General features: G+C 72.0%; 105 protein-coding genes, 1 tRNA gene and 1 pseudogene (2 of these 107 only partly in view). 64 read left to right on the top strand and 43 right to left on the bottom strand.

What is annotated here, in order from left to right:
• The 4 genes from ATL40_RS11025 to ATL40_RS11010 all read left to right on the top strand — a co-directional run.
• A protein-coding gene (locus ATL40_RS11025) for a hypothetical protein (protein WP_098469570.1) crosses the window boundary here: on the top strand, positions 1-1,397 show its 3' portion. 142 nt of this gene lie to the left of the window's left edge; the window shows 1,397 of its 1,539 coding nt (coding positions 143-1,539); the start codon falls outside the window, past its left edge; its stop codon occupies positions 1,395-1,397.
• A 93-nt stretch (positions 1,398-1,490) separates the two neighbouring features.
• Entirely contained in the window at positions 1,491-2,060 is a 570-nt protein-coding gene (locus tag ATL40_RS11020; RefSeq protein ID WP_098469569.1) for a hypothetical protein, read from the top strand.
• 69 nt (positions 2,061-2,129) lie between these two features.
• Complete coding sequence (locus tag ATL40_RS11015) at positions 2,130-5,054, top strand: FAD-binding and (Fe-S)-binding domain-containing protein (RefSeq protein WP_098469568.1); 2,925 nt, start codon at positions 2,130-2,132, stop codon at positions 5,052-5,054.
• Positions 5,055-5,115: 61 nt separating this feature from the next.
• Positions 5,116-6,189, top strand: a complete 1,074-nt coding sequence (locus ATL40_RS11010; protein ID WP_098469567.1) for a hypothetical protein — start codon at positions 5,116-5,118, stop codon at positions 6,187-6,189.
• A gap of 29 nt (positions 6,190-6,218) precedes the next feature.
• Here ATL40_RS11010 and ATL40_RS11005 read toward each other — a convergent pair whose 3' ends face one another.
• From ATL40_RS11005 to ATL40_RS10990, 4 genes are all read right to left on the bottom strand, one after another.
• A complete protein-coding gene (locus tag ATL40_RS11005; RefSeq protein WP_098469566.1) occupies positions 6,219-7,322 on the bottom strand; it encodes an alpha/beta hydrolase in 1,104 nt (367 codons plus the stop codon).
• Between the two features lie 46 nt (positions 7,323-7,368).
• Positions 7,369-8,472 (bottom strand): alpha/beta hydrolase, encoded by a 1,104-nt coding sequence (locus ATL40_RS11000; RefSeq protein ID WP_098469565.1) that lies wholly within the window; start codon positions 8,470-8,472, stop codon positions 7,369-7,371.
• 55 nt (positions 8,473-8,527) lie between these two features.
• On the bottom strand, positions 8,528-9,754 hold the full coding sequence (metX, locus tag ATL40_RS10995; RefSeq protein ID WP_098470454.1) for a homoserine O-acetyltransferase MetX: 1,227 nt from the start codon (positions 9,752-9,754) through the stop codon (positions 8,528-8,530).
• Between the two features lie 96 nt (positions 9,755-9,850).
• On the bottom strand, positions 9,851-11,203 hold the full coding sequence (locus ATL40_RS10990; protein WP_098469564.1) for a bifunctional o-acetylhomoserine/o-acetylserine sulfhydrylase: 1,353 nt from the start codon (positions 11,201-11,203) through the stop codon (positions 9,851-9,853).
• Positions 11,204-11,454: 251 nt separating this feature from the next.
• Between ATL40_RS10990 and ATL40_RS14770 the strand changes: the two genes are divergently transcribed.
• Entirely contained in the window at positions 11,455-12,930 is a 1,476-nt protein-coding gene (locus ATL40_RS14770; RefSeq protein ID WP_143556951.1) for a C40 family peptidase, read from the top strand.
• Positions 12,931-12,966: 36 nt separating this feature from the next.
• Positions 12,967-13,401: a DUF6918 family protein gene (locus ATL40_RS10975; RefSeq protein ID WP_143556950.1), complete on the top strand. Its 435-nt coding sequence runs from the start codon at positions 12,967-12,969 to the stop codon at positions 13,399-13,401.
• Positions 13,402-13,492: 91 nt separating this feature from the next.
• Here the strand turns inward: ATL40_RS10975 and ATL40_RS10970 are convergent, their stop codons facing one another.
• Positions 13,493-13,990 carry an inorganic diphosphatase gene (locus ATL40_RS10970; protein ID WP_098469560.1) on the bottom strand — a complete coding sequence of 166 codons (498 nt, stop codon included), beginning with the start codon at positions 13,988-13,990 and terminating at the stop codon, positions 13,493-13,495.
• A gap of 142 nt (positions 13,991-14,132) precedes the next feature.
• On the opposite strand from ATL40_RS10970, the gene dacB reads away from it, so the two are divergent.
• The 14 genes from dacB (at position 14,133) to ATL40_RS10900 (ending at position 29,574) form a co-directional block, all read left to right on the top strand.
• Entirely contained in the window at positions 14,133-15,530 is a 1,398-nt protein-coding gene (gene dacB, locus ATL40_RS10965) for a D-alanyl-D-alanine carboxypeptidase/D-alanyl-D-alanine endopeptidase (RefSeq protein ID WP_098469559.1), read from the top strand.
• Entirely contained in the window at positions 15,527-16,609 is a 1,083-nt protein-coding gene (locus tag ATL40_RS10960; protein ID WP_098469558.1) for a zinc-dependent metalloprotease, read from the top strand. The genes dacB and ATL40_RS10960 overlap by 4 nt, the downstream gene beginning before the upstream one ends.
• Positions 16,606-17,613 carry a tRNA lysidine(34) synthetase TilS gene (gene tilS / locus ATL40_RS10955; protein ID WP_098469557.1) on the top strand — a complete coding sequence of 336 codons (1,008 nt, stop codon included), beginning with the start codon at positions 16,606-16,608 and terminating at the stop codon, positions 17,611-17,613. Before ATL40_RS10960 ends, tilS begins: the two co-directional genes overlap by 4 nt.
• A gap of 57 nt (positions 17,614-17,670) precedes the next feature.
• Entirely contained in the window at positions 17,671-18,198 is a 528-nt protein-coding gene (hpt, locus tag ATL40_RS10950; protein WP_425443394.1) for a hypoxanthine phosphoribosyltransferase, read from the top strand.
• A gap of 242 nt (positions 18,199-18,440) precedes the next feature.
• Complete coding sequence (gene ftsH / locus ATL40_RS10945; RefSeq protein WP_098469555.1) at positions 18,441-20,468, top strand: ATP-dependent zinc metalloprotease FtsH; 2,028 nt, start codon at positions 18,441-18,443, stop codon at positions 20,466-20,468.
• A 58-nt stretch (positions 20,469-20,526) separates the two neighbouring features.
• Entirely contained in the window at positions 20,527-21,981 is a 1,455-nt protein-coding gene (locus ATL40_RS10940) for a hypothetical protein (protein WP_098469554.1), read from the top strand.
• A gap of 6 nt (positions 21,982-21,987) precedes the next feature.
• On the top strand, positions 21,988-22,473 hold the full coding sequence (locus ATL40_RS10935; RefSeq protein WP_098469553.1) for a DUF3180 family protein: 486 nt from the start codon (positions 21,988-21,990) through the stop codon (positions 22,471-22,473).
• Between the two features lie 25 nt (positions 22,474-22,498).
• Positions 22,499-22,990 carry a PH domain-containing protein gene (locus tag ATL40_RS10930; protein WP_098469552.1) on the top strand — a complete coding sequence of 164 codons (492 nt, stop codon included), beginning with the start codon at positions 22,499-22,501 and terminating at the stop codon, positions 22,988-22,990.
• Positions 22,987-24,627 carry a PH domain-containing protein gene (locus ATL40_RS10925; RefSeq protein WP_098469551.1) on the top strand — a complete coding sequence of 547 codons (1,641 nt, stop codon included), beginning with the start codon at positions 22,987-22,989 and terminating at the stop codon, positions 24,625-24,627. The genes ATL40_RS10930 and ATL40_RS10925 overlap by 4 nt, the downstream gene beginning before the upstream one ends.
• Entirely contained in the window at positions 24,624-26,489 is a 1,866-nt protein-coding gene (gene panC, locus ATL40_RS15645; RefSeq protein ID WP_143556949.1) for a pantoate--beta-alanine ligase, read from the top strand. Before ATL40_RS10925 ends, panC begins: the two co-directional genes overlap by 4 nt.
• Positions 26,486-28,060 (top strand): lysine--tRNA ligase, encoded by a 1,575-nt coding sequence (gene lysS, locus ATL40_RS10910; protein WP_211283108.1) that lies wholly within the window; start codon positions 26,486-26,488, stop codon positions 28,058-28,060. The genes panC and lysS overlap by 4 nt, the downstream gene beginning before the upstream one ends.
• Positions 28,057-28,212: a hypothetical protein gene (locus ATL40_RS15035; protein ID WP_169925946.1), complete on the top strand. Its 156-nt coding sequence runs from the start codon at positions 28,057-28,059 to the stop codon at positions 28,210-28,212. Before lysS ends, ATL40_RS15035 begins: the two co-directional genes overlap by 4 nt.
• A 103-nt stretch (positions 28,213-28,315) precedes the next feature.
• Positions 28,316-28,648, top strand: coding sequence for a histone-like nucleoid-structuring protein Lsr2 (locus ATL40_RS10905; protein ID WP_098469550.1), 333 nt, complete (start codon positions 28,316-28,318; stop codon positions 28,646-28,648).
• 188 nt (positions 28,649-28,836) lie between these two features.
• A complete protein-coding gene (locus tag ATL40_RS10900) occupies positions 28,837-29,574 on the top strand; it encodes a phosphoglyceromutase (protein ID WP_098469549.1) in 738 nt (245 codons plus the stop codon).
• A 90-nt stretch (positions 29,575-29,664) separates the two neighbouring features.
• Here the strand turns inward: ATL40_RS10900 and phoU are convergent, their stop codons facing one another.
• The gene (gene phoU, locus ATL40_RS10895) at positions 29,665-30,333 is read right to left on the bottom strand and encodes a phosphate signaling complex protein PhoU (RefSeq protein ID WP_098469548.1); all 669 of its coding nucleotides are present in this window, start codon (positions 30,331-30,333) and stop codon (positions 29,665-29,667) included.
• A gap of 177 nt (positions 30,334-30,510) precedes the next feature.
• Here phoU and ATL40_RS10890 point away from each other — a divergent pair, with 177 nt between their 5' ends.
• Together ATL40_RS10890 and ATL40_RS10885 are read left to right on the top strand one after the other, a co-directional pair.
• Entirely contained in the window at positions 30,511-31,662 is a 1,152-nt protein-coding gene (locus ATL40_RS10890; RefSeq protein WP_098469547.1) for a sensor histidine kinase, read from the top strand.
• On the top strand, positions 31,659-32,351 hold the full coding sequence (locus ATL40_RS10885; RefSeq protein ID WP_098469546.1) for a response regulator transcription factor: 693 nt from the start codon (positions 31,659-31,661) through the stop codon (positions 32,349-32,351). Before ATL40_RS10890 ends, ATL40_RS10885 begins: the two co-directional genes overlap by 4 nt.
• A 73-nt stretch (positions 32,352-32,424) precedes the next feature.
• On the opposite strand, the gene ATL40_RS10880 is transcribed toward ATL40_RS10885, so the two are convergent.
• On the bottom strand, positions 32,425-32,889 hold the full coding sequence (locus ATL40_RS10880; RefSeq protein ID WP_098469545.1) for a hypothetical protein: 465 nt from the start codon (positions 32,887-32,889) through the stop codon (positions 32,425-32,427).
• 136 nt (positions 32,890-33,025) lie between these two features.
• Between ATL40_RS10880 and ATL40_RS10875 the strand changes: the two genes are divergently transcribed.
• The 3 genes from ATL40_RS10875 to rlmB all read left to right on the top strand — a co-directional run bounded on the left by ATL40_RS10875 (position 33,026) and on the right by rlmB (position 35,994).
• Positions 33,026-33,511: a CarD family transcriptional regulator gene (locus tag ATL40_RS10875; RefSeq protein ID WP_098469544.1), complete on the top strand. Its 486-nt coding sequence runs from the start codon at positions 33,026-33,028 to the stop codon at positions 33,509-33,511.
• A gap of 104 nt (positions 33,512-33,615) precedes the next feature.
• On the top strand, positions 33,616-35,031 hold the full coding sequence (gene cysS / locus ATL40_RS10870; RefSeq protein ID WP_098469543.1) for a cysteine--tRNA ligase: 1,416 nt from the start codon (positions 33,616-33,618) through the stop codon (positions 35,029-35,031).
• Positions 35,032-35,034: 3 nt separating this feature from the next.
• Positions 35,035-35,994 (top strand): 23S rRNA (guanosine(2251)-2'-O)-methyltransferase RlmB, encoded by a 960-nt coding sequence (rlmB, locus tag ATL40_RS10865; protein ID WP_098469542.1) that lies wholly within the window; start codon positions 35,035-35,037, stop codon positions 35,992-35,994.
• Between the two features lie 21 nt (positions 35,995-36,015).
• Here the strand turns inward: rlmB and ATL40_RS10860 are convergent, their stop codons facing one another.
• The 3 genes from ATL40_RS10860 to ATL40_RS10850 form a co-directional block, all read right to left on the bottom strand.
• Complete coding sequence (locus ATL40_RS10860; RefSeq protein WP_098469541.1) at positions 36,016-37,284, bottom strand: DUF4032 domain-containing protein; 1,269 nt, start codon at positions 37,282-37,284, stop codon at positions 36,016-36,018.
• A gap of 43 nt (positions 37,285-37,327) precedes the next feature.
• A complete protein-coding gene (locus ATL40_RS10855; RefSeq protein ID WP_098469540.1) occupies positions 37,328-38,107 on the bottom strand; it encodes an ABC transporter ATP-binding protein in 780 nt (259 codons plus the stop codon).
• 146 nt (positions 38,108-38,253) lie between these two features.
• A complete protein-coding gene (locus ATL40_RS10850) occupies positions 38,254-39,378 on the bottom strand; it encodes an ABC transporter ATP-binding protein (RefSeq protein WP_098469539.1) in 1,125 nt (374 codons plus the stop codon).
• A 509-nt stretch (positions 39,379-39,887) separates the two neighbouring features.
• On the opposite strand from ATL40_RS10850, the gene ATL40_RS10845 reads away from it, so the two are divergent.
• Entirely contained in the window at positions 39,888-40,976 is a 1,089-nt protein-coding gene (locus tag ATL40_RS10845) for a type IV toxin-antitoxin system AbiEi family antitoxin domain-containing protein (RefSeq protein ID WP_098469538.1), read from the top strand.
• Here the strand turns inward: ATL40_RS10845 and ATL40_RS14760 are convergent.
• From ATL40_RS14760 to ATL40_RS10830, 4 genes are all read right to left on the bottom strand, one after another.
• Positions 40,912-41,169 carry a GNAT family N-acetyltransferase gene (locus ATL40_RS14760; protein ID WP_143556948.1) on the bottom strand — a complete coding sequence of 86 codons (258 nt, stop codon included), beginning with the start codon at positions 41,167-41,169 and terminating at the stop codon, positions 40,912-40,914. The genes ATL40_RS10845 and ATL40_RS14760 overlap by 65 nt on opposite strands.
• 170 nt (positions 41,170-41,339) lie before the next feature.
• The gene (otsB, locus tag ATL40_RS10840; protein ID WP_169925945.1) at positions 41,340-42,158 is read right to left on the bottom strand and encodes a trehalose-phosphatase; all 819 of its coding nucleotides are present in this window, start codon (positions 42,156-42,158) and stop codon (positions 41,340-41,342) included.
• Between the two features lie 60 nt (positions 42,159-42,218).
• Positions 42,219-43,673 carry an alpha,alpha-trehalose-phosphate synthase (UDP-forming) gene (locus tag ATL40_RS10835; protein WP_098470451.1) on the bottom strand — a complete coding sequence of 485 codons (1,455 nt, stop codon included), beginning with the start codon at positions 43,671-43,673 and terminating at the stop codon, positions 42,219-42,221.
• A 141-nt stretch (positions 43,674-43,814) separates the two neighbouring features.
• Positions 43,815-45,293: a serine hydrolase gene (locus tag ATL40_RS10830; protein ID WP_098469536.1), complete on the bottom strand. Its 1,479-nt coding sequence runs from the start codon at positions 45,291-45,293 to the stop codon at positions 43,815-43,817.
• A gap of 92 nt (positions 45,294-45,385) precedes the next feature.
• On the opposite strand from ATL40_RS10830, the gene ATL40_RS10825 reads away from it, so the two are divergent.
• Complete coding sequence (locus tag ATL40_RS10825; RefSeq protein ID WP_098469535.1) at positions 45,386-47,266, top strand: serine/threonine-protein kinase; 1,881 nt, start codon at positions 45,386-45,388, stop codon at positions 47,264-47,266.
• A 15-nt stretch (positions 47,267-47,281) separates the two neighbouring features.
• On the opposite strand, the gene ATL40_RS10820 is transcribed toward ATL40_RS10825, so the two are convergent.
• Genes ATL40_RS10820 through ATL40_RS10810 form a run of 3 tightly spaced genes read right to left on the bottom strand, consistent with a single transcriptional unit; the run spans position 47,282 to position 49,960 of the window.
• Positions 47,282-47,989 (bottom strand): potassium channel family protein, encoded by a 708-nt coding sequence (locus ATL40_RS10820; protein ID WP_098469534.1) that lies wholly within the window; start codon positions 47,987-47,989, stop codon positions 47,282-47,284.
• Positions 47,982-49,352, bottom strand: coding sequence for a TrkH family potassium uptake protein (locus tag ATL40_RS10815; RefSeq protein ID WP_098469533.1), 1,371 nt, complete (start codon positions 49,350-49,352; stop codon positions 47,982-47,984). Before ATL40_RS10815 ends, ATL40_RS10820 begins: the two co-directional genes overlap by 8 nt.
• Positions 49,352-49,960, bottom strand: a complete 609-nt coding sequence (locus tag ATL40_RS10810; RefSeq protein ID WP_169925944.1) for a TetR/AcrR family transcriptional regulator — start codon at positions 49,958-49,960, stop codon at positions 49,352-49,354. The genes ATL40_RS10815 and ATL40_RS10810 overlap by 1 nt, the downstream gene beginning before the upstream one ends.
• Before the next feature lie 119 nt (positions 49,961-50,079).
• Here ATL40_RS10810 and ATL40_RS10805 point away from each other — a divergent pair, with 119 nt between their 5' ends.
• From ATL40_RS10805 to ATL40_RS10795, 3 genes are all read left to right on the top strand, one after another.
• On the top strand, positions 50,080-51,369 hold the full coding sequence (locus ATL40_RS10805; protein ID WP_098469532.1) for an alpha-amylase family protein: 1,290 nt from the start codon (positions 50,080-50,082) through the stop codon (positions 51,367-51,369).
• A 185-nt stretch (positions 51,370-51,554) separates the two neighbouring features.
• Positions 51,555-51,839, top strand: a complete 285-nt coding sequence (locus ATL40_RS10800) for a Fe-S cluster assembly protein HesB (RefSeq protein ID WP_098469531.1) — start codon at positions 51,555-51,557, stop codon at positions 51,837-51,839.
• A 144-nt stretch (positions 51,840-51,983) separates the two neighbouring features.
• Entirely contained in the window at positions 51,984-53,180 is a 1,197-nt protein-coding gene (locus tag ATL40_RS10795; RefSeq protein WP_098469530.1) for an acetoin utilization protein AcuC, read from the top strand.
• A gap of 151 nt (positions 53,181-53,331) precedes the next feature.
• On the opposite strand, the gene ATL40_RS10790 is transcribed toward ATL40_RS10795, so the two are convergent.
• Positions 53,332-55,275 (bottom strand): BCCT family transporter, encoded by a 1,944-nt coding sequence (locus ATL40_RS10790; protein ID WP_245867022.1) that lies wholly within the window; start codon positions 55,273-55,275, stop codon positions 53,332-53,334.
• 458 nt (positions 55,276-55,733) lie between these two features.
• On the opposite strand from ATL40_RS10790, the gene ATL40_RS10785 reads away from it, so the two are divergent.
• Positions 55,734-55,832 carry a 30S ribosomal protein bS22 gene (locus tag ATL40_RS10785; RefSeq protein ID WP_012085056.1) on the top strand — a complete coding sequence of 33 codons (99 nt, stop codon included), beginning with the start codon at positions 55,734-55,736 and terminating at the stop codon, positions 55,830-55,832.
• A gap of 101 nt (positions 55,833-55,933) precedes the next feature.
• On the opposite strand, the gene ATL40_RS10780 is transcribed toward ATL40_RS10785, so the two are convergent.
• Entirely contained in the window at positions 55,934-57,478 is a 1,545-nt protein-coding gene (locus ATL40_RS10780) for a helix-turn-helix domain-containing protein (protein WP_098469528.1), read from the bottom strand.
• 92 nt (positions 57,479-57,570) lie between these two features.
• Positions 57,571-58,377 (bottom strand): HAD family hydrolase, encoded by an 807-nt coding sequence (locus ATL40_RS10775; RefSeq protein WP_098469527.1) that lies wholly within the window; start codon positions 58,375-58,377, stop codon positions 57,571-57,573.
• 60 nt (positions 58,378-58,437) lie between these two features.
• Between ATL40_RS10775 and ATL40_RS10770 the strand changes: the two genes are divergently transcribed.
• Entirely contained in the window at positions 58,438-58,704 is a 267-nt protein-coding gene (locus tag ATL40_RS10770) for a glutaredoxin family protein (protein ID WP_098469526.1), read from the top strand.
• Between the two features lie 84 nt (positions 58,705-58,788).
• Here ATL40_RS10770 and ATL40_RS10765 read toward each other — a convergent pair whose 3' ends face one another.
• On the bottom strand, positions 58,789-59,322 hold the full coding sequence (locus ATL40_RS10765; protein WP_098469525.1) for a YceI family protein: 534 nt from the start codon (positions 59,320-59,322) through the stop codon (positions 58,789-58,791).
• Positions 59,323-59,546: 224 nt separating this feature from the next.
• Here ATL40_RS10765 and ATL40_RS10760 point away from each other — a divergent pair, with 224 nt between their 5' ends.
• From ATL40_RS10760 to ccsB, 6 genes are all read left to right on the top strand, one after another.
• Positions 59,547-60,077: a MarR family winged helix-turn-helix transcriptional regulator gene (locus ATL40_RS10760; RefSeq protein WP_098469524.1), complete on the top strand. Its 531-nt coding sequence runs from the start codon at positions 59,547-59,549 to the stop codon at positions 60,075-60,077.
• A gap of 73 nt (positions 60,078-60,150) precedes the next feature.
• Positions 60,151-60,807 carry a histidine phosphatase family protein gene (locus tag ATL40_RS10755; RefSeq protein ID WP_098469523.1) on the top strand — a complete coding sequence of 219 codons (657 nt, stop codon included), beginning with the start codon at positions 60,151-60,153 and terminating at the stop codon, positions 60,805-60,807.
• Positions 60,800-61,423: a TlpA family protein disulfide reductase gene (locus tag ATL40_RS10750; protein WP_245867019.1), complete on the top strand. Its 624-nt coding sequence runs from the start codon at positions 60,800-60,802 to the stop codon at positions 61,421-61,423. The genes ATL40_RS10755 and ATL40_RS10750 overlap by 8 nt, the downstream gene beginning before the upstream one ends.
• 1 nt (position 61,424) lies before the next feature.
• Entirely contained in the window at positions 61,425-62,195 is a 771-nt protein-coding gene (locus tag ATL40_RS10745; RefSeq protein WP_169925943.1) for a cytochrome c biogenesis CcdA family protein, read from the top strand.
• Positions 62,195-63,865, top strand: coding sequence for a cytochrome c biogenesis protein ResB (resB, locus tag ATL40_RS10740; RefSeq protein ID WP_098469521.1), 1,671 nt, complete (start codon positions 62,195-62,197; stop codon positions 63,863-63,865). Before ATL40_RS10745 ends, resB begins: the two co-directional genes overlap by 1 nt.
• Before the next feature lie 3 nt (positions 63,866-63,868).
• The gene (gene ccsB, locus ATL40_RS10735) at positions 63,869-64,819 is read left to right on the top strand and encodes a c-type cytochrome biogenesis protein CcsB (protein ID WP_098469520.1); all 951 of its coding nucleotides are present in this window, start codon (positions 63,869-63,871) and stop codon (positions 64,817-64,819) included.
• A 202-nt stretch (positions 64,820-65,021) separates the two neighbouring features.
• Here the strand turns inward: ccsB and ATL40_RS15215 are convergent, their stop codons facing one another.
• Entirely contained in the window at positions 65,022-65,330 is a 309-nt protein-coding gene (locus ATL40_RS15215) for a hypothetical protein (RefSeq protein WP_211283107.1), read from the bottom strand.
• A 58-nt stretch (positions 65,331-65,388) separates the two neighbouring features.
• On the opposite strand from ATL40_RS15215, the gene ATL40_RS10725 reads away from it, so the two are divergent.
• Positions 65,389-65,652, top strand: a complete 264-nt coding sequence (locus ATL40_RS10725; RefSeq protein ID WP_245867017.1) for a DUF4229 domain-containing protein — start codon at positions 65,389-65,391, stop codon at positions 65,650-65,652.
• A gap of 16 nt (positions 65,653-65,668) precedes the next feature.
• Here the strand turns inward: ATL40_RS10725 and ATL40_RS10720 are convergent, their stop codons facing one another.
• Together ATL40_RS10720 and ATL40_RS10715 are read right to left on the bottom strand one after the other, a co-directional pair.
• Positions 65,669-66,583, bottom strand: coding sequence for a 1,4-dihydroxy-2-naphthoate polyprenyltransferase (locus ATL40_RS10720; RefSeq protein WP_098469517.1), 915 nt, complete (start codon positions 66,581-66,583; stop codon positions 65,669-65,671).
• Between the two features lie 11 nt (positions 66,584-66,594).
• A complete protein-coding gene (locus ATL40_RS10715) occupies positions 66,595-67,866 on the bottom strand; it encodes an AMP-binding protein (RefSeq protein ID WP_169925942.1) in 1,272 nt (423 codons plus the stop codon).
• Positions 67,867-67,914: 48 nt separating this feature from the next.
• Between ATL40_RS10715 and ATL40_RS15460 the strand changes: the two genes are divergently transcribed.
• Positions 67,915-68,970 (top strand): DUF3048 domain-containing protein, encoded by a 1,056-nt coding sequence (locus ATL40_RS15460; RefSeq protein WP_245867015.1) that lies wholly within the window; start codon positions 67,915-67,917, stop codon positions 68,968-68,970.
• A gap of 101 nt (positions 68,971-69,071) precedes the next feature.
• Here the strand turns inward: ATL40_RS15460 and ATL40_RS15455 are convergent.
• Positions 69,072-69,833 (bottom strand): annotated as a pseudogene (locus tag ATL40_RS15455) (DMT family transporter); the annotation flags it as partial.
• 63 nt (positions 69,834-69,896) lie between these two features.
• On the opposite strand from ATL40_RS15455, the gene ATL40_RS10700 reads away from it, so the two are divergent.
• Complete coding sequence (locus ATL40_RS10700; RefSeq protein WP_098469513.1) at positions 69,897-70,424, top strand: MarR family winged helix-turn-helix transcriptional regulator; 528 nt, start codon at positions 69,897-69,899, stop codon at positions 70,422-70,424.
• A gap of 67 nt (positions 70,425-70,491) precedes the next feature.
• Here the strand turns inward: ATL40_RS10700 and ATL40_RS10695 are convergent, their stop codons facing one another.
• On the bottom strand, positions 70,492-71,442 hold the full coding sequence (locus ATL40_RS10695) for a 1,4-dihydroxy-2-naphthoyl-CoA synthase (RefSeq protein ID WP_245867014.1): 951 nt from the start codon (positions 71,440-71,442) through the stop codon (positions 70,492-70,494).
• 225 nt (positions 71,443-71,667) lie between these two features.
• Between ATL40_RS10695 and ATL40_RS10690 the strand changes: the two genes are divergently transcribed.
• The 3 genes from ATL40_RS10690 (at position 71,668) to ATL40_RS10680 (ending at position 76,248) form a co-directional block, all read left to right on the top strand.
• On the top strand, positions 71,668-72,666 hold the full coding sequence (locus ATL40_RS10690) for an o-succinylbenzoate synthase (RefSeq protein WP_098469512.1): 999 nt from the start codon (positions 71,668-71,670) through the stop codon (positions 72,664-72,666).
• The gene (menD, locus tag ATL40_RS10685; RefSeq protein WP_169925941.1) at positions 72,659-74,419 is read left to right on the top strand and encodes a 2-succinyl-5-enolpyruvyl-6-hydroxy-3-cyclohexene-1-carboxylic-acid synthase; all 1,761 of its coding nucleotides are present in this window, start codon (positions 72,659-72,661) and stop codon (positions 74,417-74,419) included. Before ATL40_RS10690 ends, menD begins: the two co-directional genes overlap by 8 nt.
• A 104-nt stretch (positions 74,420-74,523) precedes the next feature.
• A complete protein-coding gene (locus tag ATL40_RS10680; RefSeq protein ID WP_098469510.1) occupies positions 74,524-76,248 on the top strand; it encodes a S1C family serine protease in 1,725 nt (574 codons plus the stop codon).
• A gap of 16 nt (positions 76,249-76,264) precedes the next feature.
• On the opposite strand, the gene ATL40_RS10675 is transcribed toward ATL40_RS10680, so the two are convergent.
• Positions 76,265-77,587, bottom strand: coding sequence for an isochorismate synthase (locus ATL40_RS10675; protein ID WP_098469509.1), 1,323 nt, complete (start codon positions 77,585-77,587; stop codon positions 76,265-76,267).
• Between the two features lie 100 nt (positions 77,588-77,687).
• Here ATL40_RS10675 and ATL40_RS10670 point away from each other — a divergent pair, with 100 nt between their 5' ends.
• Positions 77,688-78,386 carry a demethylmenaquinone methyltransferase gene (locus ATL40_RS10670; protein WP_098469508.1) on the top strand — a complete coding sequence of 233 codons (699 nt, stop codon included), beginning with the start codon at positions 77,688-77,690 and terminating at the stop codon, positions 78,384-78,386.
• A gap of 65 nt (positions 78,387-78,451) precedes the next feature.
• On the opposite strand, the gene ATL40_RS10665 is transcribed toward ATL40_RS10670, so the two are convergent.
• The gene (locus tag ATL40_RS10665) at positions 78,452-80,143 is read right to left on the bottom strand and encodes a serine hydrolase (protein WP_211283106.1); all 1,692 of its coding nucleotides are present in this window, start codon (positions 80,141-80,143) and stop codon (positions 78,452-78,454) included.
• 101 nt (positions 80,144-80,244) lie between these two features.
• On the bottom strand, positions 80,245-80,934 hold the full coding sequence (locus tag ATL40_RS10660; protein WP_245867012.1) for an ATP-binding protein: 690 nt from the start codon (positions 80,932-80,934) through the stop codon (positions 80,245-80,247).
• A gap of 104 nt (positions 80,935-81,038) precedes the next feature.
• Between ATL40_RS10660 and ATL40_RS10655 the strand changes: the two genes are divergently transcribed.
• From ATL40_RS10655 to ATL40_RS10635, 5 genes are all read left to right on the top strand, one after another.
• The gene (locus ATL40_RS10655; RefSeq protein WP_098469507.1) at positions 81,039-81,644 is read left to right on the top strand and encodes a GNAT family N-acetyltransferase; all 606 of its coding nucleotides are present in this window, start codon (positions 81,039-81,041) and stop codon (positions 81,642-81,644) included.
• A gap of 117 nt (positions 81,645-81,761) precedes the next feature.
• Positions 81,762-82,943, top strand: coding sequence for a xylose isomerase (gene xylA, locus ATL40_RS10650; RefSeq protein ID WP_098469506.1), 1,182 nt, complete (start codon positions 81,762-81,764; stop codon positions 82,941-82,943).
• A gap of 107 nt (positions 82,944-83,050) precedes the next feature.
• On the top strand, positions 83,051-84,475 hold the full coding sequence (xylB, locus tag ATL40_RS10645) for a xylulokinase (protein WP_098469505.1): 1,425 nt from the start codon (positions 83,051-83,053) through the stop codon (positions 84,473-84,475).
• Between the two features lie 10 nt (positions 84,476-84,485).
• Positions 84,486-85,691 (top strand): ROK family protein, encoded by a 1,206-nt coding sequence (locus ATL40_RS10640; protein WP_098469504.1) that lies wholly within the window; start codon positions 84,486-84,488, stop codon positions 85,689-85,691.
• A gap of 66 nt (positions 85,692-85,757) precedes the next feature.
• Positions 85,758-86,321, top strand: coding sequence for a YceI family protein (locus ATL40_RS10635; protein WP_098469503.1), 564 nt, complete (start codon positions 85,758-85,760; stop codon positions 86,319-86,321).
• Here ATL40_RS10635 and ATL40_RS10630 read toward each other — a convergent pair.
• Together ATL40_RS10630 and ATL40_RS10625 are read right to left on the bottom strand one after the other, a co-directional pair.
• Complete coding sequence (locus ATL40_RS10630) at positions 86,296-87,141, bottom strand: tryptophan-rich sensory protein (protein ID WP_245867010.1); 846 nt, start codon at positions 87,139-87,141, stop codon at positions 86,296-86,298. The genes ATL40_RS10635 and ATL40_RS10630 overlap by 26 nt on opposite strands.
• A gap of 89 nt (positions 87,142-87,230) precedes the next feature.
• A complete protein-coding gene (locus tag ATL40_RS10625) occupies positions 87,231-88,442 on the bottom strand; it encodes an alpha-hydroxy acid oxidase (RefSeq protein ID WP_098469502.1) in 1,212 nt (403 codons plus the stop codon).
• Between the two features lie 86 nt (positions 88,443-88,528).
• On the opposite strand from ATL40_RS10625, the gene ATL40_RS10620 reads away from it, so the two are divergent.
• Entirely contained in the window at positions 88,529-89,596 is a 1,068-nt protein-coding gene (locus ATL40_RS10620) for an alpha/beta hydrolase (RefSeq protein WP_098469501.1), read from the top strand.
• Between the two features lie 94 nt (positions 89,597-89,690).
• On the opposite strand, the gene ATL40_RS10615 is transcribed toward ATL40_RS10620, so the two are convergent.
• The 4 genes from ATL40_RS10615 to ATL40_RS10600 all read right to left on the bottom strand — a co-directional run bounded on the left by ATL40_RS10615 (position 89,691) and on the right by ATL40_RS10600 (position 95,302).
• Positions 89,691-90,833, bottom strand: a complete 1,143-nt coding sequence (locus tag ATL40_RS10615) for an acyl-CoA dehydrogenase family protein (protein WP_098470444.1) — start codon at positions 90,831-90,833, stop codon at positions 89,691-89,693.
• Positions 90,834-91,132: 299 nt separating this feature from the next.
• On the bottom strand, positions 91,133-92,647 hold the full coding sequence (gene glpK / locus ATL40_RS10610) for a glycerol kinase GlpK (protein ID WP_098469500.1): 1,515 nt from the start codon (positions 92,645-92,647) through the stop codon (positions 91,133-91,135).
• A gap of 76 nt (positions 92,648-92,723) precedes the next feature.
• Positions 92,724-93,443 carry an MIP/aquaporin family protein gene (locus ATL40_RS10605; protein ID WP_425443393.1) on the bottom strand — a complete coding sequence of 240 codons (720 nt, stop codon included), beginning with the start codon at positions 93,441-93,443 and terminating at the stop codon, positions 92,724-92,726.
• 173 nt (positions 93,444-93,616) lie between these two features.
• Positions 93,617-95,302 (bottom strand): glycerol-3-phosphate dehydrogenase/oxidase, encoded by a 1,686-nt coding sequence (locus ATL40_RS10600; protein WP_098470443.1) that lies wholly within the window; start codon positions 95,300-95,302, stop codon positions 93,617-93,619.
• 216 nt (positions 95,303-95,518) lie between these two features.
• Between ATL40_RS10600 and ATL40_RS10595 the strand changes: the two genes are divergently transcribed.
• Positions 95,519-96,481, top strand: a complete 963-nt coding sequence (locus ATL40_RS10595) for a sugar-binding transcriptional regulator (protein ID WP_098469498.1) — start codon at positions 95,519-95,521, stop codon at positions 96,479-96,481.
• Here ATL40_RS10595 and ATL40_RS10590 read toward each other — a convergent pair.
• The gene (locus ATL40_RS10590) at positions 96,465-96,980 is read right to left on the bottom strand and encodes a hypothetical protein (RefSeq protein ID WP_143556946.1); all 516 of its coding nucleotides are present in this window, start codon (positions 96,978-96,980) and stop codon (positions 96,465-96,467) included. The genes ATL40_RS10595 and ATL40_RS10590 overlap by 17 nt on opposite strands.
• Before the next feature lie 60 nt (positions 96,981-97,040).
• Positions 97,041-98,000, bottom strand: coding sequence for an HhH-GPD family protein (locus tag ATL40_RS10585; RefSeq protein ID WP_143556945.1), 960 nt, complete (start codon positions 97,998-98,000; stop codon positions 97,041-97,043).
• Positions 98,001-98,121: 121 nt separating this feature from the next.
• On the opposite strand from ATL40_RS10585, the gene ATL40_RS10580 reads away from it, so the two are divergent.
• Positions 98,122-98,826, top strand: a complete 705-nt coding sequence (locus ATL40_RS10580) for a hypothetical protein (protein ID WP_143556944.1) — start codon at positions 98,122-98,124, stop codon at positions 98,824-98,826.
• Positions 98,827-98,847: 21 nt separating this feature from the next.
• Here ATL40_RS10580 and disA read toward each other — a convergent pair whose 3' ends face one another.
• Together disA and radA are read right to left on the bottom strand one after the other, a co-directional pair.
• Positions 98,848-99,921 (bottom strand): DNA integrity scanning diadenylate cyclase DisA, encoded by a 1,074-nt coding sequence (disA, locus tag ATL40_RS10575; protein ID WP_098469495.1) that lies wholly within the window; start codon positions 99,919-99,921, stop codon positions 98,848-98,850.
• Between the two features lie 2 nt (positions 99,922-99,923).
• Positions 99,924-101,423 carry a DNA repair protein RadA gene (gene radA / locus ATL40_RS10570; protein WP_098469494.1) on the bottom strand — a complete coding sequence of 500 codons (1,500 nt, stop codon included), beginning with the start codon at positions 101,421-101,423 and terminating at the stop codon, positions 99,924-99,926.
• A gap of 124 nt (positions 101,424-101,547) precedes the next feature.
• On the opposite strand from radA, the gene ATL40_RS15030 reads away from it, so the two are divergent.
• From ATL40_RS15030 to ATL40_RS10545, 5 genes are read left to right on the top strand one after another with little or no spacing between them, the layout of a single operon-like run.
• Positions 101,548-102,159, top strand: coding sequence for a hypothetical protein (locus ATL40_RS15030; protein ID WP_098469493.1), 612 nt, complete (start codon positions 101,548-101,550; stop codon positions 102,157-102,159).
• 1 nt (position 102,160) lies between these two features.
• Positions 102,161-103,015, top strand: a complete 855-nt coding sequence (gene proC, locus ATL40_RS10560) for a pyrroline-5-carboxylate reductase (RefSeq protein ID WP_098469492.1) — start codon at positions 102,161-102,163, stop codon at positions 103,013-103,015.
• Between the two features lie 10 nt (positions 103,016-103,025).
• Positions 103,026-104,099, top strand: coding sequence for a zinc-dependent alcohol dehydrogenase (locus ATL40_RS10555; RefSeq protein WP_245867007.1), 1,074 nt, complete (start codon positions 103,026-103,028; stop codon positions 104,097-104,099).
• 51 nt (positions 104,100-104,150) lie between these two features.
• A complete protein-coding gene (locus ATL40_RS10550; RefSeq protein ID WP_098469491.1) occupies positions 104,151-104,624 on the top strand; it encodes a hypothetical protein in 474 nt (157 codons plus the stop codon).
• A 51-nt stretch (positions 104,625-104,675) separates the two neighbouring features.
• Positions 104,676-105,461, top strand: coding sequence for a DsbA family protein (locus tag ATL40_RS10545; protein WP_098469490.1), 786 nt, complete (start codon positions 104,676-104,678; stop codon positions 105,459-105,461).
• A gap of 214 nt (positions 105,462-105,675) precedes the next feature.
• On the opposite strand, the gene ATL40_RS10540 is transcribed toward ATL40_RS10545, so the two are convergent.
• The gene (locus ATL40_RS10540; RefSeq protein WP_098469489.1) at positions 105,676-106,887 is read right to left on the bottom strand and encodes an MFS transporter; all 1,212 of its coding nucleotides are present in this window, start codon (positions 106,885-106,887) and stop codon (positions 105,676-105,678) included.
• Between the two features lie 122 nt (positions 106,888-107,009).
• Between ATL40_RS10540 and ATL40_RS10535 the strand changes: the two genes are divergently transcribed.
• From ATL40_RS10535 to ATL40_RS10525, 3 genes are all read left to right on the top strand, one after another.
• Positions 107,010-108,074 (top strand): RDD family protein, encoded by a 1,065-nt coding sequence (locus tag ATL40_RS10535; RefSeq protein WP_169925940.1) that lies wholly within the window; start codon positions 107,010-107,012, stop codon positions 108,072-108,074.
• 87 nt (positions 108,075-108,161) lie between these two features.
• Positions 108,162-108,238, top strand: a tRNA-Thr gene (locus tag ATL40_RS10530).
• Between the two features lie 120 nt (positions 108,239-108,358).
• On the top strand, positions 108,359-109,864 hold the full coding sequence (locus ATL40_RS10525) for a DHA2 family efflux MFS transporter permease subunit (RefSeq protein ID WP_098469487.1): 1,506 nt from the start codon (positions 108,359-108,361) through the stop codon (positions 109,862-109,864).
• Positions 109,865-109,937: 73 nt separating this feature from the next.
• Here ATL40_RS10525 and ATL40_RS10520 read toward each other — a convergent pair whose 3' ends face one another.
• The 3 genes from ATL40_RS10520 to ATL40_RS10510 all read right to left on the bottom strand — a co-directional run bounded on the left by ATL40_RS10520 (position 109,938) and on the right by ATL40_RS10510 (position 112,171).
• A complete protein-coding gene (locus ATL40_RS10520) occupies positions 109,938-110,459 on the bottom strand; it encodes a hypothetical protein (protein WP_143556943.1) in 522 nt (173 codons plus the stop codon).
• Positions 110,460-110,595: 136 nt separating this feature from the next.
• Entirely contained in the window at positions 110,596-111,456 is an 861-nt protein-coding gene (locus ATL40_RS10515) for an SGNH/GDSL hydrolase family protein (RefSeq protein ID WP_098469485.1), read from the bottom strand.
• A gap of 37 nt (positions 111,457-111,493) precedes the next feature.
• Entirely contained in the window at positions 111,494-112,171 is a 678-nt protein-coding gene (locus ATL40_RS10510; RefSeq protein WP_098469484.1) for a uracil-DNA glycosylase, read from the bottom strand.
• A 101-nt stretch (positions 112,172-112,272) separates the two neighbouring features.
• On the opposite strand from ATL40_RS10510, the gene ATL40_RS10505 reads away from it, so the two are divergent.
• The 3 genes from ATL40_RS10505 to mqo all read left to right on the top strand — a co-directional run.
• Positions 112,273-112,560: a DUF3263 domain-containing protein gene (locus ATL40_RS10505; protein ID WP_425443374.1), complete on the top strand. Its 288-nt coding sequence runs from the start codon at positions 112,273-112,275 to the stop codon at positions 112,558-112,560.
• A gap of 26 nt (positions 112,561-112,586) precedes the next feature.
• Positions 112,587-113,243, top strand: a complete 657-nt coding sequence (locus ATL40_RS10500) for a LytR C-terminal domain-containing protein (RefSeq protein WP_098469482.1) — start codon at positions 112,587-112,589, stop codon at positions 113,241-113,243.
• 83 nt (positions 113,244-113,326) lie between these two features.
• Positions 113,327-113,566 carry the 5' end (the start) of a malate dehydrogenase (quinone) gene (gene mqo / locus ATL40_RS10495; RefSeq protein ID WP_098469481.1) on the top strand. The gene runs 1,236 nt beyond the window's last position, so 240 of the gene's 1,476 nt are visible here — the first part of the coding sequence; its start codon is at positions 113,327-113,329; its stop codon lies off the right edge, out of view.

Below are 113,566 nucleotides of genomic sequence, written 5' to 3'. Positions count from 1 at the left end.
GGCAGGGCGCGGCAGGTGGTGCCGACCAGGGCACGGGCGGTTCGGCGCCGCCGGCCGCTGTCGACCTCGAGGCTCGTCGCCGCAGCCGGCGCTGGCCCTCCGTGCTGGCAGGCGCCGCCGCTGCCGCGATCATCGGCGTCGGCGGCTATGCCGCGGGTGCCACCGGAGTCTTCCACGGTGGCGGGAGCCACGCCGCGGATTCAACCGGAGCGCCGGAGTCCGCGGAGGGATCCAGTGAGGAGTCCGCCGAGGACTCCGCGCCGGAAGGCCTCGCCGCGGACGAGTCCGAAGCGGCTGCCTTGTCGGGGCACGATCCTCTCGCACAGAGCGTCCCCGAGTCCGCCTCCGCGCCCGCTGACTCCGCGCTGTACCCGGCCGGGCCGGGCCGTACCACCTTCATCGCCTCCGGGCTGGGGGCCGGCACGGGGCAGGCCGCGGGCTACGCCCTGGACCCCAACGCCGAACCCGCTCGGGACGTGGCGGCTCGTGCCGCCGACGTGTTCGGCCTGGCCGGGGATGCGCAGCTGAAGGACGGCGCCTGGTGGGTCGAGGGCCGCACGGCGCTCGCTCCGTCCCTGTCGGTCACCCTGGACGGCGCACTCACGCTCAGCTACTCCAGCGCCGCGATCTCTCCATGGAACTGTGGGAACGACGAACTGCACACCGAGGGTCTCGCCGCGGCGGGGGTGGACTGCGAGGATCTGCAGGCGCCTCCACAACAGGAGGCAATCGCCGCCCTGGAGGTGCTGCTCGCCGACCTCGGTGTGGTCGCGGAGCTGGAGATCGAGGCCCAGTCGCTCCCGGAGGTCGGGATCACCACCGCCACCGCGGCGGTGCTGATAGAGGGCGTGCCGACCTCCCTGGCGTACTACCTCGAACTGAGCTCCGGAGGCATCGCCTCCTTCTCCGGGCCGATGGCGCCCCTGACGGAACTCGGCGAGTACCCCGTGGTCAGTGCGCAGGAGGCGGCCGATCGGCTCTCCGACCCGGCCTTCGGAGCACTCGCCTACCCCGTGATGCCACTGGCCGCCTCCGGCCTCGGGCTCGAGGGGGAGTTCGCCGGTTCCGCGCCCGCAGGATCCGGACCCGCTGACTCCGAGGCTGCGCGCGAGGATCTTCCTCTCGCCACGCCGGTGCCGCGAGAGGGCGTCGAAGCCCTCCCGGCACCGCCGGGGTGGACGCCACCGACCGCGCCCCCCGCGACCCCGGTGCCGGGTGCACCCCTGCCGTGGCCCGTGGAGGTGGTGGAGCTCGTCGCCGCTGACCTCACCCTGACCACGGTGTGGACCGAGGGGGGTGCCGTCGTGCTGGTCCCTGCCTACGAGTTGACGAGCGAGGACGGCGGGACGTGGACCGTGCTGGCCCTCGCGGACAGTGCACTCGACATGGCGCCCTGACCGACCGCATGCCCTTCTCGCGCGTCGGTGGCGTCCCACCACTGGCGCCGAGATCGAGTTGATAGCCTGACCGGGCCCGCAAAGGAGGCACTCATGCGCACCACACCCGCACTGCGGGGACTTGCCGCGGCAGCGATCCTGCCCGTGTTGCTCGTCGCCTGCACCCCGCCCGACGGCGGACGCTCCGCCGAGTCGACCGCGTCCCCGGTCCCCACCGAGGAGGCGACGACCGCGGACGCCGAGGACGACGGCGTGACGGACGGTGACGGCTCCACCGGGGCAGTCGGCGAGGCGACGACGGACGACACCTACTCCCGGGGCCTGCCGGCCGGGGTCGCCGAGGGGCCCGAGTCCTCGCCCGCCGGAGCGGCCTGGTCCGCCGACGGTTCGGAACTGTATGTCATCACCTTCGGTTCGAGTTCCTGCCCCTTGGTCGCGCAGTCCGTCCAGGAATCCGCGGCCGGCACCCTCGAGGTGACCCTCGTGGAGACAGGCGGAGCGGTGTGCACCTTGGACTACACGCCCACCACCACGACGGTCTCCGACGTGGGCGGCGTGGATTCGAGTGTCGAGCACGAGGTCACGATCGGTGACCTGGGGGTCGTGATGCTCCCCGCAGCATCGGACCCGGTGTCCGTGGCGTGGGTGCCTGAGGGCGACTGAGTCGCAGCCGAACCGCCGCATCCCGGACGTCCCGGGGGCGGCGCCGCTGCGCGTGACAGACTCGGGAGGGTGACCTCCCTGACCACCGGGACCGACGGCGGGGCTCGCCCGCCGCAGGAAACCGTCCCCGCCCCCGAGTTGCTGCGGGCCCTCGCGGCCGTCACCACCGCGGATGCCTCCCCCAGGCGCCGCGCCGAGTATTCCTCCGACGCCTCCAATTACCGTGTGCCGCCGCAGGTGGTGACCTTCCCTCGTGACCGTGAGGAGGTGCTCGCCACCCTGGAGGTCGCCCGCGAGCACGGCGCGCCCGTCACCGCGCGAGGGGCGGGCACCAGCGTGGCGGGTAACGCCGTCGGGCCCGGGGTGGTCCTGGACTTCTCCCGGCACATGAACGCCATCGGCGAGATCGACCCGACGCAGCGCACCGCCGTGGTGCAGCCGGGGGTCGTGATGTCGAGCCTGCAGAAGGCCGCCGCCCCGCACGGCCTCTGGTTCGGCCCGGACCCCTCCACCAAGAACCGCGCCACCCTCGGCGGGATGATCGGCAACAACGCCTGCGGCCCGCATGCCCTCGCGTACGGACGCACCGCCGACAACGTGCGCAGCCTGGACGCGGTCGACGGCACGGGCCGGGTCTTCACCGCCGGCGCCGGGCTGGATTCGTTGTCCCGCGTGGACGGGCTGGAGCGCCTCGTCTCGGCCAACCTCGCCACGATCCGCACCGAACTCGGCCGGTTCACCCGGCAGGTCTCCGGGTACTCCCTGGAGCACCTGCTGCCCGAACACGGCCGCAACCTGGCCCGCATGCTGGTCGGCACCGAGGGCACCCTGGTCACCCTGCTCGAGGCCACCGTCGAGCTGCAGCCGCTGCCCACCGCCCCGGTGCTGGTGGTGCTCGGCTACGCCGATATGCCCAGCGCGGCCGACGCCGTCGTGCCGCTGGCCGCCCTGAAGCCGCTGGCGATCGAGGGGATGGACGCGCGCCTGGTGGACGTGGTGCGGCGCGCCGTCGGCAGCGTGCCGGACCTGCCACGCGGCGCGGGATGGCTGTTCTGCGAGGTCGGCGGGCGGGACGAGGCCGAGGCGATGGCCAACGCCCGCGCGCTGGTCGCGGCCGCGGACTGCGTGGACTCCATGATCGTCACCGACGCCGCGCAGTCGGCGGCGCTGTGGCGGATCCGGGCCGACGGCGTGGGGCTGGCGGGGCGCACCCCGGCCGGCAACCCCGCCTGGCCCGGTTGGGAGGACTCCGCGGTGCCGCCGGAGCACCTCGGCGCCTACCTGCGCGACTTCGACGCGCTCATGGCCACCTACGGCGTGGACGGCCTGCCGTACGGGCACTTCGGCGACGGCTGCATCCACGTGCGCATCGACGTGCCGCTGGAGCGGGCGAGCGATGTGCCCACCTTCGAGGGCTTCATGAACGACGCCGCGGCCCTGGTGGGCAAGTACGGCGGCTCGCTGTCCGGGGAGCACGGCGACGGGCGCGCCCGCTCCGGGCTGCTGCCGCACATGTACTCACCCGAGGCGCTCTCCCTGTTCGAGCAGGTCAAGGGCCTCTTCGACCCCCGCGACCACCTCAACCCCGGTGTCCTGGTCCGCCCCGATGCGATCACCGAGAACCTGCGGCGGCCGCAGGCGATCACCCTGGGAGCCACGGGCCTCGCGCTCGCCCACGACCGCGGTGACCTCACCACGGCCGTGCACCGGTGCGTGGGGGTGGGCAAGTGCCGCGCCGACAACTCCGGCGCCGGGGGGTTCATGTGCCCGAGTTATCAGGCCACGGGCGATGAGGCGCACGTGACCCGCGGCCGCGCGCGGGTGCTGCAGGAGCTCGCCCGGGGCACCTTCGCGAAAGGGTGGGCGGCCCCCGAGGTGCAGGAGTCCCTGGACCTGTGCCTGAGCTGCAAGGCCTGCGGCCGGGACTGCCCCGCCGGCGTGGACATGGCCTCCTACAAGGCCGAGGCCACCTACCGCCGCTACCGGGGGAGACTGCGGCCGATCCCGCACTACGTGCTGGGCTGGCTGCCCCGATGGGCGAGGCTGACGACGGCGCTGCCGCCGGTGGCGAGCACCGCCAACGCGGTCCTGGGCTGGGCGCCGCTGCGCCGCGCGTTGTTCCCCCTGCTGGGGATGGACGGGCGCCGGGAGATGACGGCGTTCGCCACCGAGCGCTTCTCGCGCTGGTTCCCCCGGCGAGCCCAGGCGGACAGTTCCCGGTCGGGAGCCGAGGAGAGTCGGGGTGTCGCGGTGTCGAGCACTGGCGCCCGCAGGCGGACCCGGGACGTGATCCTGTGGGCCGACTCCTTCAGCGAGAACCTCGACCCGACTGGCGCGAAGGCAATGGTGGGCCTGCTCGAGCAGGCCGGGTACACGGTGCGCATCCCGCAGCAGCAGGCGTGCTGCGGGCTGACGTGGATCTCCACCGGCCAACTCGACGGCGCCAGACGTCGCCTGCGCGGGGTGCTGGACATCCTCGGCCCGGCGGCCGCGAAAGGCGTGCCGATCATCGGGGTGGAGCCCTCCTGCACGGCGGTGCTGCGGGGAGACCTGACCGAACTGCTGCCCGAGGACCCGCGTTCGGCGCAGGTGGCGGGCGCGGTGATGACCCTCGCCGAACTCCTCCTGCACCCCGAGTTGGGGCCGGGACAGGACTGGGAGCCACCCTCGCTGAAGGGCACCACCCTCGTGGTGCAGCCACACTGTCACCACTACTCGGTGATGGGGTACGAGGCGGACATCGCCCTGTTGCGCCGCACCGGGGCCACCCTGACCCAACTCGCCGGGTGCTGTGGACTCGCGGGCAACTTCGGGATGGAGAAGGGGCACTACGACGTGAGTGTGGCGGTCGCGGAGAACGCCCTACTGCCGGCGCTGCGCGAGGCACCGCCGGGCGCCGTGTACCTCGCGGACGGCTATTCCTGCCGCACTCAGGCCGAGCACCTGGCCCACGTGAGAGGCCGTTCGCTTGCCGAGGTACTCGTGTCAGAATAGGCACCCGGGGGCGTGGTCGAGGGGTTCACCTCATCTCGTATTAGGTGGTGCAGCAGGTCTTATGGCGTTGTTCTCAGTCGATGGCCGCGAGGTACGCGAGGTCGCGCCCGATCCCGGGTCCTACGGCGAGTGGGCGGCCGATTTCGACCGTCGGCTCAAGGCCTGCGCACTTCGCGTGATCGACGACCCGCTCCTGGAGGTCGCCTGGCACGACGCCGGGGAGCCCCTGGGTGAAGTCCTCGTCGCGCTCGATTCCCTCGGATCCGCCGTTCTGGTCGTGGTCCTGCCGCGCCTGGACAGTCGTGCGCTGGTGGGAGCCCTGGCATCCTCGGCGAAGGTGCGGGGTGCCTCCTGGCGGGAGATCGCCTCCTGGCACCCCGGCGGCGCCGAGTCCCTGCGCGAGGACTGGGCTGCGTTCCGTGAGCACCTGCCGCCCCGCGGCGAGGCGGCCGCGGGACTGGTGATCCTTGCCGGCGAACTCGACCCCGAGGTGCGCGATGCGGTCGAGGTCATCGACCCCGCGACGGTGACGGTGCTCAAGGCGGGTCCCCAGGTCGTCGACGGGAACCAGCTCGTGGCGGTCGAACCCGTGCGGGGTGCGCGCACTCGCCGGGTCCCGGCCCTGCTGGAGTCCGCCGACGGCGCCCACGACGTGGCATTGATCGGTGGTGTCGAGCCGCTCCCGGCGAGCGCGTTCGACGGTGAGCCTGCGACCGAGGCCGCGGAGTCACCCAACCATCGAGGGGAACCGACCGCTCCCGCGCGTCGCCGCTCGCACCGGGGTCGCTCGGTGCGGACCGACAGCGCCGACCTCAAGGCCGTGGTGGACCTCGTCGGGCCCACCCACCTCGTACTCGACCCGAGCACCGCCGCCGGCGCCACTTACAGCGCCCAGCTCACCCAGCACGGCACCATCACCGGTGGCGGACGGAGCTTCACCGATCCCACCGAAGCAGCGCGAGAACTCTCGGGGCGGGTGGTCGCCGATGGGTGGCGCGCGTGGCGCTTCGGCGCCGACGGGCCGTGCCTCGGCGAGGCGCTGGAGGAGGCGACCATCGGTCCGAGCAGGGGTGGCTCCAGGCCGCGCCGTCGCCGAGCCGTACGCCGTGCCGGAATGGGCGAGTCCCACCCCTGAGGGGGGCGGCCCTGCGACGTGGGCCGGGATCAGGGGAGGTAGGCGCTCGCCCACCGTGCGATCTGTCGGTAGGCGAGGTCGCGGATCGGGCGCGGGGAGAGCAGCACATCATGCAGCGCGTCCGGGACCGTGGCGATCGTCACCTCGTCCGCGATCCGGATCGCTCGTTCTGCGATCACCTCGACATCGACCACGATGTCGGCGCTGGCCATCTCCTCCTTCCACGCGGGGGCGAACACGGTGCGGGCCGAGCGCACCAACAGCACGGGCTCGGTGACATGGACCCTGCGATGGGCGATCGCGGAATGTCCGTGCAGGATGGCGGCGAGCCAACCGTAGGTGGCAGGGAACCCGTTCTCGGGGTGCCAGGCGGGGACGAGGTCCCATTCGCCCTCGCGGCTCGCGGAGATCGTGTGGTGGTAGTACCCCAGGTCGATCCCCGGCAGCGGTCGGGTGGGGAACGCACGGGCCACCTCCCGCACCACGGGAGCGGAGAGGGAACGAACCCGGGCGGCGCCCTGGACCTCGAGCCAGGGGGCGACCAGGACGAGTCCGGCGGTGCGTCCGGGGTGGCGGGCCGACCACAGGGTGGCGGTGAGGCCTCCGGTGGAGTGGGCCATCAGCACGATCGGGAGGTCGGGGTGGTCCTCGGCAATGAGGTCGAGGGCGGCCTCGATGTCCTCGTCGTAGGTGGCCAGGTCGGTGATGTAGCCGGGGGTCTGGCCTGCGCGCAGACTGCGCCCGTACTTGCGCAGGTCCAGGCCGTAGAAGGCCCCGCCCTGGGTGGCCCAGAACGGGCCGATCTCGTGGTTGAGGAGGTAGTCGGTCCAGCCGTGCAGGTACAGGACGACGAAGCGGGGGGTGGGCAGGGTGGCCTGCGGTTCGGGGGTGGCGGTCCTGTCCTGATCGGCATCGGGCCGGTAGCGCACGAGGGTGGCGGCGACCTCGCCCTCCTCATCACTGCCCAGGGGGATGGTGCGGGCCTCGTGACCGCGCCCGAGGATGTCCGGCGCCCACGCACCCACCGGAGGCGGCGGCGGGTACTCCACGGCTTCGCGGGCCAACTGCGCCGTGAGGAAGCCGTCGATCACCTGGTTCACATGCGTGGTGGGCAGGGGGATCCGGGGTCGCATCCCCCTATCGTCGCTCCCCGTTCACCCGGTGTCATCTCGTGGGCGGTCAGAGGGGGAGGTGGGCCCGGGACCAGCGGGCGATGTGCTCATAGGCCCGCTCGCGGATCGGGCGCGGGGAGAGCAGGACGTCGTGCAGCGCTCCCTCGAGAGTGGCCACCGAGACGGACTCGGCCAGGGTGAGGGCCCGCTCGGCGATCACGTTGACCTCGATCACGATATCGGCGGCGGCCATCTCCTCGCGCCATGACGCGCCGATCAGCGTGCGGGCCGAGCGCAGCACCAGCACGGGCTCGGCGACGTGGATTCCCTCGGCGATCGCGCCGTGCCCCTCCAGGACGGCGGCGAGCCAGCCGTAGGTGGCGGGGAAACTGTGCTCGGGGCGCCAGGCGGGGACGAGGTCCCATTCGCCGTCGCGGGTGGCGGAGATGGTGCGGTGGTAGTAGCCGAGGTCGATCCCGGGCAACTCGCGACGTGGGAACGCTCTGGCTATCTCCCGCACGATCGGAGTGGACAGCGAGCGCACGAGCGCGGCGCCCTGGACCTCGAGCCAGGGGGCGACCAGGACGAGTCCGGCGGTGCGTCCGGGGTGGCGGGCCGACCACAGGGTGGCGGTGAGGCCTCCGGTGGAGTGGGCCATCAGCACGATCGGGAGGTCGGGGTGGTCCTCGGCAATGAGGTCGAGGGCGGCCTCGATGTCCTCGTCGTAGGTGGCCAGGTCGGTGATGTAGCCGGGGGTCTGGCCCGCGCGCAGACTGCGCCCGTACTTGCGCAGGTCCAGGCCGTAGAAGGCTCCGCCCTGGGTGGCCCAGAACGGGCCGATCTCGTGGTTGAGCAGGTAGTCGGTCCAGCCGTGCAGGTACAGGACGACGAAGCGGGGGCTGGGCAGGGTGGTGGTGGTCTCGGGGGTGGCGGTCCTGTCCTGATCGGCATCGGGCCGGTAGTGCACGAGGGTGGCAGCGACCTCGCCCTCCTCATCACTGCCCAGGGGGATGGTGCGGGCCTCGTGACCGCGCCCGAGAATGTCCGGCGCCCACGCACCCACCGGAGGCGGCGGCGGGAGTTCATCGGGGGCGAATGCCTGGTTGGCGGCCCGCAGTCCGTCGAACACCTCGGTCACGCGGGTGGAGGGGAGCACGGGACGACGTCGCATCACCTCATCCTGCGGGGAGGGTGGCGCCCTTGTCACGCCGTGCAGGGCCCGACCCTCAGGCGCGGCGGACCACCGGGGCAACCTCGCCGAGGAACGCCGAGATGATCGGACCGAGCGTGTCGGACTCGATGAGGAAGCCGTCGTGGCCGTGGTCCGAGCGCACCACCCGCAGTTCGCCGCCGGGTACGCCGCGGGCGATGCGTGCGGACTGCTCGGCGAGGAAGAGTCGGTCGGTGTCGATCCCGATGGCCAGCGTGCGCGCCGAGATCCCGGCGAGTGCGGCCTCCACGCCGCCCCGGTCACGGCCGAGGTCGTGCGTGATCATGGCCTGGGTGAGGACCACGTAGGAACCGGCATCGAACCGGCGCGCGAGCTTGTCGCCGTGGTGGTCGAGGTAGGACTGCACGGCGAAGCGCCCGGACCCGTCCAGCGGGTTCTCCGCGCGCTGCGGGATCCGACCGAACCGGGCGTCGAGCTCCCGCGCGCTTCGGTAGGTGGCGTGCCCGATCTGCCGGGCGAGGGCGAGTCCGCGGTGCGGCCCCTGCCCCGCGGGGGCCTCGTAGTAGTCACCGCCGCGGAACGCCACGTCGCCACGGATCGCCCCGATCTGGGCGTGGGCCCAGGCGATCTGGTCCCCCGAGGTCTGCGCGGCCGTGGCGATCGGCACGATCGCGCCCACTCGCTCGGGGTAACCCGCCGCCCACTCCAGCACCCGGTGCCCGCCCATGGAGGCCCCGATGACCAGTGCCCATCGGGTGACGCCGAGTGCGGTGGCCAGGCTTGCCTCCGCCGCCACCTGGTCCCGGGCGGTCAGGGCGGGGAAACGCGAACCCCAGGCTGCGCCGTCGGGCGCGATCGAGGCGGGGCCGGTGGAACCCTGGCAGCCCCCGAGCACGTTCGGGGCGACGACGAAGTAGCGGTTGGTATCGATCGCTCGGCCCGGCCCCACCAGGGCCTCCCACCAGCCGGGGGTGAGGTGGCCGTCCCCAGCGGCGCCCAGCACGTGGGAGTCGCCGGTCAGGCCGTGCAGCAGGAGGATGGCGTTGTCCGCGGCGGCGTTGAGGGTGCCCCAGGTCTCGTACGCGAGTCGTGCACCGGGCAGGCTGCCCCCCGCCTCGAGCTCGAGGTCGCCGACCTCGTGGAAGCGACGGTGACCCACGGGGTCGCCCTCACGCCACGCACCCGTGACGGGCGGCGGTTCGCCGGCAGCGGCGCGCACCTGGCCCAACGCCGAGGGTGCGATCCGCGCACGGCGTTCGGGGGACTGCCAAGGCGTCGCCATCGTGCGATCGTACGGGGTGCGCGGTCCACGCGAGAACCCGGGCGTGGCCGTGGCCGGTCGGTCCGTGGTCACGCCTCCGCCTCCTTCGCCCGGAACTCAGATCGCGGTTGCGTCGACGGGGTCGCCGGTCTCCGCCCCCACGGCGGCGGCGGCGAACCCGAGTTCGAGGTCGGCCAGGATGTCGTCGATGTGCTCGAGACCGACCGACAGTCGCACCAGTCCGGGTGTGACGCCCGAGGAGAGCTGCTCGGCGGGGGTCAGCTGGCTGTGTGTGGTGGACGCCGGGTGGATCACCAGGGAGCGCACGTCGCCGATGTTCGCCACGTTGGAGTGCAGCAGGAGCGCGGAGACGAACGCCTTACCCGCCTCGGCGCCACCCTCGAGTTCGAAGGCGAGCACCGCGCCGGCGCCCTTCGGGGAGTACTTGCGGGCATTGGCGTGCCAGGGGGAGGAGGGGAGGCCGGCGTAGTGCACCTGGACCACGTCCTCGCGGGACTCCAGCCAGGTGGCCACGGCGCCGGCGTTCTCCACGTGCCGCTCCATCCGCAGGGAGAGGGTCTCGATGCCTTGCGCGATCTGGAAGGCGTTGAACGGGCTCACGGCGGCGCCGAGGTCGCGCAAGAGCTGCACGCGGGCCTTGAGGATGTAGGAGAGGTTGACCCCGAAGGCCCCGTCCTTGCCCAGGTCACGGGCGTAGACCAGGCCGTTGTAGCTCGGGTCGGGCTGGTTGAACCCACCGAAGCGCTCCGGGTGGGCACCGTAGTCGAAGGTGCCGCCGTCCACGATCACGCCGGCAATGGAGGTGCCGTGCCCACCGAGGTACTTCGTGGCGGAATGCACCACGACGTCCGCGCCCCACGCGAGTGGGTTCGTCAGGTAGGGGGTCGCCACGGTGTTGTCCACGATGAGAGGCACCCCGACCTCGTGGGCGATGCCGGCCACGGTCTCGATGTCGAGCACATCGTTGCGGGGGTTCGGGATGGTCTCGGCGAAGAACGCCTTGGTGTTCTCCTGGGCCGCCTCGCGCCACTGCGCCGGATCGTGCGGGTCGGAGACGAACGTGGTGGTGATGCCCAGCTTCGGGAGCGTGTGGTGCAGCAGGTTGTAGGTGCCTCCGTAGAGGGATGAACTGGCGACGACGTGGTCGCCTGCCTCCGCGACGTTCAGGATCGCCAGGGTCTCCGCGGCCTGACCCGAGGCCACCAGGAGGGCGCCGACGCCACCCTCGAGTGCGGCGATCCGGTTCTCCACGGCCTCCGTCGTGGGATTGGTGATGCGGGTGTAGATGGGGCCGAGCTCGGCCAGGGCGAATCGCGCTGCCGCCTGGTCCGCGGAATCGAACACGAAGGAGGTGGTCTGGTAGATCGGCAGGGCCCGCGCGCCCGTGGCGGGGTCGGCGGTCTGGCCGGCGTGGATCTGCTGGGTCTCGAACTTCCAGGTCTGGCTCATCGTCGTGCTCCCGGGTCGGTGGGTGTGCCTGCTGAGACGGTAGGCGGTTGCTCGCGGCATGGCATCGGCACGCGCGGTGCGTCTCAGACTGCGGACGCCCTACCTCACAGCCGCGCGTTAGTGTGTGAGCCGCGTCGGAGTGTCGCGGGTCGATCTCGGGCAGGTTTCGACTCGCGGGCACAGTAAGGCTAAGGTCGAGGGTGAAAGTCCCCGTCTCGTCAAGGAGACACGCCCAGGAACCGGGAGATTGTATGACGCTGCCTCGACGGCTTCCCACCACGCGCCCCGCTACCGCGGCGCTCGGAGCCACCGTGCTGGTCGTGTCCTTCCTCGCTGCACCCGCCTCGAGCGAGCCGAGCCTGCCCTCGGAGCAGGAGCGTGCCGCAGCCCAGGCGGACGTGGTGGATGCGCAGTCCCGCGTCGCCGAGCTCGAGGCCGCGGTCGCGGCGGCCGACGACGCCGCGCAGGAGGCCGAGATCGTGGCGGCCATTGCCGCCGAGGACTACAACCAGGCGCAGGTCGACGCGGACGAGGCGGAACTCGCGCTCGCCCAGGCCCAGGCCGACGCCGAGGCGGCCGCCGCCGAGTACGACGAGGCGAGCGCTGCGATGGCCGATCTCGCGTTGGCCGGCTACCGCTCGAACATGGGCGTGGCCGCCGAGGCGGAGGTCTTCCTCGGGGCGGATGGATTCGAGGCCGCGCTGCTGCGGGCACGGGCCTACGACGTGGCCGGATCGATCGTCGGGGCCGCCACCGAACGTGCCGAGGTCGCGGCGGGCGCCGCGCAGAGCGCGAACGATCGCGCAGAGCAGGCAGCGCGGGTCTTCGAGGATCGCGCCGACGCGGCCGAGTCCGCGTACGACGTCGCCATCGAGTTGCTGGCGCAGAGCCAGGCCCAGCGCGAGGCCGCCGCCGCGACGATGTCCAGTGCCGTGACCGAACTGGCCGTGCTGCGCGGCCGCAGCGAGGCGCTGGAACGGGAGTACCAGGAGGGGCTGCTCGAGCAGCGCCGCGTGGAGCAGGCGGCGGCCGCGCAGGCGGAGGCAGAGCGCGAGCAGGCCGCCTCGCGCAGCGGCTCCTCAGCGCCGAGTGCGGCCGACCAGGACCAGTCGACGGGTTCGCCCGAGCCGTCCGCGAGCGCGGTGCCCAGCACTGCACCCACGGCCGCTACACCGGCCCCGACGAGCGCGCCGACGGCTGCACCGGCCCCGACGAGCGCGCCGACGGCTGCACCGGCCCCGACGCCGACACGCGAACCGACCCCGACCCCGACGACGGCTGCGCCGCGGCCCACGCCCACCCCGACTCCCACCCCAACGCCCACCCCGACCCCGACGCCGGAACCAGAGCCCGAGCCGCCGGCTGCCGGTTCGCTGGGGCAGCAGGCCGTGCAGTACGCGATGACCCAGGTGGGGGACTCCTACGTTCTCGGCGCCAACGGGCCGAACGCCTGGGACTGCTCCTCCCTTGTGCAGTGGGCCTACGCCCAGGCCGGGGTGTCCTTGCCGCGGGTGTCGCACTCCCAGTACCTGGCCACCACGCGCATCAGTGCCTCACAGCTGCAGCCCGGTGATCTGATCTTCTACGCAAGCAACGGGCGCGTCTACCACGTGGCCATGTACACCGGGCCGGGAATGCGCGTGCACGCCTCGATGCCCGGGGTGGGTGTGGTGCACCAGCCGATCTACGCCTCCGCGAACATCATCGGGTACGGCCGCGTCTCGTGAGGGCCGGTGTCGGGGTGCACCGGTAGCATCGCCGGCATGACGACACTTCGCCAGACGCTGACCGCGCCCGAGACCAAGCCCGCCGTGGTGACCGAACTCGCCACCCTCATCGAGGACGAGATCGCCAGCATGAAGGGCCTGTCCGGCGTGGCGGTCAAGACCGCGTTCAAGGCGGCCAAGGCAGGCAAGCCCGACATCGTGCGGCGTGGATCGAACGCCTATCTCGGGACCCTCGCGGACACCCTCGACCCGTTCTGGAGCCGCTTCACGGCCACCGACGGCCAGGACTTCGGCTCCTATCTCCAGGCGAACGAGGCCGAGGTGAAGGAGGCATTCCTCGTCACGGCGGAGCAGGAGGTCTCCGGGGGGCGTGAGAAGGCCATGTTCGAGAAGTTCAAGCCGCAGGTCGTGAGCGTCGTGATGGGCGCGCTGCCTCGTATCGGAGCGCTCGTCCAGAAGCACGCGGGCTGAGCGCAGACCGACAACGCCGAAGGCGCAGGACCGGGCGGGTCCTGCGCCTTCGGCGTGTCTCTCGCGTGTACCGGCGCGCCCGGTTGCGGGATCAGGGGTGCTCGTACCCGGTGTCCTTGGCGCGCTGGAAGGAGCGACGGATCTCCTCCTCGGCCTCCTCGCGGCCCACCCAGTGGGCACCCTCGACCGACTTGCCGGGCTCGAGGTCCTTGTAGACCTCGAAGAAGTGCTGGATCTCGAGGCGGTGGAACTCCGAGACGTCGTCGATGTCGTCGCGCCATGACGCGCGCTGGTCCCCGACGGGCACGCACAACACCTTGTCGTCGCCGCCTGCCTCGTCGCGCATCCGGAACATGCCCAGCGCCCGGCACTCGATGAGGCAGCCGGGGAAGGTGGGCTCCTCCAGGAGGACCAGGGCATCCAACGGGTCGCCGTCCTCACCCAGGGTGCCGTCGATGTAGCCGTAGTCGTCGGGGTAGCGGGTCGAGGTGAACAGCATGCGGTCCAGGCGGATGCGACCCGTGACGTGGTCGACCTCGTACTTGTTGCGGTGCCCCTTGGGGATCTCGATCGTGACGTCGAACTTCACGGTGTCCTCATCTCCGCCGCCTTCGTGAGGTCGGCGATCGCGCGACTATGGTGACCACCAGTGTGGCGCACTCCGCGCGCGCTCGGACACTCGAGCCCGCGTCGAGTCGTCGGGACAGGTGGAACCGGATGGAGTGGCAGGCATGAAACGGCGAACCGGCGTGCTGCTGGCGGTGGGCGCCGTCGTCGTGCTCGGGGTCGGATACGGGGCCGCGGACGCCGCCGACCTCGTTCCCGGCCCGCTCACGACCGCCGAACCCTGGCCCGAGGCGGAGCCCTTCCCCACCCCGATCGTGCCTGGACGCGGACCGGTGCCCGAGGTGCTCCCGCCGCTGTCGGCATCCGCTCCCGTGCCTGACGCCGAGATCATCGCTGCCGCCGCGCGGGAGATGGTGCAGGACGAGGCCACGGGCGCGGGTGTGGGCGTCGTCGTGGTCGACCTCGCCACCGGGGAGGAACTGGTCGCGATCGACGCCACGCAGCGCCGCACTCCTGCCTCGGCGACCAAGATCCTGACCGGGCTCGCCGCCGTCACCAGCCTCGATCTCGATGACCGACTCACCACCTCCGCGCTCCTGTCGGGTGATGACCTCTACCTCGTGGGTGGTGGCGATATGACCCTCGCGGCCGATGAGGGCGACCCGACGGCGGTGCTCGGTCGGGCGGGGCTGGCCGATCTGGCGCGGGAGACGGCCGCGGAACTCCAGCAGCGCGGGGTCGACTCGGTGACCCTGCGCCTGGACGACTCCCTGTTCACCGGTGCGAGCGAGTCACCGGGGTGGGGGTACTGGGGGGTCGGTGACGGTTTCGTCGCGCCGATCGAGGCGGTCGCCGTCGACCTCGGAGAGGTCGAGGGCCAGGTCGCGACCTCCCTGCGGCCCGCCGTCGACGCCGCGGTGATCTTCCGCGACGCCCTGCGTGAGGCAGGCGTCACGGTCGAGGACGGACTCGAGCGCGACGAGGCGCCGCAGGACGCCACCACGATCGCGCAGGTCTCCTCGGCGACGTTGAGGGAACTCCTCGCCGTGATGATGACGCAGTCGGACAACACCCTGGCGGAGGTGTTCGGCCGGCTGGTCGCGATCGCGCGGGGTGAGGCGGCCGACTTCGAGGGTGCCACCACGGCCGTCCTGGCCGGGACGGCCGCGGCGGGAGTGGACGTCTCGGGCACCGTGCTCTCCGACACCTCGGGACTCAACAGCGCGAATGCGATCGCGCCCGAACTGCTCATCGACGTGCTGGTTGCGGCGAACGAGGACCCCGCGCTCACCGAGCTCGCGCGGGTGCTCCCGGTGTCCGGACTCGTCGGTACCCTCGCCGAGCGCGACATCCCACCGGGCGCCGTGCGGGGGAAGACCGGCACTCTCGAGGACGTGGTGAGCCTCGCGGGGTACGTGACCACGGCGGACGGGCGCCCGCTCGCATTCGCCGTGATGGCCGACGACGTGGAGTACGGCGGCATCTGGGCGGCGCGGGAGCGGATCGACGCCTACCTCACGCAACTCTCCGCGTGTGGCTGCCAACCGGAATCGGACGTGTGAGCGGCGTGGATCACGGCGACATGCGGGGCTCCGCCATCGACTGGGATCGTGCTGCTCGGCGCGCGGCAGTGCTCCTGCCGGCGGGGCCCCCGACCGACCTGGTCGGGGCCGCCACCGTGGTGGAGTCGCTGCGGGAGGGTTCCCGGCAGGCCCCGGGTCACGTCGCGTGCGTCACCGGACTGCAGGATGCCGGGGAGCGAGCCGGCGCCCTGCCGGTGCGGATCGTGGACCGCGCGGGCTGGGCGCGTGCTGCGACCCAGTCCTTCGCCGCCTTGCTCGGGGATCACCTGACCGGGGGTCCGGGCCTGCGGGGGCGGCTGTCTGCTGCCGTGGCGGGGGACCAACTCGGTGGTGCCCTGGCGCTGCTCGGACCCCGGGTGCTCGGGCAGTTCGACCCCTATACCCCCGGGCCCGCGGGAGCCGCCTCGGGGCGCCTCCTCCTGGTGGCCCCCACCATCCTGGCGATGCACCGCCGCCTGGATGTCGACCCGCATGAGTTCGCGCTGTGGGTCTGCCTGCACGAGCAGACGCACGCCGTGCAGTTCGCCGCGGCGCCCTGGCTGGCCGACCACCTCCGCTCGCTGATCGCCGCAGCCGTGGCCGGCTCGGACGAACAGGGTGGTGCGGTGCCGACGTCGCGTCGCCCGGGCCGCCCCGGCCGCCCGGTGCCGTCGCCACGAGCGGCGACGGGCGCAACCCCCCGACTCCTGGCCTCGATGCTCGACGATGCGCAGCAGGAGGACGTGGACCGCGCGATCGCCGTGATGTCGCTCCTGGAGGGCCACGCGGACGTGGTGATGGACGAGGTCGGCACCGGGGCCGTGCCGAGCGTGCGGGTGATCCGCCGCGCCTTCGAGAAGCGACGGGGCCGACAGCGCGGGTTGAGCGCCCTGATCGGTCGCCTGCTCGGGGTGGAGGAGAAGGTGCGGCAGTACCGCGACGGTGCCGCCTTCACCCGAGCCGTGGTCGAACGGGTCGGTCACGAGGGGCTGAACGCCGTGTGGGAGGCCCCCGAGCAGCTCCCGTCGCCGGCGGAGATCCTCGCACCCGATCGGTGGGTGGAGCGGGTCCACGGATGAACGCTCCCCACCCAGCGGTCGCGCGCACCCGGCTCGCGGTGCGCCGGACGCTCGGTGACCTGGCGCCGGACGCGGTGGTGATCGTGGGCTTCTCGGGCGGAGCGGACTCCCTCGGGCTCCTTGCCGCCGCCGCGCACGAGGCACCCCGACTCGGCCTGACGGTCCGCAGCGCAACGATCGACCATGGACTCCTCCCCGACTCCGCGCAGATCGCCGAGCGGGCGGCGGCCCTGTCCGCCGCCATCGGCGTGAGCCCACTGGTTCGTCGGGTCAGCCCGAACGCCACCGGTGGGGTGGAGTCCGGGGCGCGCGAGGCCAGGTACCGGGCGCTGGATGCCGTGGCCGAGGAGGTGGGAGCCGCCGTCGTGCTGCTCGGTCACACCATGGACGACCAGGCCGAGACCGTGCTGATGCGGCTCGCGCGCGGCAGCGGGGCCCGTTCGCTCGCCGCGATCCCATCGGTGCGGGGCCACTACCGCCGACCCCTGCTGGGACTGCGGCGGGCACAGTTGCGGGACGCCTGCCGCGCGCTCGGGCTGACCTGGTGGGACGATCCTGGCAATGCGACCGATGGGCCCCTGCGCCGGGCCGACGGCGAGGCACTTCCCCGCGCGGCCATCCGCGAGGAGGTGATGCCCGCGCTGCGCCGTGCGCTCGGGGCCGACCCCACGCCGTCGCTCGCGCGCACCGCCGATGCGCTGCGGGAGGACAACGACCTGCTGGAGCTGCTCGCCGGAGCAACCCTCGAGAGCGCGCGCGAGGGTGAGGGCCTCCAGGTCGCGGTGCTCGCCGAGGCCGCCCGCCCCCTACGCACCCGTGCGCTCCACCAGTGGCTGGTGGAGCGGGGGAGCCCTCCCCGTGCGCTCGCGCGTAGCCACGTCCTGGCGGTGGAGGCCCTGGTGTTTGCGTGGCACGGTCAGGGGCCGATCAGCGTGCCGGGCGGTCTACGGGTGGGGCGGCACGGACCCAGCCTCGCCGTCCTGCCCCCGGTGTGCCAGGCTTGAGCCGTGAGCGACCAGGAGAACCAGACGACGTGGCACTACCCCGAGGTCGGGGGCGATCTGGTCCGGGTGGTGGTGAGCGAGCAGGAGATCCGGGACAAACTCGCCGACCTCGCCGCGCAGATCGACCGGGACTACGCCGGCAAGGAGATCCTGCTCGTCGGGGTTCTCAAGGGCGCCGCGATGGTGATGAGCGACCTCATGCGCCACCTGCGCTCGGACGTCTCCATGGACTGGATGGCGGTCTCCTCCTACGGCGCGGGCACGCAGTCCAGCGGTGTGGTGCGGATCCTGAAGGACCTCGACGCCGACATCTCCGGGCGCCACGTGCTCGTGGTCGAGGACATCATCGACTCCGGCCTCACCCTGTCCTGGCTCATGGAGACCCTGGAGCGCCGTCAGCCCGCCTCGCTCGAGATCGCCACGCTGCTGCGCAAGCCCGATGCTGTGAAGGTCGACATCGACGTGCGCTACCTCGGGTTCGACATCCCGAACGAGTTCGTGGTGGGCTACGGGCTGGACTACGCCGAGCGTTACCGGCAACTCCCGTTCGTCGCGGTGCTCGCACCGCACGTGTACGGGGGCTGACGGCGGCAGCTCTGCCGACCAGGACGCGACGCGAGGGGTGTCGCGGACTCAGCCGTCAGGTCGGCACGGGGGGAACGATGTCAGGTGAGCCGCAGGGGGCGGTCCCGGGAACCACTCGGCGCCGGGTGGCGTTGACCGAAGGGTGACGCGATCAGCGAACACGTCAGGTGGACGCCTGCGCTCTCGCATAGAGTCACCGGGAGTCTCCGAGTCGGAAGGACGGCCCACGCGGCCTTGAGTCAATGAACGCCAAGAAGTTTGTGCGTGGACCCCTGCTGTGGATCCTGCTCCCCATCCTGGTCCTCATGATCGGCTTCAGCCTGCTGCGCGGCGGCGGGGTCAGCACGATCGACACCTCCGAGGGCGTGGCGCTCCTGCGCGGGGAGACCGTGGAGCAGGCGGAGATCACCGAGGGCTACCAGCGGGTCCAGCTCACCCTCAGCGAGCCCTATGTGGACGCCGAGGAGAACGACCGCGGTGAACTCGTGGAGTTCTACTACGTCGAGGCGCAGGCCCAGCAGATCGCGAACCTCGTGGAGGAGTCCGATCCGGCCGAGGGCTACAACTCGGTGGTGCCGCAGACCCCGTGGTGGACGTCGCTGCTGACGAGTTTCCTCTTCCTCGCCCTGGTGATCGGGGTGTTCTGGTTCGTGATGTCCCGCATGCAGGGTGGGAACTCGCGGATGATGAACTTCGGCAAGTCGAAGGCGCGCCAGGTCAACAAGGAGCACCCGGACGTCACCTTCGTGGACGTCGCCGGCGCCGACGAGGCCGTCGAGGAGATGCAGGAGATCAAGGACTTCCTCGCCGACCCCTCCCGCTACCAGGCGGTGGGTGCGCGTATCCCGAAGGGTGTGTTGCTCTACGGGGCCCCTGGAACCGGGAAGACGCTCCTCGCGAAGGCGGTCGCCGGCGAGGCGGGCGTGCCGTTCTACTCCATCTCCGGGTCGGACTTCGTGGAGATGTTCGTCGGCGTGGGTGCCTCTCGTGTGCGTGACCTGTTCGAGCAGGCGAAGACGAACGCCCCGGCGATCATCTTCATCGACGAGATCGATGCGGTCGGGCGTCAGCGCGGCGCCGGGCTCGGCGGTGGGCACGACGAGCGCGAGCAGACCCTGAACCAGCTCCTGGTGGAGATGGACGGGTTCGAGAAAAACGCCAGCGTGATCCTCATCGCCGCCACGAACCGGCCCGACATCCTCGATCCGGCGCTGCTGCGCCCCGGCCGGTTCGACCGCCAGATCACGGTGGAGTCTCCGGACCTCAAGGGCCGCCTCGCCATCCTGCAGGTGCACGCGGCGGGCAAGCCGATGACCCCCGATGTCGACCTCGCGACCGTGGCCAAGCGGACCCCGGGATTCTCCGGCGCCGATCTGTCCAACGTGCTCAACGAGGCGGCGCTGCTGACCGCGCGCTCGCACGCACAGCTCATCGACAACCGCGCGCTCGACGAGGCGATCGATCGCGTCATCGCCGGTCCGCAGAAGCGCACGCGGGTGATGAACGAGGCCGAGCGCAAACTCACCGCCTACCACGAGGGCGGGCACGCGTTGGCGGCCGCCGCGCTGCGCTACACGGACCCGGTGACGAAGGTGACCATCCTTCCTCGTGGTCGCGCGCTCGGGTACACGATGGTGATGCCGGCCGAGGACAAGTACTCCACCACCCGCAACGAGCTGTTGGACCAGCTCGCCTACGCGATGGGTGGCCGCGTGGCCGAGGAGATCGTCTTCCACGACCCCACCACCGGGGCGTCCAACGACATCGAGAAGGCCACGGACACGGCCCGCAAGATGATCACCCAGTACGGCATGAGCGAACGCGTCGGCGCGCAGCGCCTGGGACAGGCGGACTCCGAGGTCTTCCTCGGCCGGGACTACGGGCACCAACGTGACTACTCCGAGGAGATCGCGGGCATCGTGGACGAGGAGGTGCGCCGCCTCATCGAGAACGCGCACGACGAGGCGTGGGAGATCCTCACCACCTACCGCGATGTGCTGGACACCCTCGCGCTGCGACTGCTGGAGGAGGACACCCTGAACGAGGCGGCCCTCGCCGAGATCTTCGCCCCGGTCGCGAAGCGCGATCCACGGCCGGTGTGGCACTCCTCGCCGTCGCGTCCCGTGAGCACGAAGCCCCCGGTGCGCACACCGGCGGAGGTCGCCGCCAACCATGTCCCGCAGCTACCGCAGGACCAGGCCGCCGCCGCCAACGAGGAACACCCCGTGGACCAGCGCGATGTGCTGGGGGAGGGCCCGGGCGAGAACTAGTGCGACGCTCCGTGCGTCCTCGCTCGCGGCGACCCCGGCGCTGGCTAGGGTGTCAGGCGTGAGCGACCACTACCGCATCGTGGGCCTGGCCGGCCGGGGAGCGGTGCCCGCAGCCGACGGCGCCGGTGAACCGGAGTTCGAGCCCTTCCTCGCCGACCTGAACGTGTGGACGACCGGGGCGGATCTCGACCTGCCCGTGCTCGCCCAGGCGGCGGCCGAGCAACTCCGGGCAAGCAGCCCGGGGCTGCGCGAGCGCGCTGAGTCCGTGGCGCGCGTGACGCTGGAGCACGACGGGGTCGAGCGTGTGGAGGTGCGGCTGCACCGACCCGAGATGCCGTTGGGCGTCTTCGTGCAGGACGTCGAGTGCGTGATCGAGCGCAGCCGCGTGGCGGCCGGACCCGCTGCCGACGCGGCGACGGCCGGTCAGGTCCCGGCCCCCGCGCCGGCGCCCGTGCCGGCGCCCGCACCTGAGCCGGCGCCCGCGGAAGCGGATTCGGATCCTGATCCCGTGGACGTGGACGTGGAGGTGGATGAGGCGCCGGCGCCGGTTGACGGCGAGCCGGCAGGCGCCTCCCTGGGTGCCCACGAGGGGGACTCCGCCCCCGAGGACGTGGCTGCGAGCGCTGTGCCCTGGATCGCCGCCGCCACGGCTGCGGAGCCGGCAGTCCCCACCCCGAGCTGGTCCCCGGTGGCACCCCCGCCGGTCGAACCCACACCGCCGGTCGATCCCGCGGCGTCCGAGGACGCGCCGGTCGATCCCGCGCCGTCCGAGGACGCGCCGGTGGTGCTCGGCGAATCGCCGAGCGAGGACGTCGAGGCGGATGGCGCCGAGGAACCACCCGCACCTGCGGCCACGCTCGCGTCGGGTGACGTCCTGAGCGAATCGGCCCAGTCGACTGTCGACGGGTCGGGTCAAGAGGAGCCGGCCGGTGCTGAGCCGGGTCATGAGGAGCCGGCCGATGCCGAGCCGGCCGATGCCGAGCCGGTCCCGGCGGTTCCACCGATCCCCGAACCGCAGACACTGCGCGGTGTGATCGCCATGTACGCGCACGCCCCCGCCGGAGCGGGCGACCTCGCCGCAGCACTGAGGTCGTTGCGCGAGCGGGACGGTCTCGAGATCACCGGGGTCTCCCCGCTGGCCCGTACCGTGCCGGACGGGCAGGAGCGCCGCACCGCGGTGGTCGGAGTGGAGTACCTCGGTACCCGAGCCGCGCTCGCCGACCTCGTCGCCTCCGGGCACCGTGCCGGTGTCCGGGTGGAGGTCCTGAGTCTGGAGGGCGCGGCCGACGAGGTCGACGGGATCGCGCTGCCCCATCCTGATGCCGTGAGGAGTGCGGCTGTCCTTGTCCCCTGGTCGCAACTCGACCCGGGCGCTACGGTGCCGGGGCCCGAGGGCGGGCTGGTCGTGGACCTGGCGGAGGTCGCTTCGGACCGCGGTGCGGTGAAGTGGCTCGCCCTCGACTGGGCCCGTCCCGCTGACCCGGAGCCGTCCGAATCGGCTCCCGACGACTGATCCCGCATGGCCGACCGCCCGCAGTCCCCGGCTCGTGCGCTGCCTGCGCTCGCTCTCGGCTCCGGTTCCTTCGCCCTCTCCCTGCTCGTCCTGATGCTCCTGGACACACGCGGCGTCACGATCCCGGCTCCGCGGATCCTCATCGTGCTCCTGCTGGGGTTCGCGCTCGTACTCCTGTGGCTGGGTAACCGGGTACGCGGCTTCGTCCGGGGGCGTCGATCCATGGAGCCGATCGCCGCCGCCCGGGTCGCGGCGCTGGCCGTCACCGCCTACTACGTCTCGGCTGTGTTCATCGGGCACGGTGCCGCGTGGCTGGCCTCCCTGATGGGCAGTCTCGGTGCACCCGCCGCCCGAGCCGATGCCTGGGTCGCCGTCGCGATGGTGGTCGTCTCCGTTCTCCTGTTCGCCGTCGCCCTGCTCGTGCTGCACTGGTGCCGCACCCCGCGAGAGGAGGAGCGCCGGGGACCGGACGGACCGGAGGGCCACGTCTGAGGGACTGCCTGGCACGATGGGTGCCATGACGCAGCACTCCGATCCGCTCACGCCCGCCGGGGTCACCTGGTCGAGGGTCTCGCCCCTGTTCATCCGGGCCAGGATCATCGCGACGTGCCTGGTGCTGCTCCCGATCCTGCTCGCAGCGGTCGTGGTCGCCGCTGTCCTCGGGGACTGGATCTGGGCGCTCGTCGCCCTGCCCGCCCTTCTGCTCGCCTGGGTGCTGTGGCTCATCCCACGCCAGGTGCGCGCGATCGGCTACGCCGAGGAGGAGGACGATCTCCTGGTGCGGCGCGGTGTGCTGTTCCGCTCGCTCGTGGTTGTCCCGTACGGACGCATGCAGTTCACCGATGTGGCCCAGGGGCCGCTGCTACGCGCGCTGGGGCTCGCAACAGTCAAACTCCATACCGCCTCCGCGAGCACCGACGCCACGATCCCGGGCCTTCCCGCCGCCGAGGCAGCGCGGCTGAAGGACCGGCTCACCGAACTCGGCGAGTCCCGTCTGGCGGGCCTGTGAGCGTGCGGCCCCCGTCCGGTGACGAGGAGGGCTGGCGGCACGTCCACCGCGTCACCCCGCTGCTGAATGCGTGGAAGGTGGCCTTCGGCATCGTCCTGGTCGCGGCGATCCAAGGCCTCGACGACCTACTGTCCCTGCGTCTGGCGGTGCTGGTACTGGTCGGGATCGTGCTCGGGCTGGTGGTGATCGCCGGGCTGTTCTCGCTCGGGTTCAGTTACCTCGCCTGGCGGCGATTGACCTACCGGGTGACGCCGGACTCCGTGGTCCTGCGTTCGGGCGTGGTCTTCCGCACCGAGCGGGTGGCACGGCTCACGCGGATCCAGTCGGTGGAGATCACTCAACCGCTCCTGGGGCGCATCTTCGGCTTCTCCGCCGTGCGGGTGGAGAGCGCGGGCGGTGCGGACGCGAACGTCACGCTCGCCTATCTCACGCAGGCAGAGGCGCAGGCCCTGCGCAACGAGATCCTCGCGCGGGCGGCCGGCGTGGCTGTGCCCCAGGGAGAGCCGGGCAGCCCGCCCGACCCGGCGCAGGCGGCGCGTGGTGATCTCGGTGGGCAGCGGCCGCCCGAGGGGACCACCTCGGTGCTGTCCCCGCCCGTGGTGCCCGAGGCGGGCGTCGCCCCGGAGGCGCCCGAGCACCCCGTGTACAGCCTCGCGCCGGGGCGATTGGTCCTCTCCCTGCTGTTGTCGGTCGCGACCGTCGCCACCGTCCTCGGCGTTCTCGTGGGGCTCGCCATCGGTTTCTTCGCTCGCGTGTGGGTGATCGTCGGTGTGCTCCCGATCCTGTTCGGTTCCATCGCCTACCTCTGGGGGCGGTTCTCGGGTGAGTTCGGCTTCCGGGTGGCGACCTCACCCGACGGGCTGCGCGTGAGGTCGGGTCTCCTGGAGACCAAGGCCAAGACCATCCCGCCCGGCAGGGTGCAGGCGGTCGCGCTCACCCAACCGCTGCTGTGGCGCCGCCAGGACTGGTGGCGCATCAGCGTGACGATTGCCAACGTCTCCACGGACGGCGAGGGGAGCCAGAGCGCGGATGTGGTGCTCCCGGTGGGTACTCGCCGGGAAGTGCTCGACCTCGTGCGGTTGGTGGTCCCGTCCCTGCCCGAGAGTGAGGAGCCTGCTCTCCTGGAGGGCCTGCGCGGCCTGGACTCCCACCATGGGTGGGTTGCCTCTCCCCGTCGCGCTCGCTGGTTGGACCCGATCGCATGGCGCCGCAACGCGTTCCTGGTGACCACGCCCGCACTCGCGCTGCGCACGGGACGCGTGTTCCGCCGGCTGGAACTGGTGCTCCACGAACGCAGCCAGGCGCTGCACCTCGGCCAGGGCCCGTGGGAGCGGCGGTTGCGCGTGGTGTCCTTCGCCGCGCACGCCTCGGGCACGATGAGCAGTTCGCTGCCTCACCTCGACCAGGACGTTGCGGCGCACCTGCTCGCCGAGCAGTCGGCGCGGCAGCGGGTAGCGCGCCGGTCCGACGGGCCGGAGCTGTGGATGCGTCAGGAGCCGGAGCCGGCCGCAGACACCGCGCCGAGTGCTGCCGAGCAGCGCCTCGGCGACCACGGTGGGGTGGGCCCGCATGATGGCGACGTCCCCCGGGCGCCGGACCGCGATGTGCCGGGGCCGAGCGGCACAATGGACTCATGACCCCAGCCTCCTCCCGGCTCCGCGTGGGCGTGGTCGGAGCCGGCCGCGTCGGTGCCGTGCTCGCCAGTGCTCTGCGCGCCGTCGGCCACGAGGTCGTCGCGGTCTCCGGAGGCTCCCCGGCCACGCGGGAACGCCTCGATGCGCTGCTCCCGAGCGTCCCGGTCAGGGACCCGCTCGAGGTCGCCCGCGAAGCCGACCTCACCCTGGTCTGTGTGCCGGATGACGCGATCGCCCCGATGGTGCGATGGCTCGCTGATCAGGGCGGATTCCGCCCCGGTTCGATCGTGCTGCACACCAGCGGGCGGCACGGGTTGGAGGTCCTCGCGCCGGCGGCGGCAGCCGGGGCGATCACCCTGGCCATTCATCCGGCCATGACCTTCACCGGGACCTCGATCGATCTCCAGCGACTCGTGGAGGCTCCGTTCGCGGTGACGGCGGCCGCGCCCGTGCTTCCCATCGGGCAGGCTCTGGTCGTGGAGCTCGGCGGCGATCCGATCGTGCTGCCGGACTCGGTGCGGCCGGTCTACCACGCGGCTCTGGCCCATGCCTCCAACCACCTCGTCACGCTGCTCGTGCAGGCCGAGGACGTGCTGCAACGGGCCGGCGTCGAGGACGCCGGGCGGCTGCTCACGCCGTTGGTCCACGCCGCGGCGGGTGGCGCCCTGCGCACGGGGGGCGCCGCGCTGACGGGGCCGATCTCGCGCGGCGACCTGGAGACGGTGTCGCAGCACCTGCGCGCGCTCTCACACGCCGAGGACTCCCTGCGCGTCGCGGCAAGTTATCGCACGCTGGCCCACGCCACGACCGACCTGGCGGTACGGGAGCGCCGGATCTCCGCACAGACCGCGGCGCAGGCTCATCGCATCCTGCGCGCTGCGCCCGCTGCAGCGGCGGGCGAGACCCCCGGGGGCGGCGAGGGACCCGAGGTCGTGACCACGATCGCGGACGTGCGCGGGCGTCGCCGATCGATGGCCGGTGAGGTCGCTGTCGTCATGACGATGGGCGCGTTGCACGAGGGCCACCTGGATCTGGTTCGCGCTGCCAGGACGGCGGCGGACCACGTGATCGTGACGATCTTCGTGAATCCGACGCAGTTCGGGAGCGAGGCGGATCTCGCTGCCTACCCCCGCACCCTTGCGGCGGACGTCGCGGCGCTCGCGAGTCTGGGCGAGGCAAGCCCCGACCTCGTGTTCGCACCCAGTGGTGAGCAGATGTACCCGACCCCGGGTGTGGTCACCGTGAGCGCAGGCGAGATGGGGGAGCGCCTGGAGGGCGCTTCCCGGCCCGGCCACTTCGACGGTGTGCTGACCGTGGTGACCAAACTCCTCGGCATCACACAGCCCGACGTCGCGGTGTTCGGGGAGAAGGACGCGCAGCAACTCGCCCTGGTTCGTCGCCTGGTCGCTGACCTCGACCTGCCGACCTGGATCCTGTCCGTGCCGGTGGCCCGGGACCGCGACGGCCTCGCCCTCTCCTCCCGCAACGTCCGACTCAGCGACCGGGGACGCGCGCAGGCGCTCGCACTGAGCCGGTCGGTCGCGTTGGCGCAACGCTATGCCCGTGCGGGTGCGAGCGCCGCTGAGGTGCAGGCGGCGGCGCGGGATGAGGTCACAGGCGCGCCGGGCATCACGCTGGACTATGCCCTGCTGGTGGATCCGACCACCTTCCTCCCGCTCGTCCCGGACGGCCACGACGCGCGCATCCCGGCCCCCGCGGAGGCGCATGATGCGCAGCAGGGGTCCGAGAGCATCTCCCAGGATGCCGTCTACGTGGTCGCCGCCGTGGTCGAGGGGGTGCGCCTGCTCGACACGGGTGCGCTGCGGATCGAGCCGGGGCGTGCGCTGGGTAGCATGCCAGGGTGACATCACAGACTGCCGACCCATCGCCGTCCACGGGTCCGGACCCGCAGGAGAGCCACGATCCGACCCTGCTCGATGGCTTCGGGGAGTCCGATCCCGAGCAGGTCCGCGTCCGCAAGGACAAGCGCACCCGACTGCTGGCCGAGGGGTGCGACCCCTACCCCGTCGCTGTCGCGCGAACCCACGCGATCCGCGAGGTCCACGCACAGTGGGATCGCCTGGAGACGGGCGAGGAGACCCAGGACGTGGTCAGTGTCGCGGGGCGCGTGATGCACCTGCGCAACACCGGCAAGCTCTGCTTCGTGGCGATCGCGGACGGCGAGGGCACCAGCCTGCAGGTGATGCTCTCCCTGGCGGAAGTCGGCCCGGACCGTCTCGCAGCCTTCAAGTCGGATGTCGACCTGGGTGACTTCCTGGCGGCCACGGGACGGGTGATCCGTTCCCGGCGAGGGGAGTTGTCGGTGATGGCGACCTCCTGGCAGCTCGCCTCCAAGGCGCTGCGCCCGCTCCCGGTCATGCACAAGGACACCAGCGAGGAGACCCGGGTCCGGCGCCGATACCTCGACCTGATCGCGCGGCCGGAGGCCCGCGAGATGGTGCGGGTGCGGGCGGGTGTGGTGCGGTCGTTGCGGGAGTCCTTCTACCGGCGTGACTACCTCGAGGTCGAGACACCGGTGCTGCAGACCCAGGCCGGGGGTGCGGCCGCCCGACCCTTCGTGACGCACATGAACGCGTTCGACGTGGACCTCTACCTGCGGATCGCCACCGAACTGCCCTTGAAGCAGGCCGTGGTCGGGGGAGTGGACCGGGTCTTCGAGATCGGACGGATCTTCCGGAACGAGGGTGTGGACTCCTCCCACAGCCCGGAGTTCTCCTCGGTGGAGGCCTACGAGGCGTGGACCGACTACCGGGGAATGGCTCGGCTGACTCGCGCGCTCGTCCAGGAGGCAGCCGTGTCCGTCTTCGGGTCGACGGAGGTAATCCTCGCGGACGGCACGCCGTATGAGGTGGGTGGGGAGTGGGAGGAAATCTCCCTCTACGAGGCCGTGAGTTCGGCCCTCGGCGAAGAAGTAACCCCTGAAACGACCGCCGAGCGCTTGCGAACGTATTGTGAACGAGTTGGCCTGGAGCTGTCCGCGCAACCACAGCCCGCTGGGAAGATCCTGGAAGAACTCTTCGAGCACCTGGTGGGTGACTCGCTCCACGCGCCGACATTTGTCATGGACTTCCCGGTCGACACATCTCCGTTGACGCGCTCGCACCGGTCCCTTCCCGGCCGGGTGGAGAAGTGGGACCTGTACGTGCGCGGGTTCGAACTCGCCACGGCGTACTCGGAGCTCGTGGACCCGGTGGTGCAGCGTGAGCGGTTCGAGGCACAGGCGCTGCTCGCGGCGGCCGGGGACCCTGAGGCCATGTCCGTGGACGAGGACTTCCTGCGGGCTGTGGAGCACGGACTGCCACCGATGGGCGGTATGGGCATGGGTATCGACCGGCTCCTGATGGCGTTGACCGGCCGGGGTATCCGAGAGACCATCCTGTTCCCTCTCGTGAAGCCAGGGTTAGGCCGGCGATGAGCGATCTCTGGGCGAACATCGGTGCCCTGATCCCGTCTTTGGCCGTGCTTGCGGTCTTTGTGGTCGTGGTGCGCGCCATGATTCTGGCGGATAGGCGCGAGCGGCGGGCGCGCAAGCGCGAGGACGATGCCTGGAAGCGCGACCGCTCCTGATCATTTCAAACCTGGACCACTGTTTTGTGGTTCCAATTGACATGGGCTCCTCGGGTGTGATTACCATCGGTCTCACAATTACTCATCCAAGGAGGATGCCCGCATGGTGCAGAGAGTGAATGTCATCCTCGAGGACGACATCGAGGGCGGCGAGGCCGCCGAGACCGTGACCTTCGGACTCGATGGCGTCTCCTACGAGATCGACCTTTCCGAGGCGAATGCGCAGAAGTTGCGCGATTCCCTCGCCCAGTGGATCGGCGCCGGCCGTCGTGTGAGTGGCCGCAAGGCTCCCGCACGGGGGGCGTCGAAGGGTCGCAGTTCGGGTCGCGGTGACGCCGCCCTGATCCGCGAGTGGGCTGGGGCCCATGGTTACCAGGTGAGCGAGCGCGGCCGTATCCCAGCCGAGGTTCGCGCGGCCTACGAGGCCGCGAACTAGCCGCCGACCAGAGGTCGAGGGCACGCCGGCGCGTGCTCGATGCACACACGGAGGCCCGGTGTGCCGCCCGCAGGGGTGGCACACCGGGCCTCCTCGTCCCTACCGGCCCGCACGCGAGTGCGATCCACATCCCGGATGCCGGGACCCACGTCCTGCGCCCCGGGCCGCGGGTGCGCCATGATGGAGTCATGACCTACACCCTGGTACTGCTCCGCCATGGCGAGAGCGAGTGGAACGCGAAGAACCTCTTCACCGGCTGGGTCGACGTGCCCCTGTCGGAGAAGGGCGTCGAGGAGGCCAAGCGCGGCGGCGCGCTCCTGACGGAGAACGGCGTGCTGCCGGACGTGGTGCACACCTCGCTGCTGCGCCGCGCGATCACCACCGCGAACCTCGCGCTGGACGCCGCTGATCGGCACTGGATCGAGACCAAGCGCAACTGGCGGCTCAACGAGCGCCACTACGGCGCGCTGCAGGGCAAGGACAAGAAGCAGACGCTGGAGACCTACGGCGAGGAGCAGTTCATGCTCTGGCGCCGTTCCTACGACGTCCCGCCGCCGGACATCGAGCTCGGCTCGGAGTTCTCCCAGGACGGTGACCCGCGCTACGCCGGCGAGCCCATCCCCCGCGCGGAGGCCCTTGCCCAGGTGCTGACCCGCGCCCTGCCGTACTGGGAGCAGGCCGTGGTCCCGGACCTCAAGGCGGGCAAGACCGTGCTGGTCGCCGCGCACGGCAACTCGCTGCGCGCCATCATCAAGCACCTGGACGGGATCGACGACCAGACGATCTCCGGACTGAACGTGCCCACCGGCATCCCGCTGGTGTACGAGCTCGATGAGAACCTCGTGCCCGTGGCGCCCGGCGGCCGCTACCTGGACCCCGACGCTGCGGCCGACGCCATCGCGGCAGTCGCCAACCAGGGTCGCTGACGCCCCGACCACAGACACGAGGCCCGCCGGGAGGAACTCCCGGCGGGCCTCGCACGTGCGACCTGTGGCGGGTCGGCCCGCACTGCGTGGTCAGCGGATGCCGGACTTCACGGCCTCCTCGCCCGTCACCAGGAACAGGATCCGCCGTGCCACGGCCACCCCGTGGTCACCGAAACGCTCGAAGTAGCGTCCCAGCAGGGTGATGTCCACGAGCTCCTGCGGCGTGAGGGAACTGGTGTCGGCCGAGGGTGCGAGCATCAGACGGAATGTCTCCTTGTGGAGGTCGTCCAGGCGCTCGTCGTCCTCCATCACGCGGTAGGCCAGTTCCAGGCTGTGCCCCTCCAGGAGCGCCACGACGTCATCGGCCACGGTGCGCACGGCGGCCGCCATGTCGGCGAAGACCCCCCGTGCCTGCTCGGGCAGCGCCTGCTCGGGCATCCGCCCGCGGGCGATCTCGGCGACGTGGCGGGCGAGATCGCCCATCCGCTCCAGGGTGGCGGACAGGCGCAGGCCCACGACCACGACCCGCAGGTCGGTGGCCACCGGTTGTTGCCGGGCCAGGAGCGTCACGCACTGCGCGTCCAGGCCGTCCTGCAGGCTGTCGATCTCACGGTCCTTGGCGATCACCTGCTCGGCGAGCGCGAGGTCGCCGGTCTCGAGCGCGACCGTCGCGTCGGTGACGGCGGAGCGGACCTTCTGCGCCATCAGGACCAGGTCGTTACCGACCTGCTCCAGGTCCTGCTGGAAAATCTCACGCACGGGTAATCCTCCTCTATCGCGTCCCCACAGTGCACAGGGATGGGCCGTGCGTGTGCACGGCGTCGACCGACAGCCTCTCACCGATTGGTGAACGCCCGGTGGATCCGACATGAAATCCGCCCCGCCCCGCACGTTCCGGGACGTGCACCGCAGCCACGACGTCGTACAGTTCCAGGCGTGGCGAGCGGTGATGTGCTGACGATCGTGGTGATCGCGCTGCTCGTGGTGCTCGCATCCGTGCTCGCCTTCCGGGTCAGTGAGCTGACCCAACGCACCGCGGGCGGCGCCGATCGCGACGCGGGGCAGGTCCTTGCCCCCGAGGTCACGAGCCTGCTGGAGATGCTGCACACGGTCTCGATCGTGCTCGACCCCGCCGACCGCGTGCTGCGCGCCTCGGCGACAGCCTTCTCCCTCGGGATGGTGCGAGACGGCGCACTCGCGCGCGAACCGCTCAAGGACCTGGTGCGGGAGACACGGCGCGAGGGCGTGACGCAGGAGGTGCTGCTCACCCTTCCCCGTGGCCCCGTCGGCTCGGGTCGCATCATGGTGCACGTGCGCTCGGGGTTGATCGGCGCAGGTCGACTGGTGCTCCTGGTGGAGGACCGCACGGCGGCCAACCGTCTGGAGGACATGCGCCGCGACTTCGTGGCCAACGTGTCCCACGAACTCAAGACCCCGGTCGGCGCGATCTCACTGCTCGCCGAGACCATGGCCGACTCCGCCGACGACCCGGACGCGGTGCGGATGTTTGCCGAGCGGATGGGCGCGGAGTCCACGCGCCTGGCTGGGCTCGTGCACGACATCATCGACCTCTCGCGCGTGCAGGACGCCACCACGATGACCTCGGAGCGGATCCCCGTGGCCGAGATCGTCGGCGAGGCCGTCGATCGGGCACGACTGCAGGCACAGGCGCGCGACGTCGCGATCTGGGCGCGGGTATCGCAGGACATCGACGTGGTCGGCGACCGGGCACTGCTGGTCACGGCGGTGCGCAATCTGGTGGACAACGCGGTGCGCTACTCCGACGGCGGCACCCGCGTGGGTGTCACCGTGCGTGTGGCCGAGGACGAACTGGTGGAGATCGCGGTCGTGGACCAGGGGATCGGGATCGACGCGGACGCGCTGCCGCGGGTGTTCGAACGTTTCTACCGGGTGGATCCGGCCCGATCCCGCGAGACCGGCGGCACCGGCCTGGGGCTGTCCATCGTGAAGCACGTCGCCGCGGACCACGGCGGTGAGGTCACCGTCTGGTCCCAGCCCGGGCGAGGCTCGACGTTTACGCTGCGAGTGCCGGCCGCTGAGCCGGCGGAGACGAAGGAGTTGGCATGACGCGGATCCTGCTGGTCGAGGACGAGGAGTCCTACCGGGCGCCGCTGGCGTACCGCCTGGAGAAGGAGGGCTACGAGGTGGTCCAGGCCGCGACCGGTACGGACGCGATCGCGTTGTTCGACCCGGAGATCGATCTCGTGCTGTTGGACCTGATGCTGCCCGGTAAGGACGGCACCGAGGTCTGCCGCGAGATCCGCCGCTCCAGCAGTGTGCCGGTGATCATGGTGACCGCGAAGGACGACGAGATCGACAAGGTCGTCGGCCTGGAGATCGGCGCCGACGACTACGTGACCAAGCCGTACTCGGCCCGGGAACTGCTCGCGCGCATCAAGGCGGTGCTGCGGCGGCGTGGGGACGGCGTGGCGACCGAGGCAGACGGCGAAGGCGGACTGCTCACCTCCGGCCGGATCCAGATGGACACCGACCGCCATGAGGTGCGGATCGCGGGCGAACTCGTTCCCGTGCCGCTGCGGGAGTTCGAGTTGCTGGAGATGTTCCTGCGCAACACCGATCGCGTGCTCACCCGGGCACAACTCATCGACCGGATCTGGGGAGCGGACTACGTCGGGGACACCAAGACCCTGGACGTCCACGTGAAGCGGCTTCGCGCGAAGATCGAGGAGGAACCCGGCAGTCCGCGGGTGCTCGTCACGGTGCGGGGACTGGGCTACAAGCTCGTCGCGGAGTGACCATGCGGTTGCGCCCGCCGCGCTGGTGGGTGGTGAACCGCGCGGCGGGCGCGCCCGGGGGCGCTGCAGCGCGTTACGGCACGTAGTCCTCGTACTCGGCCAGCGTGGCGTCCAGCACGGGCACCGACACCTCCACCGCACCCAGCGTGGGGGTGGTGAACACGACCGAGGCGTTCTCACCCGGTGCCACCGGGGATGCCTCGATGAGGACATCGCGGGTGGCCTCGCCGTCGAGCAGGAGGGTCTCGCCCGCCTCGAGCGGGAATGTGTCGATCAGCGTGCCGTCCGAGAACGCCGCGGTGATCTCCGTCGCTTCGCTGGTCAGATTCGTCAGTCCGCCGACCATGCGCGCCTCGGCGCCGGCCTCGGCGGTCAGCAGGAGCACGTTCTCGCCGCGGATCGAGGTGTCGTCCTCGTCCCAGACGACGCGCACGCCGTCGCTGGCCGCGTACGGCTCGAGGGTGGTCACCGGTGAGCAGGCGGTGAGGGCGAGCGCTGCGACGGCGATGAGGCCACCGGTCGTGGCGGTGCGAGACATGCGTCCTCCGGGTTGTCGTACGGGTGCTCCTACCGTACCGGCTACGCCCGTGCCGCAGCCGGTCGGCGCGTGGGGTGTGTGGGAAATGTGCGCGTTCGGCGTGGTATTCTTGACCGCGGAAAGGGGAGTGCACTACATGTCCTTTGAGGTCGGCGAGACGGTCGTCTATCCGCATCACGGTGCGGCCCTTATCGAGAAGATCTCCACCCGCGTGCTGCGCGGCGAGGAGAAGATGTACTTGACGTTGAAGATCGCCCAGGGCGATCTCACGATCGAGGTCCCCGCGGAGAACGTCGACCTCGTGGGCGTCCGCGACGTCGTCGACGGCGACGGGCTGGACCGGGTGTTCGAGGTCCTGCGGGCGGAGGTGTCCGAGGAGCCCACGAACTGGTCCAGGCGGTACAAGGCCAACGTGGAGAAGATCGCTTCGGGCGATGTGATCCGGGTGGCGGAGGTCGTGCGCGACCTGAGCCGGCGCGACAAGGGCCGCGGGCTGTCCGCCGGGGAGAAGCGGCTGCTCACCCGCGCGCGCCAGATCCTGGTGTCCGAGCTCGCGCTCGCGGAGAAGACCGAGGAGGAGCGGGCCGAGGCCAAGCTCGACGAACTCCTCGCCGCCTCCTGACCTGTTGGTCATCTGATCTGACAACGCTGGCCCGAGGCGTTCCGCGCCTCGGGCCACGCGTGTGCCCGGCTCCTGCCGGAGCGTGTGATCGGTAGGCTGGGCGCGTGACCCTGCACCTGTACGACTCCGCCGCGCGCGCCGTTCGCGCCTTCACCCCGCTCGAGCCAGGCAGGGTCGGCCTGTACGTCTGCGGTGCCACCGTGCAGAGCGAACCCCACGTGGGTCACCTGCGCTCCGCGCTCGCCTTCGACGTCCTCGTGCGCTGGCTGCGCCGCGCCGGGAACGAGGTCACCCTGGTGCGCAACGTCACCGACATCGACGACAAGATCCTCTCCAAGTCCGCCGAGCACGGTGCGCCCTGGTGGGCGTGGGCCTACCGGTTCGAGCAGGAGTTCGACGCCGCCTACGACGCGCTCGGGATCGCTCGACCCACCTATTCCCCGCGCGCCACCGGTCACGTCCCCGAGATGGTCACCCTGATGCAGGAGCTCGTCGCACGCGGCCACGCCTATCAGGGCGAGAGCGGGAACGTGTGGTTCGACGTGCGCTCGCTCCCCGAGTACGGCTCGCTGACCCGGCAGCGTCTGGAGGACCTCATGGACTCCGGGGAGGAGGGCGCGCCGGACAAGCGCCACCCGCACGACTTCGCGTTGTGGAAGGCGCCCCGGCCCGGGGAGCCCGCCACCGCCGCCTGGGAGACCCCGTTCGGGCGTGGCCGGCCGGGCTGGCACCTGGAGTGCTCCGCGATGGCCCGGCGCTACCTCGGGGACACCTTCGACATCCACGCGGGCGGGATCGACCTGCGCTTCCCGCACCACGAGAACGAGCAGGCGCAGAGTCATGCCGCCGGCCTCGGCTTCGCGCGGTACTGGCTGCACAACGCCTGGGTGACCACCGGCGGGGAGAAGATGAGCAAGTCGCTCGGGAACTACCTCTCGGTGACCAACGTGCTCCAGCGCGCCACCCCCGCGGTGCTGCGGCTGGCGATCGGCGGGGTGCACTATCGCTCCACCGTGGAGTTCTCCGATGCGACCCTCACCGAGGCAGCCGCCACCTGGGAACGCCTGGAGCAGTTCGTGGTGCGCGGCTCCGAGTTGGTGGGGGAGCACGACGGCGCCGCCCTGGCGCACGCCGACCTCCCCCCGGAGTTCGCCTCGGCCATGGACGACGACCTCAACCTCGCAGCGGCGTTCGCCGTGATCCACGAGCACGTCAGGCGGGGCAACACCGCGTTGGCGACGGGGGATCGGGGCGAGGTGGCCGCCTGCGTGTTGGTGGTGCGTGCGATGCTGGACGTGGTGGGCCTGGACCCGCTCGCCGCCCAGTGGCGCGCGAGCGCCGGGACGGACGCGAGTGCGCACGCGCTCGACGTGCTGGTGCAGGCCGTGCTCGCTGACCGCTCCGCGGCCCGGGCGCAGAAGGACTGGGCGCGCGCCGACGCGTTGCGCGACACGCTTGTCGCCGCGGGTATCGCGGTGGAGGACTCGGCGGACGGTGTCCGCTGGACGATCAAGGGATAGACGATGGCAGGAAACTCCTCGCGCCGCGGTGCGGTGCGCAAGGCGAGCACCAAGAAGGGCGCCCAGGTCGGCTCGGGCGGGCAGCGCCGTCGCGGGCTGGAGGGGCGTGGCCCCACGCCCAAGGCGAGCGAGCGCACCGGTCACCCGGCGGCCCGCAAGGCTGCTGCCGCGACCAAGCGCAGCGAGAACCGCGCCGCGCAGTCCAAGCAGCGCACCCCCAAGGCGGGTGCCGAGGTCATCTTCGGCCGCAACTCCGTGCTCGAGGCGCTGCGCGAGGGCATCCCCGCCACCACGTTGTACGTCGCCTCCCGCACCGAGTCCGAGGACCGGTTGAAGGAATCGGTGCGCCGCGCCGTCGAGCAGGGCATCCCCCTGATCGAGACCACCCGCACCGAGCTGGACACGCTCGCCGGCCGAGGAGCCCACCAGGGCATCCTGCTCTCGGTCCCGGAGTACACCTACGCGGTGTCGGACGACCTGCTGGCTGCCGCGTTCGAGAGCAACCGGGCGCCGCTGTTCGTGGCCCTGGACGGTGTGACCGACACCCGCAACCTCGGGGCCATCATCCGCTCCGCCGGGGCGTTCGGCGCGCACGGTGTGATCGTGCCGGAGCGGCGCGCCGCCGGGGTCGGGGCCGCCACCTGGAAGACCTCCGCGGGGGCCGCCGCGCGCGTGCCGGTGGCCCGCGCCACCAACCTGGTGCGCACCCTGAAGGAGTTCAAGAAGCAGGGCGTCTTCGTGGTGGGGCTCGACGGCGGCGGCACGAGCGACGTCAGCGACCTGCCCGTGGCGGCGGGACCGGTGGTGCTGGTGGCCGGAGCGGAGGGCAAGGGGCTCTCACGCCTGGTGCGCGAGACCTGCGACCTGGTCGCGGCGATCCCGATCTCCTCCAGTGTGGAGAGCCTCAACGCCTCGGTGGCCACCTCGCTGGCACTGTACGAGGTGTCCAAGCAGCGGCGTTGAGGGGCCCCGGCTCGGTGGGGATCAGCCGATGAGCCGGTCCCCGTCGTCCTCGTCCAGGGCCCGCAGCGTGGCGGTGTCCAGGCCGAGCACGGCCACCTCGTCCGGCCGGTGCCGCAACACCGTGTCCAGATAGGAGGGCACCGCCTCGCTCAGCGGCACGTCGCGGTCCTGCTGCTGGCTCAGGTACCACCGGTGCTCCAGCACCTCGTGGAACGCCTCCGCGGGCTCCAGCTTGCCGCGCATCTCCCGCGGGATGGCGCGGATCGTGGGTTCGAAGACGTTCGTGAGCCAGTCGTGGGCCACGAACTCCTCGTCCTCGCCCTGGCGATCGGTCGACATCCGGTAGGAATCCAAGTCGTTCAGCAGGCGCCGCGCCTGGTTCTCCTGGACGTCCAGACCGGTCAGTCGCATCAGCCGGCGGTGGTGGTGACCCGCGTCGACCACCTTGGGCTGGATCCGGATCCGGGTGCCGTCGATGTCGGTGGACATGTCCAGTTCGCCGACGTCGAAGCCGAGGTCGTTCAGCCGGTCGATGCGCGCCTGCACCCGCCACAGTTCGCCCGGCTCGAACCACTCCGAGCCCGTCAGTTCCTTCCACAGCTCCTCGTAGCGCACCACGAGCATCTCGCCCACCGTGAGGGTGTCGACCGTGGAGTCGAGGATCTCCCCGGCCTCGAGGTCCATGAGCTCGCCGATCACGTTCACCCGGGCGATCTCGAGGTCGTAGGCCCGCTGGCCCGGGGTCAGCGCCTCGTGCAGGTCGCCGGTCTCGGCGTCCACGAGGTAGGCCGCGAAGGCGCCCGCATCGCGGCGGAAGAGGGTGTTGGACAGGGACACGTCCCCCCAGTAGAAGCCGTTCAGGTGCAACCGCACCAGCAGCACGGCGAGCGCGTCGATGAGGCGGGTCGCGGTGTCGGGGCGCAGGTACTGGCTGAACAGGGCGCGGTAGGGCAGGGAGAACTGCAGGTGCTCCGTGACCAGCGCCGGCGTGAGGGGTTCACCCTCACGGCTGACCCGACCGGTGACCACACCCACGGGCTCCACGGAGGGCACATCGATCCGGTCGAGCTGACGCAGGAGGTCGTACTCGCGGTGCGCCACGCTCTCACCGATCTCCTTCACGGCGATCACGCGCCCGGAGAGCTTCACGAACCGCACCACGTGCCGGGAGATGCCGCGGGGGAGCGCGGCGAGCACGTCCTCGGGCCACTCCTCCAGGGGCAGGTGCCACGGGAGCGTGAGGAGCGCCGGGTCCGGGGACGCGGCGATGATCTGCAGGCGGTTGGGCACGGGTTGATCCTCTACTGGCGGGTGTGCGACTCGAACGCGGAGGTCAGCGTAGCCGCTGCGCCACGAGCGGCGCAGCCTTCGCCAGATCCACCACCGCGGGATGCTGCGGGTCGGCGAGGATGTCGCGCAGGCTCCCGCTCGCCACGAATGCGCCGTCGGCCATCACGTGCACGAGCGGGCAGAGGCGGTCGATCGCCTCGATGTCGTGGGAGACCACCAGCATCGTGATGGACATCTGCTGGGCACGATCGGCGAGGCGGCGCAGCACCTCGGCGCGCAGGCCGGGATCGATGGCGGTCAACGGTTCGTCCAGCAGCATCACGTCGGGTCGGGTGGCCAGGGCGTGCGCGAGCGCGAGTCGCTGCCGTTCGCCGCCGGACAGCGTGACGATGCGGCGGTCGATGACGTGCTCCTCGAGTGCCACGAAGGCAAGGAGCTCCTCGATCGGGGTCGCGTGGGTGCGGCCGGCCTTGCGGGCCACCTTGAGGGCGTCGGAGAGGTACTTCAGCACCGTCAGCCGTGGGTCGGAGGTGGGGACCCCGTACTGCGAGACGTGGCGCACGGCTCCCGCGAAGGTCTTCTTCTCCCGGCGGCCGAGGCGGGCGACGGCGTGGCCGCGGTAGGTCACGGTGCCGGTGGTCGGTCTGCGGTTGCCCAGCAGCAGGTGCAACAGGGTGGTCTTCCCGGCCCCCGAGGGTCCCACGATGCCGACCGGGTCAGCGGGTCGACTCAGGGTGAGATCGATGCCGCTGACGACCTCCTCGTAGTCGTAGGAGAAGCTCGCCCCGCGGGCCTCCAGGATCACCTCGACGTCTCGTGCCATGACTCCATTGTCCGTCAGTCACTGGGGGTCTCCTGCACACGCGGGTGCGGGCGGGAAGGGTCGTGCATCCGGTACCGGGAACGCCACAGGGGCGACCCCGCTGCTGCGGGACCGCCCCTGTGGATGCAACCGGTCGTCGTCGGGCCTCAGCTGGGCAGGCGCAGACCGGTGGCGTAGGAGAAGTTGTGCTGCTCACCCGGACGGATACGCACGTAGATCGTGCTGCCGGTGGTCGGCACGGTGCGCGGGTCCACGCGCACGATGACCTGCGAGTCGCCGGTGGTGCCGGAGGAGACGTCCGCCTCCGGCACACCCTTGAGCTGACCGTAGACGAAGGCGTCGGAGCCGAGCTCCTCCACCAGATCCACGGACACCGGGAAGGCGCCCTCGGCGCTGGCGTCCACCAGGTCCAGGGACTCGGGGCGGAAGCCCACCTGGATCTGGCTCTCGTCGGCTTCGGTGAGCGCGGCCACGGCCTCACGGGTCAGCGGGATGGAGGCGGTACCCACCTGCGCGGCGCCGTTGACGACCTTGAAGTGGCCGATGTTCATCGCCGGGGAGCCGATGAAGCCGGCGACGAAGACGTTGGCGGGGGTGTCGTACATGTCGCGCGGCGTGCCCACCTGCTGCAGCAGGCCGTCCTTCAGCACGGCGATGCGGTCACCCATCGTCAGGGCCTCGGTCTGGTCGTGCGTGACGTACACGGTGGTGACACCGAGGCGGCGCTGCAGCGAGGCGATCTGGGTGCGGGTCTGCACGCGGAGCTTGGCGTCCAGGTTCGACAGCGGCTCGTCCATGAGGAACACCTGCGGCTGACGCACGATGGCGCGGCCCATGGCGACACGCTGACGCTGACCACCGGAGAGGGCCTTTGGCTTGCGGTCCAGGTACTCGGTCAGGTCGAGGATCTTGGCGGCCTCCTCGACGCGCTGGCGGATCTCGGCCTTGGACTTGCCGGCGATCTTCAGCGCGAAGCCCATGTTGTCCGCCACGGACATGTGCGGGTACAGCGCGTAGTTCTGGAACACCATCGCGATGTCCCGGTCCTTGGGCTGCACGTCGGTGACGTCACGGTCACCGATGAGGATGCGGCCGGCGTTGACGTCCTCCAGACCCGCGAGCATGCGCAGGGAGGTGGACTTCCCGCAGCCGGAGGGGCCGACGAGAACGAGGAACTCGCCGTCGGCGATGTCCAGGTTCAGGGAGTCCACGGCGGGACGGGTGGAACCGGGGTAGAGGCGTGTTGCGGCGTCGTATGTGACGGTAGCCATGCGGACAAACTTCCCTTCACCGGCAGGTACGTGCCGGACGATCCGTTGTGAAGAGTGGCAGCAGCGTCTGCGCTGACACGCCGAGGGCGGGAGCGCAATGCCCCTGCTCCGCGGCGGTCTCATTCTCGCACAGCTCACCCGGTGGTGGTGTGAGAGATCTCTCACGTCCGCGCCCACTCCCGCGCCGACTCCTGCGTCCTCTCCCGCGCCCTCACCCGCCGAGCGTGTGGTTGTGCCAGCCCTCGCCCGTCGAGCGTGTGGTTGTGCTGCGCCGGCGCGTGTAGACGCTGCGCAACTCATCGTTCGGCGCACCCCACTCCCGTCGAGCGTGTGGTTGTGCCAGCCCTCACCCGCAGGGCCGGGCCGGGCGGTGTGCAGGGTGCTCCCCGGCGGGCCGAGCGCGAGTCCGCGCCGTTCCCGGCTGTCCACAGAGGGGCGAGTGCCGCGGCGAATCCCGGCTGTGCTCAGGTGCGCTGCGCCGTCGTCCGCAGCGCGGCGAGAGTGTTGCGATGGCGACCACGATCAGAACGGGTGAGCAGCAGGTTCCTATCCTCGCTGACCGCGCGCTCACCGAGACCGCTCGGGCGATGGCAGCCCGGCAGTGCGGCATCGTCTCCACGCGCCAACTCGACGCGGCAGGCGTGGGGCGTTCGACCCGCACGACCCGCGTGCGTGCGGGGCGGTGGGTGCGATTGTGCCGAGGGGTGTACGACCTCGCGGCGTGCGCCCCCGCGGACCTCACCCATGAGCAGCGAACGCGCCGCGCCGCCTTCGTGGCGCTGGTCACCTACGGCGACCGGGCGATAGCGGTCGGCCTGACGGCGCTGACGATCCACGGTGTCTGGGGTGTGCCGATGCGCGAGCCACCGCAGATCACCACCAGTGACATCGGGGGCAGGGCCGGGCGTGGAAGCGCTCGATGCCGTCGCTTCGAGCCCGGCGAGGTCTGGACTGTGGATGGGCTGCGGGTGGTCGAGCCCTGTCTGGCGTTGGCGCAGGCCCTACCCGAGGTGGCGCCGCGGACCGCCCTCGGCCTGCTCGACAGTGCGCTGCATCGCGGAGTCATCACTGAGGCCGACCTCGTCCGCGTGCGGGCGTTGATGCGAGGTCGTCGCTGGTGCCGACGGGTGGCAGTGATCTGGGACCTCGTGGATGGCCGGAGGGAATCGCCACTGGAGTCCTGGGCCTACTTCGACCTGACGGCCGAAGGTCTGGAGCCGACCGGCATCCAGGTCCCGGTGCGCGACGAACAGGGCGTGGCGCGCGCCCGCGCCGACATCGCTCTGGTTTTCCGTGACGGGTCGCACCGCTTCCTGGAGCTGGACGGTCGCGAGTGGCACGACCAGCCTGGAGTCGATGACGCGCGCGACAACACGATCGCCGTCCTCGACGGCACACCCGTGCTGCGGTACGGCTCGGCGGCACTGGGTCGCGAAGGACGGATGGTGCACGACGTACGGACGCTCGCGATCGCTCATGGTGGGATCGTGCCGCCCGACCGTCGATTGCACTCCGTGGATCCCGAGGCGTTCGTTAGTCCGCGGCCGTTCTCAACTCGTTCGTCATCCCGAGCTCCCTCAGCGGGTGTCCAGGGGTGAGCGACTCGTCCTCCTGCACCCGCCCGTCCAAGCGGAATCCCTGACGCAGGTAGAACTGGATCGCCTGCTCATTGCCGTCCAGGACCCAGCGCCGCGCGATCGAGCAGCCTCGGTCCGCGAGCGTATCCAGAACTACGCGCAGGAGCGCGTACCCCGTCCGCACGTGGGCGATCGTGTCGGAGTCCGCGCGCATCGCCGCTCGAACCGTCACGGCACTGCGGGGTTCGCGTGCGTGGGGGCTGCGCAACGGCACGTTCGGCGGTGGTGGGGTTCGCCGAGTGATGGGTTGGGCGGGGTTGGCGTGCGTCAGCGCTGCGCAACGGCACGGTCGGCGGGTGGGGCCCAGCCCAACGGCACGCTCGGTCAGGCGGAGGCGCGCAGCGCGCGCAGCACCTCACCGAGCAGCGTCACCATCGCCGCCTCGTCGGCGACCCGCAGGCTCGCGGCGCTCTCGCCCTCGCCCACCTTCACGCCGAGGTCACCCGCCACCAGGGAGGCGAGCGCGAACTCGTCGGTGGTGTCATCGCCGGCAAACAGGACCGCGACCCTGTCCACCCCGACCCCCGAGGCATCCGCCACCTGCGCACGCATCGCGGCGACGGCGTCGGCCTTGGTGACCGAGCGCACCGCGATCTCCACGACCCGCTTGCCGTGGATCGTGTGCACGCCCGGCAGCGAGCCCGGCCCGGTGAGTGCCTCCTCGGTGGCGCGCTCGGCGTCCTCCGGCTCCGCCTTCCGGGTGTGCAGCACCCGGCCGAAGGTCTTGTGCTCCACCCACGAGCCCGGGGCGGACGCCACGATCGACTCGAGCGATGCGGTGAGCTCGGCGAGCAGCGCGAGTTCCGCCTCGGTGGCGCCGCCCGCCTCCACCTCGAGCTCACCCGAGGGCGAGACGTGGCCACGTTCCGCGCCGTGCGAGCCGGCCAGCAGGGTCCCGGGCGGGGGAGCGGCGAGCGCCGCGAGGTCCGCGAGCCGCCGGCCCGAGACGAGCGCGAGCTGCACCCGCTCCAGCGCCGCGAGGCCCGCGAGCACCTCGGCGCCACCGGCCACGATGCTCACGGCCATCGGGTCGTCCCGGAACGGGGCGAGCGTCCCGTCGAAGTCGAGCGCGATGAGCAGGCGCTCGGCGCCCGCCCACTCCCGGATGCGTGCGGTCTGGTCCTCCTGCAGCGTCAGTTCCACGCCCCCAGCCTTCCGTGTTGTGCCCGACGGCGCAGCCTCGGTCATGTGGTCCTGCTCACCTCACACGTGGCTCGTGCGGGAGGGCCCGGCATTGAGCGTGCCCAGGAAGTTCTTCGCCCACTGCTGCACGTCGTTGTCGACCACCCGGCGGCGCAGGGAACGCATCCGGCGGCGACGTTCCTTGGGCCGCATGTCGATCGCCTCGGTGATGGCCCGCTTCATCCCGTCGATGTCGTGGGGATTGATGATGAGCGCCTGCGCGAGTTCGTCCGCGGCGCCGGCGAACTCGCTGAGCACCAGCACGCCGTCGAGGTCCACCCGTGCGGCGACGTACTCCTTGGCCACGAGGTTCATCCCGTCCCGCAGCGCCGTGACGAGCATGACGTCCGCCGCGAGGTAGAGGGCCACCATCTCCTCCAGCGGGTAGGAGTGGTGCATGTAGTGGATCGCGGCCCGACCGAGGGAGCCGTGGTCGCCGTTGATGCGGCCTACCGTCACCTCGACCTCGTCCCGCAGCTGCTTGTAGGAGTCCACGTTCTCCCGGGACGGGCTGGCGACCTGCACCAGCGTCACCTCCGGCACCACCAGGCGGCCGTCGTGCAGGAGTTCGCCGAACGCCTTCAGCCGGTGCCGGATGCCCTTGGTGTAGTCCAGCCGGTCCACGCCCAGCAGCACCGTGTCGGGATCGCCGAGGTCGCGGCGGATCTCCTTGGCTCGCTCGATGACCTCGGGGCGCTGTGCCACCTCGGTGATGCCGGTGGTGTCGATGGAGATCGGGAACGCGGCGATCCGCACGTGACGCTCGGGGCGGGTCCAGCGGCTGCCGATCGTGACGACCTGGCCGCGGGTGGTCCACTCGGTCAGGCGACGCACGGAGCGCTGGATGTTGCCGGCGTCGGAGGTGCGCTGGGTGCCGATGAGATCGGCACCCAGCAACCCGTCGAGGATCTGCTTGCGCCACGGCAACTGGGCGAAGATCTCCGGCGGCGGGAAGGGGATGTGCAGGAAGAAGCCGATGCGCAGGTCGGGCCGCAGCGCCCGCAGCATGGTCGGCACCAGCAGCAGCTGGTAGTCCTGGATCCAGACCGTGGCCTCCTTGGCGGCCACCTTGGCGGCCTCCTTCGCGAAGCGCCGGTTCACCCTGACGTAGGCGTTCCACCATGCCCGATGGAACACGGGATCCACCACGGCATCGTGCAGCAGCGGCCACAGGGTGCCGTTGGAGAACCCCTCGTAGTACAGCTCCACGTCCTGTTCGGACAGGTCGACCGGTACCAGGTGCATCCCGTCGGCGTCGAAGGGCTCCAGGGTGACGTCCGGCTTCCCGGGCCATCCCACCCAGGCGCCGTCGTTCGCGCGCATGATCGGGGCCAGGGCGGTGACCAGCCCGCCGGGGGCGCGCTTCCAGGTGGGGCTGCCGTCCTCGGCGACGTCGGCGTCCACCGGGAGCCGGTTGGCGACCACCACGAAGTCGTAGGCGCCGTCGGCCTCCGGGTCGATGCTGTCGGGCAGCACGGTGGGGGCGAGCGTAGGAGTGGGTTCGGGGTCGGGTTCGCTGGCAGCTCCGATGGTCACGGTCCTAGGTTAGGCGCTCGGATCGCGAACCCACCAAGGCTTCCCCAAGAATCCACCCCCGGGTGCGCCACCGGCTCGGCCTCAGCCCTCGCCCTCCAGTGCCAGCCGCACGGCATCGGCTGCCGACGCCGCGTACGGTCGCGCATCCGCGACCGCCATCGGTGCGGCGTGGCGCGCCTGCAGCGTCACCACGAACGCATCCGTCCCGGTGGCGCCCTCCTCGCCGCCATGACGTCCTCGCACCAGCCAGCTGAGCGCGAGTTCGCCCGGTGCGCTTCCGCCCTTGAACCACACCTGGTCGGCGTGCGCCGCGGTGTGCTCGGGCAGCCCCGGATTCATCGCGAGGATCTCCGGGAGGGGTGCCCCCGCCGTCGTCCCGGCCGCCTGGCGTAGCCATGCCCACGCCGCGGTGAGGTCGTCGGCGTCAGCGAACCAGTCCAGTCCGTCGGGCCAGGCGGCATCGGTGACCGCCTCGGCCTCGACCGCCAACGTCTCGGGGAGGTCCGCGAGCATCGTGCGACGCTCGTCCGCGGAGGCCTCCCGCCACCGCGCGCGCCGTTCCTCCCGCTCCGGGGCGGCGCCCGCCCAGGCGAGGTGGAACATCTCCCGAGTGCTCGGGAAGGGTGTGAGCAGCTCGGGCCGGGCGTGTCCCATCGCGACCACGGCTGCCTCCACGCGTTCGCGGCCGAGCGCGTCGATGAGCAGGTCGGTGGCGGTGTTGTCGCTGATGGAGATCATGAGCTCGGCGGCCTCCCGCACGGTCACGACGGTTCCTGTCTCGGCGTCCTGCAGACGCCCGGTGGGGAGGCTGCGCAGCTCGTCGGTGACCGCGAGTTCGTCCTGCCACCCGATCGTGCCGTCCGCCACCGCCTGCGTGAGCGCACCGAGCACGTACACCTTGAACACGGATCCGATCGGCCACGCCTCCTGCTCCCCGACGGCGAACGCCGGCTCGCTCACGCCATCCTCTCCCAGTCGCGTCACCACGAGAGTGGTGTCGGCCGGCAGGCGATCGACGGCGTCGCTCAGCTCCTGCCACGTCGTCGCCTCGGTGTGGGTGTACGGCTCCTGGAAGAGCAGGGTGTGGATCAGCCCGTCCTGCGCCAGGGTGAGGGTGAGCTCCAGCTCGGTGCCCGCGGTGTCGCGGATCGTGGCGAGTGCCCCGTCCTGGTCGGCCTCGTACCCCACCACCTGCCACGGCCCGGTCAGGCCGAGTCGCGTCAGGGTGAGGCGCAGATCGTCCGCCGAGATCTGGGCGAGGGTGGCCTCGGAGACGTGCGCGATCACGTCGTCGGTGCTCGCCGGGGTGTCCGGGTCCAGGGCCTCGGTGACCCAGGTCACCTGGCGGCCGAGATCGTCGGCGGGGACCTCGGCGTCGTCCCCGGCCCCCGTCTCCTGCCCAGTCTCCAGACCCGTCTCCTGCGCCTGCTCCGCTCCGGCGTCCGCCGCCTCGGAGCCGCTCGGGGCCGCGTCGCCTCCGGAGCATCCGAGGAGCAGCGTGAGTGCTGTGGCCGCGATCGCTGAAGCCGAGATCGTGGGCGTGGGGGGCCGACGGCGCATCCTGCCATCCCAGCACAGGAACGGACCCACTGGGGTGACGGGAGTCGCCGCGGTTCCCCGCCCGTGCGCGGGCCGCCGACTACCGTGGGAGGGTGAGCGCACCCGGGGATCAGATCGGCGGCTATGTGTTGCGCCGGCAGATCGGCTCCGGCGGTATGGGCGCCGTGTGGGAGGCCACCACCGCCGAGGGGCGCGGGGTCGCGCTGAAGTTGCTGCATCCCGGCTTCTGCGCCGACCCTGACGCTCGCGCGCGGTTCTCCCGCGAGGTGGCGAACCTGCAACGCCTGCGCAGCGACCGTGTGGCCCGGGTGCTGGATGCGGACCTCGAGGGCGAGCGGGCCTTCATCGTCACGGAGTTGATCGACGGGCTGAGCCTGGCCGACTCGGTGGCAGCGGAGGAGGCCTTCCACCCGCTGGATCTCGCCCCACTCGCCCGCGGGCTGCACGAGGCAATCGCCCATGTGCACAGCGCCGGCCTCCTGCACCGTGACATCAAGCCCGGGAACGTGATGCTCACCTACTCCGGGCCGGTGCTGATCGACTTCGGCATCGCGCAGGTGGTCGACGACGACCGGCTCACCCACACCGGCTTCGTCACCGGGACTCCGGGTTACCTCGACCCGACCGCACTCTCGGGGGCCGCGATCGGGGCCGAGGGAGACTGGTTCGGGTGGACGGCGGTGCTCCTGCTCGCGGCGACCGGTCGGGCACCCTTCGGCCGCGGCGGCATGGACGCCGTGCTCGCCAGGTTGAGCACGGGGCGCCCCGATGTGGAGGGCCTGCCGGACGGACTCGCCGCCTCGTTCTGGCTCGCGCTGCACCCCGACCCGCAGCGACGCATGCCACCCGCGGACCTTCTCGCGCGCCTGGATGCCTACGCCGAGGGCGAGGATCTGCCCGCGCCGAGTGCCGCTGCCGCGGGACTTGCCGATGCCTCGCTCGCCGACCCGGCGATCGGAGGCGAGGCGACCCGGGTGGTCGCACCGCCGCCACCCCCACCGGGTGCCGCCCCGTTCGAGGCGGCGGCAGGGGGTGGAGCCGATGTGCGCGGACAGGCACCGCCGCCTCCGCCTCGCGACACAGCACAGGCCCAGGCGCCCAGGTCGCCGGCTCGGGACTCGGTGGCCGCGACCAGGACGATGCCGTGGCAGCCGACCAGTGCTGCTGCTCCCGGCTCCCCGCCTGGCTCGCCCACCACGCCGCTGCCTCCGCTCGCCGGGCGGGATCGCGCCGATCGGCACGTTGAGCAGTCCGGCGCGGGCCTCGGCGGCGGCGTGCGTGGCGTCGGTGCGGGCGGCGGGCTCGAGGACGCCGGTGCGCCGCAGCCACCGGTGCCGGCGTGGGCGATGCCGCCCCGCCCGCGGCCAGGGATGGTGATGCTCTCCGGGCTTCTCGTACTCGCCGTCGCCATTGCCTGGCCCGGAATCGCCGTGATCGCGGTGTCGGCGGGGTTCGTGCTCGCGACCGCCGCGGGCATGGTCGAGCGCCGGACTCGCCGCCGCCGCCTCGCCGCAGGCAAGCGGCGCTCGGACTCCTTCGTGGCGACGGCGTGGAGCCTGCCCCTGCTGCTCGCGGCCGTGCCGATGGCGCTCCTGCCTCTCCTGGTCGGGGCGCTCGCGGGCGCCGCCGTGCTGTGGCTGGGTGCGCAACTGGCCGGCCCGGATGACCTCGCGGGGATCGAGGGCCTGGCCCGGGTCACCGGATCTGCTGCGTGGGCAGCGTTGCTCCCTCCGGCGGCGCTCGCGGCCGCGCTGCTCGCCGCCTGGTGGGTCCCGATCGCAGAGGTCACCAGGCACGGGGCGCGCGCGGCCTGGCGAGCCGTGGCACCCAGCGGCGGTGCCACCCGCACGTGGGTGGCGATCCTGCTCGCGGTGACCCTCGCCGTCGGGATCACGGGATGGTTCCTGCCGGTGGACTGGGCGCCACTGCCTGCTCCGGCCCTCCTCCAGGGCACGGGGATCCCGGTCGGGTGATCGCCCGCCGGGGTGCTAGGGGCGCGCGGCGAACCGCTCCAGGAGCGTGGTGTCCCCGCTGACCACGATCAGGTCCTCGCCGTCGATCCGGGTCTCTGCGGTGGCGTACTCGAACGGTCTACGCGGTGCCTTCACCCCCAGGACGGTCACGCCGTACCGCTTGTGCACGTCCGCCTGGCCGAGCGTGAACCCGTGCAGTTCCTGCGGTGGGCGCATCTTGACGATCGTGAAACCGTCCTCCATCTCGATGTAGTCCAGCATCCGGCCCGAGACGAGGTGCGCCACGCGGTGCCCCGCGTCGTACTCGGGATAGACCACGTGGTGGGCGCCGATGCGCTTGAGGATGCGGCCGTGCTCGGCGGTGATCGCCTTCGCCCAGATCTGGGGGATCTCCATGTCCACGAGATTCCCCGTGGTCAGCACGCTCGCCTCCAGGTCGGTACCGATCCCGACCACCACCGTGCGGAACTCCCGGGCTCCGAGCTGTTCCAACGCGTCCGGGTTGCGGCCGTCGGCCTCCACGAGTGGGAGCACGCCGCTCCACTGCTGGATGAGGGCCGGGTCCCGCTCCACGCCGAGCACCCGTCTGCCCAGGTCGTCCAGGGTGGAGGCCAGCGCGCTGCCGAAGCGCCCGAGCCCGATCACGAGGACGGCCTCGGGGTCGCTCTCGCGACGCGCGTCCCGGCGGGCATCGCGGGTGTCGCGGGGTCGGTGATCAACCAATGATCGGCCTTTCCTCGGGGAGTCGGATCACGCGGCGGCGGTTGCGCAGCGCGAGGGCGGCGGCGAGGGTCATCGTGCCGATCCGCCCGAAGAACATCAACACCACGAGCAGGACCTTGCCCGACTCGGGGAGCAGCGGCGTGATCCCGGTGGACAGCCCGCAGGTCGCGAACGCGGAGATCACCTCGAACAGGATCACGTCCAGGCGCAGGTTGGTCAGGTTGAGCAGGATCAGGGTGGAGACCCCCACGATCGTGGCGCCGATGAAGGAGACCGCGATCGCGACCCGGATCACGGCGGGGTCGATCCGCCGCCGGAAGACCTCTACGTCCCGATCGCCGCGGGCCTCGGCCACGATCGCCAGGAGCAGCACCGCCAGCGTGGTGACCTTGATCCCGCCGGCGGTGGAGGCGGAGCCGCCGCCCACGAACATCAGCGCATCGGTGAGGAACCAGGTGGACTCGTGCATTGCGCCCACGTCCACCGTGGAGAACCCGCTGGAGCGCGGCGTGATCCCCGCGACCATCGTGGCCAGCACACGGTCGGCGAGCGGCAGCGCGCCGAGGGTGCGCTCATTGGTCCACTCGAACGCGCCGATGGCGATCGTGCCGCCCACGAACAGCGCGGCGTAGGTGGTGAGGGTGAGCTTGGTGTGCAGAGTCACGCGGCGTAGTGAACGCCGCCGGGTCCAGACGTTGAGGATCACGGGGAAGCCGACGGCGCCGATCGCCGTGCCGATGATCAGGGGCAGGCACATCCACCAGTCACCCACGTAGGGCGCCATGCCCTCCGGGAGCACCACGAACCCGGCGTTGTTGAAGATCGAGACGGCGAGGAAGACCGCCTCCCACGCCGAGGCGAGCGCAGGCACACCGAGCGTGAGGAACCGCGGGAAGAGGATCAGCGCCAGGGTGACCTCCACCGCGACGGAGGCGATGATGACCGCGCGGATGAGGGAGCCGACCTCACCGAGCTTGTTCGTCTTGGTCTCGCTCGCCGTCAGCAGGCGCTGGGTGAGCCCGATCCGCCGGGAGACCGCGAGGCCGAGGATCGAGGCGAGTGTCATCACCCCGAGCCCGCCGATCTTGATGCCCACCATGATGACGAACTGGCCGTACGTGGACCAGTAGGTCGCCGTGTCGACCGTCACCAGACCGGTGACGCAGACCGCCGAGGTGGCGGTGAACAGGGCGTCGACGAAACCCGGGCGTTCCCCGGATGTGGTGGCGATGGGCTGCCACAGCAGCAGGGTCACGATCGCGATGACGGAGGCGAACACGCCCACGGCGAGGCGGGCGGGGGAGTGGCGCGCCACGTGGTCCAGGGCGTCGCGCCGCTTGGCGAGGAACTCGGGTAGTCGCATCAGCGGCCCCAGTCGCCGAGGCTGCCCTGCAGCGCATCGATCACCAGGGTCGGCAGTGGGTCCCGCTCGTGGGCGGGCAGACCACGTTCCACCCAGTGGTGAGCCACGCCGTCCAGCACCGCGACGTGCCCGGCGAGCGCGTAGGCGCGCTGGGGGCGGGGGTCCGGTTGCAGGTGCAGGGCGACGGCTTCGAGGTAGTCCGCACGCGCAGCCTGGCGCGCCGCGCGGGCCGGGGCGGCCTCGGAGCCGAGGGTGCCCAGGGTGTGCGACCAGGCGCTGGGGTGCGCGGCCACGTGGTCCAGGTGGGCCTCCACGGCGATGCGCATGTACTCCCGCGCCGGTGCGCCGTTGATGCCCGCCCAGGCACCCGCGACACGCTCGGCACGCTCGGCAAGCCGTGTGGCCACGGCGGCCGCGAAGAGGTCGGCCTTGGTAGGGAAGTAGTGGTACACGAGGGCCTCGGAGATGCCGGCGCGGCGCGCCACGGCGGCGACGGGCGGCCCCGCACCCTCGTCCCCGGCGCCGTCGTCCAGCACGCTCAGGGCGGCGGCAACGATGGCCCCGCGGCGCTCGGCGGGTGCCAGGCGCGTGCGCTCGGTGCTCCTCACCCGGTTCACCCTACTGAGGTCGGGGCGGATCGCCCGGGCAGCGGTACGCCCGGTTTGTTGAGTCACACTCAGTAGCGGGGCTATGCTGAACTGAGTCCCACTCAATAGGAGGCACTCGGATGACACAGCAGACGGCTCCCGACTGGACGCAGCACGTGATGTGGTGGCAGGTCTACCCGCTGGGGGCGCTCGGTGCACCGATCCGCCCGGATGAGGCGCCCACGGGCGCAGGCGGGGATGGACGCACACTGCGCGACCTGATCGGGTGGCTCGATCACCTCATCGACCTCGGCCTGAACGGCCTTGCGCTGGGGCCCGTGTTCGCCTCGGGCAGCCATGGCTACGACACCGTCGACTTCGACGTGATCGACCCGCGACTGGGTGACCGTGCGGACTTCGACGCTCTCGTCGCGGCATGCCACGAGCGCGGCATCCGGGTGCTGTTGGACGGTGTCTTCAACCACGTCGGCGAGCACCACCCCTGGGTGCGGCAGGCGCTCGCGGAGGGGCCCGCCGGCGCACGCGCCGACTTCTTCCGCATCGACTGGGACGCGGCCGGCGGGCCGCGCCCGGCGGACTTCGAGGGGCATGGCTCCCTCGTGGCCCTCAACCACTCCAACCCGGCGGTGGCTGCGGAGGTCGCGCGCGTGATGATCCAGTGGCTCGACGCGGGAGCGGACGGCTGGCGCCTGGACGCCGCCTACGCCGTGCCCGCCGCGTTCTGGGCACGCGTGCTGCCCCGGGTGCGCGAGCGACACCCGCAGGCCTGGTTCGTGGGGGAGATGATCCACGGCGACTACCCGGGGTATGTGTCCGCCTCGGGGCTGGATTCCGTGACGCAGTACGAGTTGTGGAAGGCGATCTGGAGCAGCCTGCGGGAGGAGAACCTGTTCGAGTTGGACTGGAACCTGCGCCGGCACGGTGAGTTCGCCGAGACCTTCGCCCCGATGACGTTCGTGGGCAACCACGATGTCACCCGGATCGCCAGCCGGGTCGGCGCGGACAAGGCGGTGCTCGCGGCGACCGTGCTGTTCACCGTCGCCGGCGTGCCGAGCGTGTACTACGGCGACGAGTGGGGTCTGGAGGCGCTCAAGGAGGAACGGATCGGCGGCGACGACGCGATCCGGCCGGCGCTCCCGGACGCCGCGAGCGCGACGGACCTGTCCGGGACGGCGCACGGTGACCGGGTGCAGGGCGCCTACCGTGCGCTGGCAGCGCTGCGTCGGCGGCACCCGTGGTTGCACCGTGCCCGCACCACCATGGTGGAACTGACCAACACCCGCTGCGTCTACCGCTGCGCCGATCCCGGCAGCGATGCCGGCCTCGAGGTCGAGCTGGATCTCACCGGGGCAGGCCGGCCGGTCGCGCGGGTGCTCGGTGCGCACGGTGAGGTGCTCTTCGCCGGCTGAGGCCTCGCGCGCGACGTGCGCGTCGCGCGACCGTACGGGTCGCGGGAGAAGGCGTCGAGCCCCGGTCTCTGCTCGGAAGACCCGTTCTCACATGCTGAGTGGATCGGCGCGATCGGGCGCGAGACGGTTGCGTTCCGGTGCCCGACTGGGGTGGCCTGGAGGGACCCCGACGAGAGGAGTTGCCCATGCTGACCCTGACCGACGACGCCGTGACGGCCGTCCAGGACATCGCCACCAAGGCCGACCTGCCCGAGGGCGGTGGCCTGCGGATCGCCCGCTCGCCCGAGGATGCGAACGGGATCGTGCTGTCCCTGGCACCCGAACCGGTGGACGGAGATCAGGTGGTGGACTCCGGCCCGGCCCGGGTGTTCGTCTCCCCGGACACGGCGCCGGCCCTGGACGCGCTCACGCTGGACGCGGACCTGAGCGCGCAGGCGCCCGCCTTCAGCCTGCACCCGACGCAGGCGTAGGGCGTCCGAGACGCTTCACGGTGGCCCGGGTGCGTTGCGCACCCGGGCCACCGGCATGCCCGGGCGCCGCGCCGTCGGCACCGCAGTGCCGGTGGACGGTCGGCAGGCACATAGGGTGGTCACACTCGATGGAGCGGAGGCGGCATGCATCACGGCGTTGACATCCCGGCGCGCACGGCGTTCGCATGGGCCGAGGACCTGCCGCGCTACGACTTCGGGCCCGGGCACCCGATGGCGCCGATCCGGCTCTCGCTCACCCGGGACCTCGTCAAGGCGCTCGCCGTCCCCGGCATCGTGGAGGTGGACCCCGTGCCGGTGGACGGCGAACTCCTCGCCACCGTGCACGACCCGGCCTTCGTCGCCGCCGTGCAGGACGCCGCCCGTGGGGACCTCACGCCGGACCAGGCGGCGGCGTTCGGCCTGGGGTCGCAGGACAACCCGGTCTTCCCCGAGATACACGAGGCAGCCTGCCGCATCGTGGGGTCCACGCTCGCTGCCGCACAGGCGGTGTGGCGCGGGGACCTGCCCCACGGCCTGTCGATCGCGGGCGGCATGCACCACGCGATGCCGGGACGCGCCTCTGGGTTCTGCGTCTACAACGACGTCGCCGTGGCCATCCGGTGGCTGCAACGCCAGGGGGCGCGCCGGGTCGCGTACGTGGACCTGGACGCCCACCACGGCGACGGCGTGCAGGCAGTGTTCTGGGACGATCCGGACGTCCTGACGATCTCGGTGCACGAGTCGCCGCTGACCCTGTTCCCCGGGACGGGGTACGCCAGCGAGACCGGTGGCCCGGGCGCCGAGGGCTGCGCGGTGAACGTGGCCCTCCCGGCCCGGACCGGGGGCGACGCGTGGCTGCGTGCGGTGGAGGCGATCGTGCCCCCGCTGCTGGCGGAGTTCGCCCCGGATGTCATCGTGAGCCAGCACGGCTGCGACGCCCATGGCAGTGATCAGCTCACCAACCTGCGGGTCAGCGTGGAGCACCAGTTGGCCGCTGCCACCATGATCCGGGACCTTGCCGCCGAGCACGCCGGCGGCCGGTGGGTCGCCACCGGCGGCGGCGGCTACACGGTGGTGGAGGTGGTGCCCCGAGTGTGGGCGGGCCTGGCCGCGATCAGTGCCGGGGTCGTCCCCGACCTCTCCCGCAGGCTGCCCGAGCGGTGGCGTGGCGCGGTGGAGAACCGGCTGCGGTTGCCGGCCCCGGAGTACTGGGGCGACGGCGTGCCGGTCACGCTGAGGCCGTTCTCGGCGGGCTTCGACCCCGCCGATGAGGTGGATCGGGCCATCATGGCCACCCGCAACGCGGTCTTCCCGGCCCACGGCATCGACCCCTCCTACTGACCGCTCCTCCTGACCGCTCCTACGGAACACCCCTCCTGGAGGCTCGGCCCGGACTGTCGTTGCCGCGCGCGTCCGAGCCGCAGGACGACGGCGGCCCGGACCACCGCTGGGGTGATCCGGGCCGCCGTTCTCGCGCGGGAGCGCGCGCAGGTCAGTCCTTCGCGTGCCGGTCCTCGCCGACGGTGAGGGACGCATCGCCGGAGGCGGTGTGACTCGGGTCCTGCGGGCCCCGGGGCTGGATGTGGCCGGGGTCCAGGACGCGCTGCACGTCCTGCGCGGTCACCGCGGAGAGTTCCCCGGTCGCGGCCTCGACGTACCACTCGGAGAGTTCCGGGTCCTCGGAGTCCAGCCACGCACCGGCGCCGGAGTCCGGCTCGGCCTCGGAGGCACCGAAGTAGAAGTCGTCGCCGTGCTCGGCGATGCCCTCCCGCACACCCTGGGCGATCGCGGCGCGCGCGTACTTGTACCGCAGCATGTACGGATCGGTGCGCAGGTCCTTGGCCCAGGCGATCATGATGCCGATCACCACGATCGCGAACGGCAGCGCGGAGACCACCATGATCGACTGCAGGCCGGAGAGCGCGTCCTGGCCACCGGCCAGGAGCAGCGAGCCGGCCACGAGGGCCAGCATGGCGCCCCACAGGATGGTCACCCAGGTGGACGGCTCGGGGCGGCCCTGCTGGGACATCGACCCCATCACGATGGAGGCGGAGTCGGCCGAGGTGACGAAGAAGATGATGATCGAGAGCATCGCGATCGCGGACGTCGCGGCGCCGATCGGCAGGTTGTTCAGCACCCCGAACAGGATCTCCTCACCGGAGCCGAGCGCGCTGATCCCCAGTCCCTCCATCTCCATCCACATCGCGGTGCCGCCGAACACGGCGAACCAGACCAGGCAGACGATGGAGGGGACGATGATGACGACGGTGACGAACTCGCGCAGCGTGCGACCGCGGGAGATCTTCGCGATGAACATCCCCACGAAGGGCGTCCAGGAGACCCACCACGCCCAGTAGAAGGTGGTCCAGCCCTGCATGAAGGCCGCGGCCTCCTCGCCCTGGTTCGGGTTGCGCACCAGCATGGTCCCGAGCTCATTGAAGAACTCCAGCAGTGCCGTGGGGATGAAGTTCAGCAGGAACAGGGTGGGTCCCACGATGAACACGAACACGCCGAGTGCGCCGGCCAGCGCCATGTTGATGTTCGAGAGCAGACGGATGCCGCGCTTGATGCCGGAGACGGCGGAGAGCACGAACAGCACGCCGAGCAGCGCCACGACGCCGATCAGGAAGCCGTTGCCCATCGGCCCCAGTCCGGTGACCACCTCGAAGCCGCGGGTGATCTGCAGTGTCCCGATGCCCAGGGAGACGGCGGTGCCGAACAGCGTCACGATGATCGCGAAGATGTCGATCACGGGGCCCACGACCCGGGAGGTGCCCTTGGAGAACAGCGGCTCGAAGATTGCCGAGATCAGCGGGGGGCGCCCGCGCCGGTATGCGCTGTAGGCGATGGCTCCGCCGACCAGGGCGTAGAAGGCCCAGGCGACCGGACCCCAGTGCAGCATCACCTGGGCCATGGCGGTCTGCATGGCATCGACCGTGCCGGGCTCGACATCGAAGCCGTAGGGCGGATCGAGGAAGTAGATCAGGGGCTCGTAGGGACCGTAGAACAACAGGCCGATGCCGATGCCCGCGGAGAAGAGCATCGCGATCCACGAGGTGGTGGAGAACTCGGGCTTCTCGTCGTCCGCCCCCAGCCGCACGCCGCCGGTGCGGCCGTAGCCGAGGACCAACATGAAGGCGGCGATGATGATGGCCAGGCCACCGAAGAGCCAACCGAAGTTACTGGAGACCCAGGCCAGGGAGGTCGAGCCGACCGCTGTGATGCTCTCCGGGTCGAAGACCGCCCACAGGATCACCCCGAGGGTCATGGCGGCCGCGACGGCGAACACGGTCCAGTTGGTCTGGAACTGACGACCAGTCTTCTCCACCCCGATGCCGGGGATGAGGGCCGGGTGGACCTTGCCGGGGGAGGTGACGACCTCCTTCAGGACCTCGGCGACCTTCTTGCGCTGCCCCTCCTGCGCGGGTCTCTTCATCTGATTGTCATGCTCCGATGACATGGCGTGCCTCTCGTGAGATGCGTTCGTGTCGTATGTCGCTAGTTGTGTAGGCGCGGCGAAATCGCTCGCCGCTATGAGCGCGCAGAACCATACCGGTATGGCCTTGGTCATCAATCGGTCAAGTGTGCGTGGTGGAGGGTTGCCGTGCTCCCCTCGAACCGCCTCGATGCGGCTCTTACCTGCGGTGATGTCGATCGCGGCGCCGGTGGCGCGCGGGCGCCGGGCTGACGCGCGACGGTTGTGGGAAATGACGAACTGGGCCCGTCTTGTCAGGAAACCCCGCCGAGGGTGCTCCTCGCGGATCGCGGCGCGAGCATGCGAGCCTGGGGCGTAGGATAGGCGGGATTGTGTTCCACGCGACGTCAGTCTGCTCCATCGGGCGTCCACTGTCGCGGTGGATCCGAGAAGCATCTGTCGACACGAGCGAGGTTCCCATGGGTTCCGTCATCAAGAAGCGCCGCAAGCGCATGGCGAAGAAGAAGCACCGCAAGTTGCTGCGTCGTACGCGTCACCAGCGCCGCAACAAGAAGTGAGGCGCGCGTCCGTGTGACGCCCGCGACGACGAAGGGCCCCGCCATCCGGCGGGGCCCTTCGTCGTCATGTCACCCGCCCGGGCGGGAGAGCGGGTGGTGCGTCAGTCGCGGAAGGTCTCGATGTGTGCACCGAGCTCGCGCAGACGGTCGGCGAGCTGCTCATAGCCGCGCGCGATGATGTCCACCCCGCGCAGCACGCTGGTCCCCTTCGCGGCGAGCATCGCCAGCAGGATCACGACGGCGGGGCGCAGCGCCGGCGGGCAGCTCACCTCGGCGCCGGACCAGTGGGTCGGGCCGGTGACGTCCAGGCGGTGCGGGTCCAGCAGGCGCACATTCGCGCCCAGCCGAGTCAGGTCGGTGAGGTGGATCGCGCGGGAGTCGTAGACCCAGTCGTGGATCGTGGTGTGGCCGGTGGCGCACGCCGCGATGAGCGCGAAGAAGGGCAGGTTGTCGATGTTCAGGCCGGGGAAGGGCATCGGGTGGATCTTGTCGATCGGCGCCTTCAACGCGCTCGGGTGCACCGTGAGGTCCACCAGGCGGGTGCGGCCGTTCAGCGCCGGGTACTCCTCGCTCAGCGTGTAGCGCAGCCCCATCTCCGAGAGCACCGCCAGCTCGATCTCCATGAACTCGATCGGCACCCGGGCCACCGTGATCTCGGAGTTCGTGACGATCCCGGCGGTGAGCATGCTCATCGCCTCGACCGGGTCCTCGGAGACCTGGTACTCCACATCGGCGTTGATCTCGCCCGCCCCGTGCACGGTGAGGGTGGTGGTGCCGATGCCGTCGATGCGGATGCCGAGCAACTCGAGGTAGAAGCAGAGGTCCTGCACCATGTAGTTCGGGGAGGCGTTGCGGATCTCGGTCACCCCTTCACGCCCGGCGGCGGCCATGATGGCGTTCTCCGTCACCGTGTCGCCCCGCTCGGTGAGCACCACACGCACCCGCTCGCCCGTGTTGGGTGCCACGGCCGCGTGGTAGACGCCCGCCGAGGCGGAGACGTCCAGGCCGAAGGGCCGCAGGGCGATCATGTGCGGCTCCACGGTGCGTGTGCCCAGGTCGCATCCACCGGCGTAGGGCAGGTCGAACGCGGGCTCCTGCCCCAGCAGCGGACCGAAGAACATGATGATGCTGCGGGTGCGGCGCGCGGCGTCGTTGTCGATCGCGCTCAGGTCGAGGTGCTCGGGTCGCACGATCTCGAGGTCGTGCCCGTCCTCGGACCACGTCACCTGCACCCCGATGGAGCGCAGGACGGCCACGATCCGGTCGACCTCCACGATGCGGGCCACGCGGCGCAGCACGGTGCGACCGCGGTTGAGCAGGGAGGCGCACAGGAGCGCGACCGCCGCGTTCTTGGAGGAGTTCACGGTGATCGTGCCGGAGAGCTGCTGTGCCCCGGTGACCCGCAGGTGGGTGGGCCGGGTGGTGCCGGCGAAGGGCAGCAGGTCGGCCTCGAGTGCCGCGTTGATGCGAGCGAGCATGTCGACCGAGAGGTTCTGGCTTCCCTGCTCGATCCGGGCGATGGCGCTCTGCGAGGTGGACAGGCTCTCGGCGAGTTGGGCCTGCGTGAGGCCCTTGTGCTGGCGGGCGCTGCGGATCAGCGTGCCGATCACGGCGAGCGGCGTGGTGTCGTCCTCAAGAGTCGTCATGCGCTCGATGGTATACCCCAGGTGAGATAACGGGCTGAAGAAATGTGGAGGTCATGCGTAGATTCGCACGTCTCCATGCCGGGTGTGATCTATCACGCCCCGCCGGGGCGCCGTGTTGCGCGGTGGAGCACGATGCCCGTGGCGGCGATCGCCGCCAGGACGGAGATCCGCAGCGCCGTGGAGGACTTCGACTCGTGGGTGTAGCGCCGGATCGGCCAGCCCTCGTGTTGTGCCACGCGTCGCAGCCGCCGATCCGGGTTGACCGCCACCGGGTGCCCGACCGTGCGCAGCATGGGCAGGTCGTTCGCGGAGTCGCCGTAGGCGCTGGATGTCGCCAGGTCCAGGCCACGCCGATCGGCCAGGTCCCGGATGGCTCGGGCCTTGGTCTCGCCGTGCATGAGGCTCCCCTCCAGGCGCCCGGTGTACCGGTCGCCCTCGACCTGGGCCACCGTCCCCAGTGCGCCGGTCGCACCCAGTCGCTTCGCCAGGAGTGAGCCCACCTCGATCGGGCTCGCGGTGACGAGCCACACCTCGTTGCCGGACGCCAGGTGTGACTCGACGATGGCGCGCGCCCCCGGGAAGATCCGGTGCGCCAGGGCGTGGTCGTAGGCGCTCTCGCAGACGGCGGCGAGCTCAGCGCGGGTGTGCCCGGCCACCATGCCGAGCGCCCGCTCCTGGATGCCCGCGAGGCGAGAGTTGCGCTCGCCGCGCAGGGCGTAGCGCAGGGCCTCGCGACTGATCGCGGCCAGGTCCTTGCGGTCGAAGAAGCCGACCTCGTGCATCTCTCGGGCGAGGTAGAAGGTGCTCACCCCGCGCAGCAGGGTGTTGTCGACGTCGAAGAACGCCGCCGCGGTGGCGCGCTGCGGGGGGTCGGCTCGGCGGCCGTCGGCGTCGGTCATCTGTCCAAGCCTAGGGGGTCGAGGGGGCGTGCGGGCGGCGCGCCGCGTAGGGTCGGGAGCGTGAACGAGCAGGCCGCGCCCGGCGGGATCGACGTGCGAGTACTCCTCCTGCAGCGACGCGGATGCCACCTGTGCCAGGAGGCGGCGCCCGACGTGGCGCGGGTGGCTGCCGCGGTCGGTGTGCGGTGGGCCGCGGTGGACGTCGACGACAATCCGGTGCTGCGTGAGGCCTTCGGTGACGCGGTTCCTGTGGTGCTGGTGGACGGTCGAGAGATCGCTCGCTACCGGGTGGTCCCGCAGCGGCTGCGCGAGGCCCTCGAGGGCTGATCGACCGGGCCGCTGCCGGCCGCGCTGGAGAACGCGCGCGGCGCCGGCGCCGGTCTCCCGGCACCGGCGCCGCGGCGCACGATCTCAGGCCTGCTTGACCGCGGAGATCTCGATGAAGATCTTCACCTTGTCGCCCAGCAGCACGCCGCCGCCCTCCAGGGGGGCATTCCAGGTGACGTTGTAGTCCGCCCGGGAGATCTCGGTGGTGGCGGAGAACCCGATGCGCTCGGCGCCGTAGGCGTCCTTGTTGGCGCCGTTGAACTCCACATCCAGTTCGACAGGCTTGGTGATGCCGTTGACCGTGAGGTCCCCGGCCAGGGTGAACTCCTCGCCGCTGCCGGTTGCGCCAGTGCTGGCGAAGGTCCATTCCGGCAGCGTCTCGGTGTTGAAGAAGTCCGAGGTCTTCAGGTGGCCGTCGCGCTGGGCGTTGCCGGTGTCCACACTGGCGGCCTGGATGGTGGCGTTGGCGGTGGAGTCGGCGAGGTTCTCGGCGACCACGATCTCGCCGGCGAACTGGGTGAAGCGCCCGCGGACCTTGGCGATGCCGGCGTGACGAATGGTGAACGCGACCTCGCTGTGCGAGGCGTCGATGGCGTAGGTGGCGGCGGGGATGCTCATGGTGTCCTCCGGTCAGAATTGGTTGAACAAGCAAGTGTCTACCACGTTGTCGTTGTAGAGACAAGTAAATGGATGGGGGCGTGGCCCGCCGCGCGACGGCGCTCTCCGGCCGGGGGGTGTCAGGATGACGTCTGGCATGGCATGAGACGGTTTGGCGCTCCCGGTTCGGCGGGGTCCCAACTGAATCCCATCGCGGGGCCTGGTCTCGACCTAGGCTCAGTCCCATGGAAGCGGAACGGGGGCGTTCGAGCGAGATCCGCTGGCTCGATCCCGATGAACAACGAGACTGGCGTGCCGCCGTGGTCGGCATGACGCACCTGCTCGCCGTCCTGAGCAGGGACCTGGAACTCACCGATGGCTTGTCCCTGCCGGAGTACGAGATCCTCGTGCGGCTCTCGGAGTCTGCGGACTGGACCCTGCGGATGTCCGAGCTCGCGGCGAGCCTCGCCCACACCCGAAGCCGTGTCACCCATACCGTCTCCCGACTGGAGACGCGTGGCCTCGTGCGCCGGCAGGCTGCGCGCCACGACGGCCGCGGCGTCGAGGCCGTCCTGACTGAGCGGGGTTACGCGACCCTCGACGTCGCGGCGCCCCATCACCTGGATTCGGTGCGCCATCACCTCGTGGACGTCCTCACGCGCGAGCAACTCGCGGCGCTCGGCGGCGCGATGCGCGACGTGCTCGCGGCGGCGGGCTCCCGAGCGGTGACCGCCGATCCCCGCACCGGGCGTCCGGTGCCTGCCGCGCAGGCCTGACCCAGCGTGCCCACCCCGACGCTGTGCGATCGGGTGGGGTCGGACACCCAGGGGAGTTTGCGACACTAGAGGAATGCCACGAACCCTCGTCCACGTCGTGCGGCACGGTGAGGTCCACAACCCCGACGGCGTGCTGTACGGCAGGCTGCCCGGCTACCGCCTCTCCGAGCGCGGTCTTGCCATGGCGCAGCTGGTCGCCGACACCCTGCACGACGGCGGCGCCCAGGTGCGCCTCGTCGTCGCCTCGCCGTTGCTCCGAGCCCAGCAGACTGCCGCGCCGATGGCGCGCGCCTTCGGCCTGGAGGTGGGGGTCGACGCCCGACTGCTCGAGGCCGGCAACATCCTTCAGGGGCGTCGACTCTCCGCGGGCGGCCCGACGGCTCTGCTCGCGCCCGATGTGCTGCGCCACCTCTACAACCCGTTCACCCCCTCCTGGGGGGAGCCGTTCACGCAGCAGCGCGACCGGATGATCGCCGCCGTGGCAAGCGCCCGTACCGCCGTGGACGCCGCCGGTGGGGGAGAGGCGGTGCTGGTCTCCCACCAGAGCCCGATCTGGGCGTTGCGCCGCGCGCTCCAGGGGCAGCCGCTGTGGCACGACCCCCGCACCCGGGAGTGCTCGCTGGCCTCGGTCACCACGCTGACGTTCGACGGTGCCACCCTGCTCACGCACGACTACGCCGAGCCGGCCGCCGCGTTGCTCCCGGAGAAGCCGGGGGTCGCCGGTGCCTGAACCACTGCGCACGCGTGCCCCACACCGGGGAGCGCGCCGCGGCCCGCTCGCCGTGCTCCCCGCCCTCATCGCCCTGGTCGCCGTGCCCCTGCTGGCGGGCTGCGCCCCCGAGGAGGCCGATCCCGCCGTCGCGAACGCGGGCTACGAGGCGGGGGACGGGTCCTACACCTCCTGGGGTCCCGGTGGTCGCGCTGATGCCATCGACCTGACCGCCACCACCTACGACGGCGAGGAGATCTCCCTCGCCGACCTGCGCGGTGACGTCGTGGTCCTCAACTACTGGTACGCCGCGTGCCCGCCGTGCCGGGTGGAGGCGGAGGACCTCGAGGCGATCTCGAAGGACTACGCCGACCAGGGCGTCACCTTCCTGGGCGTGAACGGCCGGGACGACGCCGCCACGGCCCAGGCGTTCAACGACACCTTCGGCGTCACCTACCCCAGCATCGACGACCGGGACGCCGCCGCCGTCGCCGCGATGGAGGGCGCCGTGCCGCTCAACGCGGTGCCCACCACCGTGGTGCTGGACACCTCCGGCAGGCCCGCGGCGCGGATCCTCGGGATCGCCGACGACGCCACCCTGCGCGGGATCCTCGACGACACCCTGGCCGAGGGCTGAGGTGGACCTGAGCGGACTGGGTGCCACCTTCAGCGACACCATCCTGTCCGGCCCCCTGCTCGCGGCGCTGCCCGTGGCGATCGCTGCTGGCCTGATCTCCTTCGCCTCGCCGTGTGTGCTGCCGCTGGTGCCGGGCTACCTCGGCTACGTCAGCGGTGCCACGGGCGTGGACCTGGAGAACCCCCGTGGTGCGCAGCGCGGGAAGCTGCTGATCGGCGTCAGCCTGTTCATCGCCGGCTTCAGCGTGGTGTTCGTCGCGCTCTCGCTCGTGTTCGTCCAGGTCGGCGCCGCCCTCGCACCGTGGCTCGACGTGGTGATGCGGGTGCTGGGCGTCGTCGTGATCCTCATGGGCCTGGCCTACCTCGGGTGGCTCCCGTTCCTGCAGAACGAGAAGCGCCTGCACATCCAGCCGCGGGCCAGCCTCGGCGGCGCGGCCCTGCTCGGCGTGACGTTCGGCCTGGGGTGGGTGCCGTGCATCGGCCCGACCCTCTCGGCGATCACCGTGCTCGCCCTGCCGACCGGCACCCCGGCCCGCGGCGCGATCCTCGCACTGGCCTACTGTGCCGGGCTCGGGGTGCCGTTCCTGCTCATCGCGATGGCGTTCCGCCGCAGCGCGCGCGCCCTGGGCTTCATGCGGCGCCACCGCCTGACGATCATGCGGATCGGCGGCGGGATGCTGGTGCTGCTCGGCGTGGCCCTCGTCACCGGCCTGTGGGGTCGGTTCGCCGGCCTCGTGCAGGGCTGGGTGGCCTCCTACGGATTGGTGGTCTGATGCGGTACCGACCCGAGGGCCTGGTCCAGGACCCCGACGCCGAGGACGGCCCACCCGGGCCCCGCGAGGACGCCGCGACGGCGGCGCCCGCCCGCTTCGGCCTGCGCGCCTGGCTGCGGTGGGTGTGGCGTCAGCTCACCTCCATGCGGGTGGCTCTGCTCCTCCTGCTGCTGCTCGCCGTGGTGGCCATCCCCGGCTCCTTCATCCCGCAGCGGGACCAGGCCCCCGAGGGCGTCGCGCAGTACTACGCCGACTACCCCGACCTCGCGCCGATCATGGATCGGTTCTCGCTGTTCGACGTCTACGCCTCGCCGTGGTTCGCAGCCGTCTACCTTCTGCTGTTCATCAGCCTCGTGGGGTGCATCGTGCCCCGCGCCGTGGATCACGCCCGGGCGCTGCGCACACCACCGCCAAAGGCCCCGCGCCGATTCACGCGGTTCGACAACCACGCCGCGTTCGTCAGCCCGCTCGGGGCGCCGCAGGCCGCCGACGCGGTCACCGGGGCGCTGCGCGGCTACCGGATCCGCCGCGAGGAGGCCGAGGGCGTCACCACCCTCTCGGCCGAGAAGGGGTACCTGCGCGAGGCGGGGAACATCACCTTCCACCTCGCCCTGGTGGGCCTGCTGCTCTCGGTGCTGTACGGCTCCCTCGTGCACTACCGCGGTCAGGTGATCGTGGTCGAGGGCGACACGTTCGCCAACTCCCGCCTCGCCTACGACTCCTTCGACTCGGGCGTCTGGTACGCCGACGGCGACCTCGACCCCTTCCGGATGACGCTGGAGGAGTTCACCGCGGAGTTCACCGACGCCGGCCGCGCGGTGGACTTCCAGGCGGATGTGACCGTGACCGAGGACGGCGAATCGCGCGCGGAGGTCATCCGGCTGAACGCCCCGCTGCGCGTGGGCGGCGCGGCCGTGTCCCTGCAGGGCAACGGGTACGCGCCCCAGGTGACCGTGCGTGACGGCAACGGCGAACTCGCCTTCTCCGGGGCGGTGCCGTTCGTGCCCGAGGACGACATCGGTTACACCTCCCGCGGTGTGATCAAGGTCCCGGACACCACCACCGACTACCAGGTCGGGCTCAACGGCTGGTTCCTGCCCACCGGCGTGGTGGACGGCGACCAGGCCTTCTCGCTCTCCCCGGACCCCGAGAACCCGATGCTCGTGCTGGACGTCTGGTACGGCGACCTCGGCCTCGACCTCGGGGTGCCGCAGAACGTCTACGAGCTCGACACCACGGCCATGACCCAGGTCACCGAGGAGGTCGAGGGCGGGCAGGAGCCGGTGCGCGTCATCGTCACCCTCGGCGAGACGGTCGACCTGCCCGAGGGCCTGGGCAGCATCACCTTCGAGGCGGTGCCGCGCTTCGCGGGCTTCGATCTGCGCTACGACCCGACACTCGGCTGGGTGCTGGCGTTCGCGCTGCTCGCGCTGGCGGGGCTGTGCGCCTCCCTGTTCCTGCCCCGACGGCGGGTCTTCGCCCGCATCGGCACCGACGGGCAGGGCCGTACAGTGGTGACGGCGGCGGCCCTCGCCCGCAACGACGACCCCGGACTCGGGCGCGAGTTGGAGCGGGTGCTGGCGCCGGTACGGCCCGCACCTGAGCAGGCGGTTGAGCAGGTTCAGGAGCACCAGGACGACGGCGGAGCCCCCGCCCGGAAGGACGTGTGACGCATGGGTGACCTCGGGCAGGCCAGCCTCTACCTCGTGACGGGCGCGATGACCGCCTACCTGGTCTCGATGATCGCGTTCGCGATCGACCTCACCGGCAAGGCGGCCTCACGCACACCCGCCCTGGTCGCCGCAGGAGCCTCCACTGCCCCGACGAGCACCGGCGTGGGTGCGCCCGACGCGCCGGAGGCGACGCCGTCGGGCAGGGTGCGCAAGGCCGCTCGGATCGGGATGTCCACCTTCTGGGTGGCCACCGCCCTGCTGCTCGCGGGCCTGGTGACCCGCGGGCTGGCTGCCGGCCGGGTGCCGTGGGCGAACATGTACGAGTTCACCCTCGTGGGCATCCTCGTGGCCTCCTTCGTGTTCCTCGGGATCCAGCGCACCCGCGACGTGCGCTACGTCGGCACGTTCGTGGCGGGCGCCGGGGTGGTCGGGCTGTTCCTCGCGCTCACGGTGCTCTACGTCGACGCCGAACCGGTGCAGCCGATCCTGGAGAACTACTGGCTCGTGATCCATGTGGCCGTGGCCACGGCGGGCATGGGGGTGTTCGGCGTCGGCGCCGTGTTCTCCGGCCTGCAGATCGCCAAGGACCGGGCCGTCACCTCCGGGAAGGAGCAGGGTCGCGTGCTCTCCTCCCTGCCCGCCGCCGACGTGATGGACCGCCTCGCCTACCGCATCAACGCCGTCGGGTTCGTGCTGTGGACCTTCACGCTGATCTCCGGCGCGATCTGGGCCGAGCACGCGTGGTCGCGGTACTGGGGGTGGGACCCCAAGGAGGTCGTCTCCCTCATCATCTGGGTGATCTACGCGGCCTACCTGCACGCGCGCGCCACCCGCGGCTGGGAGGGGCGCAAGGCCTCCTGGTTCTCCATCATCGGGTTCATCGCCACCCTGGTGAACTTCTACGGCGTGAACCTCTTCGTGAACTCCCTCCACAGCTACTCGGGCCTGTAGGCCGCGCGGGGCGCACGGGCGTCGAGGGGCGGGGACCCCCTCTGCCCGGGCGCTCGTTCCTCGCGCCCCACGCCCAGCCACTCCGGAGCGGGTCCCCGCCCCTCGACGGGCTGCGTCTCCCCCTCCGCGAGGTGGTTCTGCAGGTACCGCGAGGTGGTTCTGCAGGTACCGCGAGGTGGTTCTGCAGGTACCGCGAGGTAGGTCAGGGGCGGGGGTCGTCCGGGGAGGCGTCGGCGTCGTCGTTGCTCTCGCCGTTGGGTTCCTCCGCACCATCCTCAGGCGCCGCGCCCTCCTCGTTCTTCAGGCGCTCGGCGCGCTCACGTCGACGGCGTTCCTCCGCCAGGCGCTTGTCGATCCCCGCGAGGAACGCGGGGTCGTCGTCCGGGGGGAGCGGCGCGCTGCGGCGCCGGTTCGAGCCGCCGTTGCCTCCCTCGCGCGAGCGCAGGAGGAGCCAGACCACGGCGTAGACCACGACGCCGATGATCAGCAGGAGCAGCAGTGCGCGGAGCATCCTTCGATCCTACGACGACCGGCTCGGAGTGAGACAGGTGCGGGACTACCCTGGTGGCGTGCCACTCCTTCGCTACACCCTGCTCCGCCTCGCCGTCCTCGTGCTCGCCTGCGGGCTCACCTGGCTGCTCGGACTGCGTGGCTGGTTGTGGATCGTGGCGGCGGTGCTCATCGCTGGAGCGGTCTCCTATCTCGTGTTGCCACGGCAGCGGGTGGCCGCTGTCACCGCGCTGGAGAACCGCGCTGCCACGCGCAAGCGTGCGCAGCGGCGGGATGAGGACGCGGACGCAGAGGACGCGGCGATCGACGGTACCGAGGGCTGAGCGACGCCGGTAGCGATCAGGCCAGCGCGCCAGGCTGGGTGCTCCACCACAGGCCCAGGGCGAGCGCCACCGAGACCATCAGCTCCAGGCGGCCCACGTCACGCAGCACGGCGATCAGTGCCTGACCCTCAGCGCCCGCCCGCACGATCTGCCCCAGCCGGATCGCCGGTCCCAGCGCCGTGAGCACGAGGATCGGCGCGAACCGCAGCGGTACCTCCGCGCCGCCGACGGCGATCATGCCCAAGGCCGCCACGAACGGCACCAGCAGCGTGCCCGCGAACACCGCGCGCGCCCGTTCCTCCCCGAGGCGCACCGCCAGGGTGTGCTTGCCCGCGGGCGCGTCGGTGCGGACATCGCGGATGTTGTTCACCATCAGCAGCGCGCACGCGAGCGATCCGATCGCGATTGCCCCGAGCCATGCTCCCGCGCTCACGGTGCCCGCCTGGGCGTAGGTGGTGCCGGCGGTGGCCACGAGCCCGAAGAACACGAACACCATGACCTCCCCGAGCCCGAGGTAGCCGTAGGGGCGCCTGCCGCCGGTGTACCCCCAGGCGGCGACGAGTGACACCGCGCCGACCACCAGCAGCCACCACCGCTCGGTGTAGGCGCACAGGGCCACGCCGATCAGGGCGGCGGCCAGGCCCGAGAGCAGCGCGGCACGCTTGACGGCCGCAGGGGAGGCGGCGCCGGAGCCCACTAGGCGCATCGGGCCGGTGCGGACCTCATCGGTGCCGCGCACGCCGTCGGAGTAGTCGTTGGCGTAGTTCACCGCCACCTGCAGCGCGAGCGCGAGGAGCGCGCACAGCAGCGCGGCGAGAGGATCGACGGCGTCGAGCCCGGCGGCGGCGCCGGTCCCGACGATGACGGGGGCGACGGCGGCGGGCAGGGTCTTGGGGCGTGCGCCCTCGACCCACTGGGAAGCGGTGGCCATGATGCCCGAGCCTAGTTCGTCCGCTGCGACTCCTCGTCGCGCGGCGCCGAGACCTCGGCCGTGACGTCCTCGCTGGCCGCCCTCGACTCGCCCTGGAGGCGCGCGACGGCGTAGGCGGCCACCGCGCGGCGGTCCACCTTCCCGGGACCCCGGGTGGGCAGGTGGTCGGTGACCAGGACCTCCTGCGGCGCCCAGCCGCGGGGCAGGGCAGCGGCACAGACCGCACGGACGTCATCCGGCAGGCTGCCCGCGGAACCTGTCAGAGCGTGCGGCGTTGCTGCGGGCACCACGACCGCCACGACCCGCTGCCCCCACTCGGGGTCGGGGACGCCGACCACGCACGCCTCCGCCACCGAGTCCAGCCGCGTGATGACGTCCGCCACCTGGTGGGGGTCCACGTTGAGGCCGCCGCTGAGGATCACCTCGTCGATCCGACCGAGCACGCGCAGGCGGCGCACGCCGTCGGCCCCGCGTTCCCAGCGGCCACGATCGGCGGTGACGACCTCGCCATGGAAAGGGAGCAGGGCGCCGTCGGAGGCGAGGCGGCCGAGCGCGACCTGGGGGCCGCGCAGCACGATCCGGCCCGCGCCGTCGCGGTCCGGGTCGATCAGGTCGGCGCGTGCCGCGCCCACGGGGACGCCGTCGTAGAGGCACCCGCCACACGTCTCGGTCATGCCGTAGGTGGTCACCACGGCCAGGCCGGCCGCGCGGGCCTGCTCCAGCATGGCCGGGGGCGTCGCGGAGCCGCCGACCAGGATGGCCTCGAACCCGGCGGCGGACTCGCGTGCCGCGGGGTCGCTCAGTACCCGGCGCAGCTGGGTCGGCACCAGGGAGACGTAGCGGCGCGCTCCCGGTGCCGTGGCGGCCAGTCGCTCCGCGTCCCGGACGAAGGAGTCGGGTCGGAACGGCCCGGGGGCGGCGTGCGTGACGGGCCCGCCGCCGAGCAGTCCGCGCGCCAGCACCATGAGGCCGGCGATGTGATCCGGGGCGAGGGTGAGCAACCACGCGCCCGGCCCGCCGAGGGCCTCCTGGGTCGCCGCGACCGAGGCGCGGATCGCCGAGGCAGTGATCGCGATGCGGTCGGGCCGTCCGCTGGTGGAGCCCGAGGTGGCGACCAGCACGGCGGCCGGCGCAGCGTGACCGGCGGGATCCCGTGGCACGAGCTGTGGAGTCCTGCCGGTGAGGTCCAGGGTGCCCTCCCCGGCCAGCGCCGCGGCCAAGAGATCCCGCAGGCCCCGGTCGGCAGCCCGGCCGGGCGCGGAGGTGGGGAGATCGTGCGGCACACCCCCAGAGTAGGTGTGGCCCGGCCATCGTGGTGGCACAGTGGGGTGATGTCCTCCCCCGGGGTCGGCCGCATGGGCGCGGCCGCGATCGCTGCGCTCCTGCTGGCCGCCTGCGCACCGGATCCCGTGGTGGTGCAGCCCACCGATCCCGCCACCACCGTGCAGCCGGACACCTCCGTGGAGCGCAGCGCGGCTCCCGAGCCGGTGGTCCCGGACTCCTGGCCCCTGACCGGCATCGAGGGGGAGGTCACGGCGCGGGTGGCGGTGGCGGTGAAGATCGAGAACTCCTCCGCGGCGCGCCCGCAGAGCGGCCTGGAACACGCCGACGTGGTCTGGGAGGAGATGGTGGAGGGCGGCATCACCCGCTTCAACGCGGTGTTCAACTCCTCGATGCCGGAGGGCATCGGGCCGATCCGCTCGGTGCGCCCGATGGATGCGGCGATCGCCGCGCCCTTGCACGGCCTGTTGGCGTTCTCCGGCGGCCAGGGCGTGTTCATCGATCAGATGATCGACGCGGGGCTGCAGGTGTTGGACAACGACGCCGGTGATCCCGGCATGTACCGGGTGTCCTTCCGGGCGATGCCGCACAACGTCTACGGCGACGTGCCGGTGATGGCCGACGCCGCGCACGCGGACCGCGCGGTGCCCCCGCCGCAGCAGTTCGCGTTCACCTTCGGGCAGCAGGAGCCGAGCGCCGCGGCGGGTTCCCCGACCGCACGGATCGACCTAGGTTTCCCCGCGGCCTCTCCGGGGTGGGAGTGGTCGGCTGGGGAGTCGGCCTGGCTGCGCAGCGAGCGAGGCGCACCGAGCTACTCGGCGGACGACGTGCGGCTCTCCGCCGCCAATGTGGTGGTGCTGCGGGTCCGGGTGACCAACGACGGCGGCGTGGATCCCGCGGGCAACCCCATCCCGGTGACCCACCTGGAGGGTGAGGGGGAGGCATTGGTGGCCTCCGCCGGGCGGTCCATCGAGGCGAGGTGGACCAAGGGGGCGGCCGATGAGGTGCTGGAACTGGTGGACGGCGAGGGCGAGGAGGTGCTGCTCGAACCGGGCACGACCTGGGTGGAGCTGCTCCCGCTCGAGTCCTCGATGTCGGTGTCCTGAGCGGCGGGAGCCGGTCGCACCGCCCGGTGCGGACGGCGCACGTTGACGATGAGGATGCCCGCGAGGACCGCGAGGATGCCCAGGCCCTGCCGCAGCGTGAGGGTCTCGTTCGCGACCAGCACGCCGAGCAGGACCCCGGTGACGGGGTTGAGCAGCCCGATCACGCCGACGGTGGCGGCCGGCAGCCGCTGCAGGCCGCCGAACCAGGCGAGGTAGGCCACGGCGGTGGCGATGAGGCTGATGTAGGCGAATCCGGCGACGGCGGGGCCGTCCAGGGCGGGCGGCGCACCCTCGATGAGCAGTGCGGTGGCGAGCAGGATCAACCCGCCGAGCGAGACCTGCCAGGCGGTGACGGTGCGCACGTCGTGCTCGCCCCGCCAGCGCTGGGAGAGCACAGCCCCGACGGCGTTCATCGCCATCGCGGTCACGGCCGCCAGGACCCCGAGGACGGGGGTGTCGGTGGTGGCGGCGCCCACGATCGCGAGCACGCCGACCACCCCCATGGCCGCACCGGCGGCCGCTCGCAGGGTGGGGTGGACGCCGGTCAGGGCCCACGCCGCGGCCATCATCGCGACCGGCGCGGCGGCCATGATGCTCGAGGCCATGGAGGAGGGCAGCAGGAGCGCCGCGAGGTAGATCAGCGGGAAGAACGCCGCGACGTTGAGGACGCCGAGGACCGCGGCGCGCCACCACCAGCGCCCGCGGGGGAGTGTGCGCACGAGGAGCATGAGCAGGATGCCCGCGGGCAGGGCGCGCAGGGTGGCACCCCACAGCGGCTGACCGTCCGGGAGCAGCGAGGAGGTGACCACGTAGGTGCTGCCCCACGCGATGGGCGCGATCGCCGTGATGGCGGCCCACCGCATGGTTTCCGCGGAAGATGTTTCCATGGAAGGGACTCTATCTTCCGGGGAAGATAAGATCAATCCATGAGCGACACCCGGCCGCCTGGCGCGGCGCACGGCGACGCCGGTGGTGACCACGTGGACTCCATCCAGGCGCAGTGGCGCCGCGCCCGCCCGGACCTGGACCCCTCACCGCAGGGCGTGATCGGGCGGGTGTCCCGCCTCGCGGACTACCTCCAGGGCGAACTCACCCCGGTGTTCGCGCGCCACGGCCTCGGCGAGGGCGAGTTCGACGTCCTCGCCGCGCTGCGCCGCTCGCAGGTCGAGCGGATGTCCTGCTCCCAGATCGGGGAGCGCACCATGGTGACCTCCGGCGCCGTCACCAAGCGACTGGATCGGTTGGAACGCGCCGGGCTGGTGGCCCGGTTCCGCAGTGAGAGCGACGGCCGCGGCCGCGACGCCGCGCTCACCGCCCGCGGCCGCGAGGTGATCGACGCCGCCTTCACCGAGCACATGGCCAACGAGCACCGGTTGCTCGCGGACCTTCCCGATGCCGACCGCGCCGCGCTGGAGCGGATCCTGCGCGCATGGCTGCTGCGCGTGGAGGACTGACCACTCGGGCGGGGCGGGCGCGTCCGGGCCTCGCCCTCGCTCAGGGAGGTGGGGCACGCCGGATCGCTCAGAAGGCGTAGGGGAAGCCGCTCCAGTCCGGTTCCCGGCGCTCCAGGAACGCATCGCGCCCCTCGGCGGCCTCGTCGGTGCCGTAGGCCAGTCGCGTGGCCTCCCCGGCGAACACCTGCTGACCGGCCATGCCGTCATCGGCGAGGTTGAAGGCGAACTTCAGCATCCGGATCGCCTGCGGCGACTTGGTCGCGATCGTCGCGGCATACTGCAGCGCCACGTCCTCCAGGTGGTCGTGGTCCACCGCCTCGTTCACGGCGCCCCAGCGCTCGGCTTCCTCGGCGCTGTAGCGCCGAGCGAGGAAGAAGATCTCGCGGGCGCGCTTGTCCCCGACCTGCCGCGCCAGCAGCGCCGAACCGTACCCGGCGTCGAAGGAGCCCACGTTGGCGTCCGTCTGCATGAAGGCGGCGTGCTGGCGGCAGGCGAGGGAGAGGTCGGCGACCACGTTGAGGCTGTGCCCGCCGCCCGCGGCCCAGCCGTCCACGACGGCGATGACCACCTTGGGCATGGTGCGCATCAGTCGCTGCACCTCCAGGATGTGCAGGCGCCCGGCGCGCGCCGGGTCCACGGACTCCGAGGTCTCCCCGCCGTCCTCGACGGCGTACCGGTAGCCGTCGCGACCACGCACCCGCTGGTCGCCCCCGGAGCAGAAGGACCAGCCGCCGTCCTTGGGGCTGGGGCCGTTGCCGGTCAGCAGCACGGCGCCCACGTCGGAGGTCATCCGCGCGTGATCGAGGGCGCGGTAGAGCTCGTCCACCGTGTGGGGGCGGAAGGCGTTGCGCACCTCGGGGCGGTCGAAGGCGATCCGGACCACCGGGAGGTCGCGTGGGCCGGCGGTGTCCTCGCCGCCACCGGGCGCGATGCCGCGGTGGTAGGTGATGTCGGTGAAGTCGAAGCCCTCCACGGTGCGCCACCGGCGGGGGTCGAAGGAACTCGCTGTCTCGCTCACGCCCCCAACGTACTGCGCTTGCACCACACCACACGGCACCGCACCCTCACCCTCGCCGACCGTGTGATTGCGCAGGGCTCCGGTGCCGCGAGCCTGCGCAAGAGCACGCTCGGCGCGGGCGTGGGTGCGCAAGGGCACGGTCGGTGGGGGTGGGTGTGCGCAAGGGCACGGTCGGTGGGGGCGAGGTGGGCGGGTGGTGGGACGCGGGGGATCTAGGCTGAACGGGTGTCCGACTCCCCGCTGGTCTACTCCACCCCGCTGCGCAGCAGGTTCCGGGGACTGACCACGCGGGACGGTGTGCTGCTACCCGGCGTGGCCGGCTGGGGAGAGTTCTCCCCGTTCTGGGACTACGACGCCCCCACCAGCCTGCCGTGGCTGCGCGCCGCCCTCGAGACCGCCGAGCGCGGCTGGCCGCGGCCGCTGCGCGATCGAATCCCCGTCAACGTCACGGTGCCCGCCGTCGGCCCCGAGCGCGCGCACGAGATCGTCACGCGATCCGGCGGGTGCACGACGGCGAAGGTCAAGGTGGCCGAGCGCGGCCAGTCCCTGCGGGAGGCCCAGGCCCGGCTGGAGGCGGTGCGGGACGCCCTGGGTCCCGCCGGCCGCATCCGCATCGACGCCAACGCCGGCTGGGACCTTGAGGAGGCGCTCGCTGCGCTGGCGGTGCTGGACCGCGCCGCCGGTGGCCTGGAGTACGTGGAGCAGCCGTGCCCGAGCGTGGCGGACCTCGCCCACGTGCGCCGCGCGCAGCACGTGCCGGTGGCCGCGGACGAATCCATCCGCCGCGCCGAGGACCCGCTCGCGGTCAAGCGCGCCGAGGCCGCCGACATCGTGGTGCTCAAGGTCCAGCCGCTCGGCGGCGTCCGGGCCTGCCTCGACCTCGCCGAGCAGGTGGAGCTCCCGGTGGTGGTCAGCTCGGCGCTGGAGTCCTCCTTCGGGATCGCCGCGGGGCTGGCGCTGGCCGCCGCGCTGCCCGAACTGCCGCACGCGTGCGGGCTCGCCACCGTGCACCTGTTCGAGCGGGACGCCGCGACCACCCCGCTGCTGCCGACCGACGGAACCCTCCCGGTGCTGGGTGCGGGCGACCTCACGCCGCGCGAGGGCCTCGCCGGGAGCGTGGACCCCGATGGGCATCACCCCGGAGAGGTCGACCCCGCGCTGCGCCGCGCCTGGCTCACCCGGCTGCAGGAGGTCCGCGCGCTGGCGGGTGAGGGCCGTGGGTGAGCCTCGTGAGGGCGCCGCCCGCCCGGCCTCCCAGGCGCTCGCCGAGGAGACCGTCGCGGCCCTCATCGCCGGCGGCGTGACCGACGTGGTCCTCGCCCCCGGCTCCCGCAGCGCCCCGATGGCCTACGCCCTCGCCGCCGCGGAGTCCGGCGGCGCGATCCGGCTGCACGTGGTGATCGACGAGCGAGCCGCCGGCTTCACGGCCCTCGGTCTCGCCGCCGCCACCACGCGACCCGTCCCGGTGGTGGTGACCTCGGGCTCCGCCGTCGCGAATCTGCACCCCGCGGTGGTGGAGGCCGGGCACCAGCGCGTGCCGATCCTCGTCGTCTCCTGCGACCGACCCGCCGATCTCGTGCGTCGGCACACGAGCCAGACCACCGAGCACCGCGGCATCTTCGGCGAGGGTCGGGCGCATGCCCATCCCCGCGCCTTCGCCCAGGTGAGCGACCCGGGCGAGGTGACGGGCGCCGTCGGCCACCTGCTGCGCGCCTCACGGGAGGGTTCGCCGCTGGGGGCGGGGCTGCTCACGGGAGCCGGGCCCTGCCACCTCAATCTCCGGTTCGCCGATCCCCTCGTGCCCGCCGTCCCGGCGCGGGAGTGGCCGGGCGCCGGGGAGCGCGCGTGTGCGGCCACCGGGCCGGGTGCGCCCGCCGCAGACGGTGCGGCCGACGCCGCCGAGCCCGGCCCGGACGCCGCCGGCCTGCTCTACCTCGTGGCCGACGGCGCCCCCGCATGGCCTGCCCTGGCCGAGGTCGGCTGCCCGGTGCTGGCCGAACCGACGGCGCAGCCCGGCCTGGGTCTGGGCGCCTCGCCGGTGCTCCTGGACGCCCTGGGGGAGGAGGTCAGCGACGTCGTCGTGCTGGGACGCCCGACGCTCTCGCGCCAGCAGACCCGGCTGCTGGGGCGCGCGCGGGCGCGGATCGTGGACCCGCCGGGGCAACGGGCCTGGTTCGATGCGCCCGGCGCCGAGCACGGACCGACCGCGGGAGCCCGGCAGGGTGCGGACGGGGCGCGGGGCACCGAGTGGTCCGAACGCTGGCTCGCGGCGGATCGGGCGGTCCAGGGTGACCTGGACGCCGAGCTCCAGTCCGCCCTCACCCGGGGCGTCCAGCCCGAGGGCTGGGTGGTGGCGCGGCTGGTGAGCCGCGCCGTGGCGCGGGACGGTGGCGTGCTGCTGGCCGGGGCGTCGATGGCGATCCGGCAGCTCGACCTGGCCGGCGACCGGCGCGCCCGCGTGGTGGCCAACCGGGGCGTGGCGGGGATCGACGGCAGCGTGAGCACCGCGATCGGGCACGCTCTCGCCCGGTGTGAGCCGGCCGCGGGGGAGCGCACGGGCACTGCGGCGGGACGGGGCCCGGTGCGTGCCCTGCTCGGCGACCTCACGCTGCAGCACGACCTGGGCGGCCTCGTGCGGGGGAGCCTGGAACGCGCGATCGACCTGCAGGTGGTGGTCCTGGCCGACGACGGCGGCTCCATCTTCGCCACCCTCGAGCACGGCCGCCCCGAGCACGCCCGCGTGCACGATCGGGTGTTCGCGACCCCGCAGCGCCTGGACATCGGGGCGGCTGCCCGCGCGGCGGGCGCGTCCCACACCCAGGTGCGCACGACGGCGCAGCTCGCCGAGGCGCTCGCGGCACCGGTGCGCGGGTTGGGGATCGTGGAGGTGCGACTGGAGCGCGCGGGCGCGGCCGAGCGGCGACGGACCCGTCACGCGGAGCTGGTACGGATCGCGGCGGCGGCCGCCGAGCACTGAGGCAGCCGGTTCCCAGGTTTCTCCCAGCCTCGCCCCAGGCTCGGCCCAGATCCGCTTGATTCACTTCGTGGCAGTTGACCAGACCCAGTTCCACGGAGGACACGATGAGCGAGTTCACCCGCCGCCCCGACCAGGACCCGCAGCCCGAGCAGCAGCCGCACGCTCAGGGTCCCGCGCAGCATCCCGCGCAGGATGCCAGGCAGGATTCCACGCCGGCCGCCGCCCCCTCCGTCGCGGACGTGACGGCGCAGCAGCCGGCTGCCGCCGACCCGAACCCCACCCTGCGCATCCCCGTCTCGCAGCGACCCACGTTCCAGGCCGGTGCCGCCTATGCGTGGCCGCAGCAGCAGGGCCAGGCGCAGGGCCCGCACTACTCCCCGCAGCCTCACGCGGGTCAGCCTCAGGCCGGGCAGCACTACGCCGGTCAGCCCTACACGGGGGGAGCGGGCGGGAACTCGGCCGACCAGTACGCGGCCTACGGCCAGTACGCCCAGCAGTCCCACCCGCAGCACGGGTACGCCCCGTCCGGTGACGCACACACCCAGGCGGAGGGCGCGGCCCCACGTCGCACCAAGCAGCGCCGCCAGTGGCCCGCCGTCGCGGCGGCCGCGGGCCTGGCCGCCGTGCTCGCCTCGGGTGGCACGGCCCTGGCCACCGGGGCGTTCTCCGACACCACCTCCTCTGGCGTGTTCTCCTCCCTGGGGACCACCCAGCAGGTCGCTGCCGCGCAGAGCGAATCGGTGCAGTGGCAGGCACTCGCCTCCCAGGTGCGCGACTCCGTCGTGGCCATCCAGGTCGTGACCGCCAACGGTGAGGGGGCCGGATCGGGCGTCGTCATCGACGCCGAGAACGGATACGTCGTCACCAACGACCACGTGGTGGGCGACGCCTCCACCGGTGGCATCTCGGTGCTGCTGGCCGACGGTGAGATCATCGAGGCCACCATCGTGGGCACGGACCCCACCACCGACATCGCGGTGATCCAGCTGGCCTCCGTGCCCGAGGACCTCGCCGAGGCGGCGTGGGGTGACTCCTCCTCGGTGCTCGTGGGCGAGGACGTGATGGCCGTCGGCAACCCGCTGGGCCTGGCGAGCACCGTGACCACCGGCATCGTCTCCGCCATCGACCGCCCGGTCTCCACCACGGGCGAGTCCTCCACGACCGCCGTGGTGACGAACGCGATCCAGATCGATGCCGCGATCAACCCGGGCAACTCCGGCGGGCCGCTGTTCAACACGGCCGGGGAGGTCATCGGCATCAACTCCTCCATCGCCTCCACCTCCGAGGACGCGGGCAGCATCGGGCTGGGGTTCGCTATCCCCTCCAACCAGGCCAGCGACGTCGCCGAGCAGCTCATCGCGACCGGCGAGGCCGAGCACGCCTTCCTCGGCGTCACGTTGAGTGACGGCACCGCCACCGCGGACGGCGTCACCCGCGCCGGTGCGGTGGTGCAGAGCGTCTCCTCCGACACGCCCGCGGAGGCGGCCGGGCTGCGCGCCGGCGACGTGATCGTCGGCATCAACGCCAAGACGGTCGAGGGGGCGGAGTCGCTGACCGGCTATATCCGGCAATTCTCCTCCGGCGACGAGGTCACCCTCACGGTGGTGCGCGATGGCGCCGCGATCGACGTCACCGCCTCGCTCGTGACGATCCCCGCCGACGACGTGGCCACCGAGGGTGACACCGAGACGCAGGACGGGTACTCGGGCCAGGCGCCCGAGCAGGGTCAGCTGCCCGAGGGGCTGGAGGGCCTGGAGGGCCTGGAGGGCCTCGAAGGGCTCGAGGGCTTCGGCGGCCTGCCGTTCGGCGGCCCCGGCGGCAACGGCTGAGCGCCCGAAGGCGGGCTCAGCCGAGCAGGGCCTGACGCATCGGCTCGAGCTTGGCCTCGGTCTCGTCCAACTCGGCGCGCGGGTCGGAGGCCGCCACGATGCCGCACCCGGCGAACAGGCGGATCCGCCGCGCGTCCTCGCGGTCGATGGAGCCGCACCGCAGGGCGATGCAGAACTCCCCGTCCCCGTCGGCCCCGAGCCAGCCCACCGGCCCCGCGTAGCGACCGCGGTCCATCCCCTCGATCTCGCTGACGAGGGAGACCGCCACGGCTCGCGGCGTGCCCCCCACGGCCGCCGTGGGATGCAGGGCGGCGGCCACCCGCAGCACCGAGGGGAAGCGGCCCTCGCCGTCCGCCTGCAGCACCCCGGTCACGTCGGTCGCCAGGTGCATCACGTTCGGCAGGTGCAGCACGCTGGGGACCTCGGGGACGTTCGCGCTGGCCACGAACGGCTCCAGGGACTCGGCCAGCGACGCCACCGCGAACTCGTGCTCCTCCAGGTCCTTGGAGGACCTGGCCAGGGCGGCGGCGTGCGCGAGGTCGGCCTCGTCGTCGCCCGTGCGGCGGATCGTGCCGGCCAGCACCCGCGAGGCGACCAGGCCGCGCTCGCGTCGGACCAGGAGCTCCGGGGTGGCCCCGACCAGGCCGTCGACGGCGAAGGTCCACGTGGTGGAGTAGGCCTGCGCGAACCTCGCGGCGAGCACCCGCACATCCAGCGGCTCCGCGGAGGTCGCCCATACGTCCCGGGCGAGGACGACCTTGTGCGCCTCGCCGTCGCGGATGCGCGTGATGGCCCCGGCCACCCGGCGCATCCACTCCGCGGCCGTCAGGGAGCCCTCAGACCAGGTCACGTCGCGGGGGTGGGTGAGCGGCTCGACCACGGCGTCGGTGGCGTCGGTGGCATCGGTGGCGTCGGGGCCTGGGTGTGCTGCGCCGTCGGGTGTGATCGTGGTGACCCACGCGCGCATCCCGGCGGGCGTGTTGCGGCGCCCCACGACCACCCGGGGCACCACCAGGCCGCCCGGGCGGGTGGTGTGGTCGTCGAAGCCGAAGGCGCCGAGCGCGAGCAGTCCGCTGCCGGGCAGTCCCACCGCATCGGTGACCTGGGCGCTGGCGGTGACGGCCGACCACCACGCATCGGCGTCGAGCATCCGGCCGGCACCCTCACCCTCGAACCGGGCGGCCTCGCCCCAGGCGACGAAGCCCTCGCCGCGGCGCACCCAGGCCAGCGCGCCCTCGGGGTGGGGGAGGGCGGCGATCAGGTCCCCGGGGTCGGGGATCTCGCGGGTGGCGACGGTGAGGACGGGCGCGCTGGTGGCGCTCGTGACGGGTGCGGACATCGCTCCTCAGCCTACGCCGCCCGCCGCCGACCGCCCGCTGGATGACACCGGCCGGGGCATGGCGTGCCGACCCGGGGGCATCCGGTGGGATGATCGGAGCATGGCTCGCGCTCAGCTCGACAAGGACCCCACCGCCGTCGCCGGGATGTTCGACGGCGTGGCCCGCCGTTACGACATCACCAACGATGTGCTCTCGCTCGGCATGGACCGGCTCTGGCGCCGCGCCACCGTGGCCGCCATCGACGCCAGGCCCGGCGAGCGGGTGCTGGATCTCGCGGCCGGCACCGGCACCTCCAGTGCCGTGCTGGCCGATCGTGGCGTGGACGTGGTCTCCTGCGACTTCTCCACCGGGATGGTGCTGGAGGGCAAGCGCCGCCGCCCGGACCTGGCATTCGTGGCCGGCGACGCGACCGCGCTGCCCTTCGCCGATGACTCCTTCGACGCGGTGACCATCTCCTTCGGCCTGCGCAACGTCAACCCCGCCGTGCAGGGCCTGACGGAGATGCTGCGGGTCACCAAGCCGGGCGGGCGCCTGGTCGTGTGTGAGTTCTCCACGCCCCCCGCCGCCTGGTTCGGCGCGCTCTACCGCTTCTACCTGCACCGCGTCCTGACGCCGATCTCCCGTGCGGTGAGCTCGGAGCCGGAGGCCTACGACTACCTCGCGGAGTCGATCATCGACTGGCCCGATCAGGCGGGGGTCGGCGCGATGCTGCACGAGGCGGGCTGGCGCTCGGTGGGCTACCGCAACCTCACCGGCGGCATCGTGGCGCTGCACCGCGCGCAGGTGCCGACCGCCTGACGCGCGGCCGGCCGCGGCGACGGCGCCGCCGCCACGGCCGACGAGTCCGGGTCAGGCCGCCCGCATCAGTTCGCCCGGGTCCAGGTCCCCAGGCCCGTGGCGTCGAAGAACTCCAGGGTCATGGTCTCCGCGCGGGCGGTGCCGTCGGGCACCGTGAAGGTGGCGGAGGAGAGCGAGCCGAGCGGCGCGTTCTCCCCCGTGGGGACGAACGCGAAGGTGTCCCCGTCCCACGGCTGGAGTTCCAGGACGTACCCGCCGTCCGGGCCCAGTTCGGCCACGAGGGTCTCACCCGCGACGCTCACGACCGCCTCGCCGTAGTAGTCGTTCTCCCAGGCGCCCGTGTAGGTCGCCAGGTCCTGCGGCGCGGCGGCGTCGGCGGGGGGATCCTGCTCGGCCAGGTCCCCGACCGGAGCGTGATAGGGCTCGAAGAGTGCGCCGTACCCGGCGGCCCAGTCGCGTGTCACCTCGCCGTACTCCGCGAGGTCTGCCAGGGAGGCCGTGATCGCCTCGGCGGCACCCACGGGTCCGCCGTTGGTGAGCGCCACGACGGCCACGTCCAGGCCCGGCAGCACCACGAAGGAGGTGCCGGTGCCGATCACGAAGGCGCCGGAGTGGCTGAGCTTGGGCTGCCCGCCGGCGGTGACGCCCACGTTGAATCCGTAGCCGTAGGATCCCGACCGCGCCTGCGGCACGGAGGCAGGGGCGGAGAAGGACTGCGGCGTGATGGCCGGCTGCAGCGCCTCCGGGGCGATCAGCTCCTGCCCCTGCGGCCCCACGCCGTCGTTCAGCAGGAGTTGCAACCACAGCGCGAGGTCGCTCGCGGTGGAACTCACCCCGCCCGCCGGGGACTGCGGGTCCGGGTCCCGCTCGGCGACGTGCTCGAACTCGCCGTCGCCCAGGTACATGTGCAGCGTGGCGCGGTTCGCCGCCGCCTCGTAGTCCACGTGCCGGGAACTGGTGGAGGTCATGCCGAGTGGGTCGTACAGAGCGTCCTGCGAGAGGTCCTCCCACGTGGTGCCGGCGGCGTGGGCCACGGCCTCGCCGCCCGCGGTCGTGCCGTAGTTGGCGTAGGCGTAGGAGGTGCGGAAGGGGTTCAGCGGCTGGTACACGAGGCGCTGCAGGATCTCGGTGCGGTCGTAGCCGATGTCCTCCAGGAGGTCGCCCGCAGCGTGCGGCAGACCCGTGCGGTGGGAGTACAGATCACCGATCGTCACATGCTCGCTGACCCACGCATCGCTCAGCTCGAGCTCGGGGAGGTAGGTGTGGGAGGGGTCGTCCCAGGAGACGACACCGTCGGTCACCTGGGTGGCCACCACGGTGGCACCGACGGACTTGGAGACCGAGGCGATCTGGAAGACCGTCTCGGCATCCACCGGCTCCCCGGTGGTGAGGTCCCGGACGCCGAAGCCGCCGGTGTAGAGCACCTCATCCCCGGTCACGATCGCGACGGCGGCACCCGGCACCCCGGTATCGGCGAGCACCTGGTCGACGACCTGCTCGACCTGGTCGACCGCGGCCTGCGCGGAGCCGCCGGGGAACACCGTGGTATCGCCGTCGGGGCCGAGGTCGGACAGGGTGAGATCACCCGTGATGGACCCGTCGGTGGTGGCGTCCTCGGGCGCCGCCGAGGGCGTGGGGTCCGGGCTCTCGCCGTCCTCGGGGGTGCAGGCGGTCGCGAGGGCCAGGAGCGCGGTGCAGGCAGCGATCAGGGCCGGTCGGGTGCGGCGGATTCGGGTCGTAGCGCGCGGCGAGGACACAGGAGGCCTTTCGTCGGGGGATTATGCGAGTGTTCCTCATGTGAGGAACTCCTGCACCCGGAATGGGCTCCGGTTCTCCGCGCGTGGTGCGTTGAGCGGCCTCAGTCGGCGATGAGTTGCGCCAGGTGCTCTTCGGCACCCTGCCGCGGTAGGGGGTGCAGGCCGCACGAACGCCAGGTGCGCACCATCCTCGGTTCGTCCCGCCACAGCGCCGCCCCACGCCGCAGGAGATCCAGCGGAGGCTTGCGGTTCTCCCCGATGTCCCGGGCGAATCGGCGCATCGCGGTCAGGTGCCGGGACTGCTGCAGGTAGTAGCCACCGGCGAGCAGTCCGCGCTCGCGCAGCGGCCGCGCGATCTCGGCGGCGAAGATCCCTTCGGCCAGCAGCGCCGGAGCGCCCGTGACGTCGATGCTCTCCTGGCCTGTGCGCCGGGAGAGCGGGATGCTGTAGGTGGGTGCCATCAGCCGATCGCCGAAGCACGCGGCAGCGAGCGCCTCCACCGCGGCCTCGGCGTTCCAGGTGGCGACGTCGTCCCAGTCCACGATGCCGCGCGTGCGTGGCAAGCCCGGCTCGTCGTGGTCGTAGTAGAAGTCGTCCAGGCGGGCGACCGGGAGGCCGAGGGCCCGCGCCACGGAGCTCTTGCCCGATCCCGAGGCACCGGCGAGCAGGATCACCCGGCGGGTGGGGACGTGGGCATCCCGGGGGAGGTCGAACAGGGCCTCGCCGTCCTGCCCCTGCCCGTGCTCGGCGCGTGGGCCGGGGTGGCGTTCGCTCTCGGATCGGGACGGCACCGTGCGATCCTATCCAGTCCCATCGGGGCGGGTGGCGCCAGCGCGCGCCCGCGGGAGAGCCCCCTGTCCGCCGGCTGATTCTCGCGAGTCCCTATGCTCGCGCCATGTCAGCCGTGCGTCCCTACCGCCCCACCGATGATCGCGCCCTCGCCCGGATCTGCGTCCTGACGGGGGACAGCGGCGGCGATGCGACCGGGGTGTTCGACGACGACCTGCTGCCCGAGCTCTTCCTCCTGCCGTATCTGGAGCGGCACCCGGACCTGGCCTTCGTCCTCGCGGACGAGGAGGACACGCCGATCGGCTACATCGTGGGCACCGACGACACCGCGGCCTTCGAGGCGTGGTTCGCGGGGTCCTGGTGGTCTCAGCGTGGCGCGACACGCTGGCCGCGGCCGGCGCCCGTGCGCACGCGGTCCGATGCGATGGTCGCCTACGGCTACTCGCGTGGGCAGGGTGGGGCGGACGACGGCGTAGCCCCCGTGGGCTACCCGGCCCACCTGCACATCGACCTGCTCCCGCGGGCGCAGGGCGGGGGATGGGGGCGGGTCCTGATCGGCGTGCTGGCCGACGCGCTGCGCGCTCGGGGCTGTGAGGGGCTGCACGCCTCCGCCTCGCGCGCCAATCCGGGAGCGCTCGCCTTCTACCCGCGGGTCGGATTCGTGCCCGTGGGCGGCGACGACGCCGCCACCTTCGGTCTCACCCTGCGCTGATCACGTGCCGCGCTCCGGCGTTGACGGGACGCGCACGAGGCTATAAGTTCAACGGGTGAATGAATCTCGACGGCGAGACGCGGCGTCGAGGGCGACCTGCGAGCGAAAGAGGCAGTGATGGTGCGTGCAGCAACCCCCGAGGACAAGTTCTCCTTCGGTCTGTGGACCGTGGCCTGGGCGGGCAAGGACCAGTTCGGCGACGCCACCCGCGCCGACCTCGCACCCTGGGAGTACCTGGCCCCGCTGAAGGAGGCCGGCGCCTGGGGCGTGACCTTCCACGACGACGACGTGGTGCCCTTCGGCGCCGGGGACTCCGAGCGCGAGGAGATCCTCGCCCGGTTCAAGCAGACCGCCGACGAGGTCGGCCTCGTCATCGAGATGGTCACCACCAACACCTTCAGCCACCCCGTGTTCAAGGACGGCGGCTTCAGCGCCAACGACCGCGCCGTCCGCCGCTTCGGGCTGCGCAAGGTGCTGCGCAACGTGGACCTGGCCGCCGAGCTCGGCGCCTCCACCTTCGTGATGTGGGGCGGGCGCGAGGGCACCGAGTACGACGGCTCCAAGGACCTGCACTCCGCGCTCGAGCGCTACGCCGAGGGCCTGGACACCGTGGCCGCCTACATCAAGGAGAAGGGCTACGACCTGCGCATCGCGCTGGAGCCGAAGCCGAACGAGCCCCGCGGTGACATCTTCCTGCCGACCATCGGGCACGCCCTCGGTCTCATCGCACAGCTCGAGAACGGTGACATCGTGGGCCTGAACCCCGAGACCGGGCACGAGCAGATGGCGGGCCTGAACTACACCCACGGCCTCGCGCAGGCGCTGTGGGCGGGCAAGCTCTTCCACATCGACCTCAACGGGCAGCGCTCCATCAAGTACGACCAGGACCTGGTCTTCGGTCACGGTGACCTGTTCTCGGCGTTCTTCACCGTGGACCTGCTGGAGAACGGCTTCCCGAACGGCGGCCCGACCTACACCGGCCCGCGCCACTTCGACTACAAGCCCTCGCGCACCGAGGGTTTCGACGGCGTGTGGGCCTCGGCCAAGGCCAACATCGACACCTACCTGATGCTGGCGGAGAAGGCCAAGGCCTACCGCGAGGACCCGCGCACCCAGGCCGCCTTCGAGGCGGCCGGCGTGTTCGAGGCCGCGCAGCCCACCCTGGCCGCCGGGGAGTCGATCGCCGACCTGCTCGCCGACCGCAGCGCCTTCGAGGACTTCGACGCCGACGCCGCCGGCGCCCGGGAGACCAACTACGTGGCGCTGAACCAGCTCGCCCTCGAGCACCTCATCGGCTGACCCGACCCCCCGGCCGCGAGGTGGTTCCGGCGGACGCAACCACCTCGCGGTGGGGGCGCAACCACCTCGCCGTACTCTGACCACGCTCGCCGACGGAGGACGAGACCATGACCACGCCCACGCTCGTAGCCGGGATCGACTCCTCGACCCAGTCCTGCAAGGTGGTGATCCGCGAGGCCGAGAGCGGCGCCCTGGTGCGCTCGGGGTCCGCGCCCCATCCCGCCGGCACACAAGTGGACCCCGAGGCGTGGTGGCGCGCCCTCCAGGTCGCCGTCGAGCAGGCCGGGGGGCTGGCGGACGTCGCCGCCGTCAGCGTGGGCGGGCAGCAGCACGGCATGGTCACGCTCGATGAGCAGGGCAGGCCGATCCGCCCCGCGATGCTGTGGAACGACAACTCCTCCGGGCAGGCGGCCGCCGACCTGGTCGAGGAGCTGGGGGCCGAGCGCTGGGCCCGGGAGACCGGCACCGTGCCGGTCGCCTCGATCACCGCCACGAAACTGCGCTGGCTCGCCGAGCACGAGCCCGAGAACGCCGCCCGGGTCGCGGCCGTCTGCCTGCCGCACGACTACCTCACCTGGCGACTGCGGGGGTCGACGGCGATCGGTGACCTGGTCACGGACACCTCCGACGCCTCCGGCACCGGCTACTTCGACGCCTCCCGGGGCGCCTACCGCCGGGAGCTGCTGCGGCACGCCTTCGGGCGCGAGGACATCGTCCTGCCGCGGGTGGCGGCCCCGACCGAGGCGGTCGGTGAACTCGCCACCTTCTCCTCACGCGCCGTGCTGGGCCCCGGGGCCGGCGACAATGCCTCGGCGGCCCTCGCGCTCGGCCTCGGCCCCGGCGATGTGCTCCTCTCGGTGGGCACCTCCGGGGTGGTGTGCGCCGTCGTGGCCGATCCCGTCGCGGACCTCACCGGGACGGTCGCCGGTTTCGCCGACGCCACCGGGCACTACCTGCCCCTGGTGGCCACCGTGAACTGCGCACAGGTGCTGGACGCCACCCGCTCGCTGCTCGGGGTCGACGTCCACCAACTCGCCGATCTCGCGCTCAGCGTCCCGGCGGGCAGCGACGGTCTCACCCTCGTCCCCTACCTACAGGGTGAGCGCACCCCGAACCTGCCGAACGCGACCGGGGCGCTGCATGGCATCACGCTGGAGAACTACACCCCCGCCCACCTGGCCCGGGCGGCCTTCGAGGCCGTCGTGTGCGGCCTCGGCGTCGGGATCGATGCCGTGCGCGCCGTCGGACTGGAGGTGGGCTCAGTACGCATGGTCGGCGGCGCCGTGAGATCCCCCGCGATGCGCGAGATCGCCCCGAGCGTACTCGGGATCGACATCGCCCTGCCGGAGCCCGGGGAGTACGTGGCCGACGGCGCAGCCCGCCAGGCGGCCTGGGTGCTGGCCTCGGGTGCGGGCCCGGCCGAGCTGCCGAACTGGAGCGCGCCGGTCGGGGCGACGGCCACTGCCACACCTGCCCCTACCGTGCGTGCGGCGTACGCTCGCGCGGCGCCGCACTACCTGGACCGACAGTAGGCTCGGTCGAATGGAGTCCCCGGCGGTCGCGCGCCAGCACAGCCTGCGGGAGATGAACCTCTCCACGGTGCTGCGCACGGTCTTCGACGCCGAGATGCCGATCTCGCGGGCGCAGGTCGCCGCGCGCACGGGACTCACCCGGGCCACCGTCTCCACGCTCGTAGACGCCCTGGTGGGAGCCCGATTGCTCCTCGAACTCCCGCCGGCGGCCCCCACCCGGGCGGGGCGTCCCGCCATCCCCCTGGCGCCGCACCCGCGCTCGCTGGTGGGCCTGGGGCTCGAGGTGAACGTCAACTACCTGGGGATCTGCGCCGTCGACCTCACCGGGGCGGTGATCCGGCGCTGGGTCAGCCCCGCAGCACCCGCGAGCCGGTCCGCGCCCGAGGTGCTCGCGGAGCTCGGGACCCGGGCGCGCGAGATGATCGCGGACCTCGCCGAGCGCGGGATGGCGGTGGGTGGGGCGCGGCTCGCGCTTCCGGGTCTGGTCCGCCCCGACACCGGCCGCCTCGAGGTGGCCCCCAACCTGAACTGGCACGACCTGGACCCCGTGCCCCTCCTGGGCTTGGACGGGATCCAGGTCGAGGTGCGCAACGAGGCCAAACTGGCGGGCCTGGCGCAGACCCCGATGCGGGCCGGGATGACGGCCGGCGAGCCGACCGCTCAGCTCCCGGCGACGTTCCTGTACGTCTCCGCGGACGTGGGCATCGGCTCCGCCGTCCTGGTGGCGCGGGAGCTGTACCAGGGGCAGCACGGGTGGAGTGGCGAGATCGGGCACGTCGTGGTCGAGGCGGATGGCGCACCGTGCAGTTGTGGGAACCGCGGATGCCTGGAGCAGTACGCGGGCCGGTCCGCACTGCTGCGTGCCGCGGGCCTGCCGAGCAGCGGCGACCCCGGCGACGTCGCCGCCGCCCTGGAGCGGGGCGATGAGCGCGCGCTGGCGGCCGTAGCCACCACCGCCACCGCGCTGGCCCGCGCGCTGGGGGATGCGCTCAATCTCCTGGACGTCGACGCCGTGGTCCTCGGCGGGATCTACGCACCGCTCTTCGAGGCCCTGGCGCCCCTGGTGGCCCCGCGCCTGAACGACGCCGTGCTCTCGAGCCGATGGGCGCCGATTACGCTTCACCGTGCGCCGGTGGAGGGACACGCCGCACTGATCGGTGGGGCGAGGGAGGTGCTGCGAGCGGTTCTCGCTGCGCCGACGCGCTGGACCGGGTAGGTTCGGCAGGCCGGGGTTGCACCCGTCGCACGCAGCGGCGCGGACGTATGGGGAAGGAAAGAACAGATGGACGACAACGTGGGGATGTTGGCGGGGGAGTGGGACTTCGATCCCGCGCACACCCGGATCGGGTTCTCCGCGCGGCATGCGATGGTGACGTCGGTGCGCGGGGCATTCAACGAGGTCACGGGGCACCTCGTGGTGGATCCTGAGGACCTGTCGGCCTCCAGTGCGCACGTGGTGGTGCAGGTGGCCAGCATCGACACCCGCAACTCCCAGCGCGATGCGCACCTGCGCAGCGCGGACTTCTTCGACGTGGACGTGTGGCCCACGATCGAGTTCACCTCCACCGCGATCGAGGAGGTCGAGGACAGCGCCTACGCCGTCACCGGTGACCTGCGCATCCGCGACATCACCCGGCAGGTGATGATCCCCGTCACCCTCATCGGGGTGCACCGGGACGCCACCGGCGCGCTGCGCGCGGGATTCGAGGGCTCCCGCAGGCTCAACCGGCGCGATTTCGGGCTGGAGTGGAACGTGGCCCTGGACACCGGCGGCGTGTTGGTCTCCGAGCGCATCTCGCTCGAGCTCGAGATCTCCGCCGTCAAGCGCGAGGACTCGGCGCAGTAGCGGGCCTCGGGGCACGCACCGCCCCGAGGGCCCCGAGCAGGAGCACGACGGCGGCTGCCGCGAGGGCCACGACGACCGTGATGGTGGAGTCGGGCCCCGCGGTGAGCCGGCCGATCGCGATCCACACCAGGCCCCAGGTGGAGGTAAGGGTGACGCCGATCGCCACGGCGCGCTGACCCGCAGCCAGGGCGGTGACCCCGCACACGGCGGCGGCCACTGCCAGGACCACCGTGACCCACACCCCCTCGGGCAGGAACGACAGGTCCCACGAGGAGAAGGCGAGCACGGCCGTCACGTTGGCCACGGTCGCCACACACACCCATCCCAGGTACAGGCCCACCGTGGTGCCCACGATCAGGGAGTCCAGGCGTGGCGCCGCCGGCCGAGCGCGCAGCAGGACCAGGCAGCGTGCCAGCACGGCGACCAGCGCGCCGATGATCGGCACGGTCAGCCCGAGCAGGCCGAGTTGCGCCGCGCTGATCCACGCGGCGTTGAGGACCAGCGAGGCCAGGACCCACCACCCCAGGGTGCGGTGCAGCGGCAGTGCGGCCCGTGAGGGGAGCGCCTGCAGGATCACGGTCACGATCAGCGCGAGATAGATCACGCTCCAGACCCGGAACGCCCCGGTGCCGGGGGCCAGGACGGTGGCATCGGCCGCCAGCGCACCGCTGGCGGCGTTCTGGATCTCCTGGCCGCCGAAGGCACCGGCGCCCCACGCTGCGACTGCCATGGCGGCCGCGCCCACCACGACCAGGGTGACTTGACGCAGCCGGTCGGCGGAGGTGGCCACAGGTCCTGGGGGCATCGATGAGGTGGTCATCTCCCCATCGTGACCCGCACCAGCCGCCGCTCACCAGGGCGTCGGCGGAAGCCGGTGTTCGCGACGACCGCGGCAGAGAGCGCTCCGAGTCAGCGCAGCGTGACGTGACCGGGGTTCAGGTCCTCGATGGCGTTCACTCCGAGCAACGTCATCGTGCGGCGGATCTCCCCGGAGAGGATCTCCACGGCGCGTTCCACGCCCCGCTCGCCGCCCGCCATCAGGCCGTACAGGTAGGCGCGGCCCACCATGGTCGCGTGCGCGCCCAGGGCGATCGCCGCCACGATGTCGCCGCCGGACATGATGCCCGTGTCGACCCAGACCTGCGTGCGCTCACCGATCGCCTCGCGCACCTGCGGGACGAGGCGCAGGGGCACGGGTGCGCGGTCCAACTGTCTCCCGCCGTGGTTGGAGAGCACCACGGCATCGGCCCCGGCGGCGCTGACCTTCTTGGCGTCCGCAAGGGTCTGGATGCCCTTGATGACCAGAGGGCCGTCCCAGTTCTCCCGCAGCCACTCCAGGTCCGCCATGGTCATCGTGGGGTCGAAGAGGGAGTCCAAGAGCTCACCCACGGTCCCGTCCCAGGAGTCCAGGGAGGCGAACTCCAGCGGTGGCGTGGTGACCAGGTCGATCCACCAGTTCGGGTGCATCGCGCCGTCGGCGATCGTCCTCAGGGACAGTTGCGGGGGGATCGCGAAGCCGTTGCGGGTGTCCCGGTGCCGGGCACCGGCAACGGGGACGTCCACCGTGAGCTGCAGCGCGTCGAAGCCCGCCGCCTTGGCGCGCGCCATGAGGTCCTCGCCGCGCGACCGGTCGCGCCACACGTACAACTGGAACCATTTGCGGGCGCCCGGTGCGGCAGCCGCGACGTCCTCGATCGAGGTGGTGCCCATCGTGGACAGGGCGTAGGGGATGCCATGGCGCTCGGCCACCCGTGCCACGGCGGACTCACCCTCGGTGTGCATCATCCGGGTGAATCCGGTGGGGGCGAAGGAGAACGGGAGCGCGGCGCGCGTGCCGAGCATGTCGGTGGTGGTGTCCACCTGACTGACGTCCTGCAGGATCGCGGGGTGGAACTCGAGGTTCGCGAAGGTGCGGCGGGCACGGCGCAGTGAGATCTCCGCCTCCGCTGCGCCATCGGTGTAGTCGAAGACCGACCGGGGCGTGCGGCGCATGGCGAGATCGCGCAGATCGGCGACGGTGAGGGCCTTGGCGAGTCGGCGGCGGGTGCCGTCCGGGTCGAACGGGCGCAGGCGGATGAGCTCGCTGAGCTCACGGAGGTCGGGGAGTTGGCGCTGGACCACAGGTGCTCCTTCGTCGGATGCCACGAGCCTAATCAAACCAACGCCTCGGTACGGCATGTGCTCGTGACGGTGCCGATAATGGGTCGGTGGTCTCGAGCGTGTGGCAGATCTGGGCTGCCGTGGTGGTGGCGATCCTCCTGGCAGTCGTCTTCCTGTGGCTGGCGATCCGGGCGGTGCGCCGGTCCCCTGAGCGCCGCGTCGCGCGCAGCCTGGGATGGTGGCTTGCCGCCGTGCTCGCCGTCACCGTCGCACTGATGGGCATCGGGGGTGCCAGCAGCGGATACTTCACCAGTTGGCGCTCGGTGGGCCTCCTCCTGCAGGCGGCCTTCGGCGCCGACCCCGATCCACTGCCGCCGGGTGAGAGGGTCCGGCCGGTGCGCGCCACCACGAACGAGCGTGGGTCGGTGGTGGAGGTGATGATCCCCTCCACGAGCCCCGGTGTGCCCGACGCCGACTCGTTCGTCTACCTGCCGCCCGGGTACAGCCAGGGTGCCCAGGAGGACTACCCGATCGCGTACCTCATGCACGGATCCCCCGGCTACGCCTCGGACTGGTTCGGTGCCGCCGACCTCGACGGCGCGCTGGACGATTTGATCTCCACTGGTGCGCTGCCGGCGATGATCGTGCTGGCCCCGGACATGGATCTCGGCCGCGCCTCGGAACCGGTGAACTACCCAGGCGAGGGCCCGCAGCGGGCCACGTTCTTCACCCAGGACGTGCGTTCCTGGGCCGCCGACCACCTGCCCGTGCGGGCGGCAGCCGATCAACAGGTCATCGGTGGGATGAGCGCCGGGGGCCTGGGCGCCCTGACTATCGGCCTCGGCGAGGGCCTGGGGGAGTTCGGCGGGATCCTCTCGATCATGCCCTACCTCACTCCCGAGGCGGCCGTCGTCCGCGGGGACCCCGAGGCGCTGGCCGCGGCCTCCCCGCTCCCGGTGATCGCCGCTGCGGGCGACCTGGACGGCATGCCGATCTACCTGGGGATTCCCTCGGTGGACGGCACTGGGGAGGGTGAGCAGATCGCAGAGGCGCTGCTGGCGGCGGGTGCCGATGTCGAGCTCCACGTGGTCCCCGGCGGTCACGACTGGGAGGCGGCCAGGCTCCTGGCGCTGGACGGGCTACCGCGGCTGGTGGCCGACCTGGGCTGGCAGTAGGCCACGGTCTCCGTGCGGAAGCGCCGAGACCGTACCGTGCGGGCACGGCCTCGGCGCAGGAGGCACGGTCTCGCGGGACCCAGCGTGGCCCGGTCTAGGGCAACGGCCCCAGGATCGAGGAGGCGACGGTGGCGTGCGCGGACTCCTCATCGCTGGGATGGAAGATCCCCGCGAGCACGTCCCGGTACAACCGGGACAGTTCGTTCCCGGCGGAGTACCCGGCACCACCGCTGACGCGGAAGGCGATGTCGACCACGGCGCGGGCGTTCTCCACCGCCCTCACCTTCAGCCCCACGACCTGGGCGAACCACCGCGCGCCGTGCGGGTACCCCTCGTCCACATCCCGCGCCAGGGCCCGCACCTGTAGCACGGAGGAGTCCTGCAGTAGGGCGGCATCGGCGATCTTCCACCGGATGTCGGGGTCGACGGCGTAGCTCGCCCCGGTGCGCATCGAAGTACGGCGCTGCACGGCCTGGGCGGCCAGCTCCAGGCCACGGGCACCGATGCCGGTGTACACGGCGGCCAGCAGCACCTCGAACGTGGTGAACAGCGCGAAGGTGAACGGATCAGAGTTGGGCCCGGGGGCCAGGCGCCGGTAGACCCGGGCCGCGGGTGCGTGCGCGCCCGCGAGCACGGTGGACTCCGATCGGGTGGCGCGCATCCCCAGCGTGTCCCAGTCCCCGCGGCTCTCGGTGCCCTCACGGGTGACGACGCCGTGCACGAGCAGCGGGTTCTCCGGGTCGCTGTCATCGCGCCCGAAGGTCGCCAGCCGCGTCCACACCGGGCTGAGGGAGGTGAAGATCTTGGTGCCCCAGTACCGGTAGCCGCCCTCGCCGTCGGGTTCGGCCCGGGTGCGGGAGTCGAACATCACCCAGTCGTTGCCGGCTTCGGAGTTGCCGAAGGCGTAGACCTCACCTGCGGCCGCATCCCGCAGGATGAAGTCGGTGGTCGCGTCCCCGGTGCGGTGCAGGGCCGCTGCGAGACCGGTGACCACCAGATGCATGTTCACGGCCAGCGCGGTCGCGGGGGCGGCCGCCGCGAGGCGCTGCTGCTCGGAAGCCACCTCCTGCAGCGTGAAGCCGGATCCTCCCATGTCCTCGGGGACGAAGGCGCGTAGGTACCCGGCGTCGGCGAGGTCGGCCAGGTCCTCGTGGGGGAAGGTGTTCTCCGCGTCGTGGTGCGCGGCACGATCGTGGATGCGGGCCAGCAGATCATCGGTGAGCAGCGTGCGTGCCATGCCCCAAGACTGCCAGGTGTGCAGGAGACCGTGCGTGGCACCGGTGCGGATATGCCTGTGGCCGGTCGGCAGGGGGGAGCGACCGGCCACAGCGAGTCCGCGTCGTTGAGGACACCATGCACGCTAACCCAGGGACGGCGCCGAGGTGGGTACAGGTGCGGGTGACGGCATCACTGATGCCACATCGTTATTCAGGAGACGTATCCGGCGCTCGCGCGCGACTGTGCCCCGCCACCCATGTGGGAGGCGGGGCACAGTCGGTGTCCGAGGCGCGCTGCCCGGGGCAGCGGAGCGGGCGACTACTCCACGTCGTCGTCCACCCAGTCCATCGTCTTGGTGACGGCCTTCTTCCAGTTGCGCAGCAGGCGGTCCCGCTCGCCGGTGTCCATCGACGGGCTCCAGCGCTTGTCCTCGGCCCAGTTGTCGATGACGTCCTGCTCGCCGGACCAGAAGCCGACCGCGATGCCGGCGGCGTAGGCGGCGCCGAGCGCGGTGGTCTCCGCGACCTTCGGCCGCACCACGTCCACCCCGAGCACGTCGGCCTGGAACTGCATAAGGACCTCGTTGGCGACCATGCCGCCGTCCACCTTCAGCTCGGTGAGCTCCACCCCCGAGTCCGCGTTCATGGCCTCGAGCACCTCCGCCGTCTGGAAGGCGGTGGCCTCCAGGGCGGCGCGGGCGATGTGGCCGATGTTCACGTACCGGGTCAGGCCCACCAGGGCGCCGCGGGCGTCACTGCGCCAGTACGGGGCGAACAGGCCGGAGAAGGCCGGCACGAAGTAGGCCCCGCCGTTGTCCTCGACCGTCGCGGCGAGCTTCTCGATCTCGGGCGCGGAGGAGATCACCTTGAGGTTGTCGCGCAGCCACTGCACCAGCGAACCGGTGACGGCGATCGAGCCCTCCAGCGCGTAGACCGCGTCCTTCTCGCCGATCTTGTACGCCACGGTGGTCAGCAGGCCGTTCTTGCTCGGGATCGGCTCGGTGCCGGTGTTGATGAGCATGAAGTTGCCCGTGCCGTAGGTGTTCTTCGCGTGGCCCACCTCGAAGCAGGCCTGGCCGAAGGTGGCCGCCTGCTGGTCGCCGAGGATGCCGGCGATCGGGACGCCGGCGAGCAGTCCCTCCTTGCGGTCGTGCCCGTAGACCTCCGCCGAGGAGCGGATCTCCGGCAGCATCGAGGTGGGGATGCCCATGTCCGCGGCGATGGACTCGTCCCAGGCCAGGGTGTCCAGGTCCATCATCAGGGTGCGCGAGGCGTTCGTGACGTCGGTGACGTGGACGCCACCGTTGGCGCCGCCCGTCATGTTCCACAGCACCCAGGTGTCCATGGTGCCCATGAGCAGGTCGCCGGCCTCGGCCTTCTCCTTGGCGCCCTCGACGTTCTCCAGGATCCACATCACCTTGGGACCGGCGAAGTAGGTGGCCAGCGGGAGGCCGACCTTGTCCTTGTAGATCTCCGGGCCCACGTCGCCCGCGAGGCGGTCGCAGATCTTCTGGGTGCGGGTGTCCTGCCAGACGATGGCGTTGTAGACGGGCTTGCCGGTGTTCTTGTCCCACACCACCGCGGTCTCGCGCTGGTTGGTGATGCCCACGGCGGCGATGTCGGAGGCGTTCAGGCTTGCGCGGCTGAGGGCCTGGGCGACCACCTCGCGCACGTTCGCCCAGATCTCCAGTGCATCGTGCTCGACCCAGCCCGCCTTCGGGAAGATCTGCTCGTGCTCCTTCTGCCCGCTGGCAACCGGCTGCCCGGAGTGGTCGAAGATGATGGCCCGGGAGCTCGTGGTGCCCTGGTCGATGGCGAGAACGTAGTCAGCCATGTGTCTGTCCCTTCACGTCGGTGTGCGTTGCTTGTTCGTCAGCCGGGAGCGGCTGCTGATGGGTGCGGGCGATCGATCAGATGGCGACGGCGGCCAGCAGACCACCGATCGCGCCACCGATGAGCGGCCCGACGACCGGCACCCAGGAGTAGCCCCAGTCGGAGTCGCCCTTGCCCTTAATCGGGAGGATCTGGTGCATGATGCGCGGGCCGAGGTCACGCGCCGGGTTGATGGCGTACCCGGTGGGCCCACCGAGGCTGGCGCCGAGGCCGACGACCAGCAGCGCCACCGCCAGCGGTCCGAGCCCCGAGGGCGTCTGACCGAACATGATCACGACGTACACGAGCACGAAGGTGCCGATGATCTCGGTGATCAGGTTCCACCCGTAGGAGCGGATGGCCGGACCGGTGGAGAAGATCCCCAACTTGGCGCCCGGGTTGTCGGTGGCGTCGAAGTGCTTCTTGTACGCCAGGTACATCAGGAGCGCACCGAGCATCGCCCCGACCATCTGGCCGGAGAAGTACAGCATCGCGTTGCCCGCGGTGGCGGGGATGGCCGGCAGGTCGCGGGCGGGGTCGCCCGGGAAGAAGTCGGAGCCGTTGACCCACAGGCCGACGGTGACGGCGGGGTTGATGTGTGCGCCGGTGCTGAACGCGGTGTAGACACCGGCGAACACACCGATGCCCCATCCGAAGTTGATCAGCAGCCAGCCTCCGTTGAATCCCTTGGAGTCCTTGAGCAGCACGTTGGCTACGACGCCGCCACCGAACAGCAGCAGCATCATGGTCCCCAGCATCTCCGGGATGAAGATCTCAGTCACGGATGACCTCTCTCACGTCGTTGTGAGGTTCGACGCGGGTATGCGCCGAACCCGCGTGACCAGTGCGCCGGTCACGATGTTCTCTCGTCCCGGGGTCAAGGGTTCGCGGGCGGTCGCCGTGCCGGGCACCACGGCGACCCCCGGTGTTCTCATTCGGTGGTCATCGTCACCATCGGCGTCACATCCGGTGCGGAGCGGCGGGCGGTGTCGGCCTCCTCGTCCGTGGGGGCGAGGGCGGCAGCATCCTCGGCGTCCCGCTGGGCGAGGTAGGAGGCCTTCTCCTGCGCGCACTTCGCCTCGTCCCAGCCGAGGACCGGGGCGATCACCTCGAGGATCTCGTCGGTGGCGGCGCGGCCGGAGTCGCGAACCTCGTAGGACAGGCGGGTGCGGTGGATCATCACGTCCTCCAGGTGCAGGACCTGCTCGTGTGTGGCCGCGTAGTGCACCTCGGCGCGCAGATAGGCGGGGGCGTGCTCCAACGGTCGGGCGAGGTCCGGCTGCTCCTCGATCGCCTCCAGGAGGTCTCCCAGCGCCGAACCGTACCGGTGCAGCAGGTGGTCCACCACGGCCTCGCTCCAGCCGTGGGTGCGCTGCAGTCGAGCGGACTGGCGCTGCATGGCCGCGAGCCCCACGGCGCCGATCAGCGGGATCTGCTCGGTGATCGAGGGCAGGGACTCGGCGCGGTCACCGAGGGCGAAGTCGACGGCGTCCTTGGCCATCACGCGGTAGGTGGTCAACTTGCCGCCGGCGATCGCGACGAAGCCGGGGGCGGGGGAGGCGACAGTGTGCTCGCGGGAGACCTTCGCCGAGGACGTGCCCTCCTTGGTGCCGGGCTGCAGCAGCGGGCGCAGGCCCGCGTAGGTGCCGATCACGTCCTCGCGGGTCAGCGGGTCGGCCAGGACGGCGTTGGCGTGCTCGAGCACGTAGTCGATGTCGGCGGCCGTGGCCGTGGGGTGGCGCAACGACTGCTCGTAGGGGGTGTCGGTGGTCCCGATGATCCAGTACCGCGACCATGGGATGACGAAGAGCACGCTCTTCTCTGTCTGCAGGATCAGTCCCACCTCGCCGCGGATCCGTTCCCGGGGCACCACCAGGTGGATGCCCTTGGAGGCCAGCACCTGAAGGCCGCCCTCGGAGCCGGTGAGGGACTCGGTCTCCTCGGTCCACACACCGGTGGCGTTGATGACGTGGTCGGCCTTGATCGTGCGGCGCTCACCCGTCTCCAGGTCCTCGACCACGGCGCCCGTGACACGTCCGAGGGCGGACTTGGTCAACTCCACGAGTTGGGTGCGGGGCGCGGCCAGCGCGCCGTAGGCGGCGGCCGTGCGGATGATCGTGAGGACCAGGCGGGCATCGTCCACCGAGGCGTCCCAGTACCGGATGGCACCGATGGCCGCGTCGTGGCGCAGGTCGGGGAACTTCTTCGCCATGCCGGACTGGGTGAGGTGGCGGTGGATCGGCATGGCGCGCTTGCCGGGGGCGACCGCGGCCAGCGCGTCGTACAGCGCCACGCCGGCGCCGACGTAGCCGCGCTCCCAGACCCGGTTGGTGAGGGGATAGAGGAAGGAGACCGGCTTGACCAGGTGCGGGGCGATGTTCTTGATCAGGCGGTCGCGCTCGGTGAGGGCCTCGTGCACGAGGTGGAAGTCGAGCATCTGCAGGTAGCGCAGCCCGCCGTGGACGAGCTTGCTGGACCAACTGGAGGTGCCACTCGCCCAGTCCTGGGCCTCGATGATGCCGGTGCGCAGTCCGCGGGTGGCGGCATCCAGGGCAATGCCCGCCCCGGTCACACCGCCGCCGATGACGAGGACCTCCAGGCCCTCCTCGTCCGACATGGCCTCCAGGGCCTCGGTGCGGGTCTGACTCGTGATCGCGGTGCTCACGTGAACTCTCCTCGGTCGCCTCGTTGCTCACCGGTCCTGCCGGTATCGCCGTGGACCGGTGGCTGCGGCGCAGGGGGCGGAGCCGCAGCCACCGGTCATTGCCACTCTTTCGAATCCCGAACGTATGCGCAACACTGGTGCACGGATGTGCAATCGGATGGAGGCCCAGTGAGCGACCGTGACGACTTGATGCACGAGGCAGCGTCGATGTATTACCTGCAGGACGCGACGATGGAGACCATCGCGCGGCAGTTCGGGATGTCCCGCTCCGGGGTCTCCCGGCTGCTGAAGTCGGCACGTGAACGCGGGATCGTGCGCATCCACGTGGCGCAGGCCGACGCAGGTGGCGACATGGCGCGCACCATCACCCGGGAGTACGGGGTGCGTGCGCACGTGGTGCCGGTGCGCACCTCGATCACCGAGGACGTACGCCTGGACCACGTGGCGCGCTACGCCGCGCAGCTCCTGGTGGAGTGGTTCGGTCCGGGTATGACCCTGGGGATCGCCTGGGGGACCACCGTGGCCGCGATGACCCGCTACCTCCCGCACGCGCCCCGCCGGGACGCCACGGTGGTGCAGCTCAACGGTGCAGCGAACAATCTCGCCTCCGGTCTGGCGTACGGGACCGACCTGGTCAGCCAGTTCGCCTCGGCTTTCGACGCCGTCCCGACCTACTTCCCGGTGCCGGCGTTCTTCGACTACGCCCAGACGCGGCAACTGATGTGGCGCGAGCGCAGCGTCCGCCACGTGCTGGAGATCCAGAGCCACGCGGAGATCGCGCTGTTCGGGGTGGGTGCACTGGTGGCCCCGGTTCCCTCCCACGTCTACACCTCCGGCTACCTCGACACCGCCGATCGCCGCGCACTGGAGGCCGACGGCGTGGTGGGGGACGTGTGCACGGTCTTCCTGCGCGGGAACGGCTCCTGGGAGGACGTCGCCATCAATGCGCGCGCCACCGGCCCCACGCCCCGGCAGCTACAGGGCATCGCGCGGCGGGTGTGTGTCGTGTCCGGGGAGGCCAAGGTGGCCCCGCTGCGTGCTGCGCTGCTCGCCGGCGCCGTGACGGACCTGGTCATCGACGACGCGAGCGCGCAGACCCTGGTGCGCTCCGGCCTCACCTCACGTCGGTGAAGGAGGGTGCGAGCACCCGGGAGCGCACCACACCGATGACCACCGCCACCTGGAGGGCGACCACCGCGCCGAGCACCGCGGAGAGCGTCGCCGCGGGGCGCGCGATGATCCAGATCGCCACCGCGACCACCAGCGCGGCCAACAGTCCCCGCACGCACAGCCCGAGTGCGCGGGAGAGGCCCCGCAGCGCCCGGGAGGTGTCCGGGACCCGCCCACGCAGGAGCTGCACCAGGGTCAGGACGGCGAGCGTGCACGCCACCAGGGCGGCGAACTGCCCGACCATGAGGACGACGAGCCCTGGGATCACGATCTCGGCGCCCTGGCCGCCGTTCTCCACCTCGCTCATCGCCGCGGCACCCGCGCCCACCAGGCCGATGAAGAGCGCGCATCCCGCCAGGGCGAGCAGGGCGTTGCGAGCGGCGCGCAGGGCAAGACCGAGCGCCACATCGGGGTCGTCTCGGGACGGCACGGGGCGAGGGCCGGGGGCGGGTGTGCTCACCCCGCCACCGTAGTTCCTGGCGGGCGCCGGCCGGGCAGGCCCGCGCCGTGCACGCCGGTGTCATCCCAGCAGGTATCCCCGTGGCGTGTGTGTGGCCAGGCCGTCCGCGACCAGCGAGGCCAGCGCCCTGTCGAGTTGGGTGGGGTCCTGGGGCCACAGGGGTTCGAGCTCGTCCCGGGGCAGGGGCTGCGCCGAGGCGCGGAGCGCCGCCATCACCCGGCCCCTGGCCTGCCGATCCGTCCCCTCCCAGGGCTGGCGACGTCGTCGTGCCGCGTGAGCATCCGGCGGGTACCCCTCGGCGCGCCAGCGACAGTGGCGCGCCACGGGACAGTCCTGGCACAGCGGAGAGCGTGCGGTGCAGATCAGTGCCCCGAGTTCCATGACGGCCACGTTCCATCGCGCTGCCTGGCCGGGCTCGCGCGGGAGCAGCGAGGCTGCTCGCTCACGCTCTGCTCGGGTGAGGGTGGGCGGGGGGAGTGCCTCGCCACCTACCACCCGACCCAGCACCCGGCGCACATTGGTGTCCAGCACGACGGCGTGGGCGGTGAAGGCGAACGAGCGCACCGCGGCCGCGGTGTACTCCCCGATCCCGGGCAGGGCACGCAGGTGGGCCTCCTCGGAGGGCACCCGGCCCCCGTGGTGGTCGCGGATCACCACCGCGCACTCCCGCAGCCGCAGGGCACGTCGCGGGTAGCCCAGTCCGCGCCAGGCCTGCAACACCTCGGCGGTACTCGCGGATGCCAGCGCCCGGGGATCGGGCCACCGGTGCATCCACTCCCGCCAGATCGGTTCGACGCGCACCACGGGGGTCTGCTGCAGCATCACCTCGCTCACCAGCACGGCCCACGCCCCGGCCGCGGGATCCCGCCACGGCAGGTCGCGGGCGGACTCCTCGAACCACGCGCAGACCGCGCGGCGCAGGTCCAGGGCGTCCGGTGGCCCCGCTGGGTCCTGACCGGCGCAGGGTGGGAGGTGAACCCCGAGGGAGGCTGGGTGCGGTGTGGCGCGGCGAGGAGGCATCCGCAGCAGTCTCGCCTATCCTCCAGGTGTGCCGCGCTCGAGTGCTCCCCGACCCCAGCCGTCGGGACGATCCCGGCCCCGCGGTGGGACGCAGGGGTCGACCACGCGACCGAGCCAGGCGGTGTACCGGCGCCGACGCCTGGTGGCGCTCGTGCTGGCCGTCGCGCTGCTGGTGGCGATCGGATTCGCTGCGGTGGCGATCGTGCGGGCCTGGGGCGGCGGCGAGGGCAGCGCCACGGACGCCTCGCAGGCCCCAGGATCGCAACCCACGCCGACGTCATCGGTGGAGCCCCTCGAGCCCGAGTCGACCGAGCCCGCGATCGGCGAGACGCCGGGGCTGCCGGTGGCCTGCACGCCTGAGGAGGCCGACGTCGAGGTCTCGGTCCCGAGTTCGACGGAGGCCGGCCGGGGCCTCACGGTCACCCTCGAGGTGGTCACCGGGGAGACCCGCGGGTGCCTGGTGGACCTGGGGTCCCTCGGCACCACGGTCGAGATCACCTCCGGCGATGCCATGGTGTGGTCCACGCAGCAGTGTCCCTACACGCCGCAGGAGCGTGAGCTCCTGCTCGGCCCCGACGCGAACGACACCCAGGTGATCAGCTGGTCGGGGCGGCTTTCGGCACAGGGGTGCCCGTCCGATTCGCCCGTGGCCGAGGCCGGCACCTACCGCGTGAGGGCCACGGTCTCCACGGCGCCCGCGGAGGGCGAGGGGGAAGCGGCGGAGCAGCCCGCAGCCGAGTTGACGGGCGAGGCCACCTTCACGGTGACGCAGGCCTCAGACTCCGATGACGAGGGATCGGATGGGGGCGACCCCGACCAGGGTTGAGGCCGCGTCTCGCCGCGTTGCTCAGCCGAAGCGGTCGATGAGGGAGGCTTCCGCGAGGCGGGACAGTCCCTCGCGCAGTGATCGGGCCCGGACGGCGCCGATCCCTTCGACCTGGTGGAAGTCCTCCACGGTGGCGGCGAGCATGCGCTGCAGACTCCCGAAGTGACCCACCACGGCCTCGACCACGGAGACGGGTACACGGGGCACGCGGGAGAGCATGCGGTAGCCACGGGGGCTGACCGGGTCGTCGAGCGCCTCACCCCCGGCCCCGCCCAGGCCGAGCAGTCGGGTGATCTTGGCGAGGTCGATCAGATCGGTGGAATCGAGGTCCTCCAGGCCGGCGAGCACGTCCTCCAGGCGGCGCGACTCGGGGAGGTAGTCGCGGATCACGAGGGTGCGATCCGGTGACGCCGGCCCGACGAGTTCTTCCAACTGGAGCGACAGCAGACGGCCGTCCGCGCCGAGTTCCATCACGTAGCCGGCGACCTCGTGGGAGATGCGGCGGACCATCTCCTGACGCTGCAGGAAGGTCGCGACGTCCCGCACCGTGGCGAGGTCCTCGATCTCCAGGGCCGAGAGTGTCTGAGTGACCTCGTCCAGCCTGGTCTTGTAGCGCTCGAGGGTCGCGAGGGCCTGATTGGCGCGGGACAGGATCGAGTCGGAGTCCTCCACCACGTAGCGCACGCCGCCGACGTAGACCCCGACGATGCGCATCGACTGGCTCACGGAGATGACCGGGAACCCGGTCTGCACGGCAGTGCGCTGTGCGGTGCGGTGCCGCGTGCCGGACTCCGAGGTGGGGATGGCGGCGTCGGGAAGCAACTGGACCCCCGCGCGGATGATGCGCGTGGCGGTGCCGTTCAGCACGATGGCACCGTCCATCTTCGCCAGTTCACGCAGGCGTGTCGGGGAGAACGCGACGTCCAACTCGAACCCACCCGAGGAGATCGACTCGACCGTCTCGTCGTGTCCGACCACGATCAGTGCCCCGGTCCGGCCCCGCAGGATGCGTTCGAGTCCGTCGCGAAGTTCGGTACCCGGCGCGACGGAGCGAAGGACACCTCTCCCCAGGCCCTGGGGCTTCGACTCGGACATGATCAGAACTCTACGGGAGCGAGGTTCGACCCGTGCCGGTCGTGTTCGGTGCTCCGGACACCGTGTGGGCCGCGCCCGGAGGGGGAGTCGACCGGTGAGTTCGGGTGCGCTCCGGTGATGCCCTCCTGCGGGGGCGCCACGAGCGCGAACTCCGCGGCCTCGCGCAGATCGCGCGCACGCAGGATCCGCATGGATCCGATGCGCAGGTTCTCGCCGGCGCTGTGCGGTACGACGGCGGTACCGAAGCCCAGGCGCGCCGCCTCCGCCAGGCGTCGCTCGAGCCCGGTGGTCGGCCGCAACTGCCCCGTGAGGCTCACCTCGCCGATGGCCACCGTGCCCTCGCCGACGGGTCGTCCGGTGCGAGCGGAGAGGACAGCGAGTGCGAGCGCGGTGTCGGCGGCGGGTTCCACCACCTTCGCGCCGCCGATCGTGGAGACGTACACGTCCTGCGAGGCGGTGCTCACCCCGAGCCGGGACTCCATCACGGCCAGCGCCATGCTCACCCGCGAGGCATCCACCCCGGAGGTGGCGCGCCGAGGGTGGGGGGCGGTCGTCGTGGCGATCAGCGCCTGGATCTCGATCGGCATGGCCCGGGCGCCGTCCAGCGCGATGCTCACGCAGGTGCCGGGTTCCACCGGGCCCCGCTCGGACAGGAACAGCCCACTCGGGTCCGCCAGCCCGGTGATGCCGGAGTCGGTGAGGTCGAAGCATCCCACCTCGTCCGTTGGCCCGTACCGGTTCTTCACGGCGCGCATCATCCGCAGCCGGGAGTGCCTGTCGCCCTCGAACACGCACACCACATCCACCAGGTGCTCCAGCACCCGGGGGCCGGCGATCCCGCCGTCCTTGGTGACATGCCCCACCAGGATCACCGGGAGGTGGCGTCGCTTCGCCTCGGCGATCACCGCGGCAGTGACCTGGCGCACCTGCGCCACGCCGCCGGCCGACCCCTCCACCTGTGCCGAGGCGATGGTCTGCACGGAGTCCAGCACCAGCAGCCCGGGTTGTACGTCCTCGATGTGCCCGAGCACTCCGCCGAGGTCGGACTCCGCGGCCAGGAGCAGGTCCGGGTGCAGCGCCCCGATGCGCTGGGCGCGCAACCGCACCTGGGCGGCGGACTCCTCGCCCGTCAGGTACAGCACGCGCACACCGCGCTGGGCCACGGCCGCTGCCGCCGCCAACAGGAGCGTGGACTTGCCGACCCCGGGTTCCCCGGCCAGCAGCGTGACGGCTCCCGGCACGATCCCGCCGCCCAGCACCCGGTCGAGTTCCCCGATCCCGGTGGCCCGGGTGGCCACGACATCGGCGTCCACCTGCGCGATCGGGCGGGCCTGCGCCGTCGGGCGGGTGACGGGGACGGCCGCCGCGACGGGGGCGGACTGCTCCTCCACCGTGCCCCAGGCGCGACACTGGGTGCACCGTCCCACCCACTTCGCGCTACTCGCGCCGCACTCGGTGCACCGCCAGGTCGGGCCGCTGCGCGCCGTCGATCGTGTCGCCATGTCGGGAACCGTACGCGCTGGGTCCGACATCCTGAGCGCGGTGGTTCGCTCCGAACGCCGGTGTGGCTCCCCGGCACGCCCTCGGCGGCGTCCTACGCTGGGATCCCCCCGGGAGGAGTCCGTCATGTCCAGCGCCCCGGCACCGCGGCCCGCGCCGACACCGGCCGCCCTCCGTCGCCGTCGCCTGCTGGCACTCGTGCTCGCGCTCGTCTTGCTCGGGGCCGGCGCGGGCGGGGTCTACGCCTGGTACACCGCCGCTCAGGAACCGGAGCGGATCGTGCTCGACCCGCTGCCGGGGGAGACCGTGACCGCCCCGATCCCGACCCCGGCGATCCAGCCGAGCCCCCGCGCCACCGAAACGGCGCTGCAGCAGGCGCTGCCGGATGCCGTGCTGGTCTGGGCCGTCACAGAGCAGACCCGGCACGAGGAGGCGCTGGCGCAGGGCGCGGTGGAGGCGTGGACGCTGCGCTATGAGGACGGGACCGGGCAGGAGGTGGCGGTGACCGTCTCGCAATGGCGCACCGCGACCGAGGCCTCCGAGCGCGCGGCAGCCGGTCTGCCGAGCGAGGGTAGCGAGCGGGGAGAGGTGAGGGTCGGGTCCGAGGTGGTCGGCGAGGTGGTCTCCTGGCAGGAGAGCGGCCGCGATCACGTGCGCTGGACCAACGGGGCTACGGTGATCGATGTACAGGCTCCGGCAGGCGCCGGGACCGCGTTCTACGAGGCATTCGGGATGTGACATGAAGATCGCACTGCTGGGGTCGGGAGTGATGGGCAGCGCCGTGCTCTCCTCCATCGCCGCCGAGGAGTCCGTGACGGAGGTGAGCGTCACCGACGTGCGCGGCGAGGTCGCCCGCCGGGTCGCGGGGGAGGCGGAGGACCGGGCGCGCAGCGAGGGGTACGCCGTCTCGATCTCCGGGGGGACCGTCGGCGCCGCCGCGGTGCGGGACGCGGACCTGATCGTGCTCGCCGTCAAGCCGCAGCACATGGACACGCTGCTCGCCCAGATCTCCCCGCACCTGCCCGGTGGCTCCCCCGTGGTCTCGATCGCGGCGGGCCTGCCCACCGCCTACTTCGCGCAGCGGCTGCCCGTCGGCACGCCCGTGGTCCGGGTGATGCCCAACACCCCGGCCACGATCGGGCAGGGGGTGAGCGCGATCAGCGCCGGGGAGCACGCAACCGAGGAGCACCTCGACCTGGTGGAGGCCCTGTTCGCCCGCACCGGCCTGGTGGTGCGGGTGCCGGAGAGCCAGCAGAGCGTGGTGACCGGGGTCTCCGGCTCCGGCCCGGCGTACGTCTTCGCGATGATCGACGCGCTGGCGGAGGCGGGCACCGCGGGCGGTCTGCCTCGCGCTCTCGCGTTGCAGCTCGCCGCGCACACGGTCGCTGGTTCCGGTGCCTACGCGGTGGAGTCGGGTCAGCACCCCGCGCTGCTGCGGGAGGCGGTCTCCTCGCCCGGCGGCACCACGCTCGCGGGCCTCGGCGAACTCGACGAGCGCGCGGTGCGCGCCGCCTACCTCGCGGCGGTGCGATCCGCGGCGGCGCGCGCCGACGAACTCGCTTCCCAGCTCGCCGGCCCCGCGGACGATGCCTGACCGGAGTCCCATGACCAGCAACGACGCTCGACTCACGCCCGACACCCCGGCCCCGCTGCCCGAGAGCATGCGGCGTGCACGGCTGTTCGGCGCGGGCGACCTGCGCATCGACGAGGTCCCCCTCCCGGTCCCAGCGCCGGGGGAGACCCTGGTGCGGATGACCGACATGGGCCTGTGCGGCTCCGACCTGCACTGGTACGCCGAGGGCGGGATCGGGGACGCCACCATCACCCAGCCCCTCGTCCCGGGGCACGAACTCGCCGGCATCGCGGTGGACGGGCCGCACGCCGGCCGCGCGGTCGCGCTCGATCCGGCGATCCCGTGCGAGCAGTGCGAGATGTGCGCGCAGAACAACCGCAACCTCTGCCCGCGGGTGCGCTTCTCCGGTCACAGCGTCACCGAGGGCGGCCTGGTGGAGTACAAGGCCTGGCCCACCCACCTGCTCCACCCGCTCCCGCCGTCCATGACCGGCGCGGACGGCGCGGTCCTGGAGCCACTGGGCGTCGCCCTGCACGCCTGGGACCTGGCGCACACCCGCCTCGCCCAGGACATCGTGGTAGTCGGCTGCGGTCCCATCGGCCTCCTGCTGATCCAGATGGCCAGGGCCCTGGGCGGCGGAGGGCGCGTGATCGCCGTCGAACCGCTCGCGCACCGGCGTGAGGCCGCCCTGCGGTACGGCGCGGACGTCGCGGTGGACCCCGCCGCGCTCGACGGCGAGGGGCTGGCCGAGGCGCTCGCGGGCAGCCTGGGTGCCCATACGGTCTTCGAGGTGGCCGGGAACGACGACGCGGTCGCGGCCTCGCTGCGCCTGGCGCGCCCGGGCGCACGGGTGGTGCTCATCGGGATCCCGGACGACGACGTCACCTCCTTCCCCGCGGGCCTCGCCCGCCGCAAGGGCCTCACCCTGGTGACAGTGCGGCGCATGAAGGAGATGTACGAGCGGACCATCGCCCTGGTGGACTCCGGCGTGGTGGATGTGCGCAGCCTCGTCAGCGCCCGTCTCCCGCTGGGGCGCGCCGAGGAGGCCTTCACCCGGGCGGTCGCGCGCTCCGGGCTGAAGGTCGTCATCGCGTTGGACGCGTGAGACGTCCGCCCCGGGAATCCCGTCCCCAGCATCCGACCGTAGGATGAGCCCGTGATCCGCGCAGCCGCCAGGCCCACCCACCTGTTGGGTGCCGCCGTCGTGCTGCTCGCGACCGGATGGGCGCTCGCCGCCGCCGGTCTCGTCCAGGTGCGGCCGTGCCTGCCGGGGGAGGCCACCCTCGGGGGTGCACACCTGGTGCTGCTCCACCCGAGTTCGGCCTGCCCGAGCGGTGTGGCGCTGGACGGCGCCGCGATGCTCGGCGTGATCGCCTCCGTCGGGGTCGGTGTGCTGATCGTCCAGGTCCTCGGCGCCGGGGCGCTCTCGGCGGCCGGGGGCGTGCTGACGCGGATGCGTGCCGTGGTGCGCGCGATCCTCGATCGCGTGGTCCCGGGGATCTCTCAGCCGGAGCCGGTCACCGTCGTCGCGTTGACCCGCCCGCCCGGGGTGGTGGTCGGCGTCCCCGCGCGGCCGCGCCGCGGCCTGGCCGCCCGGGTGGGCCTGCGGGCCCCGCCGGTCGCCGCCTGACGACGCCGTCGTCGCCGCCGACCCCACACTCGAGAACCCTAAGGACCACCCATGTCTAGCCCCAAGAACACCCGCGAGCAGCGCCGCGAGGCCGCCCGCGCCCAGGCCGAGAAGCTCCGCGCCGACCAGGCCGCCAAGGAGCGCCGCAGCCGCAACATCCTGCTCGGCGCCCTCGGCGCGATCGTCGTGCTGGTCATCGTCGCCGGCATCTGGATCTACAGCGAGGCGCAGAAGACCGCCTTCGACTCCACCGACGCCGCTGTCCCCGCCGCAGCGAACGACGGCGGCGGCATCGTGGTGGGCCCCGAGGGCGTGGGCGACACCTCCGGTGAGCGCACCCTGGAGGTCTATCTCGACTTCATGTGCCCCTACTGCGGCCAGTTCGAGCTCGCCAACATCGAGGACCTGACCGAACAGCGCGAGAGCGGCGACCTCAACGTCGTGTACTACCCGGTGAACTACCTCGACGGGTACTCGCTCGGCACGCTGTACTCCACGCGCGCCGCCAATGCCGTGGCCACCGTGGCGCAGGACGCCCCGGAGGCGTTCATCCCGTTCGTGGAGGCGTTGTTCGTCAACCAGCCAGCGGAGAACACCGAGGGCCTGAGCGATGAGGAGATCGCCGCCATCGCCGTCGAGGCAGGTGTGCCGCAGGGGGTCGCCGACTCCTTCGCCGAGGGCACCTACGCCGACTACGTGGGGCTCGTGGCCGAGCAGGCGAGCCGCGAGGGTGTCTCCGGCACGCCGACGGTGATCCTGGACGGCACCAACCTGCGCGACGAGGGCGTGAACTACTACGAGGCCGGCCAGCTCGGCGCCTACCTCAGGGGCGAGTGAACCTCCGCTCCCTCGGGGGTGGCCCTCGCCCCGGGCGGTGACCCCCTCGCCCAGGGCGGTGACCTGACCGTTCGGCCCGGCGTGTCCGCTGCGACACGCCGGGCCGACGGCGTTCTGCGGCCGGGTGCACCGCCCTGCGCGAGGGCGGCGCCGCCCTGGGCGAGGACGGCGCCGCCCTGGGCGAACCCCAGCGACGCCGGCCGCCCCGCCGCGGCTACTCGATGCCGGCTCGCCGCCGCGTGCCGCGGTTGGCGTGCACGGAGAACCGCGGCACCATCTTCCACAGCGCGAGGGCCGCCGCGGCGGAGAAGCCCGCCATCGCCCACACGCCGCCGGCCAGCGACCCCAGGGCCGCCCCCGCGGACAGCCCGAGCGGCCCCGCCGCGCTCCCCGCGTCGTACAGCAGCCGCCACGCCCCGAGGAAGGCGGCGCGGTCGGCCGCCGGTGCGACATCCGCGCCGAGCGTCATCACGACCCCGGAGCCCATCCCGTTGCCGATCCCGAGCAGCAGCGCCACCCCGGTGAGCCCGAGCGCCGTGGAGGTGAAGGGCAGCGCCACGAACGCCGCGCCCATCGTGATCATCGAGGGGATCGCCACCCACAACCGGCCGCGCGCGTCCATGAGTTTGCCCGCCGGGTAGAACAGCAGCATGTCCACGCCACCGGCCACCCCCACGATCAGCGCCGTGGTCGAGGGATCCAGCTGCAGGTGCTCACCCCACAGCGGCAACGCCGTCATCCGCGCCCCGCGCACCAGCCCGACGGCGAGGATCGCCACGCCCAGCCGCGTCAGCAGGTGCAGATGCTCACGAATGGTGGCGACCACGGTGCCGTGGCCCTCCTGCTGGGCGACCTGGGCCGCCCCCGCCAGCTCGCGGGACAGGAGCACCTGCCCGCCGGCCACGAGCGAGGTGGCCACGGCGAGCCAGAACGCCACGGTGGGGTCCTCGCGCACCACCAGGGCGCCGGCGAACGGTCCGATGAACAGGCCGATGCGCGCCACCCCGCCGAGCGTGGACAGGGCCCGGGCGCGCTGCATGGGCGGCACCACGGCCGTGAGGTAGGACTGCCGGGCGAGGCCGAACACGGCGTCGCTCGCCCCGAGCAGGAAGAGCCCGACGGCGAGGAGCACCAACCCCGGTGCACTGGCCACGAGCGCGGCCGCCCCGGCGGCGAGCAGGCAGGCGAGGATCATCGCGCGGCGGTCGCCGATGCGGTTGGCCAGGCCGCCCGCGGGCAGGTCGGCGAGGATGCGGCCCACCGGGATGAGCGCGGCCATCGCGCCGGCGGTGGCGAGGCTCCCGCCGCGGTCCACGACCTCGGCGGGAATGAACGGCAGGATCGCGCCGATGCCGATCTCCACCACGATCACCGGGAGGTAGACGCCGGGCATGAGGGCGCGCAGGCTCCAGGCGGGGGTGGTCATCCTCCATTCCTACCGGATGGGCGGCGGCCGGGTGGCGGGGCGGGCATCGCCGGGTGCGGTCGTGAGGGCGACCTGAACACTCGACCATGGTGCGCAGGCGTTGGCGGTGCCAGGATGGCGCCATGGTGCTGATGGACGCTGTGGTCCCGAGTTCGCAGGTTGCCGCGCCCCCGCTCGCGGGCTGGTGGCGCCGCGCCTTCGCGGTGATCCTCGACGACCTCCTGTTGGCCGCGGTGGCGTGGTTGGCGGTGGGCTCCGCCGTCGGTCCCACGCTGCACCCGCCCATTGGATGGAGCGGTCTCGAGGCGTGGGCGCCCGACGCCGTCGCCGACCTCGGCAATGGCTGGGTCGTGGGTTCATTCCTCGCGCTCTTGGTGCTGCAGGCCTACACGGGTGCGACCCCCGGCAAGCGCGTGACCGGTGTGGTGATCGTGGACGCGGAGACCGGCAGGCCCGTGGGCCTGCTCCGGACGCTGCTGCGCCCGTTCGCCCACGTGCTGGATGCCCTCCTGTTCATCGGGTACCTGCGGCCGCTGTGGGACGCCCAGCACCGCACCTTCGCCGACTCCCTGCTGCGCACCCGCAGCGTGCAGACCCGCTCGCCGGTGCCGCACCCGTGGCTGCGGGTGCGCCCGCGCTCGCTGCCCACCGTCCGGGCGAACGCGGTGACGCTGGCCGCGTGGCTCGTCTGCGGCCTCGGGCTCGCCTTCGCGTTCCCGCTGATGACCACCATCACCCACGACCCGGGCCCGCGCGTGAGTGCGGCGTGCGAGGTGACGACGTCGAGCGGGTGGGACCACCCGGTACCCCGGGTGCGGGTCGACCTCATGGCGATGGAGGTGACCGAGCGACGGCTGTGGGTGACGCGGACAAGCGACGGCATGGACCTCAGCGCCGAGTGGACGTGGACCTCGGATGCGCCGTGGGCGAGCCAGGACGGCTCCGGCGACCTCGCCGGAGCCGAGGGGAGCCTCTGGGCTGTCGGGGTCGACGGCTCCGCACGGCCGCTGCTCGAGCGGGGCGGGCTCGCGATGCTGGACGAGGACGGCGGGACCCTCGTGCTCGATGCGGGGCCGGAGGTGCTCGCCCAGCGGGACGGACGCGAGGACCTCCTCCTGCGGCTGCGGGAGAACGGTCGGGATGTCGCGACCTGCACCCTGCCCGCCTCCGCTCTCACCACTCTGTGACGGTCCAGCAGCGCCCGAGGCGATCCGACGTTGGGTTCGTGCGTGCGCCCGTGGCATGATGCGAGGCGCCGCGTACGCGCGGCGCGCGCCTCCTTAGCTCAGTTGGCCAGAGCAGCTGTCTTGTAAACAGCAGGTCATCGGTTCGAATCCGATAGGGGGCTCCATCACCGCGGGGAGGACCCCCGCAGCGGCACCGACTCCCGGTGCGGGCACGACCGATGAATCCGCTTGACCGCGACGGTCATACTGATGCTCGCATCCCACTCCGGCACCTCAGGGACCTCATGACAACCCATTCGCCGCAGGCCGACGCGCCCGCACCGCACGACCCGCTCCCGTTCGATCCGCACGCGGCCCGGCTCACGCCCGCGAACCGGCGCCTGCTCGCCCTGCTGCTCGTGTCCGCCTTCGTGGTGATCCTCAACGAGACCACGATGGCGGTCGCCCTCCCACCGATCATGGACGACTTCGGCATCACGCCCGCCCAGGGGCAGTGGTTGACCACGGCGTTCCTGCTCACCATGTCCGTGGTGATCCCCACCACCGGGTGGCTGCTGGGCCGGCTCGGGATCAGGCGCGCGTTCCTCCTCGCGATGACCACGTTCAGCATCGGGACGGCGCTGGCCGCGCTCGCGCCGACCTTCTCCCTGCTGCTCGGTGCCCGCGTGGTGCAGGCCTCCGGGACCGCCGTGATGATGCCCCTGCTCATGACGACCGTGATCAGCGTGGTGCCGATCGCCATCCGTGGGCGCGTGATGGGCATGGTCTCCCTGGTGATCGCGGCCGCGCCGGCCCTGGGCCCCACCGCCTCCGGCCTCGTGCTGCAGTCGTTGTCCTGGCACTGGATCTTCGGTCTCGTGCTGCCCATCGCGCTCCTGGCGCTCGTGGCCGGCTGGCTGTGGGTGCGCGGCGAGGCGGAGGGCAACCACACCCCGCTGGACGCGCTGAGCCTGCCCCTGGTGATCCTCGGCTTCGGCGGGCTGGTCTACGGCCTGGCGGGACTCGGCGAAGCAGCCCAGGCCGACCCGGTCGTCCCGGTCTGGCTGCCGATCGTCGTCGGGGCGCTCGCCCTGGTGGTCTTCGGCCTGCGGCAGCTCGCGTTGGTCCGAGGGACCGGGCCCCTGCTGGACATCCGGGTGCTCACGGTGCGTGACTTCGCGATCGCGACCGCGGTCATGTGCATCGCGATGTTCTCCATGTTCGGCGTCATGCTGCTGTTGCCCCTCTACGCCCAGAACGTGCTCGGGCTGGACCCCCTCGGGTCGGGGCTGGTGATGTTGCCGGGCGCCCTGGCGATGGGGCTGCTCGGCCCAACCGTGGGCCGGCTGTGCGACCGGCTCGGGGCGCGCCCCCTCGTGGTTCCCGGCCTCGTGCTCGCCGGTGGCGCCCTGGTGCTGCTCGCCGTCGGCCCGCAGCAGGTGTGGCTGATGGCCGCCGCGCACATCCTCATGTCGCTTGGTCTCGCCCTCGTGTTCACGCCGATGTTCACCGTGGCGCTCGGATCGCTCACCGGACCGCTGGTGCCGCACGGCTCCGCCATGATCGGCACGCTGCAGCAGCTCGCGGGCGCTGCCGGGACCGCGGCGTTCGTCGCGATCATGGTGACCCGGGAGGTCGCCGCGATCGAGGGCGGCGCGAGCGAGGTCGAGGCGCTGTCGCAGGGCACGCACCTGGCCTTCCTCATCGGCGGTGCCATCGGGATGGCCGCGGCGGGGCTCGCACTGCTCCTGCGCCGCGGCGTCGGTTCGGCGGCGGCCGCAGAGCCCGATCGCGCGGCTGCGGCGCACTGAGCGCCATCACCCGATCCCACGGATGACGAGAGCCCCCGAGCCGCATGGCGGTCGGGGGCTCTCGTGGTCGTGGTCAGGAGGCGCTGCACTCCGGGCCGTCGACGTAGATGGCGTTGGAGGTGGTCACCAGGTCCATGGATCCGTCCGCCGAGACCACGTGGGCGTGGACGTATGCGCTCCAGGAACGCTCGATGGAGTCGTAGGCGGGCGTGGTGATCGTCCAGGTACCGCTCGCGGCGGAGGACTCCACCGTGGCGGAGCCCGCGGTGGCGCTGCGGGTGTCCACAGGTCCTTCGACCAGCACGTCGGCGGGGTCGAACGCGGGCACCCCATCGACCCAGGAGATCTCGGTGATGAGGCGCCACCTGCTCGATACCGGCAGGCCCGCCAACTCGACCGTGATCTCGCCCTGCTGGGTGCCGCCCCCACAGGAGGCGAATCGACCCGTGGCTGCGCCGGAGGGCTGGGTCGATGCGCGGGCGGCGACGGGAACGGCCAGGCTCGTGGCGACGACCGGCGCGCTCCAGGCCGCGCCCTTCAGGACGGTGCGACGCGTGGTCGCGCTCGCGTGCGGACGCATGGCGGAATCGGACATGGAACCCCCCTGGTGTGATACTGGCTTCACGGTGCCCACCGCGGTCTCATGGGGGCAAACGTGCTCGCGATCGACCATACCCAGCCATCGCGGACCCGTGGGGTGAGGTGTGTCACACGTGCGGGGTGAGGGCAGGTCAGCGAGCGTCGAGTTCCAGCCAGTCCGGTTGCTTCGCGCGCCGCAGGTCGTGGGGAACCGCGCGGCGCAGCCGTCGCGCGGCCCACGGGCCGGCGTGCTCGCGCAGCCACTCCGCATCGGCCGTGAGGCGCTGCCGGGTGCCCAGCGGCGTCAGCGGGGTCTCCACGTCGTCCCACGCATGGTCCTCCGGCTCCAGGCCGAGCGCCACGAGCGCGGCCTGCGCCACCCGGCGGTGCCCGTCCGCCAGTAGGTGGATCCGGTCACTGCTCCACATCCGCGAGTCCCGCAGGCTCCGCATCCCCCAGACGTCCAGCACCATCGCGCCGTGGCGGCGCGCCATCGACCAGATGTGGGAGTTGAAGATGCCGACCTTGCTGCGTGTGGTGGAGATCAGGGTCGACCCCTTGGCGTCGATCCCGGTGGCCAGGAGGACGTCGATCCCGGCCCCACGAAGCGTGGCCACGGCCTCCTCCAGCCGGTCGGCCACCGTGTCGATGTCCACGGCCGGCCGCAGGATGTCGTTCCCGCCGCCGACGAGCGAGACCAGGTCCGGCTTCATCGCGAGGGCCTGCGGCACCTGTTCGTCGATGATCTGACCCAGCTGCCAGCCCCGGACGGCGAGGTTGGCGTAGCGCAGGCCGCCATCACCCTGCGCGCCGCGTGCCTGAGCGAGGTGACCCGCCAGCAGGTCGGCCCACCCTCGCAGGTGGAAGGAGTGCGCCTGTGGCGTCTGGGAGTTCACCGCTGCCCAGGCGGCGAGCTCAACGCTGGGGGAGCCGTCGTCGTCGAGCACGTCCCACAGCCCCTCGGTGAAGGAGTCGCCGAGCGCCAGGTAGGAGGACCACCGAACCTCATGCATGGTCCCATCCTGCCGCAGGTGCCCCGCCCGGGCGAGGCTACGGCAGCGCCCACGCCACGCCGTCGGCCCCCTGCTCGCGCAGCGCCGCGTTCGCGCGTGAGAACGGGCGGGATCCGAAGAACCCCGAGCGTGCGGACAACGGCGAGGGGTGCGGGCTCGCGATGATCGGCACCTCGCCGAGCATCGGCGCCAGGCCCTGCGCGTCGCGCCCCCACAGGATCGCCACCAGGGGGCCGCCGCGCGCCACGAGGGCCTCGATCGCCCGCTGGGTCACCTGCTCCCACCCCTTCCCGCGGTGCGATCCCGCGCGCCCTGGTGTCACGGTGAGGACCCGGTTGAGCAGCACGACGCCGCCGTCCGCCCATCCGGTGAGGTCGCCCGAGGTCGGGCGTGGCACCCCGAGATCCTCGGTGAGTTCGGTGTAGATGTTCTGCAGCGACCGGGGGATCGGGCGCACCTCGGGGGCGACGGAGAACGACAGCCCGACCGCGTGACCCGGGGTGGGGTAGGGGTCCTGACCCACGATGAGCACTCGGGCGTCGGCGAGCGGGCGCTGGAAGGCGCGCAGCACGTGCTCGCCCGCCGGCAGGTACCCGCGGCCGGCGGTGACCTCCGCGCGCAGGAACTCTCCCATGGCGCGGATCGCGGGTTCCACCGGCGCGAGGGCCTCGGCCCAGTCGGGTGCCATGAGCGTGTCCAGGGGTTGCGTCGCCACGTCGGCATCCTCTCAGGTGCCGCGGGCGGCGTCACGGGCACGAATGACATGGGTGTGACTCGCCCCCTACACTGGGCCACCAGGGCGACAGGAGGGTGATGATGGCGCAGCAGACGGTCCTCGCCGAGCAGGTGACGGCGCAGCTCAGCGAGCTCGAGGCAGACGTGCTGGAGTTCGAACGCGGCTGGTGGCGGTTCGCCGGTGCCAAGGAGTCCGCGATCATCGAGCGGTTCGGCATGTCGGCCACCCGCTACTACCAGGTCCTGAACACCCTGATCGACTCTCCCGCGGCGCTGGCCGCTGACCCGATGCTGGTCAAGCGACTGCGCCGGATGCGCGCCGGTCGGCACGAGGCGCGCAGCGCCCGTCGGCTGGGCGAGGTGTCTTGATGCGGCTCACCCGTTAGTCTCGCACCGTGGCATCGGACGACTACCCCTATCCCGAGGACGAGTTCGACCGCCGCGGGCGTGAACGCAGCCCGCAGGCGGTGCATCGCGCACCCCGCCCGTGGTGGGCGGTGTGGTGGCCCCTGATCGCCGTGGTGATCGCCGCCCCCGTGCTCGCGATCGTGCTGGTGAACATCGCCACGAACGGTGGCGATTCCTCGGCCTCGACCACGACATCCCAGGAGTCCGTCGCGACCGAGAGCGCTGAGGGCGAGGCCACGGAGGGCACCGACGACGCCGAGGCCGAGCAGGGTGAGCAGACCGACGGTGAGGCGGGTGAGGGTGAGGCCACCGAGGCCGAGACCACAGCCGAACCCACCGAGGAGGAGACCACCGAGCCGGAGGTCACGCTCGACTTCGCGCTGCCGGTCCGGGTGCTCAACGGTTCCGGCGTGGCCGGTGCTGCCGGTGCCTCGCAGGAGCAACTCGTGGCGGCCGGCTGGACCAACGTGACGGCCGGGAACTACGAGTCCGCGCAGCCGCAGGTCTCCACGGTCTTCTACGCGAACGCCGAGATGCTGGAGGAGGCCGAGGCGATCGCCGCCGAACTGGGCATCGGGCCGGTCTCGGAACTCACGAGCATCACCGATATCGCCGTGGTGTTGCGCGCCGACACCGTCGGCTGATCCCCGCGCCGCGCAATGCGCGGCCCGCGGATCAACTGACGGGTTTTGGCGCTACGGCACCCCGAGCGCCTACGGTAGGACCTATGGCCCCCAAGCGCAGCGATGCCGAGGTCGACATCGCACTGATCGGTGGCGGCATCATGAGTGCCACCCTGGCAGTGCTGCTGTCCGAGCTCGACCCCACCGCCCGGATCCACCTGTACGAGCGGCTCTCCGACCCCGCCCAGGAGTCCTCCGACCCCTGGCGCAACGCCGGCACGGGGCACGCGGCGCTGTGTGAGTTGAATTACACCCCGCAGGCGCCCGACGGCACGGTGGACATC

This window comes from Serinibacter salmoneus (genome assembly GCF_002563925.1).
In the GTDB taxonomy this organism is placed as follows: domain Bacteria; phylum Actinomycetota; class Actinomycetes; order Actinomycetales; family Beutenbergiaceae; genus Serinibacter; species Serinibacter salmoneus.
The sequence above is the reverse complement of the archived record's forward strand: the minus strand, read 5'-3'. Positions and strand labels throughout refer to the sequence as shown.

Coding starts and splice junctions, on each gene's coding strand:
- ATL40_RS10795 (WP_098469530.1), top strand. CDS start 51,984: ATGCATCACGGCGTTGACATCCCGGCGCGCACGGCGTTCGCATGGGCC.
- ATL40_RS10615 (WP_098470444.1), bottom strand. CDS start 90,833: ATGGCACGCACGCTGCTCACCGATGATCTGCTGGCCCGCATCCACGAT.
- radA (WP_098469494.1), bottom strand. CDS start 101,423: ATGGCGACACGATCGACGGCGCGCAGCGGCCCGACCTGGCGGTGCACC.
- ATL40_RS14760 (WP_143556948.1), bottom strand. CDS start 41,169: ATGCGCGCGGACTCCGACACGATCGCCCACGTGCGGACGGGGTACGCG.
- xylB (WP_098469505.1), top strand. CDS start 83,051: ATGACCACGCCCACGCTCGTAGCCGGGATCGACTCCTCGACCCAGTCC.
- ATL40_RS10855 (WP_098469540.1), bottom strand. CDS start 38,107: ATGGCACGAGACGTCGAGGTGATCCTGGAGGCCCGCGGGGCGAGCTTC.
- ATL40_RS10515 (WP_098469485.1), bottom strand. CDS start 111,456: ATGCATGAGGTTCGGTGGTCCTCCTACCTGGCGCTCGGCGACTCCTTC.
- ATL40_RS10720 (WP_098469517.1), bottom strand. CDS start 66,583: ATGGCCACCGCTTCCCAGTGGGTCGAGGGCGCACGCCCCAAGACCCTG.
- ATL40_RS11020 (WP_098469569.1), top strand. CDS start 1,491: ATGCGCACCACACCCGCACTGCGGGGACTTGCCGCGGCAGCGATCCTG.
- ATL40_RS10845 (WP_098469538.1), top strand. CDS start 39,888: ATGGCGACCACGATCAGAACGGGTGAGCAGCAGGTTCCTATCCTCGCT.
- xylA (WP_098469506.1), top strand. CDS start 81,762: ATGGTGCGTGCAGCAACCCCCGAGGACAAGTTCTCCTTCGGTCTGTGG.
- ATL40_RS10505 (WP_425443374.1), top strand. CDS start 112,273: ATGGCGCAGCAGACGGTCCTCGCCGAGCAGGTGACGGCGCAGCTCAGC.
- ATL40_RS10680 (WP_098469510.1), top strand. CDS start 74,524: ATGAGCGAGTTCACCCGCCGCCCCGACCAGGACCCGCAGCCCGAGCAG.
- ATL40_RS10605 (WP_425443393.1), bottom strand. CDS start 93,443: ATGCTGGGGACCATGATGCTGCTGCTGTTCGGTGGCGGCGTCGTAGCC.
- ATL40_RS10900 (WP_098469549.1), top strand. CDS start 28,837: ATGACCTACACCCTGGTACTGCTCCGCCATGGCGAGAGCGAGTGGAAC.
- ATL40_RS10755 (WP_098469523.1), top strand. CDS start 60,151: ATGCCACGAACCCTCGTCCACGTCGTGCGGCACGGTGAGGTCCACAAC.
- ATL40_RS10765 (WP_098469525.1), bottom strand. CDS start 59,322: ATGAGCATCCCCGCCGCCACCTACGCCATCGACGCCTCGCACAGCGAG.
- ATL40_RS10555 (WP_245867007.1), top strand. CDS start 103,026: ATGACCAGCAACGACGCTCGACTCACGCCCGACACCCCGGCCCCGCTG.
- resB (WP_098469521.1), top strand. CDS start 62,195: ATGCGGTACCGACCCGAGGGCCTGGTCCAGGACCCCGACGCCGAGGAC.
- ATL40_RS10975 (WP_143556950.1), top strand. CDS start 12,967: ATGACGACACTTCGCCAGACGCTGACCGCGCCCGAGACCAAGCCCGCC.
- ATL40_RS10875 (WP_098469544.1), top strand. CDS start 33,026: ATGTCCTTTGAGGTCGGCGAGACGGTCGTCTATCCGCATCACGGTGCG.
- proC (WP_098469492.1), top strand. CDS start 102,161: ATGAAGATCGCACTGCTGGGGTCGGGAGTGATGGGCAGCGCCGTGCTC.
- ATL40_RS11010 (WP_098469567.1), top strand. CDS start 5,116: ATGGCGTTGTTCTCAGTCGATGGCCGCGAGGTACGCGAGGTCGCGCCC.
- ATL40_RS10535 (WP_169925940.1), top strand. CDS start 107,010: ATGGTGCTGATGGACGCTGTGGTCCCGAGTTCGCAGGTTGCCGCGCCC.
- ATL40_RS10775 (WP_098469527.1), bottom strand. CDS start 58,377: ATGACCGACGCCGACGGCCGCCGAGCCGACCCCCCGCAGCGCGCCACC.
- ATL40_RS10815 (WP_098469533.1), bottom strand. CDS start 49,352: ATGCGACTACCCGAGTTCCTCGCCAAGCGGCGCGACGCCCTGGACCAC.
- ATL40_RS10635 (WP_098469503.1), top strand. CDS start 85,758: ATGGACGACAACGTGGGGATGTTGGCGGGGGAGTGGGACTTCGATCCC.
- ATL40_RS10675 (WP_098469509.1), bottom strand. CDS start 77,587: ATGTCCGCACCCGTCACGAGCGCCACCAGCGCGCCCGTCCTCACCGTC.
- ATL40_RS10760 (WP_098469524.1), top strand. CDS start 59,547: ATGGAAGCGGAACGGGGGCGTTCGAGCGAGATCCGCTGGCTCGATCCC.
- ATL40_RS10935 (WP_098469553.1), top strand. CDS start 21,988: ATGGCCGACCGCCCGCAGTCCCCGGCTCGTGCGCTGCCTGCGCTCGCT.
- ATL40_RS10990 (WP_098469564.1), bottom strand. CDS start 11,203: ATGAGCCAGACCTGGAAGTTCGAGACCCAGCAGATCCACGCCGGCCAG.
- ATL40_RS10545 (WP_098469490.1), top strand. CDS start 104,676: ATGTCTAGCCCCAAGAACACCCGCGAGCAGCGCCGCGAGGCCGCCCGC.
- ATL40_RS10930 (WP_098469552.1), top strand. CDS start 22,499: ATGACGCAGCACTCCGATCCGCTCACGCCCGCCGGGGTCACCTGGTCG.
- dacB (WP_098469559.1), top strand. CDS start 14,133: ATGAAACGGCGAACCGGCGTGCTGCTGGCGGTGGGCGCCGTCGTCGTG.
- metX (WP_098470454.1), bottom strand. CDS start 9,754: ATGGCGACGCCTTGGCAGTCCCCCGAACGCCGTGCGCGGATCGCACCC.
- ATL40_RS10670 (WP_098469508.1), top strand. CDS start 77,688: ATGGCTCGCGCTCAGCTCGACAAGGACCCCACCGCCGTCGCCGGGATG.
- ATL40_RS10600 (WP_098470443.1), bottom strand. CDS start 95,302: ATGTCGGACGAGGAGGGCCTGGAGGTCCTCGTCATCGGCGGCGGTGTG.
- ATL40_RS10630 (WP_245867010.1), bottom strand. CDS start 87,141: ATGACCACCTCATCGATGCCCCCAGGACCTGTGGCCACCTCCGCCGAC.
- ATL40_RS10540 (WP_098469489.1), bottom strand. CDS start 106,887: ATGACCACCCCCGCCTGGAGCCTGCGCGCCCTCATGCCCGGCGTCTAC.
- ATL40_RS15030 (WP_098469493.1), top strand. CDS start 101,548: ATGTCCAGCGCCCCGGCACCGCGGCCCGCGCCGACACCGGCCGCCCTC.
- ATL40_RS10880 (WP_098469545.1), bottom strand. CDS start 32,889: ATGTCTCGCACCGCCACGACCGGTGGCCTCATCGCCGTCGCAGCGCTC.
- ATL40_RS10850 (WP_098469539.1), bottom strand. CDS start 39,378: ATGGCTACCGTCACATACGACGCCGCAACACGCCTCTACCCCGGTTCC.
- ATL40_RS15460 (WP_245867015.1), top strand. CDS start 67,915: ATGTCCTCCCCCGGGGTCGGCCGCATGGGCGCGGCCGCGATCGCTGCG.
- ATL40_RS10655 (WP_098469507.1), top strand. CDS start 81,039: ATGTCAGCCGTGCGTCCCTACCGCCCCACCGATGATCGCGCCCTCGCC.
- ATL40_RS10520 (WP_143556943.1), bottom strand. CDS start 110,459: ATGTCCGATTCCGCCATGCGTCCGCACGCGAGCGCGACCACGCGTCGC.
- ATL40_RS10790 (WP_245867022.1), bottom strand. CDS start 55,275: ATGAAGAGACCCGCGCAGGAGGGGCAGCGCAAGAAGGTCGCCGAGGTC.
- tilS (WP_098469557.1), top strand. CDS start 16,606: ATGAACGCTCCCCACCCAGCGGTCGCGCGCACCCGGCTCGCGGTGCGC.
- ATL40_RS11000 (WP_098469565.1), bottom strand. CDS start 8,472: ATGCGACGTCGTCCCGTGCTCCCCTCCACCCGCGTGACCGAGGTGTTC.
- ATL40_RS15035 (WP_169925946.1), top strand. CDS start 28,057: ATGAGCGATCTCTGGGCGAACATCGGTGCCCTGATCCCGTCTTTGGCC.
- ATL40_RS10805 (WP_098469532.1), top strand. CDS start 50,080: ATGACACAGCAGACGGCTCCCGACTGGACGCAGCACGTGATGTGGTGG.
- rlmB (WP_098469542.1), top strand. CDS start 35,035: ATGGCAGGAAACTCCTCGCGCCGCGGTGCGGTGCGCAAGGCGAGCACC.
- ATL40_RS10780 (WP_098469528.1), bottom strand. CDS start 57,478: ATGACGACTCTTGAGGACGACACCACGCCGCTCGCCGTGATCGGCACG.
- ATL40_RS10525 (WP_098469487.1), top strand. CDS start 108,359: ATGACAACCCATTCGCCGCAGGCCGACGCGCCCGCACCGCACGACCCG.
- ATL40_RS10800 (WP_098469531.1), top strand. CDS start 51,555: ATGCTGACCCTGACCGACGACGCCGTGACGGCCGTCCAGGACATCGCC.
- disA (WP_098469495.1), bottom strand. CDS start 99,921: ATGTCCGAGTCGAAGCCCCAGGGCCTGGGGAGAGGTGTCCTTCGCTCC.
- glpK (WP_098469500.1), bottom strand. CDS start 92,647: ATGGCTGACTACGTTCTCGCCATCGACCAGGGCACCACGAGCTCCCGG.
- ATL40_RS10785 (WP_012085056.1), top strand. CDS start 55,734: ATGGGTTCCGTCATCAAGAAGCGCCGCAAGCGCATGGCGAAGAAGAAG.
- ATL40_RS10830 (WP_098469536.1), bottom strand. CDS start 45,293: ATGCGCCGTCGGCCCCCCACGCCCACGATCTCGGCTTCAGCGATCGCG.
- ATL40_RS11005 (WP_098469566.1), bottom strand. CDS start 7,322: ATGCGACCCCGGATCCCCCTGCCCACCACGCATGTGAACCAGGTGATC.
- ftsH (WP_098469555.1), top strand. CDS start 18,441: ATGAACGCCAAGAAGTTTGTGCGTGGACCCCTGCTGTGGATCCTGCTC.
- ATL40_RS10885 (WP_098469546.1), top strand. CDS start 31,659: ATGACGCGGATCCTGCTGGTCGAGGACGAGGAGTCCTACCGGGCGCCG.
- ATL40_RS14770 (WP_143556951.1), top strand. CDS start 11,455: ATGACGCTGCCTCGACGGCTTCCCACCACGCGCCCCGCTACCGCGGCG.
- ATL40_RS10700 (WP_098469513.1), top strand. CDS start 69,897: ATGAGCGACACCCGGCCGCCTGGCGCGGCGCACGGCGACGCCGGTGGT.
- ATL40_RS10585 (WP_143556945.1), bottom strand. CDS start 98,000: ATGCCTCCTCGCCGCGCCACACCGCACCCAGCCTCCCTCGGGGTTCAC.
- ATL40_RS10640 (WP_098469504.1), top strand. CDS start 84,486: ATGGAGTCCCCGGCGGTCGCGCGCCAGCACAGCCTGCGGGAGATGAAC.
- panC (WP_143556949.1), top strand. CDS start 24,624: ATGACCCCAGCCTCCTCCCGGCTCCGCGTGGGCGTGGTCGGAGCCGGC.
- ATL40_RS15215 (WP_211283107.1), bottom strand. CDS start 65,330: ATGCTCCGCGCACTGCTGCTCCTGCTGATCATCGGCGTCGTGGTCTAC.
- ATL40_RS10905 (WP_098469550.1), top strand. CDS start 28,316: ATGGTGCAGAGAGTGAATGTCATCCTCGAGGACGACATCGAGGGCGGC.
- ccsB (WP_098469520.1), top strand. CDS start 63,869: ATGGGTGACCTCGGGCAGGCCAGCCTCTACCTCGTGACGGGCGCGATG.